This is a genomic window from Saxibacter everestensis (assembly GCF_025787225.1).
GTDB classification, from domain to species: Bacteria; Actinomycetota; Actinomycetes; order Actinomycetales; family Brevibacteriaceae; genus Saxibacter; species Saxibacter everestensis.
In genome coordinates this window covers 682,920-798,262 of the sequence record NZ_CP090958.1, presented here as the reverse complement: position 1 = coordinate 798,262, position 115,343 = coordinate 682,920, and the positions used below count along the sequence as shown (strand labels likewise).

Genomic DNA, 115,343 nt, shown 5'->3' with positions numbered 1-115,343 from the left:
AGCCTCGTCGACGTCCGGGGCTGGGAGCGCGCCGGCCTCCAACTGAACCATTCGCGAGCGCTGCAGCGTCCGGAAGCCGGCTGCCTGCGCGAACGCCTCGCCGGCTGCGCCGGGAGCGACCTTCGCACGCAGCGGCAGTCCATCGATCCGGGTCCCGGCAACGGCTTCGCGCAATGCGGTAAGCAGCGCAGTCCCGACGCCGGCCCTTCGCTCCTGCGTCGCCACCTCGACGTAGGCCCAGGCACGACCGGGATGGATCGAAGCCTCGACAATGTATCCGGCGGCCACCGGGATGCCTTCCCGTTCGGCTACCAGAGTGCGGACCACCGGCGTATCGGATTCCGGCCGGAACAGGGCGCGGGCGGCACTGGCCGACGGGGATGGCGCGTCGCCCCACAATTCGTTCAGGTTCAGGTCATCGCGGTCTTGCCAGGGCCTGAATTCCAGCTCAGTCATCGCTTCCTTTCCAAAAAGGCGGCTAATCGAACAAACCCTAGTCGAGAGCCTCGGAAAGAATGAGCCATTCCTCTTCGAGGGCGTCCCGGCTCGCGGACAGCTCGCGCAGCGTGACGTCGAGCTTAGCGACGGCCTCGAAATCGCTGGTCTGGGCCAGCTCGGCCATTTCCGCGTGCAGCTTTTCTTCGCGCTCCGCGCTCTTCTGCAGCTGCCGCTCGATCCGGGCGAGCTCCTTCCGCGCGGTCCGCTGGTCGGCGGCGGACGTCGCTCCGGCGTTCGCGGTCGTCGACTGCTCCGTCGTCGCGGCACGGCTTCCTGCCGAGCTCAGTGCGTGGCCGTCCTTGCGCGCCCCGCCCATCGCCGATTCGCGCAGGCTGAGGTATTCATCCACGCCGCCGGGCAGATCGCGAATCGCACCATCGCCGAGCAGCGCCACCTGGCGGTCGGTGACCCGTTCCAGCAGATACCGGTCGTGGGAGATCACCAGAAGCGTGCCCGGCCAGCCGTCGAGCAGGTCTTCCAGCGCGGCGAGCGTGTCGGTGTCGAGGTCGTTCGTCGGTTCATCGAGCAGCAGCAGGTTCGGCTCGCCGACCAGCAGCCTGAGCATCTGCAGCCGCCGACGCTCACCGCCGGAGAGGTCCGCGACCCGTGTCCAGGCCCGCTCCCGGGTGAAGCCCAGTCGTTCCACCAGCTGGCCGGCCGAGACGTCCTGCCCGCCGATGGTGAAGAACTCCCGTTCAGCCCTTATTACCTCGACGGTGCGCAGCTGCATCACGTCGTCGAGCTCGCGGACTTCCTGGCTCAGCATTGCCGGCTGCAGCGTCTTGCCCCGCTTGATCCGGCCGCTCCCCGGGCTCAGCGCGCCGGTGATCAGCTTGAACAGCGTTGTCTTTCCGGCGCCGTTGACGCCGACCACACCGTAGCGGTCGCCCGGGCCGAGCCGGAAGGTCACGTCATCGAAGATCACCGTGCCGTCATCCAGGGAATAGCTCACGTTCTCGACGTCGACGACATCCTTGCCCTGGCGCGCGGTCGCCATCTTGTGCAACGCGACGGAATCGCGCGGCGGCGGCTCGTTCGCGATCAGCTCGGCGGCCGCGTCGAGCCGGAACTTCGGCTTGGACGTCCGGGCCGGGGCGCCGCGGCGGAGCCAGGCCAATTCCTTGCGCATCAGGTTCTGCCGGCGGCTTTCCTCGACGGCAGCGGCACGATCTCGTTCCGTCCGGGCCAGCACGTAGGCGGCATAACCACCTTCGAAGATGTCGACGAGGCCGTCATGCACCTCCCAGGTACGCGCCGTTACCTCGTCGAGGAACCACCTGTCGTGGGTCACGACGACGAAGCCGCCGCGCTGCGCCGGCCACCGCGACTTCAGGTGCCTGGCCAGCCAGGCCACGCCTTCGACATCTAGGTGGTTCGTCGGCTCGTCCAGCAGCAGCAGGTCATGGTCGCCGATCAGTAGTTTGGCCAGAGCGACTCTTCGCTTCTGACCGCCGGACAGCGTGGAGACGCGGGAGGCCCAGTCCACGTCGGCGAGGAGGCCGGAAATGACGTCACGAATCCGGGCTTCTGTGGCCCACACGTGGTCGTCAACGTCACCGACAACCGCATGCCGAACGCTGTCGGTTCCGTCGAGGACGTCCTGCTGATCAAGGAAGCCGATCGACAGGCCGCGCTGCGGCGATACCCGGCCTGAATCGGGCATCGCACGGCCGGCCAATATTCGGAGCAAAGTCGACTTCCCGTCGCCGTTGCGGCCGACGACGCCGATTCGTTCCCCTTCCTCGACCCCGAGAGAGACGCCATCCAGAATTGTGCGGGTGACGAAGGTGACACTGAGGTTTTCTGCGTTGATCAGCGGGGCCATCTAGGCGAGTCCGCCCGGATTCGCGGCGCAATCGGCCAACGGGGTGTTCTGTGCTGTCACGTTGTCTTTCGGGTTGCGGAGGGATGTTCATCGTGCGGTCGGATCACTCGCGCGCCACCGGCAGGAGAAGTGACCCGGTAAACCTGGTCGATCTCGCCGGATGCCGAGAGCATCAGCGCGGTTTCCAGAGCCTGCTCGGCGTCCGAGACCAGGAACGCGAGCGTCGGCCCTGACCCGGAGACAATACCAGCCAGAGCACCGACCTGTTCCCCAATGTCGAGTGCCCGAAGCAACTCGGGCTTCAGTTCCATTGCTGCCGTCTGCAAGTCGTTGTGCATGGCCTGCGCGAGCGTTTCCGGGTCGCCCGAGCGCAAAGCATGCATTATGCCGTCCGGGATGGTCGGGTCCGGAACGCTCCGGCCTGAACGTTGCTTGTCCAGCGTCGAGTAAACGATCGGCGTGGACAACTCCCCTTTCGACGTCGCGATCACCCAGTGGTAGACGCCGCGTCCCAGCGCCGGCGTGAGCTCGTCGCCGCGGCCGAGGCCGATCGCTGTCCCGCCGATGATGGCGAATGGCACGTCGGCGCCAAGCACGGCACCGATCTCGCACAGTTCCTGCTTGCCGAGTTCGAGATTCCACAGTTCGTCACAGGCAACCAGGGTCGCGGCGGCATCGGCCGATCCCCCACCCATGCCACCGGCAACCGGTACGTTCTTCGTCACGGTGATATGCACACCGCCGGCGATCCCGGAATGGTCTGCCAGCAGACGTGCTGCCCTGATCGCGAGATTGCTGCCGTCGGTCGGAATCTCCCGGTCCGAGAACGGGCCCTTGAGCTCAACCGAGAAACCATCTGCTGGAGTCACGGTCACCGTTTCGTACAGCGAGACCGCCTGATAGAGGTTCGCGACATCGTGGTATCCATCGTCGCCCAGCGGCCCGACCCCGAGGTGAAGATTGACTTTTCCCGGGGCGCGCGCGCTGACGGTGAGGCTGTCTGGCACCGGCTTGACCGTCATAGCCCTAACCTAAGCGACAGAGCACGCGTAAGTCTCATTGGGGCGCGGCGGCGACTCGTTGTTTTGCCTCGGCGATCCGAGCGAAGTCATGGACGTCGATCGCCTCGCCCCGCAGCCGGTGATCGATACCCGCCTCCCGTAGGCAGTCTTCGGCCAGTTGGGCCGACCCCGCCCAGGACGACAGTGCTGAACGCAGGGTTTTTCGCCGCTGCGCGAAGGCAGCGTCGATGGCGGCGAAAACCTCGAGCCGGCTCGCCGAGGTGATCGGCGCGGTGCGGCAGGTAAAGGACACGAGTCCCGAATCCACCTTCGGCGCCGGCCAGAACACATGGCGTCCGACGGCGCCGACCCGCTTCACATCCGCATACCAGGCGGCCTTCACCGAGGGAACGCCGTAGATTCGGGAGCCGGGCGCGGCCGCTAGCCGGTCGGCCACCTCTGCCTGAACCATTACGAGCACCCGCTCGAGCTGCGGAAACAGTTCGAGAAAATGCAGGAGCACCGGGACGGAAATGTTGTATGGAAGGTTAGCCACCAGCGCCACCGGCGGTCCCGCTTCGCCTGGCAGTTCCTGCAGTCGCAGTGCGTCCTGATTGACGACCCTGAAACGGCCGTCGGCCTCAGGCTGGTAGCCGTGCACTGTTTTCGCCAGCTCGCCGGCGAGCTTCGGGTCGATTTCCACCGCGGTGACAGTTGCGCCGGCCTCAAGTAAACCAAGGGTGAGCGAGCCGAGACCCGGGCCGATCTCGACGATGTGCTCACCAGGTTGCACGCGTGCGGTTCTGACAATCCTGCGCACTGTATTGGGATCGATGACGAAATTCTGGCCCAGCTGCTTGGTCGGCCGGATGTCCAACCGTTCGGCCAGCCTGCGGATGTCCGCCGCGCCGAGCAACCTTGAATCGTCCGTGGCGCCGCCACTCTGCACAGAATCTGTCACCCCCAGAGCTTAACGGCTCCGGCGCTCTGCTTCCTTGGCTCTATTTTCTTGGCGTCGGCGGGCGGCTCCAGCGCTCTGTTTCCTTGGCGTCGGCGGGCGGCTCCGGGCAGCGGGCTTAGGGCTGCTGCCCCTGGTTGTGTCACCCTTGACGGGTGGATGCCGACAGCCTGAAATTGCTACTCGATCCGGCGGGCTTCGCCCTGCTGAATGAATTGCCTCCCTACGACGAATCGGAATCGCTCCGGCTGTCCGAGCAGCTGCGCGCAGCTGGACACCCTGCGGAACTGGTTGCTGCGGCGCTGACTCAATCCCGACTGCGCGACAAGGCGACCTCAAAGTTCGGCGCATTCGCCGCGGACATGCTGTTCACCGCTGACGGCCTGGAACAGGCGACCAGGCTCTCCGTGGCGGCGCGGCATGCCAACCGTTTCGCCCAGGCCGGGATCGAGAAGATTGCCGATCTGGGCTGCGGAATCGGCGCCGATGCGATGGCGATGGCCGCCCTCGACCGACAGGTGCTGGCAGTTGATGCCGATGAAGTCACCGCCGCTATCGCCTCAGTGAACCTCCGTCACCTGCCTACTGCGACCGTGCGTCATGCCCGGGCCGAGGACACCGATCTGTCCGGGTTCGACGGCGCCTGGCTTGATCCGGCCCGCCGATCACCTGGCCGCAGCGACTCACAGGGGCGAACCAGCAGGATTTTCGATCCCGAAGCTTTTTCTCCTCCACTGTCGTTCGTGACATCGCTTGCGGCCGACCTGCCCGCCCTGGGTGCGAAGCTGGGGCCCGCACTACCGCATGAAGAGATTCCGCTCGGGGCCGAGGCACAGTGGACGTCCGTCGGCGGGAGCGTCGTCGAGGTCGCCCTGTGGTGGAATGCCACCGCCCGCAAGGGTGTGCGGCGGGCTGCGCTCGTCATCGGTCGTGATGGCGGCGTCGCTGAGGCGACCGATATCGACCTGCCAGAACAGGCCGTCGGTGAGATCGGTGGTTTCCTGTACGAGCCGGACGGCGCCGTGATCCGATCGGGTCTGGTTACCGCGCTTCTACCGATAACCACCGGCCGGCTGATCGACCCGAAGATCGCCTACGTGACTTCAGATGTCGCGGTGTCCACTCCCCTGGCCACCGGTTGGCAGGTTGAGGACGTGCTGCCATTCAGTCTGAAGAAGCTCCGCGGCTACCTGCGCGAACGGAATATCGGCATCCTCACCATCAAGAAGCGCGGGAGTGCGATCGTCCCCGAACAGCTGCGCAAGCAGCTGCGGTTGGAGGGCAGCGAAGAGGCGACAATCGTCGTCACGAAAGTTCGCGGCAAGCAGGTTGTCATTATGGTTCGACCTCTTATCGGCGCGGACGTTAGGGTTGCCCCATGACCGATACCAGTGTCCGCGAGTCAGTGTTGATTTCCGCGGCTCAGCTTCAGGAGGAGCTCAGCTCCGGCACCGCTACTGTCCCCGTGGTGCTGGACGTGCGATGGGCGCTCGGCGGCCCGAACGGCCGCGCAGCGTACGACGCCGGCCACATACCGGGCGCGATCTACGTTGACCTCGAATCGGAACTCACCGGGCATGGCCGGTCAGCGTCCGAGGGCAGACATCCTCTGCCGGACGTCTCAGATTTCCAGGCGGCCGCCCGGCGTTGGGGAATAAGCGACGATAGCGACGTTGTGGTCTATGACCAGACCAGCGGCATGGCCGCAGCTCGGTTGTGGTGGCTGTTGCGCTGGGCCGGATTGAGAACGGTTCGGGTGCTCGACGGCGGGTACCCGTCCTGGCTGGCTCACAACGGTGCCTCGAACACCGCCCCTGAATCTCCGGAACCCGGCACTGTGTCTTTCTCCGCCGGCCAGATGCCGACACTCTCGGCCGAAGAAGCCGAGGCCTACGGTCAGAGCGGCGTCCTGCTCGATGCCCGCGCCGGCGAGCGATACCGGGGCGAATCGGAACCGATCGATCCGAAGGCCGGACATATTCCGGGTGCCGCGAGCGCTCCGACTACCGAGAATGTTTCCGGTCAGGAGTTCCTGCCAACCGAAAAGCTTCGAGCCCGCTTCGAGGATCTGGGTGTGACCGACTCCGCGAAAGTTGGCGCCTACTGCGGCAGCGGAATCACCGCCGCCCACGAGGTGCTGGCACTTGCGGCGATCGGCGTCGATGCCGCCTTGTACCCTGCGTCCTGGTCCGGCTGGTGCTCGGACGACAGCCGCCCCGTGGCCACCGGAGTTGAGGACTAGCAGCGCTTCGCGTTCTATCGCCTGATCTCAGAGCCGCGGTTATGCCGCCTGATAGGTCCGCGTCCGACCAGCACCGCAGTGGGCCGTCGCGCCGTGGTGGCCGATGAGATCGGCGGCAGTCACGCTCCCCCGGGGGCCGGTGCCCGGTGCCCCCGGGGCCGTCGCGCTCGGGGGCCATCGTGCTTGCCGACCCGGTGAGACCTCCGGTAGGGAAGGCGGACGCCGACCTCGTTGAGGCCGCGGGCCATCGCGCTCGCCGATCCTGATGAGGCCGCTCCATCCGGTGAGGCCAGCGGCCGTCACGCTCACCCGGGGGCCCGCGCTCGCCGCGACCTGGTGAGGCCACGTCGTCGGTAGGGAAAGCGGACGCCGGGTGACTGTCAGTGCTGGGTGGGAGCATGGGGTTATGGAAGGGAAGAGCAGAGTCGCTCGGCCGGTCGACGGCCCTCAATTGTTGATTGAGCAGGCTGTCGATCAGGCGGTGTCCGGGACCGTGAGCGCGGAGTCTTTGAGGTTGTTGCGGAGCGTGTTGGACCGGTCTCTGGCTTGTGACTTCGGTGAGTACGTCGTCTTGTTGGAGCGGCTGGATGAGGCGGAGGAACTGCCGGAGGAGCTCCGGGTTGATGTGATCCGGGCCTGGGAGCGCGTTTCCGCCAGCGCCCGGGCCCGCCAGGACGACCAGCTGGCGGAACACCGGGCGAACGCCGCTGCTGCCGCGGCCCGGGTGTACCGCGCCCAAGCAGCGGGGAGTACCCGGCCTGGGGTGGATGAGTTGGAGCGGTTCGCCCGGATGGAAGTCACCGCCGCCCTGAAATGGACCGATGGGCACGCTAAACGCCGGATCGATCAGGCGTCCCGGGTGATCGACCGGCTGCCGAGTACGCACGTCTTGCACCGAGCCGCAGCACTCAGCTCGAGCCAGGTCGCGGTGCTGGATGAGAACTCGAAAGACTTCGACGCCTACCAGGCCGCAGCGTTCGAGATGTGGCTGCTACCGAAAATCCCGGAACTCACCGTAGCGAGAACCCGGCGCCTCGCGGCACGGTATTGCGCGAACTTGTGCCCGGAGATCCTCAGCGACCGACTCGAACAAGCCCTCCAACGCCGGTGCGTGAAGAAACAGGCCTGCCCGGACGGGATGGCGATCCTGGAAGCCTATTTGCCCGCCGATGCCGCGGAAATCGTGTACAACTGCCTGACCACATTCGCCCACACCGGCCCGCCGGAGACCACAGTGTCGCAACGGCGTGCCGATGCCCTGGTCGACCTCGCCCTGGCCGGTCTCGCCGGCTACACCGACCCCGCCGGCAGAGCACTGACCACGACCTTGAACGTCACCATCCCCGCCACCCTCCTAGCCCAAACACTGGACGACCTCGCCGCCCGCGAAGGTGGCGATAGGACAGGTGTTGGCTCTGGCGGGGCTGGAAGTGGCGACGATCAGACGGGCACCGTGGGAGGTCGGCCGGACGACGGCATGACGGGCAGCGGCAACGACGCGCATTCAACTGCGGGAGGCGCGACCGCCAGCGGCAGCGCAGCCGGTGCGAGCGGTACCTCTAGCAGCAGCTCGGATGTCCCTCGCGGCGATTTCGCTGGGGCTGACGCTTCCAGGAACGCGACCGCGACCGGCCCACCCACCGAGGCCCGGCCGGCTAGTGACGAGGAACCAGCCGGTGCGGCGATCCTGGCCGGATACGGCGTGATCCCACCGACACTCGCAGTCAGACTAGCCGCGGACGCCACCTGGCGGCGGATCATCACCGACCCCATCAACGGAACCGTCCTCCACATCGACAGCAACGAATACCGCCCACCCGAAGAACTCAAACGCTACGTAGTAGCCCGCAGCCAACACTGCATCTTCATCGGCTGCACCGTCCCGGCACACAAATGCGACCTGGACCACACTGTTCCGTTTCCGGTGGGCCGGACCACCGCAGCGAACATGGGCCCGCTCTCGCGCGGACATCACCGGCTAAAAACATTCGGACAATGGAAACTCGAACAGCCAGAAAACGGCGTCTTCCGCTGGACCGACCCACACCACCGGCAATACTGGGTCACCCCAGAACCACTAGAAAGCGAACCCCTCCACGACCTCAACCTCGCCCTACCAGACACCCCACCCTTCTGACCAAAACACGCGCTTTGGGTACTTGCTCGCCGACATCTGCTTCAGCCATGGCCAGTTCTCCTCATCTGGGCAATTACCGGGATCCATACCCACGGCCGAGGAGATTTAATCGGCGCGCAGTTGCTCCTGCCGGGATCCGGACCGGACCGCCTGGGGCCGCGCCGGCGCCAGTTCGGCCTGCCTGCTGAACTGACCGGTCAGCAGCAGGGCCGCGACGATAACGGCCGTCACGATCCAGCCGGAGAAGCCGAGCGCGCTCGTCGTGCTGGCATTCGGAACGGTACCGGCCTGGTAGGTCAGCAGAATCAGCGGCCCGGTGGAAACGTTCAGAGCCGCGTGGCCGAATACCGCCGGCCAGACCGACCCGGTTCGAAGCCGAGTCCAGCCGAGCAGGATGCCGAAGGCGATGCAACCGCCGGTCATCAGCGCCACGCCACCGATGTCGGTGCGACCGAAGTTATAGCCAAGCAGGATGAGCGGCGAATGCCATACTCCCCAGACGGCACCGGTTATCACCAGGGCGGGCCAGGTGCCAAGAGGCCGCAGGCTGGTCAGCAGCCAACCACGCCAGCCGACCTCCTCGCCGAAAGCGAACAGAGCGGTGAACAAGCCATTGAACGGGATGCTCGCAAGCTGAATCGCCACGATCAGAGCGAACGGCACCGCCGCGAACGGTTTGCCAGGATCAATAGCGCCGGTCGAGGCCAAGTACTCGCGAAATCCAGAAAGGCCGGCCAGGTCGAGGTCGGCCCAGCCGACCGCCCCCGCGAACAGAATGGTGACGAACACGAATGCCATCACGGCAAAGTACGTGCCCACGGTCATCCAGACCACCCGCTTGGCCGACCGCAGCGGCCAGATGCCGAGGTAGCGAGCTTTCGCTATCCGAGTACCATCGCTCCCGCGGCGCTGCACTATCAATGCAACGATCGTGGCGAGCGCCGGCGTCAACATCATGACCGCCGCGACAACCTGAACCATCACGGCATCGCCCAGGCCCTTGCCGTTCGTCCAGAGCGGGATCGCCACCAACCAGGCAAGCGCGCAGGCAGTCAGAACGAACACAACGACGGCCGGCCATGGCACGCGAACCGGCCGCGCCAGGCCGACGACCTGCGGCCGGTCCGCCGCAGCATCCGCAACACCCGCAGGCGTGACAACGGGAGCGTGGCCTCGGTTGGTGAACTTGTTCATAGCTTCACGCTAAGTCCGGGCCGCCGCTCCCGTCGTCAGTCGCGCGACTGATAACGCGCGACTGATATTGGATCAGGATTTCTACCGAGTGGGCGCTTTGTCTTCCGGACGCTCGACATCTTCCGGACGCTCGACAGCCGAGCTGCCGGCGCTCCCCGGCTGCGGCGCAACGCCGTCCTGCGCGCCGTCCTCCGTCTTCTCGCCCGTCTGCCGCTTGGCTGCAGCAACAACATCCCCGGCACCACGCCGCTTCATCGAGAAGATACTCGACTGGCCCGTGCGGTTCTTGTTGAAGATGTCGAAAGCCACCGCGAGCAACAGGACCAGACCCTTGATGAACTGCTGGTAGTCGGTGCCAACTCCCAACAGCGACATGCCGTTGTTGAGCACACCCATGATCAAACCACCGGTGATAGCGCCGGTCACGGTCCCGATTCCACCGGTAACGGCGGCGCCACCAATAAAGGCTGCCGCGATGGCGTCCAGCTCGAACAGGTTACCCGCACCGGGCCCGGCAGAGTTCAGTCGGCCGGTGAAGACAAGCCCGGCGAGCGCCGCCAGCACGCCCATATTGACGAACAGGAAGAAGTCGACGCGCTTCGTGTTCACGCCGGACAGCTGCGCCGCGTGCAGGTTGCCGCCGACGGCGTAAATGTGGCGGCCGAACTTCGAACGGTTCATCACTGCGGTGTACGCAAGAATAAGGACTGCCAGCACGACGAGCACAACCGGCGTGCCCCGGAATCTCGCCAATAGGATGGTCAATCCGAGCACCATCACAGCGGTGAACGCCAGCTTGATGCCGAACCAGGTGCCGGGCTCATCTTCGAGATTCAGCTTGACCCGGTCACGACGAGTCTTCACCTGTTGCGCGATCAGGAAAACTGTAGCTAGGACGCCCAGGCCGACGGTGAGCCATTCCAACGGCGCGTTTGGCGCGATGTCCGGCAGGAATCCACCGCCAAGTTCCCGATACTCCTCGGGGAACGGCGTGATCTGCCGATTTCCGAGCACTATCTGGGTCAGGCCGCGGAAAATCAACATGCCGGCCAGAGTGACTATGAACGCCGGAATACCCACGTAGGCGATCCAGAACCCCTGCCAGGCGCCCACCAACGCGCCGACGACGAGCGAGGCGATAATCGCAGCCCACCAGGGAAAGCCCCAGGACTGAATCATCACGCCGGAGAGCGCACCGACGAAGGCTGCCACCGATCCAACGGACAGATCGATATGCCTCGCGATAATGATCATCACCATGCCGATGGCCAGAATCAGGATGTAGCTGTTCTGCACGATGATGTTTGAGACGTTGCCCGGCTGCAGCAAAGCGCCGTCGGTCAGAATCTGGAACAGGACCACGATGACGATCAGGGCAATGAAGATGCCGATCTGTCGTAGCCGGCTGGCCAGGAAGGCCAGCGCGTTTGGGACAGCTGCCATGATTAGTCTTTCTCCTTGGTCATATAGTGCATCAGCTTCTCCGGCGTGGCCTGCTCGCCAGACACCTCACCGGTGATCCGGCCCTGCGCCAGCGCATAGATCCGATCGCAGATGCCGAGAAGTTCCGGCAGCTCCGAAGAGATCACGATGAGGGCCTTCCCGGAAGCAGCCAGCTGATTGATAATCGTGTAGATCTCGTACTTGGCTCCGACATCGATTCCGCGGGTCGGCTCGTCGAGAATCAGCACCTCGGGGTCGGCGAACATCCACTTGCTCAGCACAACCTTCTGCTGATTTCCGCCGGAGAGCTGTCCGGTGATCGAGCCGACAGATGGCGCCTTGATGTTCATGCTCTGCCGGTATTCGTCGGCAACCTGGTATTCGCGGTTGCTGTCGACCCAGCCGCCGCGGGCCAGCTTGTTAAGTGCCGCACCGGAGACATTGCGCTTGATGTCGTCGATCAGGTTCAGGCCGTAGTACTTTCGGTCTTCCGTGGCGTAGGCGATTCCGTTGTCGATCGCCTCGCCGACCGACCGGGTCCTGATCTCCTTGCCCCGGAGAAACACGCTGCCACTGATGTGCGAACCGTAACTCCGCCCGAAGACGCTCATGGCGAGCTCTGTGCGTCCCGCGCCCATCAAGCCGGCAATGCCGACGACTTCGCCGGCCCGGACGTTCAAGTTGGCGTTGTCGATGACGACGCGCGAGGTTTCACGTGGGTGGTGCACAGTCCAGTTCTCGATCCGGAATACCTCATCGCCGATGTTGGGCGAGCGATCCGGGTACCGGTTGTCCAGTTCCCGGCCAACCATCGCCTTGATGATCCGGTTCTCGGATACGTCGTCGGTGTTGAGATCGAGGGTCTCGATGGTTTGCCCATCGCGGATGACGGTCACCCGGTCCGCGATCGCCTTGATCTCATTTAGTTTGTGGCTGATCAGGATCGAGGTGATGCCCTGTTCCTGCAGCTGGCGGATCAGGCCGAGCAGGTGAGCGGAGTCCTCGTCGTTCAGTGCGGCGGTCGGCTCATCGAGGATCAGTAGCTTGACGTTCTTCGACAGCGCCTTGGCGATCTCGACCAGCTGCTGCTTGCCGACGCCGATTTCGGTGATCTTGGTGGCTGGATTGTCTTTGAGGCCGACGCGTTCCAGCAGTTTCGCGGCCTCGAGGTTGGTCGCGTTCCAGTCGATGAAGCCACGCCTCGATATCTCGTTGCCCAGATAGATGTTCTCGGCGATCGAGAGGAACGGGCTGAGAGCCAGCTCCTGGTGGATGATCACGATCCCGCTGGACTCACTGTCGCGGATCGTCTTGTATTCGACGGTCTCACCCTCGTAGACGATGTCGCCCTGATAGGAGCCATGCGGATACACCCCGGAGAGCACCTTCATCAGGGTCGACTTGCCTGCGCCGTTCTCCCCGCAGATGGCGTGTACTTCGCCACGTCTCACATCAAGGTTGACGTTCGCAAGCGCCTTCACACCGGGAAAAGTCTTGGTGATATCGCGCATCTCGAGAATGCGGTCTGCCATTCCCTGCCTCACTTCATTGTGGTCATTACCGGCCGGAGAATACGACAAATCGTACCGGCGGAAGGGGTCGGTGGGCGAGGGAACCGCGGCTCCCCCGCCCACCAACTGTCTTACTTCAGGTCGTCTTCGCTGTAGTAGCCGCTGTCAACCAGGATCTTCTGGTAGTTGTCCTTGGTGACGATGACCGAATCGAGCAGGTACGACGGCACGACCTTCTCGCCGTTGTCGTAGTCCTTGGTGTTATTCACCTCTGGCTCCTTGCCATTGAGCACGGCGTCGACCATCTTCACGGCCTGGTCACCCAGCGCGCGGGTGTCCTTGTAGATGGACGAGTACTGCTCGCCGGCGATGATCGACTTCACGGAGCCGACTTCGGCATCCTGGCCGGTAATGGTCGGCAGCGCGTTCTTCTCGTATCCGCCAGAGGTCAGCGCCGAAATGATACCGATCGACAGTCCGTCGTAAGGCGACAGCACGCCGTCGAGCTTGGTGTCACCATCAAGCTGCAGCAGGTTCTCCATCCGCTTCTGCGCGGTTTCCGGCAACCAGCGAAGAATCGCGGCCTGCTCGAATTCCGTCTGCTTCGACGGAACCTTGATCACTCCCTTGTCCATGTAGGGCTGCAGGGTGTCAATGGCGCCGTCCCAGAAGAACTTGGCGTTATTGTCATCCGGGCTGCCGGCGAACAACTCGACGTTGTACTCCTTCTTGGCGTCCGGGTTGTCCTTGCCGTCCTCGGTCAGCACGCCCATGCCGGTCAGCAACGACGTAGCCTGCTGGACGCCGACCTGGTAGTTGTCGAAGGTCGTGTAGTAATCGACGTTCGGCGATCCGTTGATCAGCCGGTCGTAGGCGATCACCGGAATGTCCTGCGCCTTGGCGGTTTCCAGCACGTCCGTCAGGGTGGTGCCGTCGATCGATGCGATGACGAGGGCCTTCGCCCCCTTCGAGATCATGTTTTCGATCTGCGATACCTGGGTGGGAATGTCATCGTTCGCATACTGCAGGTCGGTCTTATAGCCGAGTTTCTCCAGCGACTTCTTAACATTCTCGCCGTCGGCAATCCATCGCTCGGATTGCTGGGTCGGCATCGCGATGCCAACGAGAGCGCCCTTGTTTTCACCTTCTGCGGCTTCATCTCCGCCGCCGCGTCCTCCGGAGCAGGCGGCCAGGGTTAGCGCAACTGCGCCTGCTGCAAGACCAAGAAGAATTTTCTTAGCTTTCACGGGTAGTACCTCTCAGTTTCAAATCTGGACGTCGTTGTCACAGCGTGCGCCCACGCTGGCCTTCGTACCGAGTCGAGCTAAATGTGATCGTTCACACTTCGCATAATCGTAGCCCAGGGCGGCCCGAATGTGTCAAGCAGTCGCGGATCGCGATTCGGTTACGACTGGGCTGCCGGCGCGGTGGAGGAACGGATCACGAACTCAGGACTGATGATTACCGGTTCGTCCAGGTGCTGCCCGGCAAGAACCTTGAGCATCGTGCCCATGATCTCTTGCCCCAGCCGATCGAATTGCTGGCGCACTGTCGTCAGCGGCGGGAGGAAGAATTCTGCCTCCGGAATATCGTCGAATCCGACGATACTTACGTCGCGCGGAACGCTTATCCCTGCGGCATTGAATGCCTTGATAATCCCGAGCGCCATTTGATCGTTTCCAGAAACAATTGCCGTGCAGCACCGAGGGTCGGCCTTTAGCCGCCTGGCGATTTCCTGCCCTGCCGCATAGCCGCTGGCCGGGGACCAGTCGCCGAGGATCGGCTCGGCGGCAGGCAGATCGTGCGCCGACATCGTCTGGTGCCAGCCGCGGATCCGTTCCGTGCCGTCGGATGAATGGGCCGGACCGGCTACATGCAGAATTCGCCGATGCCCAAGCTCAATCAGGTGCTCGGTAGCCATCCGGGCACCTGAACACTGGTCGATGGACACGCTCGGCACCCCGCGTTGACCACTGCTTTCGGCAGCGACCAGCGGCACGTTGAGCCGAACGCCCTGCAGCGCGCCGATTGAATCGAACTCGGCGGCAATGGCAACGATCCCATCGACGTTGTGCCCCTGCAGGCTGTCGATGACGTTCTGCACTGGTTCCACGGTGTGCAAGGTCCGATTAATCACATTGACCTGATACCCGGCTGCGCGGGCAGCGTCCGTGAATCCGACCAGCGTGCTGGCAGGGCCGAAAAATGCGCCACCGGAGTTATAGACACCGATTGTCCTGGTCTTTTTCGTGACAAGCGCCCGAGCCGCCGAGTTGGGCCGATAATTGAGCTGCTGAATTGCCCGTTCGACCTTTTCCCGCGTACTCGGCCTGATGTTCTGCTGGTCGTTGATCACCCGCGAGACCGTCTGGTGCGAGACTCCGGCCAGCCGGGCCACATCGAGAATGCTCGCCGCGCGCTTCCTGCCGTCCGCAATATTCATCACACAACCGTCCTACGTCTCAACCGTGCATGTGCACGTTCACACCACATCGTGTGAAGCCAATTATGCATGCTCGTGACCCACGACGCGCAAACCTGCGCCGGCGGTCGCCGGTCGCCGCTCGCCGGACGCCGACGCCGGTCACGGTTCCGGCTGGGCTCCGCGGCGCTGCACCGCAACGGCAGCGGCAGCCGTTGCCGCTTCCATCGCCGTCCTCTTGTCCGATCCCGCCGCCAGGGCGGCGCCGAGCGCACCGCAGAACGCGTCGCCGGCTCCGGTGGTGTCTACGGCGGACACCTTATCGGCCGGCACGCTGATGTCCTTCCACCGAGCACCCTCCGCACCGAGCGTTGTCAGCACCGACAGACCACCATATTGCTGCGCCGACCTTGCCACCCCGGACTCCTCGAGAAGACGGGCTTCGTGCTCGTTGACGATCAGCGGATCAGCGGCTGCGAGCACTTCGGCCGCGAGCTCGGCATAGGGAGAGACGTTGATGACGACCCGCACGCCACGCGAGGTGGCCCGGCGCACAGCGGCTTCGACGACCGGCAGTGGAACCTCAAGCACTGTCAGCAGAACATCGCCCTCCCCGAGCGCGTCCAGTGGAGCAAGGTCCTCCTCGGTGAGCTGCAGGTTGGCGCCGCCGATCACGATGATCGAGTTCTCGCCATCCCTGGAGACCGGGATAAGTGCGTGACCGGTGGCATGCCCAGGGGTGACAACGACCGAATCGGTTGCTACGCCGAATTCTTTGAGCCGCTCGATGTAGCGCGCACCCTCGTCATCGTCGCCGACCCTGCCGATCATCATGACCTGCGCGCCCATCGCTGCCGCCGCGATAGCCTGGTTGGCTCCCTTGCCGCCGAAGACGCGGGTCAGGTCCTCCCCCAGGACCGTCTCCCCCGGCCGCGGATGTCTGTCCACCGTGGTCACCAGGTCGATATTCAGTGATCCAAGAACCGCAACGGTTCCCATCTCGTCTCCCTTGCCTAGTCCGCGGACCTGGTCAGCCGCAGCCGGCGTCCTCGTCAAGTCCCTTGATCGTCAGCGGCAGCTTACCGGGTGCGTCTTTCTTGCCGGTCAGCACATCGAGAAGCGCGGCAAACGCGCCCTTCGTCCGGCCGTACAGCGCGAGCTGCGTATCGGCGTCCGAGCGTTTCAGCGCCCATGGCCCGTCAAGCGCAACTGCGATGTCGCCGCCTGGGCTGCCGGAGGCGCCGAGCAGGCGTACCGTCGGGCCGCTCCCGGTCGACACTCCGGCCTGCTTCGCCGCGGCGGCGAACCGGGCACGGTCGGTCGTGGTTCCGCCGACAACAGTGACCGAGTCCCGGACGAGTTCCTTACCGCACTTGCCGTGCACCATTGTGATGCCGGCCGCGCTGACCTGCTGCGAGACCTCAGCTGGTGCGGCGTCGTCGGCCGTCGCGGCTTCTGCCTTCCCGGCCTGTTCCTGCTGCCACATCATCAGTGTCACGACCCTGGTGGCGGCCTGCTCGAGCCGCGAGCGCTTCAGACTGCCGTCCTTCACGGCTGCCACCAGCGCCGCGTGCGCGGACGCTGTATCGGCGGGCATCAGCGCGAGGTCGGCGCCGGCCCTGATCGCCTCGACGGTCGCATCGCCGGCCGATGCGTCAACCGCACCCATATTGAGCGCGTCGGTCACGGCCACGCCCTCGAAGCCCAATCGGGATCGCAGCGTCTTGTACGCCTGCTTCGAAAGTGATGCCGGCTTTCCCGGGTCTATCGCCTTCGCCGCGATGTGCCCCATCATCACCACGGGGGCTCCGTCGTCGATCGCTGCCCGGAATGGAACCCAGTCGCGTGCCTCTAGAGCTTTCAGGCTGGAGTCAAGCACCGGGAGGCTCTCGTGGGAGTCGGTGGTCAGCGAGCCGTGGCCGGGAAAGTGCTTGACCGTTGACACCACACCGGCGTCGCTGAAGCCCTGCACCGCGGCACTGCCGACCTTCGCCGCCAGTTGAGGATCCCCGGCCGGTGACCGCACGCCGATCACCGCATCCTCCGCACCTGCTGTGACGTCAATGCTCGGAGCGAAATCCAGCGTGTAGCCGAGCTCGGCCAGCTCGGCTGCCTGCACCCGGGCGGCCCTTCGCGCCAGCTCGGCGTCACCGGCGGCGCCGTACGACATGAACGCCGGGAACCCGGTGACCGGCGAGGATAGCCGGGCGACCGGGCCGCCTTCCTGATCCACGCCGATAATGGCCGGCCATTCCCGGCCGTCGTCTTCGGCTGCTTTCTGTATCGCCTCGGTCACGTCGTGCAGCTTGTCCGTGTCGACCTTGCCCGCAGCGTCGGTCGGCAGATTGTCGGCCATTGTGATCACCCCGGCCAGGTGGTGCTTCTTCACCAGGCCGGCTGCCGCCGATACGGACGTTCCGGTGTACTGGGCCATGATGACCTGACCGGCAAGTTCAGCGTCGTCGAGTTTCTCGATAGCCTGCTTCGCTGCCGCCTCGTCGGCCAGGGACGGCCCCCAGCTCAGGGGCGGTTCGACGCTCGACTCAGGGCTCTCGGTGCGCTCTGCGGCAGGCTGCGTGGCTCCGGTTTCCGGTTGATCCGGCCCGGGCGAGCATCCGGTGACTGCCAGGAGCAGAGCGGCAAGAATCGCCGGGCCGCGGACGATTCCGCGCTGAACAAAGTGCATGGTTTGACCCTACTGCCCATCACAGCGGATTCTTAAGTGAGAGCGGTGTAACGAGCACCTGTTCCATGAGGGCTCACTCCGGTACGGAAGAGCGCCGATCCCGTCCGTTCGAGGAGTGCAATGCCAATCGAGTTTCAGCCATCGAAGAGGTCGACTCTTGGCGTCGAGTGGGAGCTTGCCCTGGTCAGCGCGAGCGATGGCGAACTGATGTCGGTCGCCGAGGAGATCCTGCGCGCGGTCAAGCCGGATGACGCCGATGAGCACCCGAAGATCAAGCAGGAGCTACTGCTCAACACTGTCGAGATCATCACCGGAATCTGCTCGAGCGTTGCCGACGCCAAAACCGACCTCGAAGGTTCGCTGGCCGAGCTGCGCACCGTGACAGATCCTCTGGGGGTCGAGGTGATGTCGGCAGGCACTCACCCTTTTGCGCAATGGGCTCAGCAAAAGGTCACCGACAAGGAACGCTATGCCGAGCTGATCAACCGCACGCAGTGGTGGGGCCGCCAGATGCTGATCTACGGGGTGCATGTGCACGTCGGAATCGATTCGCGCGATAAGGTGCTGCCGATCGTCAACGCGATGCTGGCCTATTTCCCGCACTTCCAGTGCCTTTCGGCGTCCTCCCCATATTGGGGTGGAGAGGACACGGCCTATGCGTCGAACCGCGCGCTGATCTTTCAGCAGCTACCGACCGCCGGCCTACCGTTCCAGTTCGAGTCGTGGGAGCAGTTCGAGCACTACGTCAACGACATGCTCGTCACCGGAGTAATCGATCAGTTCAATGAGGTGCGCTGGGATATTCGCCCTTCGCCGGCGCTGGGTACCATCGAGGTCCGGGTGTGCGACGGTGTGCCCACGATGAGCGAGATTACCGCGATCGCCGCGTTGACGCAGTGCCTGATCGACGACTTCAGCCAGCGCCTTGATGACGGCGAAACGCTTCCGACCATGCCGCCCTGGTTCGTACAGGAGAACAAGTGGCGGGCGGCGCGTTATGGCATGGACGCCATCATCATCCTCAACGACAAGGGTGATGAGCGGCTGGTGACCGAAGACCTTGCGGAACTGTTGCCTCGCCTGGCGCCGGTGGCCGAGCGGCTTGGCTGCAGCGAGGAGCTGGCCAGCATCAACACGATTATCGATCGCGGCGCGAGCTACCAGCGCCAGCATGCGGTGGCTAAAGCGCACGATGGCGACCTGCGCCAGGTGGTGCGCTCGCTCGTTGCGGAGATGCGTGCCGGCGTCCCGCAACAGGTGCGCTAACCCGGTCGGCTCAGCCGGGAATCCGCGTCTGCGGGTTCGCTCAGCCGGGAATCTTATCCAGAAGCCAGCGCGGCGAACGGACCTGCGCGCCGAGCCGGCCCACCCGGCCGCGGAGCTCGCGGTCTGCCGTGACCACGATCACGACCGGGTCCGGTTTCTGCTCCGCATGCCCTGGTGCGCCTAGCGTCTCGTCGGTCGCCTGGACAATTGCCGAGTCGCCGTCGTGAGCGGCCGCGATCACCCGTGGGCCCGCTCCGTCGCTGGCCGCGTTGACATCGGCTATCCAGTCACCCTTTGCCTGGCCCTCAACTACGGCCAGGATCTCCTGCGGCCACCAACGTCGGGCAGTGCCGCCGACTGTGCCGGGTAGGTCCAACTCGCCCACGTCGATACCCGTCTCAGCCAGGGCCCCGAGCCGCGCAACGAACTTCTGCGCCGCCGCCGATCTGTCCTTCCACCAACCATCCGGCCGGGAGCCAACCACGTTGGCCACGTCGACGACAAGCGTTACCTGCAGCCCAAGGGCCTCACTGAGCACCGGCCAGCTGGCCGCAAAGCCGGGATGCAGCGGCAGACTGTCGACCGAACCCAGCGGCACCCAGGCAACCTCAAGGCTCTCCCTATCGGTCACCTGCGCATTGAGCCGGGTAGTGGCGTCAGAGAGCACTGTCGTGTAGCTCCAGAATCCGAGGTCCAGCACGTAGCTTGCGCGCAGCCGGATGCCGGTTCCATCGACGGCGGGGACTCCCGCTTCCTCGCTGCACTCGCGCAAGGCGGCCGCGACGGCGGTCTCGTCACGATGGCGGGCGCCGCCCGGTATTCCCCAGGTTCCACCGAAGTGGCTCCATTGCACCCTGTGCTGCAGCAGGATCCCGCGGTCGACGTCATGGATCAGTGCGCCAGCCGCGCCGTAACGACCCCAGTACCTGGTCTCATCGGGACCGTAGACCCAGCCGTCTCCGCTTTCCGGATCGGTGGACGAACCGGTCAACGGTTTACTCACAGCACCGACACCCCCAGGTGCGCGGCGAGCGCCGGTGCAAGGTCGTAGAGCTGGTCCCGGCTGATCAGGGTTCCGCGGAGGCTGTCTATGCCCTGAATCACCGAGATTTCCGCGCCGCGCAGGTCGACGCCGGAAAGCGTTGCCTTATCGACCACCAGCCGCTCGACCCGGCAACCGGCTAGCGACAACCGGCGTGCCGTCGCACCACTTAGGTCGAGCTCTCCGATAACGCAGTCACTCAGAGTGAGATCGCCGATAACCGCCCCGCGCAGATTGATGAAGTCGATCTTGCCTCCGCTCACCGCGACACGATCCATTCGCGCGCCGTGCCATTCCCAGGCACCGAGCCGGACATCGCTGAACTCGATATTGCGCCAGTGCGAATTGGCGCAGTCAAGCTCCGCCGCACTGACTCGGGTCAGCCTCGAGTCCCGGAATCTGCCATTCCTCAGCGAGGCTGCGTTCAGGGAACAGTCCTCGAACAGGCAGTCGATGAATTCGCTGTCGGACGCATCCTGGGAATCGAATCGATGCCCTTCGAAGTGGCAGCCTTCGTACACCTCACCGTCGAACAACCGGAAATCCGGCCCGGCCGGCCGCAACTGGCCGAGGGAGAGAGTCGGCTTGGCGGGCGGTCGCGCTGCCTGAGACGGGCGACTCATACGAAGACCTTATCCACGGTCAGTGAGGAATCGGCGCCGAACGTGTTGACGGTCGGCGGATGGCCACGGCGCAGCACCTCCGCACCCAGCGCTGCCACCATGGCGCCGTTGTCGGTGCACAACGAAATCGGCGGCACTCGCAACGTGATTCCCGCCGCGGCGGTCCGCTCGGCCAGTAGTTCCCGTAACCGGCTGTTTGCCGCCACGCCGCCGCCGAGCAGGAGCCGGTTGACGCCGGTATCCTGACAGGCGAGCACAGCTTTCGCGGTGAGCACGTCGACCACGGCTTCCTCGAAACTTGCCGCCAGATCGGGAATCTTGATCTCGTGCCCCTGCCGATGCGCTGTTTCAACCCATCGGGCGACGGCGGTCTTCAGGCCGGAAAAAGAAAAGTTGTAGCGATGCCCGCGTTCCGGAGTCCGATCTTTGGCTGTGCTCAGGCCGCGCGGAAACCGGATCGCCGTCCGGTCGCCATCCAGCGCGGCTTTCGAAATCTTCGGACCTCCCGGATAGGGCAATCCGAGCAGCCGGGCAACCTTGTCGAAGGCCTCCCCCGCGGCATCGTCGATCGTCTCACCCAGCAGGGTCACGTCATCGACGATGTCGCGCACCAGCAGGATCTCGGTATGTCCGCCCGACACCAGCAGCGCAATCGTCGGGGTTTCCAGCTCGCCTCGTTCGACAATGTCCACGGCCACGTGGGCGGCAAGGTGGTTTACCGCGTACAGCGGCTTGCCTAGGGCCGAGGCAAGCGCCTTCGCTCCGGCCACGCCGACCATCAGCGCGCCTGCCAGGCCGGGACCGCTGGTGACCGCGATCGCGTCGACATCGGCGAGTTCCACTTCCGCGGTTGCGCAGGCCAGCTGGATGGCGGGGACAAGTTCCTCGAGGTGCGCGCGGGAGGCCACCTCGGGCACGACTCCGCCGAAACGCACATGGTCATCCATCGACGACGACACGGTGTTGGCAAGCAGGGTACGGCCCCTGACGATGCCGATTCCGGTCTCGTCGCATGAAGTCTCAATGCCGAGCACAAGGGGCTCGGCCGGCGGTGTACGGACAGGCGAGGGCATAGGCCAAGGCTATCGTTGCCGGCGAACGGCGATTAGACCGCCGGAGACTTCACCGGATTCAGCTGCGCCGCCGCGGCGTCGAGATGCGCCGACTCGCCAGTGGTGAGAGCGTAGATGCCGTAAGCGACCGGGCTGGCCGCCACGATTTCGGCGCAGTGGTCGCCAAGTCGCGGCCAGGTCCGGCCACCGGCCTTGTGGTAGGCATCGACGGTCGCCGCAAACGCCCGCTCGCCTGCGATCATCTTCTGAAACATGAAGTCCAGCGCCGGATCGCCGACCTTCGCGGTCGTCCAGTCAAGCACGGCTGTAATCGTCTCGTCGTCGGCGATCAGGACGTGCGCCGGATAGAGCTCACCGTGAGTCAGTACCGTGCGAATCGGCCAGAAGGAGTCGTCCGCGATCCAGTTTTCCCACCTCCGAACCAGATCGGGAGCGACCTTGAATTCCGCGCGAACCGTTTGCACATTTTGCTCCCATTCAGCGCGGGACTCGTCGGCATCCTGCACCTGCAGCCCGGCGACCTTGGCCTCCTTGGCGCTTAAGCCATGCAGGGCCGCGATCAACCGGCCAAGGTCTTCGGCATATCGCAGCGATTCCCGGTCGAAGTGCCAGAGCGGCTCGCCGGAGGTCTCATCGATCGTCAGGCCGGGCCGCCCGGGGAGCAGGGGGTACGCAATCAGGTCAGGCGCCGTCACCTGCCAATCGGGAACCGCAACGTCAAGACGCTGCCCGACGAAGTCGAGAATTCTGGCCTCCGCCGCCAGCCGGTCGGAGACGTCGGCCCGACGCGGAATCCGCAGCACCCAGTCTGTGCCGTCGTTCGCTCGCGCCAGCACGACCCGGAAGTCCAGACCCGCCTCGATGACCGACAGCGAATTCTGCTCGAGGCTGAGTTCGTGCCTGCTGGCGAGATCGAGAATCTGTTGAACATCGTCTGATCGTGGTCGCACTGGGGAGTCCTTCCGCCGGGTGGCTGCCAGACTAGCCGCCAGTCTGCCCGGCCTGCCAGTGAATATAGCGAGGCCTTCAGCGCAACTTGCCAGCTCGGGAAGGGCGTGAGACTTTTGAATCAGCCATACCGGCACCCGGACGAGGTGCGCCGTACCCGGAACGCGACAAGACGGCGCAAGGGGAGATCGCTATGTCCTGGTTCGTTCTCGTTATTTCCGGTGTACTCGAAGCCGTCTGGGCAACCGCACTCGGCAAGGCCGAGGGATTCACTCGACTCTGGCCCACAGTCACCTTCGCCGTCGGGCTGGTTCTCAGCATGGCTGGCCTCGCCTTCGCGATGCGCGAACTTCCTACCGGCACCTCATATGCGGTGTGGGTCGGGATCGGCGCGGTGCTGACAGTTGCTTACGCGATGATTTTCGATGGCGAAGCAGCCTCGCTGGTGAAAGTCCTGCTGCTATTGGGCATTGTCGGCTGCGTCATCGGGCTGAAGGTTCTGCACTAGGCGCTGGGCGGTTCGCTCATTGACTCACGCGGACGGATCGAGGTCGCCAATGGTGAGCGCCGCCGCAACGACGGGTCACGGCACGATGTTATTGAACAACCGGCTCGTGAGCTTCTCCAATCCGGATTCGTCCGTAGTGAGGGCGACGTAGCCGCTCTTACTGACGCAGTGCAGTCCAGAGCAGGCCTCCGTGTCCTTCACCAGCTGCGGAACCCATGACTCCTCGTGCCGGTAGACCACCACCTGGACGCCCGTGCGGGCCAGCTGGCGGACCACTTGGCCGAGACCTGGATGGGCCGGCTCGCCGTCGGCCTCCCCGGCGACCAGCAGGCGCTCCAGCTGGGGCATCGAGAGGAGGACGTCCCCGGCCTCGCAACCGAGGTCGATGCGGAGACGCCGCACGGGCATCCTGGACAAAGTCGCAAGGTCGGCGCCGCTGGTGAACCCGATGAGGTGGAGTTCGGTGAGAGCGGGCAACTCTGCCAATGGGGTGATGTCCTGAATCCCGGGGGCCGCGAACGCGTGCAGAACAAGCCGCTCGAGCCCGTTGCATCCAGCCAGTGGGGAGAGATCGACCTTCTTGCCGAGGAGGACGGTGAGGTGAGTCAACCCAGGGATGGCGTCGACGCCCTCCAGGTTCGCGGACTCCCCCAGGTCCAACCACCCGGACCTCGGCTGGAACATGGCGGCAGCGAACTCGCGGCGGTCGAAGCGGGCCCAGGCCACGTGCAGCTCCTTCAGCATGGCGTCGGAGTGCGACGGCGTCCCATACTTCTTTAGCACTTCGAAGGCTTGCCGTGTGCCGATTTTTGTCAATGCCCGAACGGCAGCCACCCGGGCTGCGGCCCTCTGGTCGGCGTTGGGGGCGAGGCTCGCAACGTCGGGCTCTGGATGATTGGCGAGCCAGCTCTTGACCTCGGACACCTTCTGCGGCGCCTCTGGGGCCGGGTTGGCGCCGGCGGAACGGTCTGCCTGGACCAACTCGGTGTGGCGCACAGTGGCCTTCTCCGCTGCTGACAGATGCTTGGGCACCCACTCCCCAACGAGTCGACCACGCAGACGCTCGATGACGTCCGCGTCGGCCCGGGCAGCCAGGGCCGCGATACCCCAGAACTCGGACGTCGGGAAGCCGAACGCCTGGCCGTTGAACTGCTCCGTCGTGATCTCGTCATCGACCACAGTCAACGCTGCCTGCGTGAGGGCGGCCTCGGCGGGGACCTTGGGGATGCCCTTGAGCAGGTTCGGGATGTTGGAGTATGCCTCCAATCGTGCCAAGAACTCCACTGCCGCACGCACCCGGCCGGTAGCAGCAGCAGCAACGGTGATGAAACGGCTGGACAGGTCGACGAGGCCCACGACCGCCAGTGGGAGGAGACCCAGTTCCTTGTCCGGAAGGCGCTTGAGGCTCTCGGCCACGGTGCCGTCGACCTGGCCGTCGAGGAGCGTCCGGATCCTCGAAAGGGCCGCCACTTCCGTCTCATTCAGTGTCGCCTCTGACATGAGTGCCCCCTAGTTTCTGCTGTGCAGCGGTCGCAACCGCATGATGTGAGCGTCGATGTTTCCCGGCTGATAGTAGCCACGGCGGACGGCGATCCGGTCGAAGCCGAGTTTCGTGTAGAGATGCTTGGCCGGCTCGTTGTCCGCCCGAACTTCCAGCAGAAGCGATGTCGCGCCGTGGTTCCCGGCTTGTTCGATCAGCCGGAGCATCAGTTGCCGGCCTATGCCATTGCCCTGTAGTTCCGTGCTGACCGCTACTGTCTGCACATCCGCTTCGGCCGCTGACCAGGCCAATCCTGCATAGCCGAGAAGCCGGTCATTTCCATCAAGCACAGCAGAATACTCACGCTGCGGCGCCGCGAGTTCGGCCCAGAAGGTCTCCTGCGTCCAGCTGGTCTCGCGAAATAGCCTGGCGTCGAGCGCGGCCGCCTCGGGCAGGTGCCACCAGCGCAAGGGCACGATAATCGGACCGTCGGGCGTGGTTGCTTCACCGCTCATACGCCTCAGCCGAGCACTCGTTTGGGCGGCTTGGGGCTGGCGGCATCCGGACGGCGAAGGTACCGGGGTCGCGGTTCCTCAAGCGTCATTCCGGCGGCTGTCCGCCGGACAGCTATCTCGCCGATTCCCGAAGCGAGCGGTTCGACCAGTTCGGGTTTATCCGACACTGCTTCTCCAAGCAGGTCCGGATACAGCAGGATGCCCCGTCCACCCCTGGGCACGCCTTCGATCGCGGAAGCGAAGTCTGTGGGCGTGCTGACATCCGGCCCGGCCGCCAGCCGTGGTGTACCCGCGGAATCAACTCCGGAATACCGCCCCCAGTACACTTCCTTGCGGCGCGCGTCGATCGCCACGGCGAAGTCCGTCGGAACGCATCCAGCCGAGGCAAGCTGCCACGCCAGTGCATCGATGCTCAGCACGCCGTGCACCGGAACCGACCAGCCCAGGCCAAAACCGAGCGCAGTGGCGATGCCGACGCGCAGGCCGGTGTACGGGCCTGGACCGATACCCACCGCAACCGCATCGAAATCGCCGGCCTGCGCCCCAGCTTCGGCAAGCACCTGCTCCACAGCGGGCACCAGCACCTCGGCATGCCGTCGCGCCCCAAAGATCGTGTGTTCGGCAAGCACGCCGTCGTCGCTGACTACTGCCGCGGAGGCGGCGGCTGAGGTATCCAGAGCGAGAACGAGCACAAGGGCTAACTTACCTCCGCCCTCGGCACTCACAAAACAGGCAGCTGCACTCCGGACCATCTGTCGCCAACCGGCAGCATCCGGACCAGGCGAGTCTCGTCATGGTCGAAATCCAGATCGATTCCAGCGTCGGGTCCGGTCGGCGGGCCCGCGGCCGCAGGGTCGACGCCCGTGATGGTCACGGCTTCCCGGTCGATGTCGATTTCCAGCCGGTCGGCCGAGAGCACCTCGGCGAGGCCGGAGCCCCATTCGATCACCGTGACGGCCTCGTCCAGGTCTGCGTCCAGGTCGAGGTCGTCGAGTTCGTCGATCCCGGAGAGCCGATACGCGTCAACATGCACAAGATCCGGACCATCGGCGAGCGATTCGTGCACCCGGGCGATCACAAAGGTGGGCGAGATGATGCTGCCGGCAACCCCCAGGCCGTCCCCCAGGCCCTGGGTGAACGTGGTCTTGCCCGCGCCGAGGCCGCCGGAGAGCACAAGCAGGTCGCCGGGACGAAGCAGTGCCGCAACCCGTCGGCCCAGCTCATGCATGTCCTGCGAGGTCGGCACCGTCACCAGGTGATCCATGGTCAGGCCACCGGCAGGTAGCTTCGGGCAACCCGCGCCGACAGCCGGGTCACCACCTCATAATTGATCGTGTCCGTCGCCCGGGCCCAGTCCTCCACTGTGGGCTCGCCCGGGTTCGCCCCAAGGATGACGACTTCGTCGCCGAGGCGCACCTTGTCATCGCCGACGTCCACCACGAACTGGTCCATCGCGACCCGCCCGGCGATCCGGTAACGCTTACCGCGGATGCTGACCTCGGCCCGATCGGACGCCGCGCGCGGAATACCGTCGCCATAGCCGGCCGGCACCAGGGCGAGGGTGCTCTCCACGCTTGTCCGATAGCCGAGCCCGTACGAAACGCCCTGCCCAGCCGGCACGCGCTTCACCTGCGCCACCAGGCTGACCAGGCGCAGGGCCGGTCTCAGCCCGAGTTCCTCCGCGTTACGGTCGGCGAAGGGCGACAGTCCGTAAATACCCAGACCCGGCCGGATCAGGTCGAAAGCCAGATCCTCCTTGGCGAAAACGCCCGGAGTGTTCGCCAGATGCCGCCGGGAGAAGTTCACGCTGCGCGTTTTCGCCACGTCGATGGCGGTCAGGAAGTTCTGCTTCTGCAGGGCGATGGATTCATGGCCGGGCTCATCCGCGCAGGCAAGGTGCGAGAAGACCCCGACCGGTTCGATCAGACCGCGCATATCGGCCTCGTTGACGGCGTCCAGCAGGCCGACCCACTGCTCGGCGGTCGCGCCGTTGCGGCCAAGACCGGTGTCGATCTTCATGTGAATGCGTGCGCGTCGGCCGGCGTTGGCAGCCGCCTCACACACCTGCTCGAATCCGTGCAGCGAGGAAACACCGATGTCGATACCATGACGGACCGCTGGGGTGAGATCCTCCTGCGGACCGTAGAGCCAGAAGAGAATCGGCTCCTTGATTCCGGCCTCGCGAAGGTCGAGGGCCTCGCGGAGATGGGCGACGCCGAGCCAGTCCGCGCCGGCCTGGAGCGCGGCCCGGGCAGCTTCGATGGCGCCGTGTCCATAGCCATTTGCCTTGACTACCGCCATCAGTTCTCGCCCCGGCGCCGCCGCGCGCAGGGCACGCACATTGTCTGCGATCGCCGATAGGTCGACGAGCGCTGTCAGGGGGGCAGGATGGGCCGGTGCCGGCACGGCGCGATTCATAGCTGCCATTGTCCAACATTTTTTTCTTCCCGGGCTCGAACGCGTAGCTCCGTTACCGCGTATTTCACCGCTGCGGCGACGTGCAACGAACGAAGCGGACCGCCCTGCGAGGCAAGCAGGGCGGCCTGCCCGTGTACGAAGGAACCGAGAGCCGCGAGCTCCGCGAGCTGTGGCAATGACTTCCGGCCGGCCGTCGCAGCCAGTGCGCCGAGGACGCCGGTCAGCACGTCCCCCGAACCGGCCGTCGCCAGCCAGGCTGTCGCCGGTCCCTGCACGTAGTCCGGCCCGGCCGGTTGGCTGATTACGGTGTGAGCGCCCTTGAGCAACACAACGGCGTTGGCCGCCTCTGCCACGGACTTCGCATGTCGCGCCGGGTCGGCCTCGATCTCCTCGCGGGAGACAATTGTCCCCGACAGGCGGCCGAGCAGCGTCGCGAGCTCTCCGGCGTGCGGCGTCAGGATTGCCGGCATGCCGAGCGGCCCGTAGATCAGGTCGAACGCTCCCGCGTCAAGGACGCATGGCAGCTGAGTTTCGATCGCCTCGTCAAGGGCGGCGCGGATGGCGTCGACCTGCGATTCCTCGTCCGGCGCGACGCCGCTGCCGAGCGCCCAGGCCTGCACCCGTCCGGCGCCTGCGACCACCTCGGGAGATCGTTGCGCGATCAAACCGCCCGGTGTGTCCGGTCCGACGTAGCGGAGCATGCCGACCCCGGCGCTTACCGCTGCATCTGCGGCGAGAACCGCCGCGCCCGGGTAACGCGCGGACCCGGCCACCAGGCCAAGAACCCCTCTGGAGTACTTGTGGTCGCTCGGCTCCGGCGCCGGCCAGAGCGCGGCCACATCGGAGGCTTCCACCGCAAGGACCACTGCTTGTTCGTCCGCCAGCTCCAGTCCGATGTCGACCACCTCGACCCGACCGGCGTTCCGCGCGGCGGGTGGTATCAGCAGTCCCGTCTTCAATCCGGCGAACGTCACAGTCACGTCGGCTGCAATGGCGGATCCGCCGGTTTGCCCGGTGCCGGCATCGACGCCGCTCGGCACATCCACCGCGACCACGAGTTGCCGTCCCGGCTTCCGGCCACGCCAACGCCGGACGAGTTCGCCCAGCCTGTCCGGCAGACCGGCCCGAGCGCCGGTGCCGGCGATTCCGTCGATCACCAGATGCGCGCAGAGCAAAAACCGAAGGACGTCGTCGTCTGATTCGTCCAACTCGCGCACATCGATGTTCAGCGCCCGCACGGCCCGAAGACCGGCCGGATGGGCCCGGCCGGCACACAGCAGCACCGTGACGTGCGCACCCCGCCGGGCAAGTCGGCAGGCGGCGAACAGGGCGTCTCCCCCGTTGTTGCCCTTGCCGACCAGGGCAAGAACTCTTGAGCCGTATACGTGGCCGTAGCGTTCCCGCAGCTCGGTGGCGCAGACATTGGCCAGCCCTGCCGCGGCCCGGGACATCAATGCGTCCCCCTGGCCGGCGTCGAGCAGAGGCGTTTCGCACGCCCGCACCTGGTCCGGAGTCCAGGCCCTACGCATCGGCGAGCCGCCGAGCCGCCAGTTCGGCCAGGAAGGTCGCGTGCTCACCCAGCACGCCGTCATCGAACCTGGCGCGCGGCGAGTGGTTGGATACCCAGTCTTCCGGCGCCAGATCGCGTGGGGCGGCGCCGAGATGTCCATAGGCGCCTGGCACCCGGTGCAGAATCCGGGAGAAGTCCTCGGAACCGGCCCGCGGGTTCTCCATCAGCTCGACCCGGTGTTCGCCGAACATTTCTCCGGCCACGCCCAGATAGCGGATAGCCTCATCGTGGTCGTTGATCGTGGCGGGCAGGTCAGTGCTGAAATTCACGTCGGCGACCAGTCCGTGTCCCAGCGCGATATGGGAGACCAGGTTCGGCAATTCAACGGCCAGCCGGGCCGTGACCTCATCGCTGAAGCTACGAATGCCGGCCCGGAATCTGGCGATATCGGGGATCACATTGGCCGCGCTGCCGCCGTGAAAGTCGCCAACCGTCAGGACGACCGGATCGAAGATGTCGAACCGCCGGCTGATGTACGACTGCAGCGCAACGATCATCTCCGCTGCTGTCTGCACCGGATCCAGGGCGGTGTACGGCCTGGAGCCATGGCCGCCCCGTCCGCGCACCGTTACGTCGAGAACCGAGAATGCCGCCATCAGCGGGCCGGGCTTGGAATGCACCTTCCCGTACGGGAGGTCGGCCGCGACGTGCACGCCGTACGCGGCCAGCACGGGATTGCCAGCGGCCTCGAGTACACCTTCGTCGATCATCAGACCCGCGCCGTTGTATCCCTCCTCCCCCGGCTGGAACATGAAGATGACGTCACCGGGCAATCGATTCCTTGCCTCGGACAGCAGCCGCGCCGCGCCGACCAGCCCGGCGGTGTGCAGGTCGTGTCCGCAGGCGTGCATCGCCCCGTTGACCGATGCGTACGGCAGCTCGGTTTGCTCGATAATGGGCAGGCCGTCCATATCTCCGCGCAGCAGAACTGTCGGCACGGTGTCGCCCGGCTGGTGTTCCCCTTTTCCGCGCAACACCGCGGTGACCGACGTCGTTGCGTCTCCGGTGTGGATCTCGAGCCCCAGGCCGTCCAGCGCCCTCAGCACTGTCTCCTGGGTACGCGGCAGTTGTAAGCCGATCTCCGGTTGCGCATGCAAACGACGCCGCAGCGACACGAGTTCCGGCAGTAGCTTCTTGGCGTCGGCGCTGGAGAAAACCATGGCTTCACCGTATCGCCTTCGCTCCTTCGGCCGGATATCCCCTTGACATCCTGAGCTCTGAGGTTGCATGGTTAGTTACATGACTAACGAACCGCGTAACCGAGGTTTCGAGAGGCAGGCCAAATGATCGATGAGGGCCGACCGATCTTTCTGCAGATTGCCGAGCAGATCGAGAACTCCATCCTCGACGGTTCGCTGCTCGAGGAATCCAAGGCGCCATCGACCAATGAGTTGGCGGCCTTCCATCGCATCAACCCCGCCACCGCCGGGAAAGGAATCAACCAGCTGGTGGCCGACGAGATCTTATACAAGAGGAGAGGCATCGGCATGTTCGTTTCCCCCGGGGCCCGCGCCCGGCTATTGGCCAGACGCCGGGAGCAGTTTTTCATCCAGTACGTGCAACCAGTCCAGCGCGAGGCCCGCAAGCTTGGCCTCAGCGGCGAGCAGCTCGCCGAAATGCTCAAGCGAGAGGAAGTGAACTCATGAGTACCATCATCGAGGTGCGGGGCCTAAACAAGAACTACCGGGAGACCACGGCCCTTGACAACGTCAGCTTCGACATCGAAGAGAACAAGATCTACGGCCTGCTCGGCCGCAACGGCGCCGGCAAAACCACGCTGATGTCCGTGTTGACCGCACAGAACTTCGAAACCTCGGGCAGCGTCCGGGTCTTCGGTGAACATCCGTACGAGAACGAGCGGGTGCTCAACCGGGTCTGCTTCATCAGGGAATCGCAAAAATACCCCGACGATTTCAAGCCCTCGCATGCTTTCGCCTCGGCAGCTATGTTCTTTGCGAACTGGGACCAAAAGCTGGCCGACCGGCTGGTCAAGGACTTCAACCTGCCGACGAACCGGCGGATCAAGAAGCTCTCCCGCGGGCAGCTGTCGGCAGTCGGAGTGATCATCGGCCTGGCATCCCGCGCCGAACTCACATTTTTCGACGAACCATACCTTGGCCTGGACGCCGTGGCCCGTCAGCTGTTCTACGACCGGCTGCTGGAAGACTATGCCGAGTTCCCGCGGACGATCGTGCTGTCCAGTCACCTGATCGACGAGGTGGCAAACCTGCTCGAACACGTCATCGTGGTCGACCAGGGTCGAATCCTGCTGGATGACGACGCCGAGAAGCTGCGCACATCCGCGGTCTCCGTTGTCGGGCCCGCCGAAACCGTCGAGCAGTTCATCGCCGGACGGGACGTCATTCACCGCGACGGTTTCGCCACGCTTGCCTCGGTGACCATCGCCGCGACCCTCGACGGCGCCGAGCGGGCCGAAGCGGCGGAGCTCGGCCTGGAACTCGCGCCGGTATCCCTACAGCAACTCATTGTCCGGAAGACCATCAATGACAAGGCAGCCGTCGACGAGGCCGCTTTGCCGAGTAACGAAAAGGTAGCCCGATGAACCGCATAATCAATGTGGCCCGCATGCAGCTGATCAACAGGGGGACGTATTTCGGGGTTCCCGTCATCATCCTGATCGCGACGATCCTGATCAGCCTCGCGATCTTCGCCCTGATCCCCGTCGACCAACCCATATACGGCGGCGGCGCGCAGGCTCCGCTGTGGTACTTTCTCGCGCTCGGCATCTACTCACTGACGCTGACGTTTCCCTTCTCGCAAGGTCTGAGCATCTCTCGCCGCACATTCTTCCTCGGCACCGTCGGATTGTTCGTCGTCACGTCGCTGGCATGGGCGGTGCTCTACTTCTTGCTGGCCCTGATCGAGCGGGCAACGAATGGCTGGGGTCTGAACGGGTACATGTTCGACATGCCCTGGATCACCGGCGGCGGCTGGCTTCAGACCATCGCGTTCTTCTGGGCCTGCACCATGTTCCTGTTCTTTGTTGGCCTGTGGTCGGCAACGATCTACAAGCGCTGGCAGGTTCCTGGCCTGCTCGTGGCTGGCATCGCGGCCGCGCTCATCCTGCTCGGGGTTGCCGCCTACGTCAGCTTCACCAATACCTGGGCCGAGTTCGGTGCCTGGTTCGTCACGCAGACAGCCCTGGGCATCGCCGGCTGGCTGGGCCTGCTCGTGGTGTTGCTCGGTTTCGGGGCGTACCTGACGCTGCGCCGCGCGACCCCGTAGGCGGCTCGGCCGCCAGGCCGGGCTCGGCCGCCAGGCCGGGCTCGGCCCCGTAGGCCGGGCTCGGCCCCGTAGGCCGGGCTCGGCCGCCATCGCAACTAAGACCCTTCGGAGACCTGATGTCACCCATCACCATCGCCACGACCTGCTTCCTGGCCGTCATCCTGCTGATTTCGGCCCGGGGCAAGCTGATCAGAAACGAGAAGGTTGTCGACTCGGTCACCGGAGTCGGCATGCCGGTTCGGCACTTCCCGAAACTTGCGCTGCTCGAGTGCTTCGGCGCGATCGGAGTGGTCCTTGGCCTGCTGGTCCGGCCGATCGGGATCGCCGCAGCGGTCGGCGTGACGTTGTACTTCCTCCTCGCCGTGCTCAGCCATTTGCGGAAGCGCGACCTCGCGGGTGCCGGCCCCGCCGCGTTCATCCTGCTGCTTTCCGGCGGAACGCTGGCGCTGCAGCTTAGCTGATGTCGGCGGGGCAGGATCAGCTCTCGGCGATGACAACCGCAGACGCGATGCCGGCATCGTGGCTGAGCGAAAGGTGGAACGAGGTGACGCCCAGCTCCGACGCCCGGGCGGTGATGCTGCCGCCGACTTCGAGGTAGGGCCGGCCGTGGTCGTCCTTGCAGACCCTGGCGTCATGCCAGAACAGGTTTCCGGGAGCGCCAAGCGCCTTGGCCAGGGCCTCTTTGGCGGCGAACCTGGCCGCCAGTGAGTTCAACCCGACCTCGCGTTCCTCGCCGACGAAGAGCCGATCGAGTAGGGCCGGGGTTCTGGCGATCTTCTCGCCGAACCGGGCGACGTCCACGACGTCAATGCCGACCCCGACGATCATCGGTGCTCCGCCAGGCAGGTGCTGCTACTCAACCGTGACTGACTTGGCCAGGTTGCGCGGCTGGTCGACGTCGAGGCCCTTGGCCGAGGCGAGTTCCATCGCGAAGATCTGCAGCGGCACCGTGGTCAGCAGCGGCGCGAGCAGAGTCGGGCACTCCGGCACCGAAATCACCTCGTCCGCATAGGGCAGCACATCGGTGTCGCCTTCTTCGGCGATCACCAGGGTGCGGGCGCCACGGGCCCGGATCTCCTGGATGTTCGACACCACCTTCGAGTGCAGCGAGTCACGACCCTTGCGCGAGGGCACGATGACGAACACCGGCTGGCCCGGCTCGATCAGGGCGATCGGCCCGTGCTTCAGCTCGCCAGCCGCGAAGCCCTCGGCATGAATGTAGGCAAGCTCCTTGAGCTTGAGCGCTCCTTCGAGTGCAACCGGGAAGCCGACATGGCGGCCGAGGAAGAGTACCGACTTCGAGTCGGCCATCCAGCGCGCGATCTGCCGGACCTTGTCGGAACCGTCGAGCACCTTCTGAATCTTCTCCGGCATGACCTGAAGCTCGCCCATGATGTTGGCGATCTCATCCGGGAACTTGTTGCCGCGCAGCTGCGCCAGGTAGAGGCCGAGCAGGTAGCAGGCGGTGATCTGGGCCAGGAACGCCTTCGTCGAGGCGACGGCGATCTCCGGTCCGGCGTGCGTGTAAAGCGCGGCATCGGATTCGCGCGGGATGGTCGAACCATGGGTATTGCAAATCGCGATGACCTTCGCGCCCTGTTCGCGGGCGTGCCGGACGGCCATGATGGTGTCCATGGTTTCGCCGGACTGCGAGACCGCCACCACGAGGGTGCGCGCGTTGACGACCGGATCCCGATAACGGAACTCGTGTGCGAGTTCGACCTCACATGGAATCCGGCACCAGTGTTCGATGGCGTATCTGGCCACCTGGCCGGCATAACTCGCCGTGCCGCAGGCGATGATCACGATCTTGTCGATCGTGCGCAGCGTCGCCTCGTCGATGTTCATCTCGTCGAGGATGAGCTTTCCGGCGGTGTCGGTGCGGGCGAGCAGAGTGTCGGCGACGGCCGCGGGCTGGTCGTTGATTTCCTTCGCCATGAAGCTTGGGAAGCCGCCCTTTTCAGCTGCGGCTGCGTCCCAGTCCACGTGGTACGCCTTGCCCTGGACGGCGGCGCCATCCTTGTCGATGATCTCCACCTTTTCTGGCGTGATCGTGACGATCTGGTCCTGGCCGATCTCGACGGCTTCCTTGGTGTACTCGATGAATGCGGCGACATCGGACCCGAGGAAGTTCTCACCTTCGCCGAGACCGATAACCAGCGGCGAGTTACGGCGGGCGCCGACGACGACACCCGGACGGTCGGCGTGCACTGCCAACAGCGTGTAGGCGCCCTCGAGCTTTGCCGATACCAGGCGCATTGCCTCGGTGAGGTCGCCCGTGTTCCTGAATTCAGCCGCGATCAGGTGCGCGGCGACCTCGGTGTCGGTTTCGGAGGAGAACTCAACTCCGTCATCGAGCAGCCCCTGCTTGAGTTGCGCAAAGTTCTCGATGATGCCGTTGTGAATCACGGCGAGTTTGCCGCCGTCCGCAAGATGAGGGTGCGCGTTGGCGTCATTCGGGCCGCCATGGGTCGCCCAGCGAGTGTGGCCGATTCCGGTGTTTGCCGGTTCAAGCGGGTTCTGCTCGAGAGCATTGAGCAGGTTGGTCAGCTTGCCGGCACGCTTCTCGGACTGCAGCCGTCCGTCACCTACCAGGGCGACACCCGCCGAGTCGTAGCCGCGGTACTCCATCCGGCGCAAGCCTGCCAGGACTACATCTAGCGCTGAGTGATCAACTGGCCTCGAACGAGCGGCAGGATCTGCGACATATCCAACGATTCCACACATGCGGCTAAGCTTAACTTCCCGCGCGGGAGAACGACGAACCCGCGAGACGCCCGCCTGGAGCTCAACTACCTTTTCAATCGTCGACCTGTAAGAATGCCGACATGTCAACGGAAGATCTCCCGTCAGAGCTCAGCACCCTCGCAGGCCTGAGGCCGCGCCGGCCGATGGGGGTGAACGACTACAACTGCACCCCGTTCGTCGAACTCGACCGCGACTCCTGGTCACGACTGGCCGAATCGACGCCGCTGCCCCTGACCAGTGATGACGTTACCCGGCTGGCGGGCCTTGGTGAACGGATCGACCTGAAGGAAGTTGCAGAGGTCTACCTGCCGCTTTCCCGGTTGCTCAATCTGTATGTCGGCGGCAAGGGCCAGTTGCACCAGGCCACCCAGACGTTCCTCTCCCCGCTCAGCGAAGACAGCGGCGGCAAGAACAGTCATGGGGCCAAGCGCACACCATTCGTGATCGGCGTGGCCGGCTCGGTTGCCGTCGGTAAGTCGACTACCGCCCGGCTGCTGCGCGAGCTCCTGGCCCGGTGGCCGGACACCCCCCGCGTCGAACTGCTGACCACCGATGGCTTCCTGTACTCCAACGCAGAGCTGGAACGCCGTGGCCTGATGGGACGCAAGGGCTTTCCGGAGTCCTACGACCGGAGGGCCCTGCTGCGCTTCGTCAGCGCGGTGAAGTCCGGTGCCAGGGAGGTCCGGGCGCCGGTGTACTCGCACCTGACCTACGACATCGTGCCCGGCGCGGAGATCGTCGTGCGCCAGCCGGACGTCCTGATCGTCGAGGGACTCAACGTCCTGCAGCCGGCCAGGCCTCGGCTGGATGGCAGGCAGGGCCTGGCGGTCAGCGACTTCTTCGACTTCTCGCTGTATGTCGATGCCAAGACGCCCGATGTACGCAACTGGTACATCGATCGGTTCCTGTCGCTGCGGACAGGCGCCTTCGCGAACCCGGAGTCGTTCTTCCACCGCTTTTCGTCGCTCTCGGACGAGGAAGCAGTTAATCTGGCCTCCGAAATCTGGGCGTCGATCAATGAGCCGAACCTGGTGGAGAACGTGCTGCCGACCCGTGGGCGGGCAACCCTGGTACTCACCAAGGGCCCGCAGCACGATGTGCGGCGGATGCTGCTGCGCAAGCTGTAGCCGGGTAGCCGGGTAGCCCTGTAGCCGCTAGCCAGGAGGCTCAGGCCAGGGTCAGCTGTTCCCGGACGACGTCGGCCAGCCGATTCGCCGCAGACTGCGCCTCGGCTTCGTCAGCGGCCTCAACCATCACCCGGATCAGCGGCTCGGTTCCGGACGCACGCAAGAGCACCCTTCCGGTCGAGCCGAGAGCCGCTTCGACCTCGGCAACCGTTGCGGCAACCACCGCATCGCTGGCCCGGGACTTGTCCACGTTCTGCACGTTGATCAGCACCTGCGGGAGCTTCGGGATGGCCGACGCCAGATCCGCCAGCGTCCGACGGGTCTGTGCCATCCGCACCATCAGGTGCAGCGATGTCTGCACGCCGTCGCCGGTGGTGCCGTGATCGAGCATCAGGACATGCCCCGACTGCTCGCCGCCAAGGGTATGGCCATTCTTCGCCATCTCCTCGAGCACGTACCGATCCCCGACCGCGGTCTGCACCGTGGCGATTCCGGCTTTTTCCATTGCCAGCCGCAGGCCAAGATTCGACATCACAGTGGTCACCAGCGTGTTGTTCTTCAGCAGTCCCCGTTCGGCGAGGCCAAGGGCCAAGATGCCCATCACCTGATCGCCATCGACAACGCGCCCCTTGGCGTCGACTGCCAGACAGCGATCCGCATCGCCATCGAAGGCGACACCGAGGTCGGCACCCTCCGCGACGACGGCAGCCTGCAGCGGACCGAGATGGGTTGAGCCGATGCCGTCGTTGATGTTGAGGCCGTTCGGGCTGGCGCCGATCACCACGACCTCGGCGCCGGCCTGGCGGATGGCCGCCGGGCCGACAACGCTGGCCGCTCCGTTGGCGCAGTCGACGACGACGCGCAATCCGGCAAGCGGCTCATCGCCGGCACGGAGGCAAGCCACGAGGTGCTCTGTGTATTCATCGGCTGCCGCGGCATACCGCTGGATCCGGCCGACATCGGCGCCGGTCGGCCGCTCCCACTCCGAGCGCAACCTGGCCTCGATCCGGTCCTCGACGCTGTCCGGCAGCTTGGTTCCGCCACGGGCAAAGAACTTGATCCCGTTGTCCGGCATCGGGTTGTGCGACGCGGACAGCACCACGCCGAGGTCCGCGTTCGACACCTTCACAACGTGCGCGATCCCGGGAGTAGGCAGGACCCCGGCATCGGCAACGTCCACACCGGCCGAGGCGAGTCCTGCAGCAACCGCCGCGGACAGGAACTCTCCGGACGCCCGGGTATCCCGGCCGATCACGGCCTTGGGCCGATGCCCGGAGAACACGCCTTCTTCGGACAGCACGTGCGCCGCCGCGACCGAGAGGTCGAGCGCTAGGTCAACAGTGACGTCGCGGTTCGCCAGCCCGCGTACTCCGTCGGTGCCGAACAGCCGGCCCATATCCCACTCCTCTTCTGCCAGTCGGCAGACTCGAAACGCGCCACCTTAGCGGCACCAGGTACTTTCATTCTCTTCAGATGCTCGAAAGGCCCCGGACCTGGTAAGTCGCGGGGCCTTTCGATGTGCCGCATGACGCGGCCTGGTACAAGAGTAGAACTTAACGCTTGCTGAACTGTGGAGCCTTGCGGGCCTTCTTCAGTCCGGCCTTCTTCCGTTCCTTGACGCGCGGGTCGCGGGTCAGGAAACCGGCCTTCTTCAGCTCTGCACGGTTGTGCTCTTCGTCGATCAGGTTCAGCGACCGCGAGATACCCAACCGGACGGCGCCGGCCTGGCCGGAAGGTCCGCCACCGGAGATGCGAACGTGAACGTCGAAACGGCCTTCGATCTCAAGCAGACGGAACGGGTCGTTCACCAGCTGCTGGTGCAGCTTGTTCGGGAAGTAGGCCTCGAGGCTCTGACCGTTGATCTTCCATTCGCCGGTGCCAGGCACCAGGCGAACACGGGCAATTGCCTGCTTGCGGCGACCGACCGCCGCACCGGGAGCAGTCAGCGACTGACCGCGGCCACCGGCAGGCGTCTCACCGAGTCCGGCGCTTGCCGGCGTTTCGGTCGAGTAGCTGCTGACGTTTTCGGCATCGGTTTCGTCGACAGCGTCGACGTCGTTCACATTGGTGGACTCAGCCACGGTTCTCCTTGGGTTCTCTTGGCTTAAGCGGTTCGCGCTACTGCGCAACCTGGCCGATGGTGAATGGCTGCGGGTTCTGTGCAGCGTGTGGGTGCTCCGAACCCGTGTAAACCTTCAGCTTGGTCATCTGACCGCGGCCGAGAGAGTTCTTCGGGATCATTCCGCGAACAGCCTTCTCCACGGCGCGCTGCGGGTTCTTCTCCAGCAGCTCGGCGTAGTTGACGCTGCTCAGGCCGCCCGGGTAACCGGAGTGCCGGTAAGCGCGCTTCTGCTCAAGCTTTGCACCGGTCAGCGCAACCTTGTCTGCATTGATGATGATGACGAAGTCGCCGCCATCGACGTGAGGGGCAAATGTCGGCTTGTGCTTGCCCCGAAGCAGCTGGGCGGTCTGGCTGGCCAAGCGACCAAGCACCACGTCGGTAGCGTCAATGACATGCCATTGGCGCTCGACGTCGCCGGGCTTAGGGGTGTACGTACGCACGGTTGTAGCCTTCTTCTATCTCGATTATTCGGCACTCGCACTCTTCGTTCGCGGGCTCTGCCTTCGAGCACACAACAAAAGCGCAAAAGTCTTCTCGATTGCGATCGCACGCTCACAGCTGCAAAGCAATCCACCTTTTAAGTGGTGCGTAAGCGAACGCACATTACGACCTCTAAAGATACCCGACGTTGTGGCAGGTAAGCAAAGTGAAGCCGGCCGTCGGCTCTCATCATAGGTGTATCGACGTCGCTCACCCAAGCAGGGCCGCCCGGGACCGGTAAACTTACGATGTGAGACCCATGCAGCTCGAGTACCAGACCAGGCGGAATGCCGCGTCACGTCGGCGCTGGATGGTGGCGACCCTTCTCGCCACACTTGCCCTGATCCTGCCGAGCGCAGTCCTTCCTGCGATGGCCGCCGTAACCGTCGGCGGCACCCGGACCGGTGTTGTTGATCACAATGCCAGCGATGACGAAACCGATCGGCCTGTCGACCCGGAGGTTCCGCCGGTCGACGTCCCCGATGTCAATCCGACGAAGCCCACCGACCCGGAAGCGGAAGTCTCCGGAAACGATCCACTCGTGGTCTTCGGGCTTGCCGGACTGACATTTGACGATATCGATCCCAACAAGACGCCGAATCTCTGGAAGCTGGCCGAACGATCCGCTCTCGGCAACCTCTCGGTTCGCACTGTCCGCAGCACGAGTTGCCCGGTCGACGGCTGGCTGACGATCAGCGCGGGGCGACGATCCGGAACGCAGATCACCGAGGACCAGGAGCAGCGCTGCCCGCAGATGCCGGACATCGCGGCCGGCAAGTCAGATCGGAACACGCCGGTGTCGGCCACCGTCGATGGCTACGAGGATTACACCCTTTTCAATGCGGCTCGTGACTACAACGCCGTGCCGGGGCAGCTGTCCGCTGCTCTCGCCGACATGGGCCACTCCTGTTCACTGGCGATCGGCGCCGGCGCGGCAACGGCACTGGCGGACGCACAAGGGAATGTGCCGAAGTACCTGCCGGCCGGCAGCGTCCCCGACTCCCTCGATGAGTGTCCACTCACCATGGTCGACCTCGGCGCACTAGGAGATTCCGGCTGGATTCCCGGCTCGGATTCCACCGTGGCGACAAGCGGGGGCGACGCGAGCAATGTCCTGCCTGGCCAGGAGCCAAAGCGGGACGACGGCACCGCCGACGCGCCCGCCGCACCAGAACCAACCGCCGAAGAGGTCGCCCGGGCAGCGGACGCGCTGCACGAGCGGCAGCTCAGCGCTGCAGATGCAGCACTTGGCAAGTACCTTGCCAGCACGCCTGAGAACACCGCGGTGATGGTGACCGGGCTATCCGACTCGTCCGGCGATCCCGCGTTGCGGGCCGTGATGGTCAGCCAGCCTGGTGGCAATGAAGGACTGCTTACATCGGCGTCGACCCGGCGCGAGGGACTCGTTCAGCTGACCGATATGACGCCGACAATGCTGAACCTGATGGGGTACGGCCGGGACGGCGACTTCATCGGCACCCCCGCCCAGTACGCGAAGAAGACCACCGAAATCACCGATGACGATACGCCGAACGTCGCCACGATAGACAGTGTGAAAGCGTTGCGGATTCAGGCGACCGCCTCGTCTATCGTGCACGGCAGCACCGGGACGTTCTCGATCTTCCTCGACACGCTGCACTACATCTTCTTCGGCCTGCTCGGCATCGGGCTGTTCGCCGGATGGCGAAGCTCGAGACTGAATCGCGCCGCGGCATCCAGCGGCCGGGCTTCCGCGCTGGCCTGGGTCGGACTCGTCCTTGCCGCCATCCCGCTGGGTTCGTTCCTGGCGAATCTGGTGCCGTGGGCCGACAGCACCTCGCCGCGACTTGCCCTGCTCGGCAGCCTGGTCGTCGCGACCGCAGCCGTGCTGGCCGTGGTGCTCGCCGGCCCCTGGCGCCGATCCTGGCTCGGCCGGGTCGGTGCGCTCGGACTGCTGACGGCGATCACCCTTGGCGTGGATGTGGCCGCGGGCTCGCAGCTTCAGCTCAACTCCTTGCTCGGCTACAACCCGATCGTCGCGGGTAGGTTCTACGGTCTCGGCAACATGGCCGTGGCGCTATTCATCGTCGGCGCCCTGATGGGAACTGCCGCGGTTGTTTCGCCGCTGGTTCGGACCGGCCACAGCCGTCGCGCCGCCCTGGTCTCGGCGGCCATCGGGGTTGCCTGCGTCGGCGTGCTGGGCAATCCATCGTGGGGCGCGAAGTTCGGCGGAACCATTGCCGCGCTGGCCGGTTTCATCGTGCTCGTGCTGATGCTGCTGAAGATCAGGCTGAATTTCCGCCGGTTGCTGATCGTCGGGGTTGTCGCCCTCGCCGCGCTGGTCGGGATTGCCGGCCTCGACTACCTGCGGCCGGCGGAACAGCGGTCACACTTCGGCCTGTTCTTCGGCCAGTTGCTGGATGGCGAGGTCTTCGGCGTGCTGGGCAGGAAGCTCACCGCAAACCTGTCGATCATCTCGATCAACCCGCTGCTGTCGCTGATAGTGCCATGCGCTCTGCTTGTGCTGGGCTTGTTCCTTGGATGGTGCTACCGCTGGCAACGCACCCGGCGCCTGAGCCAGCGGTGGGCCGGCGTCCTGCCGAGCGTCCTTGATGACTCCGCGGCCATCCGGGCCGGGTTCTGCGCCACGATGCTCGCCCTGCTCGCCGGTCTGGTGATCACCGACTCGGGGATCGCAGTTCCGGCCACCGGCCTGATGCTGTTGATTCCGACGCTTGTCGCGCTGAATGCGGGCAAGGTCAAGGAGATGACCTCCGCCGATAGCCCGCCGCCGGTGAAACGGGCGACAGCGGCCGGAAGCGTCGGAGGCACGAAATGACGCCGGGCCTGCTGCCCACCCGTCCGCGACGGGCGGCGGTTTTGCACGGTCGCCGGCGACGGTTGATAGTGCTGCTACTGATTCTCGCCGCGACGGCCGGAATCGGCGTGCAGGGCGCTACGGCCGCGCAGTCGGCCTCGGTCGCGCAGTCGACTTACCCCGCACTGCCGGCCCAGCTGCCCCGGGTTTCCCCGAAAGTAGCTGATGACCAGCCAAACACCCTGTTTGTCGGGGTCGCCGGCCTGACCTGGCAGGATATCTCGCCGGAGACGACGCCCACCCTTTACCGCCTGGCCCAAACCGGCTCGGTCGGCAGCCTGACCGCTCGGAGCGTGCGGGCATCGAGCTGTCCGGTGGACGGCTGGCTCGGCCTGAGCGCAGGACGCCGCGCCGCGGACGTCCCGGCCGCGTCATGCCGGATGCCGGCCGAACCGGAAACGTCGGCGGTGCCGAACTGGTCCAGCTACCTCGAGCGGGCCAAGGCAGATCACTACGATGCCAAGCCTGGGCTGCTCGGCGATCGCCTCGCCGGCCTCGAGACGGCGGCGATCGGCCCCGGCGCCGCGATTGGGCTCGCAAATCGGGACGGCCTGATCGAGGACTACTCCCCCGTTCCGGCAGCGACCGGCGCACTGCAGAATCTGGTCTCCACCAAGCTGGACCGGGTTGACCTGCTGGTGCTCGACCTCGGTAACGCTGCGGGGACCGGGAGCCCGGCAGCACATCAGGAACAACTCCGCACGATCGACCAGCGGTTAGGCTCCGCGCTGGCCGGCGCTGGCTCGGGCACATCCGTTATGGTGGCCAGCCTGGCCGATGGTTCGGGCACGGCACAGATGCAGTTCGCCGCCACCCAGACGCCCGACGTCCCGCCTGCACTGCTGACCTCGCAATCGACCAGGCAGCCGGGTTTGATCCAGGCCCTCGATTTCACCCCAACCCTGCTCGCCCAGTTCGACCGCGACGTTCCGGAAAGCCTGGCCGGCGCGAGGCTCACCCCGGTGGCACACTCACCCGAGTCGGCAGCCGAGCGGATCCAATCGATGCACGACCGGCAGAACGCGGTCCACGCCCAGCTCAACCTCAGCGTCTGGTTCTTCCCAGTCTTCTGCTTCCTGATGATCGGCCTCGGAGCCACAGCCGTGTTCACCGTGCGCAATCACCGGGAAAGAGTCCTGCCGCTGGTGAAATCCGTCGGCCTGTTCTTCGCCTCTGTGCCGATTTCGACGTACCTGGTCAACCTCGCGCCCTGGGAACGAGCCGCGAACGCGGAATTCGCCATGATCGGCTGGATAGTGGCATTCGCCGGAGTCCTGACCGCAGTCGCCCTGCTGGGACCGTGGAAACGGAAACTGATCGGGCCACTAGGGGCCGTCGCGGCGGTGACAACGGCAACACTCGCAATCGATGTGCTGACCGGCTCAAGCCTGCAGATGTCGACACTGATGGGCGAGCCGCTGCTGACCGCCTCGCGGTTCTACGGCATCGGAAATTCCGCCTATGCCCTGTTCACGACGGCACTGGTGCTGAGCATCGTCGCGTTGCTGCAACTCCCCTACTTCGCCAAACGCCCGGCGGTGCGGGCCGGTGTCGTGATCGTGATCGGCATCCTTGCCGCGATCCTGCTCGGCACCCCCGGACTCGGCACCAAGTTCGGTTCGATTCCAACCATTGTGATCGGCTTTGCACTGCTCACCCTGGCAGCGGCCGGGCTGCGACTGACTATTCGGCGCGCCGCGATCATCGTCGTTGGCGCAGCAGCGCTGATGGTGGCGCTGTTGTACCTGGATTGGCTTCGTCCGGTCAGCGATCGCACGCACTTCGGCAGATTCTTCGCCACGATCCTCGAGGGTGAAGCGGGCGGCGTGCTCTGGCGCAAGGTCGACATGAACATGGCGATCCTGACCCAGAACTGGATGACGTTGCTGCTGCCGATCGCGGTTGCCCTGGTCGTGCTGCTGGTAGCGGCGCCGGCCAGGTTCAGGCTGCCCACCCTGACCCGCGCGTACCAGACAGTTCCGCTGCTGAAGACCGGCCTGCTGTCGCTGTTTGTGCTGCTGATCCTCGGATCGATCTTCAATGATTCGGGGATCGTGGTCCCGGCGGTCGGCATCCTGATGCTGATCCCGGCGATAGCGCACGTCTCGGCGGCCCAGGCAATGCTTGACGATGCCGGCGCCACCCCGCCGACGACCAACGTCCGGTCGCTGTCGGCCTCGACGCCGCGCTGAGCATTGAGCCCGATGGTGAGTCGTGCCTTTGGCGGCGAAACGTCGGAAATAACTGAAGTTCGACACCTTAGCCACGACTGACGCGTCACGGCAGCAACGCAGGCACGGTGCTCATTTTCTCCAGGTCGAGCAGGAACCGCTTACGGTCGACGCCGCCGCCATACCCGGTCAGCGAGCCATTGGCGCCGATCACCCGATGACAGGGCACCACGATGCTGATCGGGTTACGGCCGTTCGCCAGGCCGACGGCGCGCACTGCCTGCGGATTTCCGATCCGGGCGGCTAGTTGCGCATAACTTATCGTCTGTCCATACGGAACGTCGCACAGCGCCTTCCACACCAAACGCTGGAATGGCGTGCCCCGGCCGGCATGCGGCAGGTCGAACTCGGTTCGCTCTCCGGCGAAGTACTCCTGGAGTTGATCGATCGCGGCGCCGAACTCGGCGCGTGCCCACGCACCGGTCAGCGGTTCCCCGAATGTTGCCGCGTCCGGCGCATGCCGGTGCTCAGTCATGTACAGTCCGGTCAGGCCGGCCCGGCATCCGACCAGAGTCAACTCACCGATGGGCGACTCGATCACGGTGAAATTCACGATTGCTCCTGACCTTCCTGTCCGGGTAGCTGGTTGATGGCGTGCGGCGCCACGGTCCACAGATATTGCACCGCATAGGCGCGGAAAGGCCGCCAATGCAGCGAGTACTCCTGGAGCGCCGGCAAACCGGTTGGCAGGCCGAGAGCGACGGCTGCCTTCTTGATGCCCAGATCGCTGGCGATAAATGCATCGGGGTCGCCCAGCGCCCGCATCGCGATACTCTCTATCGTCCACGGCCCGATGCCCGGCATCGTGGCAAGTACGTCGCGGGCACGTCCCCAATCTGCGCCCGGTCCGAGCTCGAGTTCAGCTGCTGCCAATGCCCGCGCCATCGCCCGCACCGTGTCCCTGCGGCGTGCCGGCATGGCGAGCAGGTCGTCAGCCGCCTCGCTGATCGCCGCGGCCGTCGGAAAAACGTGGGTCAGGCCGCCATCCGGATCGTCCACCGGTTCTCCCAGCGCTTCAACCAGGCGCCAGGCATGGGTGCGGGCCGCCGCGGTCGATACCTGCTGCCCGAGCACCGCACGGATGGCGAACTGCTCGCCATCCAGAATGCGCGGCACTCGCCTGCCCGGTCCCGCGTCGATAAGCGGCGCAAGCGCAGGATCGGCGGCAAGGGTCGAATCGATCAGCTCAGGATCCGCGTCGAGGTCAAGCAGCCAGCGGCAGCGGCTGATCGCCGCAGCCAGGTCGCGAACATCGGCGAGGTTCACCGTGCAGACGATGTAGTCGGGTTGCGGGCGCAGCGCCACGATGCCGGTGCCGCGGGGTAAACGCAGAGTGGCCCGATAGGCCCCGTCGTGCCAGCCCTCAATGCCCGGAACGCCGGTCGCCACGAGGTGCCCGAACAGGTTGCTCGGGTTGAGTGGCTTCCGAAACGGCAGCCGCAGGGCGATGCTCCCCCGGACCGCAACCGACGGCTGGTTCGCCGCCCTCCGTAACTCACCGGGAGTCATCGCGTACACCGCAGTCATGGTGTCGTTGAAACTCCGGATGCTGTTGAAGCCGGCGCTGAAGGCGATCTCGGTTATCGAACGGTCGGTCGATTCCAGCAGCACCCGCGCCGTCTGCGCCCGCTGGGCTCGAGCCAGGGCGAGCGGGGTTGCACCGAGCTCCTGGTATAGCTGGCGCTCAATCTGCCGCACGCTGTATCCGAGGCGCCGAGCCAGCCCGCCTACTCCTTCGCGATCCACCACCCCGTCGGAAATCAGCCGGACTGCTCTCGCCACCAGGTCGCTGCGCAGATTCCAGTCAGGCGCTCCGGGCGTCGCATCCGGCCGACAGCGCTTGCACGCCCGGAATCCGCCGGCCTGCGCGGCGGCCGCGCTCGGATAGAAGCGCATATTTCTGGCCAGCGGAGTACGTGCCGGGCAACTAGGCCGACAGTAAATTCCGGTGGTCAGCACCGCGGTGTAAAACCTGCCATCGAAGCGGGCGTCCTTGCCCTGCACCGCCTTGACACAGCCATCCTCGCCCAACTGTTCTATCTGCATGGCTCCATTCTGTCCGCTGCGCACGTTCGGGACTAGCGAAAAAACGACAGCGCAGTCAATCACAGTCAGTGCAGACGTTTAACGACAGCGAAAGCGACTACACCAGAGCCTGCCCGTCCCACAGCGCCTCGGCGGTCTCCCGGACGTTGCCGTCCGAGCCGACGTAGAGGAATCGATCGAAGTCTCGCGCAAACCACCGATCATGGGTAACCGCGACTACGGTGCCTTCGAAGAAGTCCAGGGCCCGTTCCAGCGCCTCGGCAGAGTCGAGGTCCAGGTTGTCCGTCGGTTCATCCAGTAGCAACAGGGTCGCCCCGGACAGCTCGAGCAGCAGGATCTGGAACCGGGCCTGTTGGCCGCCGGAGAGATGTTCGAAGCTGCGCTCTGCCGCATGCGCCAGGCCATAACGGTCGAGCGCGCGGCTCGCCGCCTCCCGCGCCATCCCGTTCCGGTGTTCGTCGCCGCGGTGCAAAATCTCAAGCAAGGTGCGCCCTACCAGCTCGGGGTGAGCGTGGGTTTGCGCGAACCATCCGGGCCGCACGCGGGCGCCCAGCCGCGCCGTCCCGCTGTGCTCGACCGGTGCGATCTCGATATCACCGACCGGCCGATGTTCGATGTCCGGGTCGCTGCCCCCGGCGGCGAGCAGACGGATCAGGTGGGACTTCCCGGTGCCGTTCGGTCCAAGTACCGCGACCCGGTCGCCGAAGAAGACCTCGAGGTCGAATGGGCGCAATTGCTCCCGGTTGTGCGACGTGCCCAGGCCGAGCAGCTGAAGATTCTGGCAGACGATGGCCCGCTTGCCGGTCCTGCCTCCGCGCAGCCGCATTTTCAGGCTCTGCTCCGGCGGCCGGACCTCGGGCGGCCCTTCGTCGACGAAACGCCGGAGCCTGGTCTGCGCTGCCTGATAGCGTGCCGCCATATCCGAGTTGTACGCGGCCTTCTGCTTGTACATCTGCACCAGCTCGCGCAGCTTGGCATGTTCCTCATCCCAGCGCCGGCGCAGTTCCTCGAGCCGGGAGTTCCGGTCGTCCCGGGCAGCGCGGTACGTGCCGAACCCGCCGCCGTGCACCCACGACCTCGCACCGGCGGCACCGGGTTCCAGGGTGATGATCCTGGACGCCGCGTTGCTGAGTAGCTCTCGGTCGTGCGACACGAAGAGCACAGTCTTTTTCGAGTTGCGCAGCTTGTCTTCCAACCAGCGTTTGGCCGGAACATCGAGAAAGTTGTCCGGCTCGTCAAGCAAGAGACATTCATCCGGGCCGGTGAACAGCGCCTCCAGTGCCAGCCGTTTCTGCTGGCCACCGCTGAGCGTGTTGACGGCCCGCCACCGGCACTCGTCGAATTCGAGACCGAACGCCGCCATGGTGACCTTCGACCACACTGTCTCCTGCTCGTATCCGCCGGCATCGCCCCAGTCGGCGATCGCCTGCGCATATCTGAGCTGCGTCGGTTCGTCATCGGTCGCCATCAGCTCCAGCTCGGCGGCGTCCAGGGCGCGTGCAGCATCGCGGATCGCCGCCGGCGCAAGGTCTATCAGCAGGTCACGCACGGTGGAATCATCGCGGAGCTGGCCGATGAACTGCCGCATGACGCCCAGGCCACCACGACGCGTTACCGCGCCGTCCTGGCCGGGCAGATCACCGGCGATCAAACGCAGCAGAGTCGTTTTGCCTGTCCCATTCGGGCCGATCAGCGCCGCCTTGACCCCATCGCCAACCGTGAAGCTGACCTCCGAGAGCAGCGGACTGCCATCGCCAAGCCGGAAGTTGATGTTATTGACGTCGATGTAGCCCACGGAGATCGATTCTGCCCTGTAACAGGAGCACATTGCTACCGAATTACGCCGCCCTGGGGTCGGTTGCGGCGTCGAGCGATCAGCAGAGCAACCGCCCCGGCAAGCAGCAGAACGCCGGAGAGCCCGAGTGCCAGGCTCACGTCCGAGCCGGTGCGGGGCAGATCCTCGTCCCGTCCATCGGCTGAAGTCTCGCTTCCGGTCGTTCCGCTGTCGCCGCCTTCGGTACTGCCTTCCGTGCCGCCCTCGGAATCACCGGCGCTGTCGCCGCCCTCGGTGCTGCCTTGCGTTTCACCCTCGGAATCACCGGTGCTGTCACTGCCTTCGGTGCTGCCTTCCGTTCCGCCCTCGGAATCGCCTGGGCCATCGGCCGGGACCACGTCCACGTCGATGCTCACCGAGCGTGGCAACGGCAATGGATTGTTATCGAAGAACGGTCCCTGATCCGGACGCAGCGCGAGCGAAAAGCGCAGCGTATAGCTGCCTGGCTCCACGCCATCACCCGGCGTGACAGTGATCGGCAGGGTGTTCTCACCGCGGGTGAAGCCATCCGGCAGCTCCGCGCTGTCCCCGGCAGCTCGGTCTGCCGATTTTCCGGGCTGGCCGATGGCGATGCTGAAGCCTTCGGGAGCGTCCGCCGTCAGGGTGTAGCCGTCGGGAAGATCCTCGGTTGCCGTGGCGTTGAAGGCGAATTCAGCTGGTTCCCCGGCCTCGATCGTCGGGCTTTTCCCTTCCGAGGTCACCCTGGCATCTAGTTTCTTGGTGGCGATGATGTCACGGGCGGTGTCGGCCTGTCGCTCCTGCTTGTCCGGCGAGACCGGTGACTCGGCAGCGAAATAGTCCCGCCAGGCGTCGAAGTCGATGGTGCCGGAGTCTTCCCAGGTCCCCTTGGTGAACGAGCCGAAGTTGTCACCTCCGGTGGCCAGGAAGCTTAGCGTCGCAACCCGGTACGTCCGCGAGGGGTCGATCTTTTCTCCGTTGACCTCGACCGACACAACGCGCTTGCCCTTTTCCGCCGCGGAGTCATAGACCACGTTCAATTGTTCGGATATGCCAAGATGCAGGAACGGCCTGGACGACCCCTCAGGCTGCCACTGCTCTTCGAACAGACCGATCACGTCGGCACCGCGCATACTGACGACGCCCAGTTGATTCGCGAACGGCAGCACCGCATTGAGCTCGGCGACCGTCACCTCGCCATTGCCGTCATAGAGCAGATCGTCGCGGAGGCCGCCGGGATTGGTGATACCGAAATCGGCCTCGGCGATCGGGCTGTCCTCAATTCCGGCCTTGAGCGCATCAGCGACCAGATTGCCAAGGGTCGATTCCGCTCCCCGATTTTCCTTGCCGTCCGACGTTTCCGCCCGCTTGATGTCCTCGGTGATCGCGCCTACTTTCACGCTGCCGGTCTCCTCGGCCTTCGCTTCGGCGTCGGCCAGGATCGACTCGACCTCTTTCACGGTCGGGTCGGAGAAGGTGCTGTCCTTCGTCGGCAGGTTCTTCACCGTGGCTGCATCCCAGCTGCCGTCACCGTTGGATTCCAGCACGATCTGACCGAGATTGTTGCCGTATTCACCTGTCTGCACAACAGGTCGGGTGCGGTCGCCGTCCGCGACCGGGGCTTGCCAGGCGTATTCCTTGTGGGTATGACCGGTGAAGATCGCGTCGACATCCGCGCTGCTGTTCTTCACGATGTCGGCGAACTCCGAGTCCCTTGCCAGCTGCTCCTCCAGCGTCGTATCGCTTTCGCTTTCGGTCGCGCCGGCATGCGCCTGAAGCACGATGGCGTCGGGCTGCTCGGCTTCCGGCAGGTCATTCAGTTCCTCGACGGTTTTGTTGATCGCCGGAACCGGTGCGCCGAACTCGATGTCCTCAATTCCTCCGGGGCTGACCAGGCTCGCTGTCTCCCGGGTGACGACGCCGATCACCGCGACGTCGACGTCGCCGACCGTGACGAGCGCATAGGGATCCAGGGCGGGCTGCGAGGTGCCCTTCTTGTAAACGTTGGCGCCGAGGTAGTCGAAGTCCGCCGCAGAGGCGACCCGTCCGGTCAGATCGTCGGTTCCCTTGTCGAATTCATGGTTACCGACCGCTGACGCATTCAGCTGCAAGGCGTTGAGGATGTCGATCGTCGGCTTGTCGCCCTGACTGGACGATACGTACGTCGAGGCGCCGATATTGTCGCCCGCGGATAGAAAGGCCGTATTAGACACATTTCCGCGCTGTTCCTGCACGGTGCGGGCCAGAGCGACCGAGCTTTCAGCGATCCGGCCATGGAAGTCATTGATGTTCAGCAGCTGCAGCTTGGTGCCTTCAGGTGCAGCGACGGCGGCCGGATCCTGAACTGCCAATGCCGGCGTCGCAAGGCTTCCGGCGATCAGCGCGGTGACGGCGAGGGCACAGCCGCGCCCAAGGGGATATCGGGGCATGAGGGGCTCTTTCATTCTTAGGTTCGCGGGGACGATGAACTCAGCCTGCCAGCCGAGCACAACGCCGCGCTACCGAAAGTCTGAAAACAGTATGAACGCAAGGCGAAGATCGTGCCCGGCGGCTATTCGTCAGTCGGCTTCGTCGTTGGTCACCCGGCTCGCCCGGGTGAGCGCCGCACGCTCGGCAAGCAGTGCGTCCGAGGGATAGCGCACCTCCTCCAGCACCAGCCCGTGCGCCCGCGAGACATACATCGGCGATTCCTTGCTGGCGTTGGCCAGCAGCTCCTGGGGCCAGGTCACGTCTCGCGTGCCCTGACCAACCTTGAGGCAGGCGCCAACCATCGCGCGCACCATATGGTGACAGAAGGCATCCGCCTTCACGATGGCGGTGATCATCCCGTCCGGTCCGCGTTGCCAGTCGAAGTCCAGCAGGGTGCGGATCGTGGTCGCACCTGGCCGCGGTTTGCAGAACGACAGGAAGTCGTTTTCGCCGACCAGGGACCTGGCCGCGGCCGACATGGCTGCCACGTCGAGCCGCTCACGAAGTATCAGGGTGTGCGAGCGCCGAAGCGGGTCAACGATGTCTGGCGCGTCCGCGATTGAATAGCTGTAGCGCCGCCAGAGCGCGCCAAAGCGGGCGTCGAAACCTGCCGGCGCCTCGCTCGCTCGATGGATAGCGATGTCGTCGGCGCGCACAGCGCCGAGTGCGCCGGTCAGCCGGCGAACCATGCCCTCACCCGCCGGCCTAGCCGCACGGCCCGGCATCTTGTGCCACGCTTCACGGCTGAGGTCGAAATGAATCTCCTGCGCCCGGGCATGCACGCCGGCATCCGTCCGTCCGGCAACTACCGTCGCCACCGACTCCCGGGTGATCCGGGCCAGTGCCTCCTCGAGGATGCCCTGCACCGTGCGCCGGCCAGGCTGCTTGGCCCAACCGGAGAATCGAGTGCCGTCATAACCGAGAACCAGGCGCACGCGTTGCTTTCCCTCCGGCACCTCGTAGTCCCTCACTGCTGGCTCCCGTCAACGCCGGGAACGTTCCCGGTGAGCTCGCCTCGGCGCTCGTTGTCCGCTGACCGGAACGGAAAAGTACTCGCCGGGGCAAACCTGCTGCCGAGTATCCGGCCGGTCAGGGTGTTGCGCCGGGCATTGAACCGCTCGACGTGCACGTTGTAGTAGCGAGCCGACGCAGCAATCCGGCCGTCCAGACGGACGAGTTCATGCCGTAGCGCCGAGCCGGCCTCGTCCCGGTTCTCACGCATGGTCCGAGCCCGGTCAGGCCCGACGCCAAGCAGCACGCCGGAAAACTCCTGTTCGAGCTGACCGCGTTCTTCCAGTGTTCCTGCAGACAACGCGCGCTCACGAACCGACATCACGGACTCGATCAGGGCGGTTGAGCGGTTGCCATCGCGGCGGACGGCTGCCAGGAAATCGGGCACGATCTCATGCCGCTGCGCAAGAGTCCGCTCAAGCTGGCGCCTGGCCTCTCCGACCAGATCGTTCAGCATCGACAGCCGGTTGTACCCAAGCACTCCGGCCACCACTAGTCCAATGATGAGCGTCAGCACGAGGGCGCCACCGACGCCAAAGATCACGCCGTCCATCGGCTCCGGTCTTCGTACATCCGTCAACTACCTCGCTCGCATGCCTGGAAGGGGTGTTTCCCCGCCTACGAGCTTATCGGGATCCGCAACGGCACCGCGATCGGCATCCGGGGTCGGCGGGCCAAAACGAAACGGTCCACTTTCACGCCGACGTCGTCACTTACTAGTGACGACGTCGGCGCAAGGGTGGACCGTTTCGCTTCCCGCTACCCGGGGACGACGCTCAGGCGGCGTTCCGCTGCTGCTCGGTCGTTGCCGGCTCGACCAGGAACTGGGTGTACGCAGCTATGGTCAGGAATGTCGGCAGTTCCTCGGCCAGGGCGACCTGGCGGAAGACGCTCACCGCATCATCGAACCTGTCTTCCGGTTGCCGGTCAAGTGCGCCGAGTTCCTGCTCGATCAGTCTTTCGACCTCGCCGACAGTGATCGCGGTGCCCTCTGCTGTGCGAGCCTCGTGGTGGATCCACTGCCACACCTGAGACCTGGAGATCTCCGCCGTGGCGGCATCCTCCATCAGGTGATCGATTGCTACGGCACCGTTACCCCGCAGCCACGCCTCGATGTAGCGCAGCGCGATCCGCACGTTCGAACGCAGGCCCTCATCCGTCACCACGGACGTGATCGAACCGAGGTCAACCAGTTCGGCCGCGGTGACGCTCACGTCGTCGCGCTGGCGTGACACCTGATTCGGACGACTTCCGAGCACCTGATCGAAGACGGCACGGGCGGTCGGGATCAGATCCGGGTGCGCGACCCAGGTTCCGTCGTATCCGTCGTTGGCCTCCCGGGTCTTGTCCGCGTGCACCTGTTCGAGAGCGCGTTCGGTGACTTCGGGATTCCGCCGGTCAGGGATGAAGGCACTCATTCCGCCGATGGCGTGCGCTCCCCTGCGGTGGCAGGTTGCGACCAGCAGCTCGGTGTATGCCCGGATGAATGGCGCGGTCATCGTGATGTTCTTCCGGTCAGGCGTGACGAACCGTGCCCGGTTCCGGAAGTTCTTGATGATCGAGAAGATGTAGTCCCAGCGACCGGCGTTCAACCCTGCGCAGTGGTCGCGCAGCTCGTACAGGATCTCTTCCATCTCGAAGGCCGCGGTGATGGTTTCGATCAGCACGGTGGCCCGAATCGTCCCCCGGCGGAGCCCGACGTACTCCTGGGCGAACTCGAACACCTCGTTCCACAGCCGCGCTTCCAGGTGGTTCTCCAGCTTCGGCAGGTAGAAGTACGGTCCGCGCCCCTGCTCGATCAATGCCTTCGCATTGTGGAAGAAGAACAGCCCGAAGTCGACCAGCGAAGCGGACGCGGACGTACCCTGCCCGAAGCGGTCGAAGTAGCGCAGGTGCTTCTCGGTCAGGTGCCAACCGCGCGGCCGGACAACGATGGTCGGCGTCTCGGCGCCAACCGAGTAGTGCTTGCCCGCCTCGTTGGTGAACTCCAGCTCACCTCGAATCGCATCCCGCAGATTGACCTGTCCCTCGATCACGTTCGCCCAGGTCGGCGAGGTGGCGTCCTCAAGATCGGCCAGCCAGACCCGCGCGTCCGAGTTCAGGGCGTTGATCGCCATCTTCTGGTCGACCGGGCCGGTGATTTCCACCCGGCGGTCCTCCAGTCCCGGCCCTGCGCCGGCTACCTTCCAGGCCGGATCGTTCCTGACCGATGCCGTCTCGGGTCGGAAGCCGGGGTTGCGACCGTTGCTGAATTCCGCGCGCTGCTTCTGCCGGTCAAGCAGCCTGTCGTGCCGGACACCGGCGAAACGGGAGTGCAGCTCCGCGATGAAGGCCAATGCCTCCGGGGTCAGTATCTCCTCGTACCGCGGGCCCAGCGGTCCGCGAATCTCAATCCTGGACATCTTTTTGCTCCTGGTACTAGTTCTGCGTCTGAGTGGTTAGAACTGGGCGGTTTCGGTCGAACCGGCCAGCGCGAGTGTCGCGCTGTCGGGGTTCAGCGCCGTGGATACCCGGTCGAAGTAGCCGGTTCCCACCTCGCGCTGATGACGGGTGGCCGTGTAACCGTCGCGCTCAGAGGCGAACTCGGCCTCCTGCAGCTCCACGTAGGCAGTCATCGCGTCGCTGGCATAGCCCTTGGCTAGCTGGAACATCGAATGGTTCAGCGCGTGGAAGCCGGCAAGGGTGATGAACTGGAATGCGTACCCATAGCTGGCCAGCTCCTTCTGGAACCGGGCGATGGTGGCATCGTCCAGGTGCTTCTTCCAGTTGAACGATGGCGAGCAGTTGTAGGCAAGTTTCTTGCCCGGGAACTCCGCGTGGATCCGTTCCGCGAACTCCCGCGCCAATTCGAGGTCCGGCAGCGAGGTCTCCACCCAGAGCAGGTCCGCATAGGGTGCGTAGGCCAGGCCACGGGAGATCACTGTGTCGAAGCCAGGTGTGGTGCGGAAATAGCCCTCCGCGGTGCGTTCCCCGGTGAGAAATGGCTGGTCCCGCTCATCGACATCGGACGTCACCAGGTCGGCGGCGAGTGAGTCGGTGCGAGCGATGATCACGCTCGGGATACCGGCGACATCCGCGGCCAGCCTTGCGGCGTTCAGCGTGCGAACATGCTGCTTCGTCGGAATCAGCACCTTGCCGCCAAGATGTCCGCACTTCTTTTCGCTGGCCAGCTGATCTTCCCAGTGCACGCCGGCCGCGCCTGCCTCGATCATCGAGGTCATCAACTCATAGGCGTTCAGCGGGCCGCCAAACCCTGCCTCGGCGTCGGCGACGATGGGTGCCAGCCATTCCCGGTCGGGCACGCCGCCATTCTCGCTGCACTCGATCTGGTCGGCGCGCAGCAGCGCGTTGTTGATCCGGCGGACGACGGCGGGCACCGAGTTGGCCGGATACAGGCTCTGGTCCGGGTAGGTCTGCCCCGAAAGGTTCGCGTCAGCGGCGACCTGCCAGCCGGAGAGGTAAATTGCCTTCAGGCCCGCTTTCACCTGCTGCACCGCCTGGTTCCCGGTGAGTGCGCCGAGGGCCGCTACCCATTCCTCGCTATCCATCAGCTCCCAGAGCCGCTGCGCTCCGCGCCGGGCCAGAGTGTGTTCTTCGGTAACGGAACCGCGCAGGGCCAAGACATCCTCGGCCGTGTAGTCGCGACGGACACCATTCCAGCGTGGATTCGTATCCCAGTCGCGGGTGATCTCTTCTGCCGTCTGGCGGTTCGGATCGCTGTAGGTGCTCATGTTTCCTCCGTTAGTACTTCGTGCCTTCACCGGCACGTTTTGCTGGCGTGACCCCAGTCTTTCGGAAGAACAACCCTTCTTGCCCGGCTTTCTCGACAGAAATTTCACGATTCTTCTATTGCGTAGAAATTGTCTGCGTGCGAGCCTTAGGCATGCCAACTATTCAGCACCAAACAGCGCCTGAAACACCGGACGGCGTCGAGTCTGCCGGCGAACAGGTCACCGACGCACTGACGATCGGACGAAGAATCCGGCATCTGCGCACGCTCCGAAAGCTGACCCTGGAGTCGCTTGGCGATGCCATCGGTCGGGCGCCATCGCAAATTTCGATGATGGAGAACGGAAAGCGCGAGCCGAGCCTCGCGATGCTCCGCACGCTTGCCGCGGCGCTGTCGGTCACCGTACCCGAGCTGCTTGACCCGGCACCGGCCGATGAGCGGGCGGCGATGGAGATCGAGCTGGAGCGGGCCCAGCGCGGACCGCTGTTTGCGGCGCTCGGACTTCCGCAGGTCCGGGTGGGCAAGTCACTTCCGGCCGATGCGTTGCAGACCATCGTCGGGCTGCAACGAGAGATCGAGCGCCTGCTCACCCAGAAGGCGGCGACACCGGAAGAGGCACGACGGGCGAACGCCGAGCTGCGCGAGACGATGCGGGCCCAGGACAACTACTTCCCGGAGCTGGAGGAGCACGCCGCCGAACTACTGACCGCGGTCGGACACTCCGGCGGTCCGCTCACCCAGCGAGTCGCCGGAGACATGGCTTCGCACCTCGGCTTCTCGCTGCACTACGTGCACGACCTGCCCCATTCGACGCGTTCGGTCACCGACACTAAGAACGGCCGGATCTACCTGCCGCAGGATAGTCGTGCCAGCCACGACCCCCGGGCAGCCCTGCTGCAGGCGCTGGCGAGCCACATTCTGCAGCACAGCGCGCCCGCCAACTACGGTGAATTCCTCCGGCAGCGAGTTGAAACCAACTACCTCACCGCGGCGCTTCTGCTGCCGGAAGGCAGCGCCGTTCACGCGCTGAAGAACGCCAAGGAGGCCAGGCAGCTTTCGATCGAGGACCTGCGCGACCACTTCGGTGTTTCCTATGAGACGGCGGCTCATCGGTTCACGAACCTCGCCACCCGCCACCTCGGCATCAATGTGCACTTCATGAAGGTGCATGAGAGCGGTTCGATCCACAAGGCCTACGAAAACGACGGAGTGAACTTTCCAACCGACGCACTCGGGGCCATCGAGGGTCAGCACGTATGCCGGCACTGGACGGCGCGGGTTGTTTTCGACATCGCCGATCGGTTCAGCCCCTACTACCAGTACACCGACACAGGAGCCGGCACTTATTGGTGTACTTCCAAGGTGCTGAGCGGGGAGGACGGCGAATTCTCGGTCAGTGTCGGCGTGCCGTTCTCACAGGTCAAGTGGTTCCGCGGCAGGGAGACCACCGAGCGCTCGGTATCACGATGCCCAGATGCCTCCTGCTGCCGGAAACCTCCCGAGCACCTCGCCGACCGGTGGGCGGATCACTCCTGGCCCTCGGCCCGGACACACGCGAGCCTGCTGGCTGCACTGCCGCCCGGCAGCTTCCCCGGTGTCGACTCGACCGAGGTGTACTCATTCCTGGAAAAGCACGCGCCGTAGCGGGCCGACCCGCGAAACGGTCCGCTTTCTTGCCCAGGGGGTAGGCAATGACCGGGGTGTCAGGGCAGATACCGGACCGTTTCGCCGGTCAAGCCGCCGACCCCGGCCAAGCTAGTAAAACGTGTTACGGTGAATTGTCCCGCCAGAACGCGGGGCGAGCATCGGAAGTACAGCGCAGACGAGGAGTGCATCATGACGGGAGAGGTCCGACTTACGCGGCCGACGACCGGAGTCGAAACAGCATGAGCCTCATTCGGGGTCTCACTTGGGATCATCCGAGGGCCGTCGATTCCATTCATGCCGCAAGCTCGGCCTACTCGGCGCTGAATCCCGGGACGACGTTCGAGTGGACCGCGCGTCCGCTGCACGAATTCGAGGACGTTCCGCTCGACGACCTCGCATCCGGATTCGACGTATTGGCGATCGATCACCCGTTCGTCGGAGACGCCGCGGCGAGTGGCGCACTCACCTCGCTTTCCGCCCTCTTGGGCGCCGAAAAACTCCGCTCCCGCGCCGACGCCTACATCGGCCGCAGCTACGCAAGTTACGAGCGGGAGGGCGAATTGTGGGCCCTGCCCGTTGACGCGGCGTGCATGGTGGCCGCCGTTCGCCTCGACGACGCTCCCGCCGCGGGACTTCCGGAACGCTGGGATGATGTGGTGCCTTTCATCCGCGAACTCGGAAAAGATCGCACGGTGATCGCCGCGAATCCGACGCACCTCTGGGGCACGTTCCTCTCGCTCTGCGAGGCCCACAACGCGGGCACCGTCCCGGATCTTGCGACCGGTCCGAGCTGGTGGCGAACCGGCGGGATCTGCGATGAGGTTGCCGTGCCCGCGCTCGAGCTCATGCGCGAGATCGTCATCGCCTCGGCCACGCGATCCTTGCATCTCGACCCGGTCGCCGTGCTGGACGAGCTCGCCGGCGACGGGCCGGGGGTCTACACGCCACTGGTCTTCATGTACTCGACGTACTCGCTGCGACGCGACGGCCGGGGCGCCGTGTCGTTCCACGCTGCCCCGGCCGTTGGGGAGCAGCCCACCGGAACGCTGACCGGAGGGGTCGGCCTAGCCGTCTCAGGGCGATCGGCCTGCCGGAACGAGGCGGCGGACTTCATTCTGTTCGCGACCTCGGAACACGTCCAGCGCGGCATCTACGCCGAGGCCGGAGGGCAGCCAGCCAGCACGGCCGCATGGCTGGACGGCGCTGTAAACGAGCGGGCGGGTGGCCTCTACCGCAACACAGCCTCGACGATGGAGCTGTCGTTTCTGCGACCGCGCCGCGCCGGGTATCCCGCCTACCAGCGGGCGGCAGCCCACGCGCTTCACGACCTGTTCGAACAGGGCCGATCGGCACAGCACATCGTGTCGACCCTGAACCGGATGTGGGCGGATGTCGCATCGCACTAACCCGCGCAACGAGGTGCGAACCGTCTCGGAGCTCCTCGACCGGGTCTACGCCAGCCACGCCGCCGAGCACGCCCTGCGGTGGGGTGAACGCTGGCTGAGCTTCGACGAGGTAGCGGGGCTGGCCGCCGGCATGGCCCGCGAGCTACTCGACTCGGGTGCTGCGCCCGGCGACCGCGTCGTCGTCTATCTCGAAAACAGTGTATTGGCGCGCCTCGTCGACCATGCCCTGCTCGGGTTCGGGTTCGTACGCGTGGCACTGTCGTCGCGACTGCACCCGCGCGAGGTCGCGGCGATCGTCGACGACGCACAGGCGGCCATCGTGTGCGTCGCAGGCTCACGCGAGCGTGGCGTGCGGGATGCGCTGAACGAGCGGGGATCGGTAGTTCCGGTGCTCGACCTTGGCAACGATGACGCAATCCTCACTCGTTTCTACGGCGCCACGGCCGGCGGCGAAACCCGGGTGTATTCGGGGCCCGGCGACATCGCGATGCTGATGTACAGCTCCGGGACGACCGGCGCGCCCAAGGGCGTAGTGGTCACCCACTCAGCTTGGTTGGCGCAGACCGAGCACGCCCTGTCACATCTGCCACTGATCGGCCCCCAGGATGTCGTCGTGCTCGGCGCCCCGATGCCCCACTTCGGCGGGTCTGTGGCACTCGACTGCGCCATGCGAGGCGCCCGCACCGTAGTCGTCGAGCCGTTCGACGCGTCCCGGGTGCTCGACGCCGTCGAGCGGCACGGTGGCACCGTACTGCCGCTCGTTCCCACCCTGCTCGCCCGGCTGGTCGACGCCCTGCCAGGGCGCGAGGAGTCGGTCGCGACCGTGCGCAGCGTCCCCTACGGCGGCTCGCCGGCGCCGGTCGATGTCCTTGCGCGAGCGGCACGATGCTTCCCTGGCGCCCTCACCCAGTTCTACGGTCTCGCCGAAGCGCTGGCGCCGCTGACGGTACTCACGCCTGACGACCATGATCGTGCGGCCCGCGATCTGGCGGAGCACCCGCACCGGGCCGACGTGGCGCGAACCCGGCTGCAGTCGGCGGGACGCTGGATCCCCGAGATCGAGCATCGCGACGACGACGGGGTGCTGAAGATACGCGGTCCCGTCGTCATGCCCGGATACTGGCGCCGCGACGAGCTGACCGCGTCGGTGCTCAACGACGGCTGGTTCTCGACCGGCGACATCGGGTGCACCGACGATGCAGGCTACCTCCACATCTTCGGACGGCGTTCCGACCTCATCATCTCCGGGGGATTCAATATCCATCCGCGTGAGGTTGAGCAGGTGATCGAGGAGATCGACGGCATCGCCGAGGTGGCGGTCGTTGGCCTGGCCGACGAGCGATGGGGTGAAGGTGTGCACGCCTTCGCCGTCCTCGAAGCCTCGGCGTCGGTTCCCATCTCTCGCGACGAACTGGCAAGGCTCGTACGCGAGGCCTGCCTCGCGCGAATCGCGTCGTACAAGAAGCCCGTTGGCGTGCACGTCGTCGATGCGCTCCCCCGCAACAGTTTCGGCAAAGTCGACCGGGCCGCGCTGCGCGAGGCGTTCCGGCCCGAGTCCACGACCGACCCGCAGAACCCCACGAACGAAATGGAGAACCCCTGATGCAGGCCCTCGACGGAATCCGCGTACTCGACTTCACCCAGATGATGTTGGGGCCGTACGGCACCCAGCTGCTCGGCGATCTGGGCGCGGATGTGATCAAGGTGGAGCGCGCGGAGGGCGAGTGGGAACGCTCGCTTGAGATGATTGGCGAGCTCGTCGATGGCGAGTCCGCGGCCTATCTGGCGATGAACCGCAACAAGCGCTCGCTCGCCCTCGATCTGAAGAACCCGATCGCACGTCAGGCGCTGCTCGACCTCGGCGCAAGTTGCGACGTGGTGGTCGAGAACTTCCGGCCCGGCGTCCTCGCCAGGCTGGGACTTGGCTACGAGGAATTCAAGTCGGTCAAGCCCGACATCATCTACTGCTCGGGATCGGGCTGGGGCCAGGACACGACCTTCGCACGCGAGAACCGCCCCGGCCAGGATCTGCTGATCCAGGCCATGTCTGGGCTTGCGGCGGCAACCGGCCGCCGAACCGACCCGCCGACCCCGGCGGGAACGGCGATTGTCGACCATGCCACCGCTCTCACGCTCGCCAACGGCATCCTCGCGGCATTGGTCGCACGGAGCATCCACGGCATCGGGCAGCGAGTCGAGGTCGACCTGTACTCCACGGCGATCGCTATGCAGTGCCAGGAGATCTCGGCGTTCGTGAACCAGGAGACCGACTACGAACGCTCGACGGAAGGGATCGGCCAGGCCTGGCTGTCAGCGCCGTTCGGCATTTACCAGGCCAGCGACGGCTGGTTGGCCGTAGCGATGGCCCCGCTGGAGACGATCGCCGACGCCGTGGGCGACGCGGCTGTGGCCGCGTTCGATCCGTGGACCGAGCGCGACGAGGCGAAGCGGGCACTTGGATCCGTCCTGGTCAGGCGTCCCATCCAGCACTGGCTCGACGCGTTCGGGTCCCGTGGACTGTGGGCGGCGCGCGTGCGCACCACGCGCGAGGCCGTGGACGAGCTACGCGCCGACGATTCAGACATGATCGTCACTGTGGACGGCCCGGGCGGAACGCCGATCGAATTGATCGGATGCGCTATCCGGATGAGCGAGACACCCTGGCGCCAGCGGCACGCTCCCCCGCGGGTCGGCGAGCACAGCGCCGAGATCCTACGCGAGGTGCTGCCCGAGTCGCAGATCGAGGAACTACTGAAGGAGCAAAATCGATGATCGCCGAATCCAGCGACGAGGTCTCAGTGCACCCGAATCTCCGGCTGCGCGACGTGGGACACGTGCGCATCCTTCGCATTGACCGCGAGGAGAAGCTCGGAGCGTTCTCCAGCTCTCTGGTCGCGGCGATCGGCACGGAGATCGTCCGCATCCGCCAGACGCCCGCGGTGCGGGTGGTGGTGCTCACCGGCACCGGCCGCGGATTTGTCGCCGGAGCGGACATCGAGGAGTACTCCCATGCCTCCGTCGAGGAATTCGAGGAGTACCAGCGACGCTCACGGGCGGTGTTCGATGATCTCGCCCGGCTGCCCCAGGCGACGATCGCCGCCGTAAACGGCTACGCGTTCGGCGGCGGCTTCGAGATCGCGCTCTGCTGCGACTTCATCCTCGCCTCAACGACGGCCCGGCTCGGGCTGCCAGAGATCAAGCTCGGGCTGTTCCCGGGCGGGGGCGGTCCTCAGCGTCTGGTGCGCGAAGTGGGCGCCCGCTGGACCAAGGAACTCGTGATGACGGGCCGCACCGTGTACCCCGACGAGGCCCTGGCTAAAGGGATCGTGACGCGCGTGCACCCGCCGGAGGAGCTCTTGGAGGCGGCTCTCGAGTTCGCCACGGTGCTCGCCGGGCAGCCTCGGAGCGCTCTTCGCGACGCGAAGCATTTGATCGACTCCGGCCGGTCGCAGGACATCGAGACTGCCCTGACCGCAGATCAGTTGGCCCTCGCGCGGTTGTTCCATTCGGAGGACGGCCAGGAGGGGATTCGGGCCTTCATCGAGAAGCGCCCTGCGGCGTTCGGCGACGACTGAGACCGGGCCGGGCCAGCTCACGCTTCCGTGAGCGGGCCCGACTGAGACCTGGCCAGCCAGCTCACGCCTCCGTGAGGGACTCGACAGCCACGGCGCGCGCCCGGGCACGACGGCGGATATGCACGGCGACCCCGATGAGGCCCCCGACCGCGATCAGCTCAAGCGCCACGAGGTAGATCGCCGGAGAGATCAACAGGCCGGTGGAGGAGATCAGCGCGATGACGATGTAGGGGGCAAAGCCGCCGAACGCGGCGTTGGCAATCGCGTAAACGATGCCGAGATAGGTGGTGCGGACCTTCTCCGGCGTGAGCTCGGACAACAGCGCCGGCGTCGGTCCGGCGACGAGTCCCAGCGCCGCCGCGAAAAGTACAAGAGCCACGCCGATGCCCACGAGCGAGCCGTCGATGAGAAGCAAGTAGCAGGGCACCGCAAACACCGCGAGGGCGATCGCGCCCGTCATCATCACCTTCCAGCGGGCCACCCGGTCGGCGAGCCAGCCGCCGAAAACTATGAACACAGCATAGATGGACAGTCCGACGAGTGACGCGGTCAGGCCGTCGGTGATCGGGCGTTCCAGCACACCGTTGAAGAAGGTCGGCAGGAACTGGAGGGTCACGTATCCGCCTGCGGTCCACGACACGATCGCGGCGGTGCCGGCGACGATCATCCGCCAGTTTGCTCGGAACACGTCCTTCACGGGGCTCGTCGCCACCTCACCGCTCTCCTGCAGCTCGATGAACGCCGGAGTCTCGTCGATGTGCCGGCGAATGTACCAGCCGATCAGACCGAACGGAAGCGCCAAAAGGAACGGGATGCGCCATCCGACCGAGTAGAGGAACTCCTCACTCATAGCGGCGGTGAGCGCGGCACCGAGACCGGCGGAGACGGCCAAGGCCACCACGATGCTGGCCGGTTGCGCCGACCCCATCAGTCCCCGTTTCTCGGGCCGCGCGTACTCGAACAGTAGTGAGGCCGCTCCGCCGAACTCGCCGCCCGCCGAGAAGCCCTGGATCAGCCGCAACAGGGTGAGCGCGATCGGCGCGAACACGCCAATCATCTCGTAGGAGGGAAGCAGTCCCATCAGAGTTGTTGCCCCCGCCATCGCCAGGATGACGAAGGAGAGCACCCAGCGTCGGCCGAGGCGGTCGCCGAAGTGCCCGAAGACGAGGGCGCCGACCGGCCGGAGCACGAAGGCGGCGCCGAATACTCCAAGTGTGGCCAGGAGGCCGACCAAACCCGTGGTTTCCGGGAAGAAGACTTTCGCCAGCACGGGCGAGAAATACCCGTAGATTGCGAAGTCGTACCACTCGACGAAGTTTCCGGCGGCCGCCGCAGCGATTATCTTCCCCTTGCCGGTACTCAGTACTGACATCCACTGTCTCCTTTGACTCGGTTGATGGTGCCCGAATTCCGGTCGGCCACACCCTGCTCAGCGTCGCGTTAACACGATTTACCTAATCTAGGACGGCGAGGATTGGCTGTCAACCCTAGGCGCAGGGATTGATTAGTAGTTAGTAACTAGTAATCTATCCCCATGGCTAAACGGATGACTGGTGTTGAGCGGCGAGCTCAGGTGCTGGCGGTCGCGGCGGAGGAGTTCGCCGCGCACGGATTGCACGGTGCGTCGACTGAGGCGATTGCACGGACGGCGGGGATCACCCAGGCGTACGTCTTCCGCATGTTCGGAACGAAGAAGGCACTGTTCTTGGAACTGGTGCAGGGGTCTTTCGATCGCATCATCGACGGGATGCGGACGGCAGCGTCGGGCAAGGATGGGCTGGCTGCCTTATCGGAGCTGGGTCGGGAGTATTACGAGTTGCTGGCCGATCGGACGAACTTGCTGCTGCAGTTGCAGGGCTTTGCTGCATGTGGCGATTTGGAAGTCCGCGACGCGGTGCGCGCCAGTTTCGGCCGCATGTGGGACGTGATTGCGGACGCAACCGGGCTCGAACCGGTGACGGTCAAGTCGTTCCTCGCATTCGGGATGCTGCTGAACGCCGGCGCCGCGCTGGACATAGCGGATCTCGACGAGACCTGGGCCGACGGGCTGCGGACGCGGATCGACTCGGGGTTGTTCGAGCACATCACGACCGAATCGAACCGATGAGCGACAAGACGACCGATGATGCGGCCATTAGCGAGGCCGGTGCTTCTCGGCTGAGCATCGCGTTGGTGTGCGTCGCACTCGTGGTGGCAGTCATCGGCAGCCTCGGCGCTCCGCTCATCACGCCGGTTGCTACCGGTCTGCACGTCTCGTTAAACGCGGCACAGTGGACGTTGACCGTGACGTTGTTCTCCGGCGCCATCGCCGGTCCGCTCCTGGGCAGGCTCGGCAGCGGATCACTGCGGCGACTGGTGATCTTGGTCTGCCTTGCGATCGTGGTGATCGGCGGAGCGCTGACCACGCTCCCTCTGCCGTTTCCGCTTCTGCTGATCGGACGGGGACTGCAAGGAGTCGGGCTGGGCGGAGTCCCGCTGCTGATGAGCGTTGCCCGCGCTCACCTCCCGGCAGAGAAGTCCGCGTCCACGATCGCGACCCTCTCGGTCGTCTCCACAGTCGGAATCGGCGTCGGCTATCCGGTGATCGGCCTGCTCGACCAGCTCGCCGGGCTGCGCGCCGCCTACGGGCTTGGGCTCGTGCTATCCATTGCCGCGCTCGTGATCGCGTGGCTGGTGCTGCCGAAGGAGGCACCCGGACCGCGACCTGGCATTGACTGGCCCGGCGCTCTCCTGCTCTGCCTCGGTACGCTCGGGGCCCTCCTGGTCATCGCCGAGCCCAGCACCTGGAACCGCCCCTGGGTAGGAGCGTCCATCCTGGTGATCACCGTTGTATTCCTCACGGCCTGGGCGGCGGTCGAGTTGCGGACGAGCGTACCGCTGGTCAACCTGCGACTGCTCGGACAACCCGCCGTGCTCCGGGCGAACCTCGCGATGATCGTCGCCGGAATCGGCATGTACCTGCTGTTCAGCCTGCTGACCCGCTACCTGCAAACACCCTCCGGTGCACCGTACGGCTTCGGACTCCCCGGCGTGGCGTCCGGAGCCGCTTTGATCCCGTTTTCCGCCCTCGGCTTCGTCGCCGGGAAAGCGCTCCCCGGACTCATCGCCCGTATCTCCAACCGCTGGGCCTACCTCGTCTCGGCGGCGGCAGTGATGCTCGCCGCCGCGGTGTTTGCCGCCACACTGTTCGCCGCGACCTCCGGGTCACTCATCGCGGTCCTCGTGGCGATGGCCGTGCTCGGCCTCGGAGTCGGGGGCATCTCCGCGGCAATGCCCTCGCTCGTCCTGACCGGGGTGCCCCCCGCTGAGACCGCCAGCGTGCTGGCCATCAACCAGATCGTGCGCAGCATCGGATTCAGCATCGGCAGCGCCCTGGCCGGCCTACTCCTTGCCACCGCCACCCCCGCCGGCGGGCTCCTCCCCACACGCCAGGGGTACATCACCGCCACACTCTGGGCGCTACTGCCGCTCGGTCTCAGCGGCCTCGTGATCCTGATCGGCGGGCGCCGCACGCCGCGGTAAGGGCCGGCCTCCAGACGTCATTCGGCTACTCCGCGTCTGTGCCGCCGCCCGATCGAGCTTCCGCAGGGACATCGGGACGGTGCGGCGGAGGCGCGGTCGACTCACGGATCACGAGGGCAGGAGCCGGCTCCAGCACGCTGATCGTCTGATCTACCTCCTGGCCGGCGAGCAGTCGCATCAGGGTCTCGACCGCCGCTACCCCCATCTCGGCGAGGGCGAGTTTCACCACCGTCAACGAGGGGCTCACGAAATCGGCGAAGCTCATGTCGTGGAATCCGATGACCGACAGCTCGTGCGGCACGCTCAGGCCGAGTTCTTTCGCCGCGCGGATGACACCAACAGCCGCCATGACGTTGTGAACGACCACCGAGGTCGGCAACGGGCCGCGGTCTGCCATCCGCAACAGTCCCACGCGTCCGCTCTCGAGCGTGTGCCCGCCATTACCGACCCACGAGTCGTGGAGATCGAGGCCCGCGTCCCGCAGTGCGGTCTCATGACCCTCGCGCCGGTCTAGTCGCCGCCGGGTCTCTCCATCGAGGAGGAGCACGCCTATGTCGCGGTGCCCGAGCCCGACCAGATGCTGCACCGCCAGGCCGGCCGCCGCGGCATCGTCGACGCTGACACTGCGTTGGCCGGCGGCGCGCTCGTTCACGACCACCGTGGGAAGCGAGGCGGCTGCGGCGCGCGCGACGAACTCGTCGGCCTCAGTGCCGGCGGGAAGCAGGATAAGCCCGTCGATCGCCTTGCTCGTGATCATTCTGCTAAACGTGGCGGGGTCACGGTAGAGCTCGTCGGCATCGGCGAGCATCAGCACTGACCCGTGGGCGGACACGGCCCGCTGCGCGCCTTCGATGATCGCGCTGTAGATCGGATTGCTCACCTCGTGCACCGCGAGCCCGATTGCGCCGGCTCGGGCGCCGCGCAGCGCCTTCGCCGCATGGTTCGGGATGTACTTCAGCTGGGCTGCAGCTGCGAGCACCCGCTCTCGGGTATCAGGACGGACGTGCAGGGTCGGGTCCTCGTTGAGGATGCGCGACACGACGGCGTGGGTGACCCCCGCCTCGCGCGCCACTTCCTTGATAGTCGCCATGCACGCAATGCTACCGACAGGCGCCCGCGAGCCGAACGGCGAAACGGTCCGCTTTCTTGCCCAAGTGGTATGCAATGACCGGGGTGCTAGGGCTGATACCGGACCGTTTCGCCGGTCAAGCGGAACCGTCGTCCCGCTCGCCGAGTCCGCGTGCAGCCAGCGCGTCGCCGGTGGCTTGCGCATAGGCAACCGCATTCACCACGACGGGAAGCAGGACGGCGCGCGGGTTGCGCTCGAGGCCGCGGGCCTTGGCCGAGTCACGCACCTGATGTCCCAGCCCGATTAGGTGGGGAACGCTCCGGATCATCAACCCCACCGACAGGCCGAAGCGCTCCGGGTCCGCGCCGAGCGGCCGCAGCGGGCGAGCCATCGCGACCAGCGCATCCAGCAGCCGCTGGCTCGGGGTGGTAAGCGTGATCAGCGAGGCAGTCAGAACGACCGAAACGATATCGATAACTATCTGCGCCGCCGCCAATGGGCCCTGCAACCACCAGTGATAGCCGAACAGCAGCAGCAGAACCGGCCAGAGCAGCGCCAAGGGCACCAGCAACATCGTGCTCCGGACTCCGGAGGACAAGCCCGCCGCGGCAGCCAGTATCAGCAGGCCGAGACTGAGCCACACGCCCTCGTGAAGAAACACCACGAGGCTGAAAACCGCGATGCCGAGCAACTTCGACCACACCGGAGCCCGATGCAGCCAGGAGTTCCCCTGCACATACCTGCCCAGCAACGCGCTCCGGTGCGTCACTTTCGCCTCTCCAGCGGAATCTCGGCGGCAACCAGCTGACGGTACCAGGCCACGGCGGCCGCCGGGCTGCCGTCGAAGGCCACCCTGCCGTCGTCGATGACGAGCGAGCGGTCCGCATCCAGAGCAAGGTCGAGATCGTGCGTGGCCAGCACCATCTGCTGGTCGAGGCCGGCCAGCAAGCTCCGAACGAGTTCCCGATTGCGCAGGTCGAGCAGTGTCGTCGGCTCGTCGAGCACAAGCACTGTCGGCTCGACCGCAAGCACCGTGGCGATTGCGAGCAGCTGGCGTTCGCCTCCGGAAAGTTCGTAGACGCTCTGCTCGGCGAGCTCCGCCAAGCCGAATCGCTCCAGCGCTGCCATCGCTCGCCGGCTACGGGCTCGCGGATCTTTCTCCAGGCGGCGCAATGACAACTCGACGTCCTCCCGCCCGGTCGGCATCACCAGCTGCGCTGCCGGATCGGTGAAAACGAAGCCGACCCGGCGGCGCACCTTGGCGCCATCCTTGCGGGTGTCGAGGCCATCGATCGTCACCGAACCCTCGCTCGGCATGACGAGGCCGTTCAGCAGCCGTAGCAGGGTGGATTTGCCCGAGCCGTTCGCTCCGATCACACTGATCCGGCGTTCGGTAAGCGTCAGCGAGGTCGGCGCCAGCACTGTCTTGCTGTCACCGTCCAGATCGGTGACCGCGACCGCGGCGCCGTCCAGCTGGAGAACGCTCACGCGCGCCGACGGGCCAGCAAATCGGGGAAGGCGCGGTGCACGGTGCCTGCGATCAGCGCTGCGACGACGTTCTTGATCACATCTCCCGGGATGAAGATCGCGTCGGCGGCGATAGCGGCGCGCAGGTCAAGTCCGGCGTTGACCATAATGCCGGCAATGCCCAAAGGGTGCATGAAAGTGAAGCTGGCGAGCAGACCGGCAACGAACAACAGCGGGATGTGCCACGCCCGCTTCATCTTGCGGACCACTATCAGCGCCAATAGCCCGGCAAGCGCGGATACCAGCGGGAAGGCGATAATGTAGCCGGCGGACGGCTTTGCCAACACCCCGATGCCTCCGGTGAAGCCGGCGAAAACCGGGATCCCGATCAGGCCGACCACAACGTAGAGCGCGGTCGCCGCGAAGCCCCGCGCGGGTCCGAGCACCAAACCGGTGAGAATCACGGCCAGGGACTGCAGGGTGATCGGAACCCCGACCCCGCCAACCGGAATCGCCGGAAGCATTCCCATCGTGGCGATCAATGCGGCGAACACGGCGATGAGCGCGAGGTCGCCCGCACGCCACCCTTGGCGCCGACGACCTGTCTCCGGCGATCTGGCTTCGCGGACCTGCGAGGTGCTGGTCTTCATGTCACTCCTGATGTTTGGGCAAAGTGGTGTAGAGGTTCTACTCCCACTCAATGGTGCCCGGCGGCTTGGACGTTACATCCAAAGCCACTCGATTGACATCGGCAACTTCGTTGGTTATCCGAGTTGAAATCCGGGCCAAAACGTCGTATGGCAACCGGGTCCAGTCGGCTGTCATCGCATCCTCGCTGGAAACCGGCCGCAGCACGATCGGATGGCCATAGGTGCGGCCATCACCCTGCACGCCCACCGAGCGCACGTCGGCGAGCAACACCACCGGGCACTGCCAGATCTCGCGATCCAGTCCGGCCTTGGTCAGCTCTTCTCGTGCGATCGCGTCGGCGGCGCGCAGCGTCTCCAGGCGTGCCTGGTTCACCGCGCCGACAATCCTGATGGCGAGGCCTGGACCCGGGAACGGCTGGCGCCAGACCATCGCCTCAGGCAGACCCAGCTCCGCTCCGACCGCGCGTACCTCGTCCTTGAACAACGTGCGCAGCGGCTCGACCAGTTCGAACTGCAGGTCATCCGGCAGGCCACCGACGTTGTGGTGGCTCTTGATATTCGCAGCCCCCTCGCCGCCCCCGGATTCGACAACATCCGGGTAAAGCGTCCCCTGCACCAGGAAACGCACCTGCTCGTCCTCGCTCGATGCCTCGGCCGCGCCTTCAGCCACAACTTCCCGCGCGGCAGCCTCGAAGACCCGGATGAACTCGCGGCCAATGATCTTGCGTTTCGTTTCCGGATCGCTGACCCCGTCCAGCGCGGCCAGGAACTGATCGGCGGCGTCCACCACCTTGAGCCTGATGCCGGTGGCGGCAACGTAGTCAGTTTCGACCTGCTCTGCCTCGCCGGCACGAAGCAGACCGTGGTCGACGAAGACGCAGGTCAACTGGTCACCGACCGCCTCGTGCACGAGTGCCGCGGCCACGGCGGAATCGACACCGCCGGAAAGACCGCAGATAACCTTGCCGTCGCCGACCTGACTGCGGATAACGGCGACCTGCTCCTCGATGACGTTGCCCGTCGTCCAGTCGCCTTTCAGCCCGGCGCCGTGGTACAGGAAGTTCTCCAGCACGGCCTGGCCGTGGGTGGAGTGCTTTACCTCAGGGTGCCACTGCACACCGTAGAGCGCGCGTTCCGTATCGGCTATCGCTGCAACCGGAACAACCGATGAGCTGGCGAGGACGTCAAATCCATCCGGCGCCTTCTGCACCGAGTCGCCGTGACTCATCCAGACATTCTGCGACTCCGGCTGCCCGGCGAGCAGCGTGTTGTCGGGCGAGACGGTGACAGCAGTGCCACCATACTCACGGGCTCCGGTGTGAGCGACCTCGCCGCCGAGCGCCTGGTTCATCAGCTGGAAGCCGTAGCAGATGCCGAGCACCGGCACGCCGGACTCGAAAAGCTCGCTGTCGACAGCCGGCGCCCCATCGGCATAAACGCTTGCCGGTCCGCCGGAAAGAATGAACGCCGAGGGATCCTTGGCGAGCATCTTCTCCAGGGACATGGTGTGCGGCACGATCTCTGAATAAACGTTTGCCTCACGCACGCGCCGGGCGATCAACTGCGCGTATTGCGCGCCGTAATCGACCACGAGAACGGGACGGGCATGGGTTGCCGGCGGCTGTTGGACGGAGTCGGTCACAGATTTCCTTTAGGGTGGGGCCGCCTTGCGACGGCTGCGCTTTTACAGGTCTCGGGGAGCCAGGACGATGGCGTCGTCGAGTTCGCGGCTCGCCCTGGCGTGTACCCGCTTCTCCAGGATGAAGGACAACAGTGGAATCACGCCGCCCAGGGCGATGATCAGGAAGTCCTTGAGCCGCCAGCGCATCGACTGCCAAAGCCGGAAATCGGCGATCAGGTACACGACGTAGCACCAACCGTGGCCGATGGCGATGGCGGAGGCGAGGTTGAACGAACCGAACTGCATGTCGATCTGCAGCCCGTACTTCAGGATCATCTCAACGCATAGCACCAGCAGGAATGTGCCGGTGATATACGCCATGATCCGATAAAAGGTCAGTGCGCCCCGGGCCTGGCCGTAGCGGCGCGCGGTCCACGGCGAACTCGATTCGGCATCGGGACGCTCATCCATCGGCGATCCGCTCATGTGTCCTTACTCTCCAGGTGTTGTGTGGCGAGGGCGGTCTTGGCATCAGGGCTCTCCCTGCCATTTCGTTGCACCACGTCGTATCCATTATCGGCCATAAGAGCGGTCTCCTGCTCACGCTGGTAAACGTCTCGAACCATCCGCCACCAGATGTACAGCGCAAAGAGCGCGAAAACGACCCATTCGATCCCATAGAACAGGCTCTGCAGATTGATCCCGCCGGGCTGCGGAGCGGGCGCGGGCACCGGCTCGAGCCCGGATGTCGCCGCGCTGGCGCCGGCACCCTCCTGCTGCGTCGGCAGCAGGAAGGCCGGGTAACTAAGCACGTCGAAGTCGTTGATCAACTGCGCCGTCGACAGGGTAGCCACCTGGCCCTTCGGCAGACTATCTGCGGGCTCTGGCGACTCTGTCGGCGTGAGTCGTGCAGTCATCATCACCGGCTCGGCACTCGCCACGGACGCCATCGCCTCATCTTCCGACGCCGTCCATCCGCGCACCACCGGGATGGCGACGTCCCGTTCGTCATCCGTATGGCCCGGCCATTCTGCCCCGTCGGGAACGAACATGGTGACGACCCAGAAGCCGGTATCGCTGCCCTGCTCACGACCGGGCACGACGACCTGCTGTTCCGGATTGTAGTGTCCGCTGAGCGACACCATCTGGTCGGCTTTCGTGGATGGAAGCATCTGCTGGGGCTGCACGACGTCGAGGAAGGGTCGCACAGTCTCGGTATCGGCGGTCTCTACCTGCTGCGAACGTTCCTGCGCGCGGGAGAACTGCCAATTGGCTAGGAAGGCGAATCCGGACGCCAGAACCAGGGCAAGCACAAGTGCCCAGATCCATTTGCCCCGTAACGCCACTTTAAGCACTCAATAACGATACGCGCCCGCGCGGGCCGAACGCACATCGAGTGAGCCAGGCTACGAAGCCGATCCGTGCGGCGGTCGGCCCGGATCCTCCACCAGCCACTCGACCCGGACGTTCAAGGCATAGGCAAGGTCGACGATGAGGTCGTACTTCGGGCTGATCAGACCGTTCTCGACCCGGCTGATCGTCTTGCGATCCACGCCAACCCGGTCCGCCAGCAGTTCCTGGCTCAGCGAATTACCTGCCCGGGCCTCCCGAATTCGAAGGCCCAAATTTCGTCGATGCTGATTAATGAACGGGGGCTGTTCTGAATTCGGCGACACCCACCAAGCTCACTTGAGCTTTTCACAAAGGTCTGTACCTGTTTAGGTACATTCTCAGGACTCCGTTCGGCGCAACGGTCCACAAAGTTGCTCTGGTCGTCACCTTTAAACGGACCAAACGCACGAAACCGGACCGTTTCGCTTGGCAGGGGGCGAAACCGGACCGTTTCGCCGGCAGTGACTACCCGGCCGCTACTACCCGGCCGCTACTACCCGGCCACTACTCGGAACGGGAGTGGTACGGCGACACAACGACCTCGACCCGCTGGAATTCCTTCAGGTCCGAGTACCCGGTAGTCGCCATCGCCCGCTTCAGCGCTCCGACCAGATTGGACGTGCCGTCGGCACGGCGGCTTGGCCCGAACAGGATCTGTTCCAAGGGCGCAACGGTGCCGACATTCACCCGGGACCCGCGCGGCAACAACGAGTGGTGCGCCTCCGCACCCCAGTGCCAGCCTCCCCCGGGAGCCTCCTCGGCGCGCGCCAGTGCGGTTCCCAGCATGACGGCGTCAGCGCCAACCGCGACCGCCTTCACCAGGTCGCCTGAGTAGCCAAGCCCTCCATCGGCGATCACATGCACGTAGCGCCCACCGGACTCATCCATGTAATCCCGTCGAGCCGCCGCGACATCCGCGATGGCGCTGGCCATCGGCGCGTGGATGCCGAGCGTTGTCCGGGTTGTCATCGCCGCTCCCCCGCCGAAACCGACGAGCACCCCGGCAGCGCCGGTACGCATCAGGTGCAGCGCCGCGGTGTAGGTGGCGGCGCCGCCAACGATTACCGGGACGTCGAGTTCGTAAATGAAGCGCTTGAGGTTAAGTGGTTCCGCGTGACCGGACACATGCTCCGCCGACACAGTCGTGCCACGGATGACGAAGATGTCGACGCCTGCATCGACGACGGTCTTCCAGAACTGCTGGGTTCGCTGCGGCGTCAGCGCGCCGGCAACCGTGACGCCGGCGTCGCGGATCTCGGCCAGGCGAGCCGTGATCAGTTCAGCGCGGATCGGCTCCTCGTAGAGCTTCTGCATCTGCGCGGTCGCTTCGGCCTGGGGTAGCTCGGCGATTGCCGCCAACAGCGGCTCCGGGTCGTCGTACCGAGTCCACAATCCCTCCAGGTCGAGGACGCCGAGGCCGCCGAGACGACCGAGCGCAACCGCCATCGCTGGTGAGACAACGGAGTCCATCGGCGCACCGACGATCGGCAGGTCGAAGTGGTAGGCGTCGATCTGCCAGGAAACCGAAACTTCTTCCGGATCCCGGGTCCGGCGCGACGGGACGACAGCAATATCGTCGAGAGAGTACGCGCGGCGACCACGCTTTCCACGGCCAATTTCAATCTCAATGCTCACCGGTTCAGGTTACCTGAGCCGAGGATCGCTGACTTCCGGCAGGACCGCGCGCGTATTCAGGGGCGTTCTGGCACACCGTGCGCGTTCTTCTGCAGCAGCCTGCACAGAGTTCGCGTTCCTCCGCACCGCTAACCGCGGCGCCGACGCCGGGCGAGCAGCGTCACCGCCACGACGATGGACGCCGCGACGGCCAGTCCCCGGCCGTAGCGCTTAAGCAACACCGGTACGAGCGTGGCACCGAAGTCGAGGCCGGCGGGTGGTTCCGGCGCCCGGCGAGGGGTGGGGGCAGGCGTCGGGCCGGCGGCCGGGCTTCGCTCCGGTGAAGGGCCGGCCGTTCCCGAGTCCGGGCCGGCGTCAACCGGGCTGGTGTCCGCGCCAGGGTGTATCGGTCCCGAGTAAGGACCCGCGGCAACCGTTCCCGAGTCGGGTCTTGCGTCAACCGGTCCCGAGCCGCCAGAACCCGGCTCTACACCGGTCTCGCGCTCCCCGTCCGGCAACGTGGTCACCAGGCAGGCGACGAATCGGTCGAGCAGCTTGTCCGACACGTCCTGGATGACGCCGCGACCGAACTGGGCAGGCTTGCCGGTCACGTTCATGTCCGTGTCGACGGTGACTTCGGTACCGGCCACGGACGGTGTCAGCCGGGCTGTCACGGTGGCGCCGGCCGTGCCATTGCCTCGCCTGTCCTTGCCAGCCGCCTCGATCACCACGCGGTGATTCGCCTCGTCACGCTCGATGAACCGGCCGGTGCCGCTGTAAACCATCGAAATCGGGCCGAGTTTCACTTTGACGCTTCCGCTGAATTCGTCGCCCTCGACGCCGGTCAGGGTGGCGCCAGGAAAGCAGGGCGCAACTCCTTCCAGCTCATTGAACGCTCGCCAGGTTTTATCGAGCGGGCTCGGCACCTCAAATCGATGATGCAGTTCCATTCCGCGTTCCTCCCAAGTCACTGCCGAGGTTTCGTTGCTGTCTGGTCCGCCAGGTACTAGTGCTGCACAGCTGCACCATGCACTAGTGCTACCTGGTCCGCCGGACCCTAGCGCTGCCCAGCTGCAGCCGGACCCTAGTGCGCCGGCTCCTGCCGGGCCGCGCCGAGCACAGCCCGCCGGGTGAGCACTGTCGCCAGGTGCCGCCGGTAGTCGGCATCGCCGTTGATGTCGTTAGGCGGGCTGGTGCCCTCGGCGACCGAGGCGCACGCCTCAGCGACCGAACCGTCATCAATCGCACAGCCGGCCAACGCGGCCTCGACGCCGCGGGCTCGGATCGGGGTCGACCCCATATTGGTCAGCCCGATCCGCGCCTCGGCGATCACACCGCCGTCCACCCTGACTTCGGCGGCCACCGCCACGATCGACCACTGCTGTGCCACCCGGGTGAACTTCTCATAGCGGCCGCCCCAACCGGAGTAGGAAGGCAACCGGATCTCGGTCAGGATCTCGTCGTCGCCGACCGCCGTGGTGAAGTAGTCTTCGAAGAACTCAGCGGCCGGCACCGTCCGGGTGCCCGTTGCCCCGGTGATCACCAGCTCGGCATCCAGGGCCAGCGCCGGGGCGGGGTAGTCTCCGGCCGGGTCGGCATGCACCAGCGCCCCACCGATCGTGCCGCGGTGCCGCACCTGCGGGTCGGCGACCGAGGCCGCGGCGTCGGCAAGCACGCCGGCGTGCGCGGCGACCAGCGGGTGGCTCGCCACCTCGTGATGCTCGGTCATCGCGCCGATAACCAACCGGTCACCGTCCATCCGCACACCGCGCATCTGCTCGATCCGTCCGAGGTCGACGAGGTGCTCCGCGTCCGCCAGCCTCAGTTTCATCACCGGGATAAGGCTTTGCCCGCCGGCAAGCAGCTTCGTGTCATCCGGCGACGCGGCCAACATCTGTAGCGCCTCGTCGATGGTTGTCGGCGCCGCGTAATCAAAGCTGGTTGGGATCATGGGACATGCCTCCTTCTGCAGTTTGCACCTGTGGCGCCCGAGCAGTCTCTGCCGAGCCGGCCGAGTTGATCGCCGCCCACACCCGGCTGGGCGAGCACGGCATCCGGACGTCCTGCACTCCCAGGTGCCGGATGGCGTCAAGCACGCCGTTGACGATCGCCGGGGTCGAAGCGATGGTTCCCGCCTCACCGACTCCCTTGACGCCGAGCACGTTCGTGGTCGACGGAGTCTCGGTGCGGTCGGTGATGAACGAGGGCAGGTCGGCCGCGCTAGGCACCAGGTAGTCGACGAACGATCCGGTGACCAGCGTCCCCGATTCGTCGTAGACAGCCTCCTCGAACAGCGCCTGCGCTATCCCCTGCACAAGCCCGCCGTGCACCTGGCCCTCGACGATCAGTGGGTTGACCACGTTGCCGACGTCATCGACGCACACATATTTGCGCAGCGTGACCTGACCCGTCTCCGTGTCGACCTCCATCGCGGCCAGGTGAGTGCCATGCGGGAAGGAGAAGTTCTCCGGGTCGAAGGTGGCGTCGGAGTCGAGGCTCGGTTCCATCCCATCGGGCAGGTCGTGCGCCGCAAACGTTGCGAGCGCGACATCGCCCAACCCCACCCCCTGGTCGGTGCCTCGCACGCCGAACCGGCCTGCCGCGAACTCGATATCGTCCTCGCTCGCCTCCAGCATGTGCGCCGCCACCGTCTTCGCCTTTGCGATCACCTTGTCCGCCGCGGCGATCACCGCCATGCCGCCGACGGTGAGTGACCGGGATCCATAGGTGTCCAGGCCGCGCTGCGCGATAGCCGTATCCCCGTGCAGCACCTCGACGTTCTCGAACGGCACTCCCAGCCGGTCGGCGACGATCTGGCTCCACGCCGTCTCGTGGCCCTGGCCGTGCGAGCTCGACCCGGTCACAACCTCGACGTGCCCGGTCGGCAGCACCCGGACCTGCGCGTACTCCCAGCCGCCGGCGCCGTAGTCGAGCGAGCCGAGCACTCGTGAGGGCGCCAGGCCGCACATCTCGGTGAACGTTGACACCCCGATGCCCAGCTGGACCGGATCATTGGCATCCCGCCGCCTGGCCTGTTCGGCGCGCAGTTCGTCGTAGCCGAACAGATCCAGCGCCTTGGCGGTCGCCGCCTCGTAGTTGCCGCTGTCATACTCCAACCCGGCCACTGTGGTGAACGGAAACTCCTCGTGCCCGATCCAGTTCTTCCGGCGAAGCTCTATCGGGTCCATGCCCAATTCGGTCGCCAGCTCGTCCATGATCCGTTCGATGGCGAACGTCGCCTCCGGCCGGCCCGCCCCGCGGTAGGCGTCGGTCCAGGCCTTGTTGGTGAAAACGTTGCGGCATTCGAACCGGTAGGCAGGGAACTTGTAGATCGAGTTGTACATGAACGCGCCGAGAATCGGCACACCCGAGGTGACCAGGCCGAGATAGGCGCCCATGTCGGCCAGCAGGTGTACGGACAGGCCGGTGACCTGGCCGTCCCTGGTCGCCGACACCGTCACGTGCTGCACCTGGCCGCGGCCATGATGAGCCACCATCAGCGATTCGCTGCGGGTCTCGGTGTACTTGCATGGCTTGCCGGTGCGGCGCGCCGCCAGAAGGGTTATTACCTCTTCGGGGGTAACCTGCAGCTTCCCGCCGAAACCGCCGCCGACGTCGGGCGCGATAACCCGCAACTTGCCCTCCGGGATGCCGAGCGTCAGGGCCAGCATGAGTCGCAGAATGTGCGGCACCTGGGTGGCCGACCACATAGTGATCTGGTCACCCGTCGGGTCGACCACAATCGAACGGGGCTCCATGAATGCCGGGATCAACCGCTGCTGGTGGAAGGTCCGCTCGACAACCACCTCTGCGGAGTCAATCGCCTGCCCCACCTCGCCTCCGGTGCCCGCCTCGGCCGAGTCGAAAACCCATACCGCCGAGGTGTTCGTTCCGAGATCGGGGTGCGCGAGAACCTGGTCGTCAGCCGCCCGTTCCAGATCCAGGGCGACCGGCAGCTCATCGTAGTCGACGTCGACGAGTTCCATCGCGTCGCGCGCTTCGGCTGCCGATCGTGCGATCACGACGGCGACCACCTCGCCGGCGAAGCTGACCCGATCGACGGCAACCGCAGGATGCGCTGGCGCCTTCTGATCCGGGGTCACCGGCCAGGCATTGGGCAGACTGCCCTGGGTGTCGGCGAGGTCGGCGCCGGTAAGCACGTCGATCACGCCGGGTGACTCCTTCGCGGCTGCCACCTCGATGCCGGTGATCCGCGCGTGGGCGAAGGGGCTGCGCACCATGCCCAGGTGCAGCATCCCCGGAAGGGTCATGTTGTCGGTGTACCGGCTTCGGCCGGTGATCAGCCGCTGGTCTTCTTTCCGGGGCCGCGCCCGTCCTACCTCGCGCTCTTCGGTGATGCTCATGGCATGCCTACCCGTTCCGCGTCGGCGCCAGCCGAGCCAGTGCCCGCTGTATCAGTGCTCGCAGCGACGGCGCTCGCTGTGTCAGAGCCGGCCGCCTGGGAGCTCGCCCCGTCACCGGCGTCGGCTGCCGAACGCACGGCCGCGACGATGTTCTGATAGCCCGTGCACCGGCACAGATTTCCTTCGAGGCCCTCCCGGACCTCTTCTTCGCTGGGGTGCGGGTTCTCCCGCAGCAGCGACACCGACTGCATGATCATCCCCGAAGTGCAGAAACCGCATTGCAGGGCGTGACATTCATGGAATGCCTGCTGCACCGGGTGCAGCTCGCCATCCCTGGATATCCCCTCGATCGTGGTCACCTCGTGGCCATCTGCCTGCACCGCGAACATCGTGCATGACTTGATGCTCGTACCGTCCAGCAAAACAGTGCACGCACCGCAATTGCTGGTGTCGCACCCGACCACGGTTCCGGTCTTGCCCAGCCGCTCCCGCAGATACTGAACGAGCAGCATCCTTGGTTCGACCTGATCGACGTAGCGCACACCGTCGACCGTGGTGGAAATCTGCATTGAGGTCGTCATTGACCGCTCCCATCCGTTGCCCAGATGTCCGATCCCGATGCCGGAACCAGGATGTGACGCACATTACACTGTTTGCCGGATTTCTCAATGAAAGCGAACCACCGCCTCCGGTTCAACCCGCCCCGGCTGCCGGGCGGCACCGCCATCCGGACCAACGCCATCCTGCTCCTTCAGCTCGTCTCCAGCCTCCTGGTCATGATGGATCCGCCCGGGCAGCCGGCTGAGCCGCTCGCCGCTGCCACCCCACTGCTGGGCAATGATTTCTGCCGCGATCGACACGGATGTCTCTTCCGGGGTCCGCGCGCCCAGGTCCAGGCCGATCGGGCTGGCAAGCCTCTCGAGTTGCTCCTCGGTCACGCCGAGATCGCGCAACTGGCCCAACCGGTCATCGTGGGTGCGGCGGGAACCCATCGCGCCGATGAATCCGACGTCCGCGGTCAGCGCGACCTGCAGCAGCGGAACGTCGAACTTCGGGTCATGAGTGAGCACCGCAAGCACCGTCCGCCGATCTATCCGGCCAGCCTCCAGCTCGGACTGCAGGTAAAGGTGTGGCCACTGCACAACGACTTCGTCGGCATCCGGGAACCGTGCGGGTGTGGCGAACACCGGGCGGGCATCGCACACAGTGACCCGATAACCGAGGAATGCGCCCTGCCGTGCGAGTGCGGAGGCGAAGTCGATGGCGCCGAAGATCAGCATTCTCGGCCGGGGCGCGAACGACGAGACGAAGACCTCCATCCCCTCGCCGAGTCGCTCGCCATCCGGCCCATAGGTCAAGGTGGCGTTCCGGCCGGTGGCGAGCAGGCCGCGGGCGTCGTCAGTGACCGCCTGGTCGGCCCGGTCGGAGCCGAGTGAACCGGCGACGCGATCGGGCCACACCACCAGGTGCCGGCCGTGCCACGACTCGTCCGGGTGGCCGATCACGGTGGCTGTCGCGACGGGATGTCCCGCTGCAATGTCCCCGGCAATATCGGCCAGTTGCGGGAAGGTGCGCTTGGATATCGGTTGGACGAAGATGTCGATGATGCCGCCGCAGGTCAGGCCCACGGCGAAGGCGTCGTCGTCGCTCACCCCGTACCTTTCCAGCACCGGCCGCCCGGTGGACACCACGTCGGTGGCCAACTCGTAAACCGCGCCCTCGACACAACCGCCGGATACCGAGCCGGTGGCGGTGCCGTCTGGCGTCACGAGCATCGCCGCACCTGGCAGCCGGGGCGCTGACTTCATCGTTCGCACGACGGTGGCCACGCCGGCTGTCTCGCCGTCGCGCCAGACCGCCAACAGTTCGTCCAACACATCACGCATCGCCAATCAACTCCAGGAGCTCGGCAAAGGCGGCTAGCGAATGTCCAGCCACCAATGAATCCAAATACGGCAGCGCCTCCGCGATGCCGGCTTGCACCGGTACGTAGCCGGGCTTGCCGCGGTGCGGGTTCGACCAGATCAGCCGCCGGGCCAGGTTGGAGAGCCGGCTCAGCTGCTCGCCAAGCAGGCGCGGGTCGCCGCGTTCCCAACCGTCGCTGATCACGACAACCACTGCCCCGCGCGCCATTCCTCGCTGTCCCCAGCGATCCACGAATGCGGCAAGCACCTCGCCCAGCCGGGTTCCGCCGGCCCAGTCTGGAACGGCCTGCCCGGCCAGCAACAGAGCGCGGTCGACATCGACTGTGCGCAGCTCCCGGGTCACCCGGGTCAGCCGGGTGCCGATGGTGAACACCTCCGCGTCGCGGCCCGCCGCGCGCACCACCTGGTGAGCCAGCCGGAGCAGCGAGTCGGCGTAGTTGCGCATCGACCCGGACACGTCGATCAGCAGCACGATGCGCCGGGTCTTCACCTGACGGCGGCGGTACTTCAGCGGGCCGGGCTCACCGGCTCGGCGCAGCTGTTCGCGCATGGTTCGGACCGGATCGATCGCGCCACGCCGATGCGAAATCGTGCGCAGTGCGCGCCGCGTGGGCAGCGGCACAGTGAGGGAGGCGAAGCGCCGGTTGACCAACTCTCGTTCGGCCGCGCTGAGTTCGGCGACATCGCGCCGGCCGAGCACATCGTCGGTTGAGGCAAGCATCGCAACCTGTGCCTGACCGTCGCCGGTACCCTCCCCTGGGTCCAGCCCCGCCTCGGCCACCCGGACCGCGTCCTGGCGTCTTGTCGTGGCCGTTTCGGGTGAGTCCGTGAACCAGGCATCGAAGGTACGACCGAACCGCGCCAGTTCCTCCGGGCCGGAACACAGCGTGGCACTGCCGGCCCAGAACACGTGCTCACGGCGTCCGTAGCCCAACCGGGCTACGGCGTCAACGAAAACATGTGTGCGGTCGGCGGTGACCGGGAGCCCGGCCGCGGTCAGGGCGCGGCAAAAGCCCAGCAGCACGGCCTCGGGCGGATTCGAGGCGGCACGGGCAAGAGGTCCGCTGCCGGCGTGGGTTCGCATTTCATGCCGCCAGCAGTCGGCCAAGCATTGCGCGCACCCGATCGGCGTCCTCCCGGTACTTGCAGACGGCACCCACGGTGGCCGCGGCCGCGTCCAGGTCAAGCTCCGTGCGGCCCAGGTGCACGAGTGCCTGCGCCCAGTCCAGGGTTTCGGCCACACCCGGGGGCTTCAGCAGGTCACCGCCATGACGGAGTTGGGCTACCACAGCGACCAGCTGTTCCGCTAGCCGCTCCGGGACGCCGGGCAGCCGGGCACGCAGGATGGCCAACTCCCTGGTGAGGCTTGGATGGTCTATCCAGTGGTAGAGGCAGCGGCGCTTCAGCGCGTCATGCAGCTCCCGGGTGCGATTCGATGTCAGCACCGTGATCGGCGGGTGCGCTGCTCGGATGGTTCCGAGTTCGGGGATCGACACCTGGTTCGTCGAGAGCACCTCGAGCAGGAACGCCTCGAACTCGTCGTCGGCCCGGTCGATCTCGTCGACAAGCAGTACGGCCGGGCTCTCCCGCAACGCTCGCAGGATCGGCCGGGCCAGCAGGAATCGTTCGTCGAACAATGAACGTTCGACCTCTTCGGCCCGCTGCGTGGCCCCGACCGCCTCGAGCGCGCGCAGGTGCAGGATCTGCTTGCTGAAGTCCCAGTCATAGAGCGCCTGGGTGGCGTCGATGCCCTCGTAACATTGCAGCCGGATCAGCGGCAGCCCAAGAGATTCGGCCAGCGCGTCGGCGAGCGACGTCTTCCCGGTGCCGGGCTCGCCTTCAAGCAGCAGCGGTCGATGCATGGCCAGCGCGAGGTAGGCGATGGTGGACAGGCCATCGTCGCTCAGGTACCCGACCGTCTGCAGCCTGGCCCCGAGCTCGGCGCCTGATGAGATCTCACTTCCGGTGATCTGGGTCACGCTTCAAGACTAGGACCCGGACACGGAAAAGCCCACCAACCACTCAATAGCCGCCGAGGTCAGGTGCCCGCGGAGGGCTGCCGAAGTCAGCGCACCGTGTAGTTCGGCGCCTCGACGGTCATCTGGATATCGTGCGGATGGCTTTCTTTGAGGCCCGCAGAGGTCAGCCGGACGAACTTGCCCTTGGACTTCAGTTCAGGAATCGATCGCGCGCCGACATAGAACATCGTCTGCCGCAAGCCGCCGACAAGCTGGTGGGCAACCTGGGCCAGTTCGCCACGGTAGGCCACCCGTCCTTCGACGCCCTCCGGAATGAGCTTGTCGTCGCCGACGACGTCACTCTGGAAGTACCTGTCCTTGGAATAGGACTTCTTGTTCCGCGGTGCCATCGCGCCGAGCGAGCCCATGCCCCGGTACGACTTGTACTGCTTGCCGTTGACGAAGATCAGCTCGCCGGGGCTTTCGGTGCAGCCGGCGAGCAGCGAGCCGAGCATCACAGTGTCCGCGCCGGCTACGAGCGCCTTCGCGATGTCGCCGGAGTACTGCAGGCCGCCGTCGCCGATGACCGGGACGCCTGCCGTCTTCGCCGCCTTCGCAGCTTCGTAGATTGCGGTGACCTGGGGGACGCCGACACCGGCCACGACCCGGGTGGTGCAGATCGAGCCGGGGCCAACACCAATCTTCACCGCATCGACGCCGGCATCGACCAGCGCCTGGGCGCCATCGCGGGTCGCCACATTGCCACCGATGATGTCGATATTGTTGAACGCCGAGTCCGACTTGAGCTTCCGGATCATATCGGTCACGCCACGGGCATGGCCGTTGGCTGTATCGACCACGATGACGTCGACGGCGGCGTCGGCAAGCATCCCGGCCCGCTCGTACGCGTCGCCGAAGAATCCGATGGCGGCGCCGACCCGGAGACGGCCCTCGTCATCCTTAGTCGCCAACGGATACTTCTCGCTCTTCACGAAATCCTTGACAGTGATCAGGCCCTTCAGCCGGCCTGCCTCGTCGACGAGCGGGAGCTTCTCCACCTTGTGCTTGGCAAGCAGAGCCAGCGCGTCTTCGGGGGCGACGCCGACGGGTGCTGTGATCAGCGGCATCCGGGTCATCACCTCGCCGACCAGCCTGGTGACGTGGTCTTCCTTTGGCACAAAGCGCAGGTCCCGGTTGGTCACGATGCCGAGCAGAACGCCGTCAGGATCGGTTACCGGTAGCCCCGAAACCCGGAACCGGGCACACAGTTCATCGAGTTCGAGCAGGGTGCGCTCGGGGGCGATCGTCAACGGATCGGTGATCATTCCGGATTCGGAACGCTTTACCAGGTCTACCTGACCGGCCTGTTCCTCGGCCGAAAGATTGCGGTGCAGGATGCCGATTCCGCCGATTCGCGCCATCGCGATCGCCATCCGTGACTCCGTTACGGTGTCCATCGCGGAAGACAATAACGGGATCTGGATGTCTATATTGCGGGTGAGTCTCGTGCCGGTATCGGCGTCGGACGGGATGACGTCGGTGTCGCCGGGCAGCAGCAACACATCGTCATAGGTCAAACCCACAAAGGCAAAGGGATCGTTCGCTTGCTCAGTACTGCTGGTGTCGCCCACTCGGCCGTCTACCTTCCATCGTAAGCTGTGTCCGCTGCTCCCACTGAGAGCTCCCAAGTAACCATGCTAACGCCCGTTGGCAGGCACTTCATTCCGGATGAGACGCAGCCCACACCAGTCGACAATTGCAGCCATGACCAGCCGACAATTGCAGGTGCTAGCCCGTTGCGGTCGCTGGATTCCGCTCGCATCGTGAGATGTCGAGGGTTACTGGCCGGTAAGCCCCTGCAAATGTCGGTCCGACCGCCACTGCGGCTGCTGATTCTGCGTCTTCAGCCCCAGTCGGCCAGCAGGTCGACGATCGCCTGCCAAGCCTCGGTCTGCGGATCGATCACGTCGTAGTGGCCGCCGGTCACCTCGACAAGGCGCGCCCGGCCGCCCGCCGACTTCGCGGCGTCGACATATCCTGCCGACTGGTCGAACGGCACCTCGTTGTCGTCCCGGGCATGCACGCAGTACACCGGCACGTCCAGCGGCACGATGGCGGCGGGATCGGCCACAGCGTATCGCTCGGGACGGCCCTCCGGAGAGCCGCCGATCAGATCGGAGACGGCACGACCGCCGACCCGCTCGCGCTGAGCACGGGCAAGGTCCAGCACTCCGGCCTGCGAGATGGCTCCGGCAACGTCCACCCGCGGCGCACCACCCGGAAGCGCCGCCGAGTCGTCCGCCGACGAGCCGGCCGCGGCTGCGGTCGCCGAACCGGCCAGCTTGCCGCGTCCCGCCGCCCAGACCGCAAGCTGCCCTCCTGCGGAATGGCCAAGGGTTATCACCTGGTCAAGTTGGAGGCCGAGTTCCGGATGTTCTTCCCGCACGTCGCGGAGTTCGTCTATTGCTGCGGCAACGTCATCGAATGTGGCCGGCCAGCCGCCGCCGTTGCCCACCCTGCGGTACTCGATGTTCCAGCACACGTAGCCGAGACGGCGCAGGTCTTCGGCGAGTGGAACACCAAGCGAGGCACCATAGCCTGAACGCCAGAAGCCACCATGGATGATGACGATCAGCTCCTCGTGGCGGCGGCCTTCCGGCAGGAAGAGCTCGGCGAACTGCGAAGGATCCTCGCCGTAGTCAAAGCGCATCGGACTGTCCTTCCTGGAGGACACGGAACAGGACGAGAGCATCCCGGCCGCGATTGCCGCCATCGCGCAACCGAGCACCCCGCGCCGGCCCGGAAGACTCTGCCCGCCCGGAAGACTCTGCCGGCCCGAAAGACTCTGCATGCCTGGTATTCGTCACGGTCCTACTGTCGGATGGTGGGCTCAGCTCCGGGAAGCAGCGTCGCCGCTGCGCCCGACCGCGAGGTCACCGGGCTCTCGCAGCATGCGCCGGCTGGTGAACGTTCGCGGCTCCCCGGTCAGCGGGTCCTCGAAGCTGAGTCGGCGGGCAATCAACTGCAGCGGCGACGAATAGTCGTCACGGGCAATCTCACGTTCGTTCGGATAGAGCGTGTCCCCCACGATCGGAATGCCGAGCGCATTGAGGTGCACCCTTAGCTGATGGGTCTTCCCGGTATGCGGCAGCAACCGGTACCTGGCGACATCACCGAGGCGCTCGAGCAGCTCGATCCGGGTTTCCGCGTTCGGTTCGCCGTCGAGCACGAGTGTCTGACGGGTTCCCGGCGGCTTGCCCAGCCGGTTCCGCACAGTGATCGGAAATTCGAGCTCCGGGTCGAAACCAGCAAGCGCCTCGTACTCTTTGCGAATCTGACGATTCTGGAACAGCAGCTGGTACCTTCCGCGGGTTGCGGGATTTCGGGAAAGCACCAGCAGGCCCGCGGTCACCCGGTCGAGCCGATGGATCGCGACCAGATCGGGTTCATTCCGTTCCCGGCGTAACCGGGTAACGACGCACTCGATCACGAACCGGCCATTCGGCGTGCTGGCCAGGAAATGCGGCTTGTCCACTACGAGGATTTCGGCGTCTTCGAAGATAGTCTCCACTTCGAACGGAACGCGTTCCTCGGCGGCCACCTCGCGGTGGTACCAGACGAATTCATCCCGCCGGAAGGGCGAATGCCGGCTGAGCGGTTTGCCGTCGAGGTACACGATGTCGCCGGCGTCGAAGAGACCCTCGATCGCCGCCGGCTGGTCCGGAAACCGGTCCAGCAGATACTCCCTGACGGTCGGCCAGACGCCGTCGTCGGGGAGCCGAAGCCGGGTCGGGTTGATGCCGTGGCGGATCGGCAGCGGAGCTGAAGGCACTCAATAATCCTAGACGACAGCCAACGACAAAGCGGACCCGCAGCCGGATTGGCTGCGGGCCCGCTTTTCGTTCGGTCAACCACTTAGTGGCTGTGGCCGTGTGCCTCGTCCTCATCGTCTTCGTGCTTCTCGACGACAAGGGTTTCGGTTGTCAGGACCAGCGCCGCGATTGACGCTGCGTTACGCAGAGCCGATCGGGTCACCTTGACGGGGTCGATGATGCCGGCCCCGATCATGTCCACGTACTCGCCCGTGGCCGCGTTGAAGCCATGACCAAGTTCAAGCTGCTGAACCTTGTCGACGACAACGTACCCCTGGACTCCTGCGTTGGTGGCGATCCAGCGCAGCGGCTCGACGAGCGCACGCTTCACGATGCCAACCGCTGTCAGAGCGTCGCCGGTCAGTCCGAGATCGCTCTCGTCCAGCACGGCCGCGGCCTGGACCAGCGCGGCGCCACCTCCGGCGACGATGCCCTCTTCGATTGCGGCACGCGTCGCCGCAACAGCATCTTCGATCCGGTGCTTCTTTTCCTTCAGCTCGACCTCGGTCGCGGCACCAACCTTGATGACGCCGACCCCGCCGGCCAGCTTGGCGAGCCGTTCCTGCAGCTTCTCCCGATCCCAATCGGAATCGGTCCGCTCGATTTCGGCGCGAATCTGTGCGACCCGGCCGTCAACTGCCGTCTGCTCGCCGGCGCCGTCGATAACCGTGGTGTTGTCCTTGGTGACCGTGACGCGACGTGCCGAGCCCAGCGAATCCAGACCGATCTGGTCCAGCTTCAGGCCGAGGTCCGGCGAGATGACCTCACCGCCGGTAAGAACTGCCAGGTCTTCCAGGATCGCCTTGCGACGATCGCCGAAGCCCGGAGCCTTTACCGCGGCGATGTTCAGGATTCCGCGCATCTTGTTGACCACGATCGTCGACAGCGCTTCGCCGTCAACGTCCTCGGCAACAAGCAGAAGCGGCTTACCGGTCTGCTGGATCTTCTCCAGCACTGGCAGCAGGTCCGCAATGGCCGAAATCTTGCCCTGGTTGATCAGAATGTACGGATCGGTCAGAACAGCTTCCTGGCGATCCTGGTCCGTGACGAAGTATGGCGAAAGGTAACCCTTGTCGAACTGCATTCCCTCGGTGAACTCAAGTTCGACCGATGAGGCCTGCGATTCGTCAATGGTGATCACGCCATCTTTGCCGACCTTGTCGAATGCCTTGGCGATCAGCGTTCCGATCTCGGCATCCTGCGCGGAGATAGCGGCAACCTGGGAGATCTCCTCGGTTCCGTCGACCTCGCGAGCATTGGCGACAAGGCGCTTTTCAACCGCGTCGACCGCGGCGTCGATACCGGCCTTCAGCGCACCAGGCGCTGCGCCGGCGGCCACATTGCGAAGGCCCTCATGCACGAGTGCCTGCGCGAGCACGGTCGCCGTCGTCGTTCCATCGCCGGCCACGTCATTCGTCTTGGTGGCGACTTCCTTGGCCAGCTGTGCGCCAAGGTTCTCATACGGGTCATCCAGCTCGATTTCGCGAGCAATCGTGACGCCGTCGTTGGTAATGGTCGGCGCGCCCCATTTTTTATCCAATACGACGTTGCGCCCGCGCGGTCCAAGGGTGATCTTGACCGCGTCGGCCAGGATGTCAACACCCTGTTCGAGCTTACGCCGCGCCGAGTCACTGAATTCCAGTGTCTTTGGCATCTGGCTCCTTAAGTTATTAGAAACACGCTGCCCCGGGCACCGGCGGACCGGTAGCGCCGGGGCAGCTTACGTTTGTTCGGTGATTAACCGATGACCGCGAGCACGTCGCGGGCGGAGAGCACCAGGTATTCCTCGCCGGAGTACTTGACTTCGGTTCCTCCGTACTTGGAGTAGATGACCTTGTCGCCAACGGTGACGTCGACAGGTACGCGGTTGCCATTGTCAGCAACACGACCTGGACCGACTGCCACAACTTCGCCCTCCTGGGGCTTTTCCTTGGCGGTGTCTGGGATGACGAGGCCGGATGCCGTGGTCTGCTCAGCGTCAAGCTGGCGAACTACGATCCGGTCCTCAAGAGGCTTGATGGAGACCGACACTTTTCGGACCTCCCCCTTCGAGTGAGCGATTTCAATGGTCAATGTCTTAGCCCTGTCGATTGGCGCTGGCCGTCGTCGCGGTGCCGGTCAGTCCCTCACGTCAGGGTTAGCACCCTCACTAGGAGAGTGCTAATACAGACTTTAGGACGCCGTTAGCACTCACGCAACCCGAGTGCCAAAATCAGTGCAAAATATTACGCCGCAGGTACTCCCGGGGACCGATTCCGATCGTGCTCTTGAAGTCCCTGCTGAAGTGCGCCTGGTCGGCATATCCAAGCCTGAAGGCAAGCTCGGTCAGCGTCGTCTCGGCTTCACTCGCGCCGGCTTCGGCCAGGGCGTAGGCGGCTTCCTGCAGCCGGTAGCGACTTATGATCCACTTCGGACTGACGCCGATGTAGTCCCGCGTGAGACGCTGCAGGCCCCGCACGCTGCGGTTCGCCCGCAAGGCCAGTTCCTCAACCCGGACGACGTCGCGGTTGTCGGCGACCACCTTCACCAGGTCGTTCACCTCGCGGCGACACCGGACCGTCTCCGCGTCCCACAGCGATTCTCTTGTCAGCAGCCAGCGCTCGAAAACCCGGATCAGGTCGGCATCCGAACCGCCAACGGCGCGCAGCTCGGCGACCAGTCCTGCCGCGCTCCGGGTCGGGACGGCTTCGCCGAAGCTGCCATCCAGTTCGGCCTGTCCGTTCCGGATCGAGACGAGGGACCGGCCCAGCAGACCGTATCCAGCGCCGGGTGCCAGCATCGCTCCGAACGCCCAGCTTTGGCCGGCCAGGCGCCTGGTGCCCCGGCTCAGGGTTACGCCGTACAGCGCCGCCTGCTCGGGCTCGACGACCAGATTGCTGGTCGGGTACTGGATTATCTCCTGGGTGATCGGCTCCTTACCGCGAAGATCCCAGCGCGGAATCCAATAATGCGTCACCACGTCGGCAAGCTCGGCGGCCGGCGAATATCGCTTGAAGGACAGTCCTGGGCGCTGCCGGCCGGGGAAGAGCACCCCCTTGCTGTGTGGCACTTCAGGCACCGTGAGCCGGGTAAGTCATCATCTGTCGCATTATTGCAAGTAGCACCGACGCGTAAGTGAGTAGCGTGAATGCGTCAGTTGTTTTCAACCTATCGATTCAGCACTGGAGCAGGCATGGAACCGATCAGCTACACCATCTACATCACCGCACCGCAGCAGCGGGTGTGGGACGCCTTCATCGACGACGAGGATGTCCGGGCCGTCTGGTGGAGTTGCGTTCTGGAGGGCACGCCGACGGCCGGCAGCGACTATGCCTACGTGGGCCCGGGCCAGGACGGAGAAAGAACCGTGCATGTCACCGGTGAATTCATTGAAGTCAACGAACCGCAGAAGCTGTCGATGACCGAGCGACCGGGCCCGAGTTACAACACGGAGGGCGAGGAGCGCAGCAGCCGGATGAACTTCAGCTTTGAGCAGGTTTCCGACCAACTGACCAGGCTCACAGTCGTCAATGACAACTGGAGTGATGGCCATCCAGGCTATGAGGAGACCAAAGGCACCTGGCCGCTATTGTTCTCCAGCCTGAAGTCCTATCTCGAAACCGGCAAGCCGCTGCCGATGGGGTAAGGAACCGAGCCGGTCCTCCCGTTCGGGAGGACCGGCTCGGCGCGGGTTGGGGCTCAGGCCGAACGGCTACCGGATGCCGAGTTTTGCCGTGCAAGCCGGCCAGGCACCCCAGCCCTGTGCTTTCTGGACCTTCTTGGCGATGGCGATCTGCTGCTCGCGCGAGTTCTCATGCGGCATTCCCTTGCCGCCGTAGGCCTTCCAGGTGCCAGCATTGAACTGCAGGCCGCCGTAGTAGCCGTTGCCGGTGTTGATGTGCCAGTCACCGCCGGACTCGCACTTGGCCAACCGGTCCCAGACACTGCCCGAGGGTTCGCTCGACTTCGGGGTATCCGGGCTGCTATCGCTTCCGCCGTCGTCGCTCTTGCTCTTCTTGCTGTCGCTTTCGGGGCTGTCGCTTTCGGTGCTTCGCTTCTTGGTACCGACCGTGACTACTTCCTTCACGGGCTTCTTGGTGACCTTTTCCTCGACCTTGGACTTGGCGACCTCTTCGCCGTCTACTTCGCGCTTCTTGTAGACGATCTCCTTGGTGCCGTCTTCGCCTTTCCGAGTGACCTTCTTGTAGTCCTCGTACTCGGAGCTGTCCTTCTTGGTCTCGGTTTCGTGTGCGACCTTTTTGGTCTCCTTGACCTCGCCGTTCTTCACCCGCAGCACCTTGATCGGCGCGCCGGCAACAATCGGAGAGACGGCAGGCAGCGACACGATGTCGTCCTTGCCCACCTTTATGCCCGCGTCATTGAGAGCGTCGCCGACGGTGGCCGACGTTGACTTGACCGGGACGGCCTTGCCGTCGACCAGAATCTGCACCTGCTTCTCGGTGTTCACGGAGAGGTCGATGCCATCGCGGCCGATCGCCTTGGAACGCGAAGCGGAGAGCTCTGCGTTCTCGGCGCGGACGCCGGCGTCATCCAGCGCCTCGTCCACGGTTCGGGCGGTGGTCCAGACCTTGCTTTCCCGGCCATCCACGTTGAGGGTGATCTGCCGGGAGTGGTTCACGACGATATCGGTGTCGTTGGAAATCTTGCTGTCCGGCGCCGGCGCAACCTCGTCGCGCGAGCCGACCTTGACGTTCTGCGCCGCGAGCACGTCCGAGACGGTCCGGCCAAAGGTGCGAACATCCTCGGTTTTGCCGTCGATCGATACGGATACCGACTTGTTGAAAGTGACGAAAGCAGCGGTACCGGCTACCAGGGTGCCGATCACGATGGCTTGCGCGCCAATCATAAATTTACGGTTGGAGAAAAACTTCACAGTTGGGTTTCCCGATCATCGACGTTGAGGGAGTTACTCAGCGGACAACCAATCGTAACCGGTTCGTGATCTTTTAGGCAATCCCGTTAGGTGAACAGGTAATGCCCGCAGCTCCACTGTCCGGCACCGGCTTTGTCGTACAGCAGCTTTGCGCGGTACGTCTGTTCGGCTTCACTGGCATCGATCGGGTTACCGGAGCCGCCGACCTTCTGCCAGGTGGACAGCGAGAACTGATACAGGCCGTAGTGACCGTTGGAGTTGACCGCCTTCGGGTTGTTGGTGGACTCGCACTTGGCCAGCGCCTTCCAGTTCAGCGAGTCAGCCTTGGTGCCGGTTTTGGACGGGAACTCTTCCTTCTTGGTACCGACGGTCACGATCTCTTTCTGCGGCTTCGTGGTGACCTCTTCGCCGACCTTCGTCTTTTCAACCGTTTCACCGTCGACGGATCGGGTCTTGTAGGTCACCGTCTTCTCGCCGTCCTTACCCTTCTGGGTCACGGCCTTTTCGCCTTCGTCTTTTTCCTTGTCCTTCTTGGTCTCTGTCTCGTGCTTGACTGTCTCCTTCTCGGTGACCTCCTCCGTTGTCACCCGGAGCACCGAAACAGTGAGACCCGGTACCACCGGGGCCGACGCCGGAACGGACGTCACGTCATCGTCGTCGAGCTTCACCTTGGCGTCGTCCAGGGCCTCGCCGACGGTGGCGGCGGTGGTGCTGACCGGGACTGACTTGCCGTCAACGAGAACCCGGGCTTCCTTGGCGGTGGTGACCTGCACCGACGTGCCCTGCCGGCCGATGGCTGAGGATCGCGACGCGGACAGCTCCGCTCCCTCGGCATCGATGCCGGCATCCGCAAGCGCCTCGTCCACCGTCAGCGCGGTGGTCCAGATCTTCTGCTGTCTGCCGTCGACGGCCAGGGAAACCTGGCGGCCGTGCCGGACCACGATCTCGCTGTTCCGGTCGATCTTCGTCTGCAGGGACGGTGAGACCGAGTCGTGCGCGCCGACGGCCACACCCTCTGCCTCGAGCACATCCGAGACGGACCGGCCGAATGTGCGCACCTGCTCGGATGAGCCATCGACCGACACCGATACAGGCTTGTTGAACACGATGAAGGCAAGCGAACCGGCGACGAGGGCGCCAATCACCAGGGTCTGGGCGCCGATCATGAACTTACGGCTGGACAAGAAATTCACGTAACAGACTTCCCGATCGGTACGAACCCGAACGAGCCGGGTATTCGACGGATGGTGCAAAGCGGTTCAGGCAGCGGCCGCCCGGGTTTCGCCGGAGGGCCGCAAATCCACTTGATCGTAACCGGTTTGTGACATTTATGTCCAAGCTGGCCGGCAAGGAATCCTGGCGCTACTCCCAGCTGCCGTAGACCCGTTCGCTGTTGTTCCAGACCGCCTGGCAGAATTCCTCCAGTGGTTCACCCCGTACCTCGGCCAGGATCCGCGCGGTGATGCCGGTGAGGTATGAGCCGCCGGGCATGCCCCGGTGCGGGTGCGGGGTCAGGAACGGCGCGTCGGTCTCGGTGAGGATCTGTGCCAGCGGGACGACCGCCGCCGCGGCGCGCAGATCATGGGCGTTCCTGAACGTGGAATTTCCGGCGAACGACAGGTACCACCCCTTGGCGGCGCAGAATTCAGCCATTTCGAGATCACCGGAGAAACAGTGGAACACTGTGATGTCCGGTGCCCCCTCCTCATCGAGGACCCGGAGAACGTCGTCGTGCGCTTCCCGATCGTGGATCTGCAGTGCTAATCCGAGGCGTTTGGCGATTCCGATGTGTTCCCGGAATGAATATTCCTGCGCCTTGAGCCCTTCCTCGCCCGTGCGGAAGTAGTCGAGACCCGTCTCGCCGACGACCCGCATCCGCGGTCCGGAACTCAAGTGCTCTATTTCGGCCAGCGCGTCGTCAAGGGTGCCAAGCGCAGCGAGCCTTGGTGCCTCATTCGGATGGAGCGCGGCGCCGCCAAGTAGCTGGGGCGTCGAGCTGACCAGTTCGGCTGTCCAACGCGCGGCCGGCAACTCGCAACCGATCTGCACCGCGCGAGGAACTCCGGCCGCCTCGGCCTGAGTCAGGAACCAGTCGAGACCCGGGAATTCGCCCGAGTCCTCGGATTCCGGGCCACCGGCTTCCGCGTTCTCGGATTCCGGGCCGCCGACTTCCGGGCTGCTTGACTCCTCGCGCTCGGCTTCCAGCAGCCGCGCGCCTGTGCCGATGTCGAGGTGGGTGTGGTTGTCGACGATCGGATGCGGCAGCGGCTCGGGAACTGCCGGGTACTCCCCCGCAGCACGCGATGATGGTTTCGCCATACTCTGCTGGCTCAACTACTCGACTGGCTCAACGAATTTCGGGAACACCGGCACCGGCGTCGGTAGCGCGATCCCGGTGGCAATTCGATCCGCCAGGTGGGCGAAATCGCGCGCATCTTGCGCCTGGCTAAGCAGGTCGAGCAACTTACCGGCCGACGACGGCACCACAGGCTGCACCAGAATGGCGACGACCCGCACCACCTCGAGGGTCACGTAGAGCACCGTCGCCATCCGGGCGACGTCGGTCTTGCGCAGCACCCATGGCTCCTGGGCGGAGAAGTACCGGTTGCTCGCACCCAGCACGTTCCAGATCGCCTCGAGAGCCTGATGAATGTTCTGCTCATCGAACGCCTTGCGGCAGGTTGCCAGCAGCGCATCGGCCTGTGCCAGCAGCTCATTGTCCGCGTCGGTGAACTCGCCCGGTTCCGGAACCACTCCGGCACAGTTCTTCGCAACCATCGACAGGGACCGCTGGGCAAGATTGCCGAGCTCATTGGCGAGATCCGCGTTCATCCGCGAAACGATTGCGTCATGGCTATAGCTGCCATCCTGCCCGAACGGCACTTCGCGCAGCAGGAAGAAGCGGACAGTATCCAGTCCATATGTCTCAACCAGTTCGAATGGGTCGACGACATTGCCGAGCGATTTCGACATCTTCTCGCCCTTATGGAACAGGAAGCCGTGCACGTACACGCGTTTCGGCAACTCGAGCCCGGCCGACATCAGGAATGCCGGCCAATACACGGCATGGAACCGTGCGATGTCCTTGCCGATGATGTGCAGATCCGCGGGCCAGAGCTTCCTGAACGAGTCGCCGTCCACATCGGGATACCCGACGCCGGTGAGGTAATTCGTGAGCGCGTCGACCCACACGTACATCACATGCTCGGGCGCGTCCGGAACCGGGATTCCCCATTCGAACGTGGTGCGAGATATCGATAGGTCGCGCAGTCCGCCCTTGACGAAACTGACGACCTCGTTGCGACGGGTCGACGGCCCGATGAATTCAGGGCTGTTCTCATAGTGGGCGAGCAGGCGGTCCTGGTAGGCGGAGAGCCTGAAGAAGTAGGTTTCTTCCTCGGTCCACTCGACCTCGGTGCCACTTTCCTTCGAGCGGCGCACTCCGTCCTCGCCGATCTGGGTTTCACCATCGTTGTAGAACGCCTCGTCGCGAATCGAGTACCAGCCGGAATAGGTATCCGAATAGATATCGCCGTTGGCGACCATTCGCAGCCAGATGGCCTTGCTGGCTTCGTAGTGGTCGGCATCGGTGGTGCGGATGAACCTGTCATACGAGATGTCCAGCACCGCGTCGAGCTTCTTGAAGACCTCCGCATTGCGGTCGGCAAGCTCGCGGGCGGTGAGTCCGATCCTGGCCGCGGTTTGCTGCATCTTCTGGCCGTGTTCGTCGGTGCCGGTCAGGTAGAACACGTCGTAGTCGTCGAGCCGTTTGAACCGGGCCAGAGCGTCCGTCGCGATGTACTCGTAGGCATGCCCGATGTGGGGATCTCCATTGGGGTACGCGATTGCCGTGGTGATGTAATACGGGGTCTTCGTCATGATGCAACCACTCTATCGGGATTTGAACCTGCCACTATCAGGACCTGTCATCGCCCTTGCGGGCCAGCACTGCCTGGTAGAGCTCCCGGGTCTTCAGGCCCGCGGTCGCGGCAACCTGGGCCGCGGCATCCTTCAGCCGGACTCCCGAGGCCGCAACCGCCATCACCTCATCCACCAGGTCGTCGGCCCGCGCTGCTTCCTGCGGCTCGGCGCCGGCCACCACGATGCTGATCTCGCCCTTGACTCCGGCCTCCGCCCACTGGGCGAGTTCGGCAAGCGTGCCCCGCTTGGTTTCTTCATAGGTCTTGGTCAGCTCGCGGCACACCGCCGCGCGACGGTCGGCGCCGAAGGCGGTGGCCAGGTCTTCCAACGACGACGCCAACCGGTGCGGCGACTCGAAGAAGACCATGGTCCGGGGTTCGGTGGCGAGCGCGCCGAACTGGCGGCGCCGGTCGCCACCCTTACGCGGCAGGAAGCCCTCGAAGCAGAATCGGTCCGTCGGCAGCCCTGAAACTGCCAGCGCCGTCAGTACCGCCGATGGGCCCGGCACTGCGGTCACCGTCAGGTTCGCCTCGGCCGCGGCCTGCACGATCCGGAAGCCGGGATCGGAAACCGAGGGCATTCCGGCATCCGTCAGCACGACAACGGTTTGGCCCGCGGCGACTGCTTCCAACAGCTCGGGCAACCTGCTCGTCTCGTTGTGCTCGTAATAGCTCACCACGCGGGCAGTTACGGTGATATCGAGCGAGGCCGCAAGCTTGCGGAACCGTCTGGTGTCTTCGGCGGCGATGACGTCCGCCCCGGTCAGCAGGTTCACTAAACGGGGCGGTGCGTCGAGGATGTTGCCGATCGGTGTGCCAGCCAGAACGATTCTGCCTGTCTGAGGATCGGCCACGCCGACTCCTAGTACGACGACGGATCGTACGTGCTTGCTGCGCCTGCTGCACCCAGGATCAAGACCACGACAATTATGTAGAAGAGGATGGCAAGCACCGCGAGTCCGGTGAAGACGTAGGACAGAATCAGTCCGGCTTTGGCCAAGCCATTGCCTTGCTCGCCGGTCTGCGCGATCTGACGCATCGAGATGTGGCCGCAGATGATCCCGGCGATTGGCATCACAAAGGCGGCGATAATCGTAATAATGGCCAGCGTGTTGGTAGGCGCAGTGTTCTGGTAGCCATACCCGGGTGCCTGATAAGCGACCGGCTGGCCGTACTGCGGCTGCTCGCCATACGCAGGCTGCTGGCCATACTGTGGCTGCTCGCCGTATGCAGGCTGCTGGCCATACTGTGGCTGCTCGCCATACGCAGGCTGCTGGCCATACTGCGGCTGCTCGCCATACGCAGGCTGCTGTGGTGCGCCATAGGGATTGTTCGGGTCATTGCTGGACATGGCAATTCCTTCTGGATCGTTAAGGACGTGATCTAACCGTACTTGCTAGCCGGTGGAAGAAGCTAACGACTTCGATCGAGGCAAAACGAGAGGCGCCGCGGACAATTCCACGACGCCTCTCGTCAGCTGGCTTATCCGATCGAAAGGATCGTCAGCCGACGGTCTTAGTAAGTCGCCAGCTCGGGAGCGTTGGCGGCCATGACCCCGACGATGATCCAGGACACGATGGTGACCAGGGTCAGGATGATGCCGATAATCAGACCGGCCTTAGCCAGTCCGGCACCATTCTCGCCGGTCCGCTTGATCTGCTTCAGGGCGATTGGGCCACAGATGATTCCGCCGATCGGAACCACGATGCCGAGGATCAGGGCGATGATTGCCAGGACATTGGTCTTGGCTGGAGCCGGTGCTCCGTAGCCGCCGGCGTTGTAGGATGCGCCGTACTGTCCCTGGTTGGACTGCTGCGAATCGTTGTTCGGGGCTGAGGGATCGGTAGTCATTTAACTACGCTCCTAGGTATCGGGGGAATTTAGCTGGTACTCGGTCAATCGTACAGTGAGAGTAGAGCACTGCTAAGCACATCGGTAAATGTTCGTAAAAGGCACTATCTCGACGGTCAACATTACCCTAATGCAGTTTCGCCTAGACTAACGAGCGTGAATCTGCTGCCAAACGCCCCGCGAACGCCGGAGCGGGCGCAGGTACCACGGCGGTCACAATTGGCAGTCCGGTGGCCGACCGAAACAGAACTCAGGCTCACACTATTGGGCATCCGCGCTCAGAGCGCCCTGTGGGGGTGGCTGCTCCCGATCGCGATAGCTGTGATCGGAGGTGCGCTCAGGTTTTTCCGTCTTGGCGAGCCACACACCCTGATCTTCGATGAGACCTACTACGTCAAGGACGCCTACAGCTATCTTTTCGGCGGCTTCGAGCGCAATTGGCCGGATGAACCGAACGATAGTTTCGAAAACGGCGACCAGCACATATTTCTCGACGAACCGGAGTACGCCGTCCATCCGCCGGTCGGCAAATGGATGATCGCGGCGGGGCTGAAGATCTTCGGCACCGATTCCAGCTTTGGTTGGCGGTTCGCCGCGGCCGTCGTCGGCACGCTTTCCATTCTGATGATCGCGCGGATCGCGCGCCGGCTCTTCGGCTCAACGCTGCTCGGCGCGACCGCCGGCATCCTGCTGGCAGTCGACGGCGAACACTTCGTACATTCACGAACCTCACTGCTCGATGTGTTCCTGATGTTCTGGGTGCTTGCCGCGTTCGGGGCCCTGCTGATCGACCGCGATCAGTCACGTATCCGACTCAGCCGGCTCATGGCCGGCTGGTATCGCGCACACCCGTTCGGCCGCCGCGCGGACGACGGAACGCCCACCTGGACATTGGGCTGGTGGGGGCCCGGCCTCGGGCTCCGGCCGTGGCGGATCGTGGCCGGGCTGTGCCTCGGCCTGGCACTGGGCACGAAGTGGTCGGCACTGTACTTCATCGTGGCCTTCGGCCTGATGACAGTGCTCTGGGATGTCGGCGCGCGCCGGGCAGCCGGGGTGATCCCCTATCTGCGGGCGACCGCGATCAAGGACGGCATCCCGGCATTCATCTCCATCGTGCCGGTCGCGCTGCTCAGCTACCTCGCCAGCTGGACCGGGTGGATCAGGTCGAGCGGCGGTTACGACCGGCAGTGGGCGGCGGAGCATCCCGGTCATCCGGCCGACTGGCTGCCCGACTGGCTGGTGTCACTTGCGCATTACCATTTCACCACTTACGGCTTCCACGTCGGGCTCAGCTCGGACCACCCATACAAATCGAATCCGTGGGGTTGGCTGGTGCAGTGGCGGCCGACCTCGTTCTACTACGAGTCGTACGGCAGCGGCGACGCCGGATGCGAAGCTGAAAAGTGTTCGGCGGCAATCACCTCGCTCGGCAATCCGATGCTGTGGTGGCTTGGGGTCATCGCGCTGCTGGTCTGCATCGGAGCCTGGGCTTTGCGGCGCGACTGGCGCGCCGGGGCGATCTGCGCCGGGTTCGCCGCGGGCTATCTGCCCTGGTTCCAATACCAGGACCGCACGATCTACACCTTCTACACCATCGTGTTCACCCCGTTCGTGGTGCTCGCCGTCACCTATCTGCTCGGCCTGATCCTCGGACCGGAGCAACGCGCGAATGCCGTCGGGCCGGAGCTCCTGCGCCGCTTCACCGCACGTCCCGCACCGCCCGCGCGGCGACTGTGGGGAGCGCTTGCGGCCGGCCTGATCGTCGCCATCATCGTCATCACCTTCGCCTACTTCTATCCGATCTACTCCGCGCAGGTGATCCCATATCAGAGCTGGAACGAGCGAATGTGGCTCGTGACCTGGATCTAGCTCGGCTGAGAAGCACCAAACAATCGAAAGCGAGCCGATGAGCGAAAACGACATCGTCCTGCTACTCGTCGTGATCGGCGCAGTCGCGGTCACCGCCTACGCCCGGAAAGTGGGCTGGCAGGCGCCGCTACTGGTCGTCATCCTCGGCCTCGGCGTTTCGGCAATACCTGTTATCCCGAGGCTCGAGGTGAGCCCCGAGCTAATCCTGGGCATTGTCCTGCCGCCGCTGCTGTACAGCACCGCGCTGAACTTCTCGGTGCCGAACTTCAAGCGCAACCTGCGACCGATCCTCTCGCTTGGCGTCGTGCTGATCGCGGTCTCAACGATCGTTCTGGGTGTAGCCAGCTCGTACCTCGTACCTCAGCTGACGCTCGCCACCGGGCTCGTGCTCGCCGCCGTCGTCGCACCGCCGGACGCGGTGACCGCCGCGGCGATCGGACGCCGGCTCGGCCTGCCGAGGCGGCTGATGTCGATTCTGACCGGTGAAAGCCTGGTCAACGACGCCGCCGCGCTCACCCTCTTCACCGTGACGACGGCAGCCGTGGTCGGCGAACATCCGCTGATCGAGAATCCGGTGCTGTTCTTCGTCTACGGTGCGGTTGTCGGGCTGCTGGTCGGGCTGGTACTGGCCGGCCTGGTGACCTGGGTGCGTTCCCGGCTCGACGATCCAACCGTGGAAGCAGTGCTCGGGGCACTCGTGCCGTTCGCCGCGTATCTGAGCGCCGAGGAGCTGAATGGGTCTGGCGTGATCGCCGTGATTACCGCGGGGTTCGCGCTGGGACACAACGCCGCCCGTTCCGGGTTCGCCACCCGGCTGCAGGAGCGCTACATCTGGAACGCGGTGGATCTGGTGCTCGAGGCGTTCGTCTTTGCCTATATCGGGCTGCAGCTGCGCTTCGTGTTCGCCGATGTCGAAGCGGCAGGCGAACCGATCGGCAGCACGCTACTCGCAGCGGGTTTCGTGTTGATCGCCGTGCTGCTGATCCGCATCCTCTGGGTCGCCCAGATGGGGATCGTGTCGCGCGTCGTCCTGTACTGGTCGCGCCGGCAGGCCGCCAGATGGAAACCCGGCACCTGGTGGCACAACCTGGCACTGCGGGCCAGGCGGAACACGCGTGCCACCACACTTGGGTGGAAGGAGAACGTGGTGCTCTCCTGGACCGGGATGCGCGGCGTCGTCACCCTGGCGGCGGCAGCAGGTATTCCGGCTACCACCCTTGGCGGCGGGGACTTCCCCGGCCGCGCGGTGATCCAAATGGTGGCCTTCGTGGTCGCGGTTGGAACCCTGCTGATCCAGGGACTCACCCTGCCGTTCCTGATCAGGAAGCTTCGGCTGGACGACCCGGCCGAGGCAGAGCACGACCGCGCGCAGCGCAGGCATGCCGACGCGGTGAACGCCCGGGCGGCCCGGGAAACGCTGGACGCCATCCGCAAATCGCCGCCCCCTGGCGTCGAGCAGAAGGTGATCGACAAGATAGCCGAACGCCTGTCACAGAGCATCCATGTCCGTCAGGCGCTCGACCTGGACGAGATGAGCGCCGAGCGTACAAGCGAGCGGCTGCATGCCCTTCAGCTGATGCACAATCTGCGCCGCAGAACGGCGAAGGCCCAGCGGCAGGCGCTGATCGCCGAACGCGACGCCGGCCGCCTCGATGACGAGGCCATGCGAGCGGCACTTGAGCGGCTCGACGCCTCCGAGGCGGCCGCGTATACCCAGAGCATCGACCGGCTGTAGGAGGCCGGCTGGATCCATGGTTGCTGGTGTCCGGCTCGTGTGGGCAGGTTATCGGACCACTGTCTGCACCGCGAAACACTATCGGGGAGGACCGCATGCGCGGTCCTCCCCGATAGTTAGGTGCGAAGCGCTACGTGCCCCTCACAGCGACAGCGTGTCTTACTTCTCGTCGTAGCGGTCGCGACTGCCGGACTTGGCCAGGCCACGGGAGACCATATAGCCGATGGTGGCCCAGGTGATGTACATCATGGCGCGAGCGGAGTCGAAAACGTCGGCTCCTCCGTTGCCTTCCTCGTTGTTGCCGCCGGCCACTGCGGAAGTGATGATGATGGCAATGACCACGACGATATAGACGTAGAACTCGGTGGTCTTTGTCGAAGCCTTGGTCTCGGTGGTGAGCCGACGGGCTGGGCCAGAATTGATGTTGTGATCAGAAGTCGGGTTACTCATGTTCTTCTCCATACATAGACGTCGCTCGCAAGACGCCGTTGCTGGACGTCGCTTTCGCAACTCCTTTGCTTCTACCCATTGATTTCACTTGTAATCCACATTTCAGGTCACAGATCAAAAGAACGCTCCTGTTTCTGAGGGCGGTGAGGAACAGTCCGGGTGCTGATGACTGACACGATTTACGGCGTGCGCACTGGCAGTGATGGCGTCGAACACTAGCGCGACTATGTTTGCTCGCCGAGGTCTGGGGTACAGCCCCCATACCCGGTCTCGTGTACTCCGGGGCCGGACACCACTTGGGAGACTCAATGTTCACGCACAACAAGGCATTGCAATTTGAAACAAACCCCGCAGCACCCGATGCTGCTTTCGCTCGTCGCCTCCAGGAAGTACTTGGCGGAAAATGGGGGGAGATGACCGTGGCGATGCAGTACCTCTACCAGGGGTGGAACTGCCGCCTTCCCGGCAAGTACAAGGACATGCTGCTGGCCATCGGCACCGAAGAACTTTCCCACGTGGAGATCATCACGACGATGATCGGCAAACTCCTCGATAAGGCACCACTGTCGCCGGACGAGGCCGACGGCACAAATGAAAAGTCCGCCGCTTTCGGCGGATCCAACCCGCAGCACACCATTGTCAACGGCGGCGGCGCCTCCCCGCAAGACAGCAACGGTGTTCCATGGTCCGGTGCATTTGTCACCTCCAGCGGAAACCTGATGGCCGATTTCTATCTCAACGCAACCGCCGAGATGCAGGGCCGACTCCAGGTCTCGCGACTCTTCCACATGACCGACGACAAGGGTGTGAAGGACATGATCCGGATGCTCGTCACCCGTGATCACATGCATCAAATGCAGTGGCTCGCCGCGATCGAGGAACTCAAAGCCGATGGACTCGATGGGTTGCCCGTTCCCGAAGCCTTCCCTCTCGAAGAAGAATTCGACGAGTTCTCCCACACATTCATCCACGCCTCCGATGGGGCGAAAGCCGTCGATGGCCGCTGGGCCTCGGGCCCCGCACCCGACGGCCGCGGTGACTTCACCAGCGCCTTGATCCAGGCCCACGGGCAGGAGCCAGAACTCGCACCCGGTGACCCCAGGCTCTACGGGACTAGCGTGCTGGAAGAAACCGAAGGCTTAATTGCTAAAGCAAAAGACGCCCTGAAATAGCCGCAGACTTGCCGCGCACTTGATAGCGACCAAAAGCCACCCGCACCACCACTAAGGAGATTCAAATGATTGTCAAGAAGCTGCACGAGACCGGGATCAAAAGCGAATGGGCCTACGCTGCCGCGTTCGCCTCGATCGCCCTATCATTCACCTCGTGGGTGATCAGCAAGAAAGCCGAAAATGCCGGGACAGACCGCGCCGATCGTTGGGGGATCTTCGTCGGGCAGTGGGCGCCAACTTTCTTCGGCCTGGGATTAGCCTTGCGAGGCTACGAAAAGAACTAACCTTCCACAACGCAGGCGCTACGAAAGTTATCGGCGAGTGTGTCGCGACCGAGGCCTGGTGCTGTCCGAGAACTAACTGACTTTCAGTGACCGCGTACAGCACCAGGCGTGCGGCTATACCTGTCATATGAAGGTCGGGGATCGCATTGAGTCAAGCGCGTACGTACACGCATGAGACGGCCTCCTGCACAACACAGCGAGCACCGACAAGGGTCAGGATAATTACGAATACCGCCTAGCCGGCGGTCCCCCGGTTTTTCACCTTCGCATAGGCAGCGAGGGCGCGCTGCCGTGACTCGGCCAGGTCAACGATCGGCTCCGGATAGTCCGGAGCGCGCTTCGAGTCCGTCCACGGCCGGTGGATGGCAGCGTCATCCAAGCCCGTCAGTTCCGGGAGGAACCGCCGCAGATAGCGTCCCGCAGAGTCAAACTTAATACTCTGGGTGACTGGGTTGAAGATCCTGAAATAGGGTGCCGCGTCGGCGCCGGATCCGGCTACCCACTGCCAGTTGGCAGGATTGTTGGCGGCATCCGCGTCAACCAGGGTGTCCCAGAACCACTGTTCCCCGGCACGCCAATCGACCAGCAGGTTCTTGGTCAGAAATGACGCGGTAATCATTCTTACCCGGTTGTGCATCCAGCCGGTTTCCCAGAGCTGCCGCATTCCGGCATCCACCATTGGATAACCGGTGCGGCCCCGGCACCAGGCACGAACCTCCTCGGCCGTGTCGTGCTCCCAAGCGAATGCGTCGAACTCCCGCCGATAACTCTCCGTGGCCAGACGTGGGTTGTGGTAGAGCAGGTGCCAGCAGAATTCCCGCCAGCCGATCTCAGCACCAAAAGTCTGAATCTCATCGTCGATGCCGACAGTTCGGCTGGTTCTCGCGGCGTGCCAGATCTGGAAGGGGCTGACTTCGCCGAACCGCAGGTGGGGCGACAGCCTGCTTGTGCTTTCCTGACTTGGCCGCTCCCGGCCCTCGCTGTATCCAATCAGCCGCTCGTCGAAGAATTCAGTAAGCCGACGGTGCGCTCCCGGCTCGCCTGGTGTCCACTCGGACCGAAGACCACCGGCCCAATCTGGGGAGGTGGGCAGCAGTGCCCAGGTGTCCAGATGGTCGGACTTTTCGGTTCCGGCCATTTTCACCGCCTTCAACGATGACGGCGCTGGTACCGGCTCCCGTGGTTCCGGCTGCGCGAGGCAGGCGCGCCAGAAGGGGGTGAAGACCTTATAGTTTTCTCCCTGCCCGGTCTGCACCTGCCACGGCTCGAATAGCAGGTTCGCCTGGAAACTCTGCGCATCGATGCCGTTGTCCCGCGACCAATCTTTCAGGCCGGAGTCGGCATTACGTTCGTGCAGCCCATAGCGCCGGTTCCACAGCACTGCTTTCGCGCCGGTTTCGACGATCAGCTGCTTAACGACATCGACCGCAACACCACGACGAAGGATCAAGCGGCCGCCGATTTCGCGCAACTGCGCATCGAGGGACTGCAACGAATAGTGCATCCACCATCGAGCCGCCCCGCCAAGCGGACGGATGTCCGACGATTCATCGAACACGAACAGCACGGCAGTTTGCCCGCCGCGTCGAGCAGCCTCGTACAGTGCCGGATTGTCCGCCACCCTTAAATCGTCCCGCAGCCAGACGACTGTTGTCCCCATGGACACAATCTATGCGGCATCGCAGCTGGAATTCCACAGTGCCGTTCCGCCCTGCCTACCCGCCCTTGATTGTGAGAGATTCTTCCTACAAGCTTGTCGGAATAATCCTGCGTGCCTGACGTGGATGGGGGGCGCGTGATGAATCAGCAGCAACGCGACTCTCCCAGGTGCTCAGTTGTCGTTCCGGTACGCAATGATGCTGTGCACCTTCGCCGGTTCCTCGATGCGCTCGACCAGCAGTCCCGGACTCCGGACGAAGTGATCGTGGTCGACAACGCCTCGTGCGACGACAGTGCGCGCCTTGCCCGTGACCGGGGTGCCCGCGTGCTGCAGGAATCGCGCATCGGCATACCTTTCGCAGCTGCCACAGGCTACAACGCTGCGACGGGCAGAGTCATCGTACGCGCAGATGCCGACACCCTTCCCGGTGCTGACTGGCTCGACAAGCTCCTGGCCCACCTTGACCGGCACGACGATGCCGTGGCGGTATCCGGACCAGGACACTTCTACGGGATGCCGAACCTGATCAGCAGCGTCGCGTCGTTTCTCTATAACGGCGGTTATGTCTGCGCCACCGGGCTCGCCCTTGGTCATCCACCACTGTTCGGCACCAATCTCGCGTTCCGGACGTCGTGGTGGAACCAGGTGAGGTGCGACCTGCATCTGGGCCCTGATGTCCACGACGACTTGGACCTCAGCTTTCGGGTCCGCCCTCAAGACCGCGTGGTCTTCGCGCCGGCCATCTGGGTCGGCATGTCGGCTCGGCCACTCAGGGCAGGGACCTCGGTGCGATTGCGCCGTGGCATCGAAACAGTCCGGGTGAACTGGCGTGACGAGCGCCCCTGGGAAAGATGGGCCGCACGACGACGTTCGACGTAGTCACAATCGTGGCTGGCACGCGCGCGACTCTCCCTGCCGACCTAAGAACGCGACGTGTATGTCGGGTTCATGCCATGCCTGGCTCACTATGCACGAGCGCTACATCGCAGTCGAGCCGACGCAGGCCATTCGCGCCGAGCACGGTTCCTGCTGACCGTTGTCAACGGCATCTCGGTCGAGCAGGTTCTGCCGGGTAAGGGCACGCAGCTTTCCGCCGACACGAGCAGGGACGGCTGCCCAGCTCCGGCTGAGCGATCCCGATCTTCGAGGTCAACGCGGAACACAGGCACTGGGGCGCATCAGGTGCCGGCGCCACTGTCAAGGAGCCAGTGGTAGCGCATCCGCATCGCGCGCTCCACGGCGCCGGCCGCCGCCCCAAGTCCGAGCGCGAGGTTAAGTTCGAGCGGCAAGTGCAACGGGGATCGGAAGGTACCAATCGTGTCGGCGATCGGCGGAATCTCGGAGATCGGTTCTGCGATCTGGAGCAGGTTGAGGCCTACTCCGATGAGCAACAGAAGCACCGACACAGCACCAATCAATCCACTCGCGATCGGACGCTCACGTGCGAAACGCATACGACGCCCCTCCGCCGATCGAGGATCAGGCATGAGCTGGCGTTCCGTTCCGTCGTCTGCGACGAAGTGACAGCGACGCATGCCCGCCTCGCTTGTACGAACTTCGATATGCCCACCCGGAACCGGGAAACGCGCGGGAACTTTGGACTCGGCGTCGAGTTGACCATCGCGGTACAACCTCGCCATTATCTCGCCCGTTTTGAGGTCACCTCCGTGCCTGACCTCGACGGTGAAGCCAACCTGCTGCGTGCCATCTTCCAGCGTGATCGACAACACCGAGCGCCGCGTCATCTGCCACCAACGGAACGGCTTGAGTGGGCGCCCATCGCCCGGCTTCACCCGCTTGGCCAAACGACGCTGATTCCAGCTCGCGGTCATTTCCTTGCCCCTCAATCGGCACTAATACAGTGTACTGCTGACAAGCTTCCGCCAGACTAACACACCGTATTGCTTTTCGAGGAGCGCCTGGGTCAGCTCGGCTTCCGCCCACGCACATCGCACACGCCGGCCCGTCAGGGCCAAGTAACCGAAAGTCGTTTAGACCAGATAGCAGCCATCGCTCCCGTGAGGATGTAGGGGTGGATTCTCGGCATCCGGCACCTGTAGAAGTTGGGTGAGGCACGGCGTCTGTATGCCCCTATCGGTAATGCCGCAACTGATTCGTCCAACGATCCCTGACCAGGCGTCATGTACTAGAGCGTCAGTTGAGCCGCTCGGTGAGGTGTACGTCGACGTCGTCACCGTCGTTCTTGCCGATGGCCTTACGGATGGCAGCGGCCACGGGGAGCTTATGGGTGCCGTCTCCCAAGGCCATGAACGCTCCAGTGAACGGGTGCCCATTCACGGTTCCAGCGACCTTGACCAAGCCTCGGGTGCCGAAAATCTGTGCTGAGTCAGGTAGCTGAACACAGGTCCAGGTGTCGCCTGGACGGGCCTTGCCCAGGCGAGCGGTGAACGCGATGTCTAAAGGCTGGGGCTCGGTCATGGTCGTGGTCCTCCCCCATCCAGTTGGATGGCTCGGTTCAGTTGTCACCGACTTTGGTTCTCGTCGGTGTCTTCCAGGTAGACAAGGCCGTTGCCGTCGGGGTCAGTGAAGGAGAACATCGCCGGGACACCCTCCATGCGGATCAATTCCTCGTTGTGCAGGGTCACCCCGGCCTCGCGGATCTTGTCGTGGGCCTGCTGAGCGTCAGGGGTGCCCAGGCGGATCGCGATCGGAATCTGGCCGTCCGGGGGTAGGAGCACCAGGGAAACACTCGAGCCCGGTGGCACGACCTCGATCATCCGCGCACCCGGCCAGATCTCCACATCGGTGCGAAGTTCACAGCCCAGCACCTCGGTGTAGAACTTCACCGCTGCATCCTGATCGGCCACCGGAACGGACACGCTCAGCACTTTCGTCGTCATCGTCATGCCTGATTAAATCCCACAGTGCGCCGAAAGTCATCCCTCCGCGGCAAGACGACCGCGAGCCGGGCGGCGCGTGCCTCGACGCCGACCACGGGATCATCGAGGACCTCATCGAGGACCTCATCGAGAACAGGTCCTACCAGCTCGTCCGGGACTCGCTTCCCGGAAGGATCAACCCGACGGAAAGTGATTCGCAGCCCGGTTCCCAGCGTTGCCCTGGCCTCACCCTCGCAGCCACCCGAACTTCGGCCAGCATGCGCCGGGCACCGTCAAGGAACACGAGACGCCGTCGGCCGTACGACGTGCTCGGACTGGAGCAGGTCGCTCTCAACGTCGCCCGCCGGTACACCGGCGAACACCACCCTGCGCCATAGTCGGTCACCTCGCCAGCCGCACGTACGGAGCCAGGCCGGCTTCCTCGGCGGTGAGGACCCGTGCGGTGGCGAGGATGGTTTTCTCCATTGCCGCTGCCGCTTTCGTCGCCCGCACATCCGCGCGCTTCGCGAGGCTGATCGTGCGCGACAGGCTCGGCTCCACCAGCGGCACCGAGGTGAGGCGAGGCCGGTCGACGAGCACCATCGCCGGAACGATCGCGACCCCCAATCCCAGTTCGACGAACCGCAGGACCGCATCCATCTCCGCCCCCTCGACGACGATGTGCGGTGCGAGTCCGGCTGATTCGAATGCCGCCGAGGTGGCTGCGCGCAGATCGTAACCGTGATGGAACAGCACCTGGGGCAGAGCCGCAACTTCGGCCAGGGTGATCGAGCCACCGGGCAGAATAGTGCCATCGGCTTCATCCGAAGTGTTGGAGGCGCCTCCACCCGTTGTGCTACCACCCGCGCCATCCCGCCCCGCCTCGGCGGCCGCGATCACGACGAGGTCCTCGCTGAGAACTCCCTGCATCCTCAGCCTGGGCATCTGTGATCCGAGGTCGAGGGTGCGTGTGATGAGCGCGAGATCGAGCTCACCCGTGCCCAGCGCCTCGATGAGCTGCCGTGACCCTTTCTCCATGAGCTCGAGTTCGACCCCGGGATGCTCGTTGTGGAACCGGCTGATCGCCTCGGCGACGAGGCTCACACACAGGGTCGGTGTCGCGCCGAGGCGGATCCGGCCCTTGCGCAGTCCCGCGAGCTCATCCATGTCCCGGCGCACCGCCTCGGCGTCGGCAAGCATTCTCCGTGCCGTGGGCAGCAGAGTCTCGCCGGCCGCGGTCAGGGAGATGTGCCCATGTGCGCGGTGGAAGAGCTCGGCCCCGAGCTCCTTCTCCAGGGTCGAGATCTGGCGACTCAACGAGGGCTGTGCCAGGTGAAGGGCGGCAGCGGCCTTCGTGAAATGACCAGTGTTGGCGACCTCGATGAAGCTCGAGAGCTGTTCCAGATTCATGGCAATAGCGTATCGCTATGGACGTGAGCCGAACAATGCATTGGACGTATTAAGTAGGCAAATCTACCGTGGAAAATATGAACACGACACAGGACGGCTTCCGTCGACACGAACACTCAATCTCCACCTCGGTGCTGGTCATCGGCACCGGCGGATCCGGCCTTCGCGCCGCCATCGAGGTCGCCGAGGCGGGTACCGATGTCCTCGCCGTGGGCAAGCGCCCTAAGGACGATGCACACACCTCGTTGGCTGCTGGCGGAATCAACGCCGCACTGGGCACGATGGACCCTGAGGACACCTGGCAGCAGCACGCGGCCGACACGATCAAGGAATCCTATGGTCTCGCCAACCCTCGCACCGTCGAGATCGTCACCCAGGGAGCAGCCCAGGGCATCGCCGACCTGGAGCGCTATGGAATGGACTTCGCGAAGGAGGCCGACGGTCGGATCTCACAGCGGTTCTTCGGCGCCCACACCTGGCGTCGCACCGCATTCGCCGGCGACTACACGGGACTGGAGATCCAGCGCACCCTCATTCATCGCGCCGAAGCACTGAACATCCCCATCCTCGACCGCGTCTACATCACGAAACTGCTCGTCTCAGGCGGCCGCATCTTCGGCGCCTACGGCTTCGACGTCATCGACGGCACCGGCTACCGCATCCACGCCGACGCCGTCATCCTCGCTGCCGGTGGACACAACCGGATCTGGCGTCGCACCTCCTCCCGCCGTGATGAGAACACCGGCGACTCGTTCCGCCTGGCAGTCGAGGCAGGCGCCCGCCTGCGTGATGCCGAGCTCGTCCAGTTCCACCCCTCGGGCATCATCGAGCCGGAGAACGCCGCGGGCACCCTGGTCTCTGAGGCGGCCCGCGGCGAAGGCGGGATCCTGCGCAACGGCCGGGGGGAGCGGTTCATGGAACGCTACGATCCCGAGCGGATGGAACTGTCCACCCGCGACCGGGTGGCACTCGCTGCCTACACCGAGATCGCTGAGGGTCGCGGCACCGAGAACGGCGGCGTCTGGCTCGACGTCTCCCACCTGCCGCGCGAGACAATCATGAACCGCCTGCCCCGCGTGTTCCAGACGATGATGGAGACGCAGATGCTCGACATCACCACCTCTCCCATCGAGATCGCCCCGACCGCCCACTATTCGATGGGCGGGGTGTGGGTCGACCCGGTCGAGCACAGCACCGACGTCGAGGGACTGTGGGCCATCGGCGAGGCCTCGTCCGGCCTGCACGGAGCCAACCGCCTCGGCGGCAATTCACTCATCGAACTCCTCGTCTTCGGCCGGATCGTCGGCCGGTCCGCTGTTGCCTACTCCGATGGGCTCGAGGCGCAGATGCGTTCGAAGGATGCCATCGCCGAGGCGCGTGCGGAGATCGATGATCTGCTCGCGGCCGATGGCACGGAGAACGTCAGGGCCCTGCAGCGCGAGGTCCGCAACCTCATGACCGAGCACGCCGGTGTCGTCCGTGACGGGGCCGGACTGTTGGCCGGCCTCGAGAAGCTTGCCGACATCGAAGCGCGATTGGGGAATGTCGGAATCCACCCCGACATCGCAGGATTCTCCGACCTCTCCCATGCCTTCGACCTGAAGTCCTCGGTGCTCGCGGCCAGGGCCACGCTCGAATGCGCACTCGAACGCCGCGAGACACGAGGCTGCCACAACCGCAGCGACTACCCGGAACAGGACGAGAGCCTGCAGGTCAACCTCGTGTGGTCGCCGACGACCGGCGTCGTGGCTGAGGACATTCCGCCCGTCGATCCCGAGGTCGCCGAGCTGATGCGCACCGACGAGATCAGCCAGGAGGGCAAACTCGTGGAGTAGTGGACGAGCGGTTCCCAGCCGTTGCCCTGGCCGTCACCTCCCGTCCACCGGACCTTCGGCCAGCCGACGCGAACGTTCCACCACCCGGTCACGCCGGCGTAACCTGCCGGCCATCGGGGCTGCCTAGCGTGATCGTTTGTGAGCCCCACCAGTAACCCCGCTCCCCTGGCTACCCCCGGCGCCCCAGCTACCCCCGGCCACTCGGCCGATGCCGGAGCCCCGGTCACCCCCACTGCCCTGGTCGTCATCCCGGCCCGCGGCGGTTCCAAGGGAATCACGGCTAAGAACCTGCGCAGGGTCGCTGGACGCACTCTCCTCACCCGGGCAATCGACTCCGCTCGCGCCGCCCCGGGCGTGAGCGGAGTCGTGGTCAGCACCGATCACGACGACATTGCCGCCGAAGCCCGAGCCGCCGGAGCCTCGGTGATCGGCCGACCGGCGGACCTCGCCGGCGATCAAGCGAGCTCGGAATCAGCGGTTCTGCACGCCCTGGATCACAGCCCGGGCCCCGACCCTGAGATCACGGTCCTGATGCAGTGCACCTCGCCATTCATCCCGGCCGAGGAACTCGGCGAGGCGATTCGGCGGGTGCACGATGACGAGGCCGATTCGGTTCTGGCCGCCGCACTCGACCACGGCTTCCTCTGGGCACGACAGGCCGGCGGTCAGGCACTCGCCATCGGGCACAGCGCCGATTTCCGCCCCCGCCGCCAGGATCGTGAGCCGCAGTTCCGCGAAACCGGCGCCTTCTACGTCATGCGCACCAGTGGATTCCGCCGGCACGGCCACCGCTTCTTCGACCGGATCGCGCTACAACCGGTGCCCGAGGAGCTCGCTCTCGAAATCGATACGCCTGCCGACCTTGAGCTGGCACGTGCGATGGCGCCACTGATCGATCAGCCCGAGCGGCCGGACATCGACGCGCTGGTCACCGATTTCGACGGCGTGCACACCGATGATTGCGCCTGGATCGACCACGAAGGCGATGAACGAGTCCGGGTGCACCGCGGCGATGGACTCGGAATCGCCCGGCTGCGTGATTCCGGGATGCCGCTTCTGATTCTGTCCAAGGAACGCCACCCCGTGGTCTCCGCCCGGGCACGCAAACTCCGGGTCGAGGTGCGACAGGGCATCGACAACAAGGCCGAGGTGCTGCGCGGCTGGATCGAAGACCGGCAGCTCGATCCCCGGCGCGTCGGCTACATCGGCAACGACGTCAACGACCTCGAAGCTTTCGATGTCGTTGGCTGGCCGATCGCGGTGGCAGACGCCCACCCGGAGGTCAAGTCCGCGGCGCGGCTCGTCCTGCAGCGAGACGGTGGGCAGGGCGCCATTCGTGAATTATGCGACCAACTCTCTCCCGAAAACCTGACCACAACAACACTCCGCGCACCAACAACACAAGGAGCAACAATGACAGCAGTTACCCAGACCCAGACCACTGCCCGTCCAGTCGCCATCGGTGAGCACCAGGTCGGGCCGGACCAGCCTGTCTACGTGATCGGCGAAATCGGCATCAACCACAACGGTGACGTCGAGAACGCCAAGAAGCTGATCGATGTCGCCGCCGAGGCAGGGGCGCAGGCGGTCAAGTTCCAGAAGCGCACACCTGAGATCTCAACCCCTGAGGCGCAGAAGAGCCAGATTCGCCAGACGCCGTGGGGTGAGATGACGTATCTCGACTACAAGTACAAGGTCGAGTTCGAAAAGGAAGAGTACAACGAGATCGCCCGGTACAGCGCCGAGAAGGGACTGCAGTGGTTCGCTTCGCCATGGGACGTGCCCTCGGTCGAGTTCCTGGAATCGTTCGATGTCGTCACCCACAAGGTGGCGAGCGCCTCGGTCACCGACATCGAGCTGCTCAGCGCCCTGCGCGACACGAACAAGCCGATCATCCTGTCCACCGGGATGTCCACTCTGCCCCAGATCGATAAGGCGGTCGAGATCCTGGGCACCGACAAGCTGGTCATCCTGCATGCCACCTCGACCTACCCGCTGCCCGCCGAGGAAGCCAACCTGCGGACCATCAACACGCTGCAGCAGCGATATGGCGTGCCGGTCGGTTACTCCGGCCACGAAACCGGTCTGCAGATTTCGCTGGCGGCCGTCGCACTCGGCGCCGTCGCCGTCGAACGGCACATCACCCTTGACCGCGCCATGTGGGGCTCGGATCACGGCGCATCGCTCGAGCCGCGCGGGCTCACCACCTTGATCCGTGACATCCGGATTCTGGAAGACGCGCTGGGTGATGGCGAGAAGCGGGTGTTCCCGGGCGAAGAGGCGCCACTCTCCCGGCTGCGCCGCGTCAACGCCTGAACCACCTCGACTACGAACGTAGAAGGACCTTGTTCATGACCTACCCGCGACTGCTTGCCTCCGATGCCGACCCAGGCTCGGCGGAAATGGTCTCGTTCGCAGCAGACGTCTCCCGTCCACTACTGGTTGTCGGCAACGGTCCCTCTGCGTGTTTTCCCGCCTACGACCGGATTCCAGCCAACCCCGTGGTGTTCCGGCTGGACTGGTTCTTCACCGAAAGTCATTACCACTTCGGCCGCCACGTCGACGCCTTCTTTCACGCCGAGCCGAACGCCGGGCTCGAACTGAAGCTCGCCGACGAGATCCGGTCCGGGCGCTACACGGTCGACAGGTTGCTTTCGCCCCTGCGCCTGCAGTCCACCCGGACCGGAGAGCAGCACGGAAATGCCCTGCTGACTCTCGGGCTGACCGAGGCAGACCCCTGGGCCCTGATCGCGGGCCATCCCCGGCTGGCCCGGCACTTCATGGGCAGCATGAGGCCGTCGGCCGCGCTGCAGGCGCTCGGGTTCGGGTTGGCGGCGGGCTTCCGCAAGATCTATCTCAGCGGAATCGACCTGTTCGAACACAAGGACGCCCGATACGGCCGGAGTCTCAGCCAGGAGACGGCCAAGGCAGCCGGACATCCGGACCGGATTTCCGGGCATGGCGTCGACTCCGGGCACGACATCGACTTCGACCTCGCATTTGCGAAGTCATGCCTGCTGGAATTCCCGGACGCCGAAATCGTCAATCTCGGCGAGCAGCGCCATCTGCGCCAGCTCATTCCGCCGGCACCACGTTCGCCGGCACCACGTTCGCCGGCCGTAGCTGGCGACGCCGCGGCGGCGACCCTTGCAACCCAGCCCACCCAGATGCAGGGCAGGCCGAAGAGCCATCTGAGCATCAGTCCGGACGACGCCGGCGGCCAGGTCGTATTCCGGACATCGGCTGGCGCCGGCACCCAGTTCGCGCTGATCAACGGCAGGAAATGCGGCTATGTCACGCTCGCCTCCGGCAATTATCATCACGGCGCCCGGGCACTTGCGCGCTCGCTGCGGCAGGTCAGCGATGTTCCGCTCATCGTGATGTGCACGCCGGGCACCAACAAGCTTGCCCTGCAGCGCAGCGGTATCGAGTGCGTGGACGTGCCGGAGATCATCAATCCGGTGACCGACCGCAAGGGTGTGCAGTCCAGGTTCGCCGCAACCTACACGAAACTGAACGCGTTTCGGCTGAACTTTCTCGATCGCGCGGTATTCATCGACAGCGACACCATAGTTCGACGCTCGCTGGACGACTTGTTCGAACGCGACGGGTTCTGCGCGGTGCCCGACGCGGGATGGGGGACCGACAACGAAGGATTCAATTCCGGTGTCTTCGGCTATCAGCCGTCCCGGGAGGTCTTCGACGACATGCTGAACCAGGTCGCCAGACTGAGCTCGGCCGACGGCGGCGACCAGGGCTTTCTCAACGAGTACATCACTGACTGGACCCGGCTACCGATCGAATACAACACCACCAAGCGGATCTTCTTCGCCCATCCGGGCCTGTTCAACGACCACGACGTCCGCGTGATCCACTACGTCGGCGCCAAACCCTGGATCCAGCACAAGGGTAATGACGACTATGCCGAGCTGAACTCACTCTGGTTCGAGTACCTCGAGGATTTCGAGCTCCGTGACCTGCTCCGCGACTGGTCGCTCAAGCTGCCTGGCGCAGAAAAGGACATAGCCCCTGCACCACCGCCGGAACAATCCAAGCCGCCATCACCTGCCGCAAAGAGCGGCACACCGGCAAAACCCCCACTCCGGCAAGGCCATCGCAAGGGACGCGAGCTGCTCGGCGCCGGTGATGTCGCGGGCGCCGAGCGGATAGCCCGCCGCAACCTTGCCGAGAATCCGCGCTCCGTCGCAAACCTTAAACTGCTCCGCGATGTGAGCCTGAAACAGCGCCGGCTCGGTGATGCCACCGCGCTCGGCTCACGGGTCGTCACACTGATAGCCGCCAATCTGATCGCCGGGCGGGCCACGCCCAGTGGCACATCCGGAAGGGACTGAATGAGCCCGCACAAGAAACCGCTGGTCAGCCTGGTCGTTCCGGCGAAGGATTCCGGGGAATACCTGCTGACCAGCCTGGGCAGCCTCGGCCGCCAGTTCGATGATCCGCGGGAGCTGGAGGTGATCGTGATCAACGATGGCTCCGTAGATGACACCGGGGATATCGCCGAGGGATTCTCGGCTAGGCTGCCGGGCCTTCGAGTGCTGCACAACGACACGCCAACCGGCCTGGCGAACGCCCGCAATCAGGGTGTGGCCTCCTCGGTTGGCCGGTTCATCGCCTTCCTGGACGCCGATGACTGGCTAGCACCAGGTCAGTTGCCCTGGCTGGCCCGGAACCTGAAGGACCTCGACGTTGATTTCATCAGGGTGGACCATATCAGCGTGCAGGGCAGGAAGCGGTCGCTGCGCAGGGCGCCGTTCGCCCGGCGTGGGATATCGCTCAACCCTCGCCAGGGAATCCTGCCAACCTCGGCGCCAACTATGGTCGACTACCCCTATGCGTGGGCCGGAATGTTCAACCGCCGGGTTGCCGACGCCGGGCTGCTCGACTTCCCGACCGGGCTGCACACCGCCGAGGACCGCTCCTGGATCTGGCGGCTGCACTTGCAGGCGGAGAGCTTCGCGGTGCTCGACTCCCCCGGCATCTATTACCGGCGAGGCATCCCCGGTTCACTCACCCAGATCTTCGATCGGCGGCAGCTGGATTTCATTCCGGCTTTTGCCGGCGTCTTTGCCCTCGTCGCAGCGGACGACGACGCCGGGACGTTCTGGCCGAAAGCTGCGCGGAACTTCCTGGCGATCCTTGCCCATCAGGTCGGCCGCAGCGAACAGATGACCGGGGCTGTGCGGCGTGAACTTCAGGAGCGGGCGGCCAATCTCTGCCGGCTGATGCCCGCGGATGTGCTCGATCGTGCCCTGTCTGAGCTCGATCAGAAGCGCTTCGCCATGGTTCGTGCCATCGCCACCGGCAACCGCGGTTGGTGGAGCCGCGCCGCCGGCTCCGGACGGCCGATGCTCGGCCGAACCGTGGGAAGGCGAAGCGCATGATTCAGCTGATCCTTGCCTCCACGCTGTTCCAGGCCGTGTCGGTCGCAGCAGCCATCGATGAGGGACTGCTCGGCGACGCGGATGAGCGGGTACTCCTGGTGGCCAACAATTCGTATGCGCCGGAACTGACCGACGCGCTGCACGACGTGCCTGGTGCCGAAGCTGTGTTGAACCGGTACGACCGGGTCGTTCAGCTCAACGAGACGCTGGCGCCGCAGCACCCTAACGACTGGTCGCCTCGGGACGCCGACCTGTCACTTCTGCAACGCCTGCTGCGCACCGAATGGCGCCTCGGCAATCAGCCGGTCGAACTGGTGCTGGAATCGATTCAGGTCAACCCCGCCATCGCGCTGGCGAGGGTGTTCCACGACAGCCTGATTACGATCCATTCCGACGGCCTGATGAGCTTCGGGCCGACCCGGAACCCGGTACCTCTGAGCGTCGAGCAACGACTGGAAAAGCTGATCTATCTCGAGCTGGTGCCCGGGCTTGATCCGGTGCTGCTCCGGGAATGCCGGGTCGACATGGTCCCGCTCGGACCTGACCCGTTCCGGAAAGCGATCGGGCAGATCACCGATGCCCTGGCCACCGAGCTGGACCGAATCGGTCTCCCGGCCCCCGATGGCGCCACCGCCCTTGTGGTCGGCCAGTACCTCTCGTCACTCGGCATCCTCACCCAGGACGAGGAAAGCACGCTGCATGTACGAATGATTGAGTCAGCCGTGGCAGCCGGCAGCAGCC

At 64.9% G+C, this 115,343-nt stretch carries 101 protein-coding genes, 1 pseudogene and 1 riboswitch (2 of these 103 cut by a window edge); of the genes and pseudogenes, 31 read left to right on the top strand and 71 right to left on the bottom strand.

What is annotated here, in order from left to right; genetic code table 11:
* The 4 genes in view from LWF01_RS03915 to rsmA are tightly spaced (at most 56 nt apart) and all read right to left on the bottom strand, a layout consistent with a single transcriptional unit that may run on beyond the window.
* On the bottom strand, nucleotides 1-456 hold the 5' portion of the coding sequence (locus tag LWF01_RS03915; protein WP_349639736.1) for a GNAT family N-acetyltransferase. It extends 450 nt beyond the left edge of the window; 456 of the gene's 906 nt are visible here — the first part of the coding sequence; its start codon is at nucleotides 454-456; its stop codon lies off the left edge, out of view.
* A gap of 37 nt (nucleotides 457-493) precedes the next feature.
* Complete coding sequence (locus LWF01_RS03910; RefSeq protein WP_349639735.1) at nucleotides 494-2,323, bottom strand: ABC-F family ATP-binding cassette domain-containing protein; 1,830 nt, start codon at nucleotides 2,321-2,323, stop codon at nucleotides 494-496.
* A gap of 56 nt (nucleotides 2,324-2,379) precedes the next feature.
* Nucleotides 2,380-3,345 (bottom strand): 4-(cytidine 5'-diphospho)-2-C-methyl-D-erythritol kinase, encoded by a 966-nt coding sequence (locus LWF01_RS03905; RefSeq protein WP_349639734.1) that lies wholly within the window; start codon nucleotides 3,343-3,345, stop codon nucleotides 2,380-2,382.
* A 34-nt stretch (nucleotides 3,346-3,379) separates the two neighbouring features.
* Complete coding sequence (gene rsmA, locus LWF01_RS03900) at nucleotides 3,380-4,285, bottom strand: 16S rRNA (adenine(1518)-N(6)/adenine(1519)-N(6))-dimethyltransferase RsmA (RefSeq protein WP_349639733.1); 906 nt, start codon at nucleotides 4,283-4,285, stop codon at nucleotides 3,380-3,382.
* Between the two features lie 152 nt (nucleotides 4,286-4,437).
* Here rsmA and LWF01_RS03895 point away from each other — a divergent pair, with 152 nt between their 5' ends.
* The 3 genes from LWF01_RS03895 (at nucleotide 4,438) to LWF01_RS03885 (ending at nucleotide 8,661) form a co-directional block, all read left to right on the top strand.
* Nucleotides 4,438-5,664 (top strand): THUMP-like domain-containing protein, encoded by a 1,227-nt coding sequence (locus tag LWF01_RS03895; protein ID WP_349639732.1) that lies wholly within the window; start codon nucleotides 4,438-4,440, stop codon nucleotides 5,662-5,664.
* Nucleotides 5,661-6,524 carry a sulfurtransferase gene (locus LWF01_RS03890; RefSeq protein WP_349639731.1) on the top strand — a complete coding sequence of 288 codons (864 nt, stop codon included), beginning with the start codon at nucleotides 5,661-5,663 and terminating at the stop codon, nucleotides 6,522-6,524. Before LWF01_RS03895 ends, LWF01_RS03890 begins: the two co-directional genes overlap by 4 nt.
* 406 nt (nucleotides 6,525-6,930) lie before the next feature.
* Complete coding sequence (locus tag LWF01_RS03885) at nucleotides 6,931-8,661, top strand: DUF222 domain-containing protein (RefSeq protein ID WP_349639730.1); 1,731 nt, start codon at nucleotides 6,931-6,933, stop codon at nucleotides 8,659-8,661.
* 105 nt (nucleotides 8,662-8,766) lie between these two features.
* Here the strand turns inward: LWF01_RS03885 and LWF01_RS03880 are convergent, their stop codons facing one another.
* The 7 genes from LWF01_RS03880 to LWF01_RS03850 all read right to left on the bottom strand — a co-directional run bounded on the left by LWF01_RS03880 (nucleotide 8,767) and on the right by LWF01_RS03850 (nucleotide 17,917).
* Nucleotides 8,767-9,855, bottom strand: a complete 1,089-nt coding sequence (locus tag LWF01_RS03880) for a CPBP family intramembrane glutamic endopeptidase (protein WP_349639729.1) — start codon at nucleotides 9,853-9,855, stop codon at nucleotides 8,767-8,769.
* 81 nt (nucleotides 9,856-9,936) lie between these two features.
* Complete coding sequence (gene mmsB / locus LWF01_RS03875) at nucleotides 9,937-11,298, bottom strand: multiple monosaccharide ABC transporter permease (RefSeq protein ID WP_349639728.1); 1,362 nt, start codon at nucleotides 11,296-11,298, stop codon at nucleotides 9,937-9,939.
* Nucleotides 11,299-11,300: 2 nt separating this feature from the next.
* Nucleotides 11,301-12,830, bottom strand: coding sequence for a multiple monosaccharide ABC transporter ATP-binding protein (gene mmsA / locus LWF01_RS03870; RefSeq protein WP_349639727.1), 1,530 nt, complete (start codon nucleotides 12,828-12,830; stop codon nucleotides 11,301-11,303).
* Between the two features lie 110 nt (nucleotides 12,831-12,940).
* Nucleotides 12,941-14,056, bottom strand: a complete 1,116-nt coding sequence (chvE, locus tag LWF01_RS03865) for a multiple monosaccharide ABC transporter substrate-binding protein (RefSeq protein WP_349639726.1) — start codon at nucleotides 14,054-14,056, stop codon at nucleotides 12,941-12,943.
* A gap of 158 nt (nucleotides 14,057-14,214) precedes the next feature.
* On the bottom strand, nucleotides 14,215-15,252 hold the full coding sequence (locus LWF01_RS03860; RefSeq protein WP_349639725.1) for a LacI family DNA-binding transcriptional regulator: 1,038 nt from the start codon (nucleotides 15,250-15,252) through the stop codon (nucleotides 14,215-14,217).
* A gap of 141 nt (nucleotides 15,253-15,393) precedes the next feature.
* Nucleotides 15,394-16,230, bottom strand: a complete 837-nt coding sequence (locus tag LWF01_RS03855; protein ID WP_349639724.1) for a ribokinase — start codon at nucleotides 16,228-16,230, stop codon at nucleotides 15,394-15,396.
* Nucleotides 16,231-16,261: 31 nt separating this feature from the next.
* Nucleotides 16,262-17,917, bottom strand: coding sequence for a glycoside hydrolase family 3 N-terminal domain-containing protein (locus tag LWF01_RS03850; protein WP_349639723.1), 1,656 nt, complete (start codon nucleotides 17,915-17,917; stop codon nucleotides 16,262-16,264).
* 120 nt (nucleotides 17,918-18,037) lie between these two features.
* Between LWF01_RS03850 and LWF01_RS03845 the strand changes: the two genes are divergently transcribed.
* Nucleotides 18,038-19,183 (top strand): glutamate--cysteine ligase, encoded by a 1,146-nt coding sequence (locus LWF01_RS03845; protein WP_349639722.1) that lies wholly within the window; start codon nucleotides 18,038-18,040, stop codon nucleotides 19,181-19,183.
* 40 nt (nucleotides 19,184-19,223) lie between these two features.
* On the opposite strand, the gene LWF01_RS03840 is transcribed toward LWF01_RS03845, so the two are convergent.
* From LWF01_RS03840 to LWF01_RS03825, 4 genes are read right to left on the bottom strand one after another with little or no spacing between them, the layout of a single operon-like run.
* A complete protein-coding gene (locus tag LWF01_RS03840) occupies nucleotides 19,224-20,186 on the bottom strand; it encodes an NUDIX domain-containing protein (protein WP_349639721.1) in 963 nt (320 codons plus the stop codon).
* A complete protein-coding gene (locus tag LWF01_RS03835) occupies nucleotides 20,183-20,848 on the bottom strand; it encodes a pentapeptide repeat-containing protein (protein WP_349639720.1) in 666 nt (221 codons plus the stop codon). Before LWF01_RS03835 ends, LWF01_RS03840 begins: the two co-directional genes overlap by 4 nt.
* The gene (tsaD, locus tag LWF01_RS03830; protein WP_349639719.1) at nucleotides 20,845-21,921 is read right to left on the bottom strand and encodes a tRNA (adenosine(37)-N6)-threonylcarbamoyltransferase complex transferase subunit TsaD; all 1,077 of its coding nucleotides are present in this window, start codon (nucleotides 21,919-21,921) and stop codon (nucleotides 20,845-20,847) included. Before tsaD ends, LWF01_RS03835 begins: the two co-directional genes overlap by 4 nt.
* Nucleotides 21,922-21,953: 32 nt before the next feature.
* The gene (locus LWF01_RS03825; RefSeq protein WP_349639718.1) at nucleotides 21,954-22,871 is read right to left on the bottom strand and encodes a macrolide 2'-phosphotransferase; all 918 of its coding nucleotides are present in this window, start codon (nucleotides 22,869-22,871) and stop codon (nucleotides 21,954-21,956) included.
* A gap of 117 nt (nucleotides 22,872-22,988) precedes the next feature.
* A riboswitch (guanidine-III (ykkC-III) riboswitch) is annotated at nucleotides 22,989-23,051 on the top strand.
* An 11-nt stretch (nucleotides 23,052-23,062) separates the two neighbouring features.
* Here LWF01_RS03825 and LWF01_RS03820 point away from each other — a divergent pair.
* Nucleotides 23,063-23,377: a DMT family transporter gene (locus LWF01_RS03820; protein ID WP_349639717.1), complete on the top strand. Its 315-nt coding sequence runs from the start codon at nucleotides 23,063-23,065 to the stop codon at nucleotides 23,375-23,377.
* A 75-nt stretch (nucleotides 23,378-23,452) separates the two neighbouring features.
* Here LWF01_RS03820 and LWF01_RS03815 read toward each other — a convergent pair whose 3' ends face one another.
* The 7 genes from LWF01_RS03815 to LWF01_RS03785 are packed head-to-tail and all read right to left on the bottom strand — an operon-like array spanning nucleotide 23,453 to nucleotide 30,520.
* Nucleotides 23,453-24,877 carry a hypothetical protein gene (locus LWF01_RS03815; RefSeq protein ID WP_349639716.1) on the bottom strand — a complete coding sequence of 475 codons (1,425 nt, stop codon included), beginning with the start codon at nucleotides 24,875-24,877 and terminating at the stop codon, nucleotides 23,453-23,455.
* Nucleotides 24,878-24,886: 9 nt separating this feature from the next.
* Entirely contained in the window at nucleotides 24,887-25,372 is a 486-nt protein-coding gene (rimI, locus tag LWF01_RS03810) for a ribosomal protein S18-alanine N-acetyltransferase (RefSeq protein WP_349639715.1), read from the bottom strand.
* Between the two features lie 5 nt (nucleotides 25,373-25,377).
* A complete protein-coding gene (tsaB, locus tag LWF01_RS03805; RefSeq protein ID WP_349639714.1) occupies nucleotides 25,378-26,064 on the bottom strand; it encodes a tRNA (adenosine(37)-N6)-threonylcarbamoyltransferase complex dimerization subunit type 1 TsaB in 687 nt (228 codons plus the stop codon).
* Between the two features lie 29 nt (nucleotides 26,065-26,093).
* The gene (gene tsaE, locus LWF01_RS03800) at nucleotides 26,094-26,636 is read right to left on the bottom strand and encodes a tRNA (adenosine(37)-N6)-threonylcarbamoyltransferase complex ATPase subunit type 1 TsaE (protein WP_432761984.1); all 543 of its coding nucleotides are present in this window, start codon (nucleotides 26,634-26,636) and stop codon (nucleotides 26,094-26,096) included.
* 2 nt (nucleotides 26,637-26,638) lie between these two features.
* Nucleotides 26,639-27,799, bottom strand: coding sequence for an alanine racemase (gene alr / locus LWF01_RS03795; RefSeq protein ID WP_349639713.1), 1,161 nt, complete (start codon nucleotides 27,797-27,799; stop codon nucleotides 26,639-26,641).
* Entirely contained in the window at nucleotides 27,787-29,367 is a 1,581-nt protein-coding gene (locus tag LWF01_RS03790) for an NAD(P)H-hydrate epimerase (protein WP_349639712.1), read from the bottom strand. Before LWF01_RS03790 ends, alr begins: the two co-directional genes overlap by 13 nt.
* Nucleotides 29,312-30,520 carry a M20 metallopeptidase family protein gene (locus tag LWF01_RS03785; protein ID WP_349639711.1) on the bottom strand — a complete coding sequence of 403 codons (1,209 nt, stop codon included), beginning with the start codon at nucleotides 30,518-30,520 and terminating at the stop codon, nucleotides 29,312-29,314. The genes LWF01_RS03790 and LWF01_RS03785 overlap by 56 nt, the downstream gene beginning before the upstream one ends.
* A gap of 123 nt (nucleotides 30,521-30,643) precedes the next feature.
* On the opposite strand from LWF01_RS03785, the gene LWF01_RS03780 reads away from it, so the two are divergent.
* The 4 genes from LWF01_RS03780 (at nucleotide 30,644) to LWF01_RS03765 (ending at nucleotide 33,067) form a co-directional block, all read left to right on the top strand.
* On the top strand, nucleotides 30,644-31,006 hold the full coding sequence (locus tag LWF01_RS03780) for a GntR family transcriptional regulator (protein ID WP_349639710.1): 363 nt from the start codon (nucleotides 30,644-30,646) through the stop codon (nucleotides 31,004-31,006).
* Nucleotides 31,003-31,923: an ABC transporter ATP-binding protein gene (locus LWF01_RS03775; RefSeq protein ID WP_349639709.1), complete on the top strand. Its 921-nt coding sequence runs from the start codon at nucleotides 31,003-31,005 to the stop codon at nucleotides 31,921-31,923. The genes LWF01_RS03780 and LWF01_RS03775 overlap by 4 nt, the downstream gene beginning before the upstream one ends.
* A complete protein-coding gene (locus LWF01_RS03770; RefSeq protein ID WP_349639708.1) occupies nucleotides 31,920-32,606 on the top strand; it encodes a hypothetical protein in 687 nt (228 codons plus the stop codon). Before LWF01_RS03775 ends, LWF01_RS03770 begins: the two co-directional genes overlap by 4 nt.
* A 116-nt stretch (nucleotides 32,607-32,722) precedes the next feature.
* On the top strand, nucleotides 32,723-33,067 hold the full coding sequence (locus LWF01_RS03765; RefSeq protein ID WP_349639707.1) for a DoxX family protein: 345 nt from the start codon (nucleotides 32,723-32,725) through the stop codon (nucleotides 33,065-33,067).
* 16 nt (nucleotides 33,068-33,083) lie between these two features.
* Here the strand turns inward: LWF01_RS03765 and LWF01_RS03760 are convergent, their stop codons facing one another.
* Together LWF01_RS03760 and glmS are read right to left on the bottom strand one after the other, a co-directional pair.
* Nucleotides 33,084-33,434, bottom strand: a complete 351-nt coding sequence (locus LWF01_RS03760; protein ID WP_349639706.1) for a holo-ACP synthase — start codon at nucleotides 33,432-33,434, stop codon at nucleotides 33,084-33,086.
* A gap of 24 nt (nucleotides 33,435-33,458) precedes the next feature.
* Entirely contained in the window at nucleotides 33,459-35,333 is a 1,875-nt protein-coding gene (gene glmS, locus LWF01_RS03755) for a glutamine--fructose-6-phosphate transaminase (isomerizing) (protein ID WP_349639705.1), read from the bottom strand.
* A gap of 164 nt (nucleotides 35,334-35,497) precedes the next feature.
* On the opposite strand from glmS, the gene coaA reads away from it, so the two are divergent.
* A complete protein-coding gene (gene coaA / locus LWF01_RS03750) occupies nucleotides 35,498-36,481 on the top strand; it encodes a type I pantothenate kinase (RefSeq protein ID WP_349640816.1) in 984 nt (327 codons plus the stop codon).
* A gap of 40 nt (nucleotides 36,482-36,521) precedes the next feature.
* Here coaA and glmM read toward each other — a convergent pair whose 3' ends face one another.
* The 3 genes from glmM to rplM all read right to left on the bottom strand — a co-directional run bounded on the left by glmM (nucleotide 36,522) and on the right by rplM (nucleotide 39,043).
* A complete protein-coding gene (glmM, locus tag LWF01_RS03745) occupies nucleotides 36,522-37,877 on the bottom strand; it encodes a phosphoglucosamine mutase (RefSeq protein WP_349639704.1) in 1,356 nt (451 codons plus the stop codon).
* Between the two features lie 157 nt (nucleotides 37,878-38,034).
* Nucleotides 38,035-38,562, bottom strand: a complete 528-nt coding sequence (rpsI, locus tag LWF01_RS03740; RefSeq protein ID WP_349639703.1) for a 30S ribosomal protein S9 — start codon at nucleotides 38,560-38,562, stop codon at nucleotides 38,035-38,037.
* A 37-nt stretch (nucleotides 38,563-38,599) separates the two neighbouring features.
* On the bottom strand, nucleotides 38,600-39,043 hold the full coding sequence (gene rplM, locus LWF01_RS03735; RefSeq protein WP_349639702.1) for a 50S ribosomal protein L13: 444 nt from the start codon (nucleotides 39,041-39,043) through the stop codon (nucleotides 38,600-38,602).
* Nucleotides 39,044-39,333: 290 nt separating this feature from the next.
* Here rplM and LWF01_RS03730 point away from each other — a divergent pair, with 290 nt between their 5' ends.
* Nucleotides 39,334-41,901: a DUF2339 domain-containing protein gene (locus LWF01_RS03730; RefSeq protein WP_349639701.1), complete on the top strand. Its 2,568-nt coding sequence runs from the start codon at nucleotides 39,334-39,336 to the stop codon at nucleotides 41,899-41,901.
* Nucleotides 41,898-44,132, top strand: coding sequence for a hypothetical protein (locus LWF01_RS03725; protein ID WP_349639700.1), 2,235 nt, complete (start codon nucleotides 41,898-41,900; stop codon nucleotides 44,130-44,132). The genes LWF01_RS03730 and LWF01_RS03725 overlap by 4 nt, the downstream gene beginning before the upstream one ends.
* Before the next feature lie 85 nt (nucleotides 44,133-44,217).
* Here the strand turns inward: LWF01_RS03725 and LWF01_RS03720 are convergent, their stop codons facing one another.
* The 8 genes from LWF01_RS03720 to aceA form a co-directional block, all read right to left on the bottom strand.
* Entirely contained in the window at nucleotides 44,218-44,724 is a 507-nt protein-coding gene (locus LWF01_RS03720) for a methylated-DNA--[protein]-cysteine S-methyltransferase (RefSeq protein WP_349639699.1), read from the bottom strand.
* Nucleotides 44,721-46,217, bottom strand: a complete 1,497-nt coding sequence (locus tag LWF01_RS03715; RefSeq protein WP_349639698.1) for an AlkA N-terminal domain-containing protein — start codon at nucleotides 46,215-46,217, stop codon at nucleotides 44,721-44,723. Before LWF01_RS03715 ends, LWF01_RS03720 begins: the two co-directional genes overlap by 4 nt.
* A 97-nt stretch (nucleotides 46,218-46,314) precedes the next feature.
* On the bottom strand, nucleotides 46,315-48,012 hold the full coding sequence (locus tag LWF01_RS03710) for an ABC-F family ATP-binding cassette domain-containing protein (RefSeq protein WP_349639697.1): 1,698 nt from the start codon (nucleotides 48,010-48,012) through the stop codon (nucleotides 46,315-46,317).
* 35 nt (nucleotides 48,013-48,047) lie between these two features.
* Nucleotides 48,048-50,438: a bifunctional metallophosphatase/5'-nucleotidase gene (locus LWF01_RS03705; protein WP_349639696.1), complete on the bottom strand. Its 2,391-nt coding sequence runs from the start codon at nucleotides 50,436-50,438 to the stop codon at nucleotides 48,048-48,050.
* Nucleotides 50,439-50,567: 129 nt separating this feature from the next.
* Nucleotides 50,568-51,449 carry a tRNA pseudouridine(38-40) synthase TruA gene (gene truA / locus LWF01_RS03700; RefSeq protein ID WP_349639695.1) on the bottom strand — a complete coding sequence of 294 codons (882 nt, stop codon included), beginning with the start codon at nucleotides 51,447-51,449 and terminating at the stop codon, nucleotides 50,568-50,570.
* Entirely contained in the window at nucleotides 51,446-52,042 is a 597-nt protein-coding gene (locus LWF01_RS03695; protein ID WP_349639694.1) for a LemA family protein, read from the bottom strand. Before LWF01_RS03695 ends, truA begins: the two co-directional genes overlap by 4 nt.
* 223 nt (nucleotides 52,043-52,265) lie before the next feature.
* A complete protein-coding gene (gene aceB, locus LWF01_RS03690; protein WP_349639693.1) occupies nucleotides 52,266-53,891 on the bottom strand; it encodes a malate synthase A in 1,626 nt (541 codons plus the stop codon).
* Between the two features lie 36 nt (nucleotides 53,892-53,927).
* Nucleotides 53,928-55,220 (bottom strand): isocitrate lyase, encoded by a 1,293-nt coding sequence (aceA, locus tag LWF01_RS03685; protein WP_349639692.1) that lies wholly within the window; start codon nucleotides 55,218-55,220, stop codon nucleotides 53,928-53,930.
* A gap of 152 nt (nucleotides 55,221-55,372) precedes the next feature.
* Here aceA and LWF01_RS03680 point away from each other — a divergent pair, with 152 nt between their 5' ends.
* The 5 genes from LWF01_RS03680 to LWF01_RS03660 all read left to right on the top strand — a co-directional run bounded on the left by LWF01_RS03680 (nucleotide 55,373) and on the right by LWF01_RS03660 (nucleotide 61,847).
* Nucleotides 55,373-56,863 (top strand): helix-turn-helix domain-containing protein, encoded by a 1,491-nt coding sequence (locus tag LWF01_RS03680; RefSeq protein WP_349639691.1) that lies wholly within the window; start codon nucleotides 55,373-55,375, stop codon nucleotides 56,861-56,863.
* Nucleotides 56,864-57,105: 242 nt separating this feature from the next.
* On the top strand, nucleotides 57,106-58,272 hold the full coding sequence (locus tag LWF01_RS03675) for a type 2 periplasmic-binding domain-containing protein (protein WP_349639690.1): 1,167 nt from the start codon (nucleotides 57,106-57,108) through the stop codon (nucleotides 58,270-58,272).
* Nucleotides 58,256-59,875 carry a class I adenylate-forming enzyme family protein gene (locus tag LWF01_RS03670; RefSeq protein WP_349639689.1) on the top strand — a complete coding sequence of 540 codons (1,620 nt, stop codon included), beginning with the start codon at nucleotides 58,256-58,258 and terminating at the stop codon, nucleotides 59,873-59,875. Before LWF01_RS03675 ends, LWF01_RS03670 begins: the two co-directional genes overlap by 17 nt.
* The gene (locus LWF01_RS03665; protein ID WP_349639688.1) at nucleotides 59,875-61,044 is read left to right on the top strand and encodes a CaiB/BaiF CoA transferase family protein; all 1,170 of its coding nucleotides are present in this window, start codon (nucleotides 59,875-59,877) and stop codon (nucleotides 61,042-61,044) included. Before LWF01_RS03670 ends, LWF01_RS03665 begins: the two co-directional genes overlap by 1 nt.
* The gene (locus tag LWF01_RS03660; RefSeq protein ID WP_349639687.1) at nucleotides 61,041-61,847 is read left to right on the top strand and encodes an enoyl-CoA hydratase/isomerase family protein; all 807 of its coding nucleotides are present in this window, start codon (nucleotides 61,041-61,043) and stop codon (nucleotides 61,845-61,847) included. Before LWF01_RS03665 ends, LWF01_RS03660 begins: the two co-directional genes overlap by 4 nt.
* Nucleotides 61,848-61,908: 61 nt before the next feature.
* On the opposite strand, the gene LWF01_RS03655 is transcribed toward LWF01_RS03660, so the two are convergent.
* Nucleotides 61,909-63,219, bottom strand: coding sequence for an MFS transporter (locus LWF01_RS03655; protein ID WP_349639686.1), 1,311 nt, complete (start codon nucleotides 63,217-63,219; stop codon nucleotides 61,909-61,911).
* Between the two features lie 201 nt (nucleotides 63,220-63,420).
* On the opposite strand from LWF01_RS03655, the gene LWF01_RS03650 reads away from it, so the two are divergent.
* Nucleotides 63,421-63,954 (top strand): TetR/AcrR family transcriptional regulator, encoded by a 534-nt coding sequence (locus LWF01_RS03650; RefSeq protein ID WP_349639685.1) that lies wholly within the window; start codon nucleotides 63,421-63,423, stop codon nucleotides 63,952-63,954.
* Complete coding sequence (locus LWF01_RS03645) at nucleotides 63,951-65,369, top strand: MFS transporter (RefSeq protein ID WP_349639684.1); 1,419 nt, start codon at nucleotides 63,951-63,953, stop codon at nucleotides 65,367-65,369. Before LWF01_RS03650 ends, LWF01_RS03645 begins: the two co-directional genes overlap by 4 nt.
* Before the next feature lie 25 nt (nucleotides 65,370-65,394).
* Here the strand turns inward: LWF01_RS03645 and LWF01_RS03640 are convergent, their stop codons facing one another.
* From LWF01_RS03640 to LWF01_RS03535, 22 genes are all read right to left on the bottom strand, one after another.
* Nucleotides 65,395-66,459, bottom strand: coding sequence for a LacI family DNA-binding transcriptional regulator (locus tag LWF01_RS03640; RefSeq protein WP_349639683.1), 1,065 nt, complete (start codon nucleotides 66,457-66,459; stop codon nucleotides 65,395-65,397).
* Between the two features lie 115 nt (nucleotides 66,460-66,574).
* Nucleotides 66,575-67,207 carry an energy-coupling factor transporter transmembrane component T family protein gene (locus LWF01_RS03635; RefSeq protein WP_349639682.1) on the bottom strand — a complete coding sequence of 211 codons (633 nt, stop codon included), beginning with the start codon at nucleotides 67,205-67,207 and terminating at the stop codon, nucleotides 66,575-66,577.
* Nucleotides 67,204-67,926 (bottom strand): energy-coupling factor ABC transporter ATP-binding protein, encoded by a 723-nt coding sequence (locus LWF01_RS03630; protein WP_349639681.1) that lies wholly within the window; start codon nucleotides 67,924-67,926, stop codon nucleotides 67,204-67,206. The genes LWF01_RS03635 and LWF01_RS03630 overlap by 4 nt, the downstream gene beginning before the upstream one ends.
* Complete coding sequence (locus tag LWF01_RS03625) at nucleotides 67,923-68,555, bottom strand: biotin transporter BioY (protein ID WP_349639680.1); 633 nt, start codon at nucleotides 68,553-68,555, stop codon at nucleotides 67,923-67,925. The genes LWF01_RS03630 and LWF01_RS03625 overlap by 4 nt, the downstream gene beginning before the upstream one ends.
* 37 nt (nucleotides 68,556-68,592) lie before the next feature.
* Nucleotides 68,593-70,197, bottom strand: a complete 1,605-nt coding sequence (gene guaA, locus LWF01_RS03620) for a glutamine-hydrolyzing GMP synthase (protein WP_349639679.1) — start codon at nucleotides 70,195-70,197, stop codon at nucleotides 68,593-68,595.
* A 42-nt stretch (nucleotides 70,198-70,239) separates the two neighbouring features.
* On the bottom strand, nucleotides 70,240-70,662 hold the full coding sequence (locus LWF01_RS03615) for a DUF3817 domain-containing protein (RefSeq protein ID WP_349639678.1): 423 nt from the start codon (nucleotides 70,660-70,662) through the stop codon (nucleotides 70,240-70,242).
* Entirely contained in the window at nucleotides 70,659-71,531 is an 873-nt protein-coding gene (locus LWF01_RS03610) for an SURF1 family cytochrome oxidase biogenesis protein (RefSeq protein WP_349639677.1), read from the bottom strand. The genes LWF01_RS03615 and LWF01_RS03610 overlap by 4 nt, the downstream gene beginning before the upstream one ends.
* Nucleotides 71,532-71,582: 51 nt before the next feature.
* Nucleotides 71,583-71,801 carry a helix-turn-helix transcriptional regulator gene (locus LWF01_RS03605; protein WP_349639676.1) on the bottom strand — a complete coding sequence of 73 codons (219 nt, stop codon included), beginning with the start codon at nucleotides 71,799-71,801 and terminating at the stop codon, nucleotides 71,583-71,585.
* Nucleotides 71,802-72,072: 271 nt separating this feature from the next.
* A complete protein-coding gene (locus tag LWF01_RS03600; protein WP_349639675.1) occupies nucleotides 72,073-73,203 on the bottom strand; it encodes a GuaB3 family IMP dehydrogenase-related protein in 1,131 nt (376 codons plus the stop codon).
* Between the two features lie 128 nt (nucleotides 73,204-73,331).
* Nucleotides 73,332-74,132, bottom strand: coding sequence for an SRPBCC family protein (locus LWF01_RS03595; RefSeq protein ID WP_349639674.1), 801 nt, complete (start codon nucleotides 74,130-74,132; stop codon nucleotides 73,332-73,334).
* Between the two features lie 134 nt (nucleotides 74,133-74,266).
* The gene (locus tag LWF01_RS03590) at nucleotides 74,267-75,133 is read right to left on the bottom strand and encodes an FAD binding domain-containing protein (protein WP_349639673.1); all 867 of its coding nucleotides are present in this window, start codon (nucleotides 75,131-75,133) and stop codon (nucleotides 74,267-74,269) included.
* Complete coding sequence (locus tag LWF01_RS03585) at nucleotides 75,114-77,546, bottom strand: xanthine dehydrogenase family protein molybdopterin-binding subunit (RefSeq protein ID WP_349639672.1); 2,433 nt, start codon at nucleotides 77,544-77,546, stop codon at nucleotides 75,114-75,116. The genes LWF01_RS03590 and LWF01_RS03585 overlap by 20 nt, the downstream gene beginning before the upstream one ends.
* On the bottom strand, nucleotides 77,543-78,127 hold the full coding sequence (locus LWF01_RS03580) for a (2Fe-2S)-binding protein (protein WP_432761983.1): 585 nt from the start codon (nucleotides 78,125-78,127) through the stop codon (nucleotides 77,543-77,545). Before LWF01_RS03580 ends, LWF01_RS03585 begins: the two co-directional genes overlap by 4 nt.
* Nucleotides 78,128-78,211: 84 nt before the next feature.
* Nucleotides 78,212-79,432, bottom strand: coding sequence for an XdhC family protein (locus tag LWF01_RS03575; protein WP_349639671.1), 1,221 nt, complete (start codon nucleotides 79,430-79,432; stop codon nucleotides 78,212-78,214).
* Entirely contained in the window at nucleotides 79,425-80,555 is a 1,131-nt protein-coding gene (locus LWF01_RS03570; RefSeq protein ID WP_349639670.1) for a vWA domain-containing protein, read from the bottom strand. Before LWF01_RS03570 ends, LWF01_RS03575 begins: the two co-directional genes overlap by 8 nt.
* 1 nt (nucleotide 80,556) lies before the next feature.
* Nucleotides 80,557-81,450 (bottom strand): AAA family ATPase, encoded by an 894-nt coding sequence (locus LWF01_RS03565; RefSeq protein WP_432761982.1) that lies wholly within the window; start codon nucleotides 81,448-81,450, stop codon nucleotides 80,557-80,559.
* 86 nt (nucleotides 81,451-81,536) lie between these two features.
* Nucleotides 81,537-83,060, bottom strand: coding sequence for an IMP dehydrogenase (guaB, locus tag LWF01_RS03560; RefSeq protein ID WP_349639669.1), 1,524 nt, complete (start codon nucleotides 83,058-83,060; stop codon nucleotides 81,537-81,539).
* Between the two features lie 272 nt (nucleotides 83,061-83,332).
* The gene (locus LWF01_RS03555) at nucleotides 83,333-84,280 is read right to left on the bottom strand and encodes an alpha/beta hydrolase (RefSeq protein WP_349639668.1); all 948 of its coding nucleotides are present in this window, start codon (nucleotides 84,278-84,280) and stop codon (nucleotides 83,333-83,335) included.
* A 39-nt stretch (nucleotides 84,281-84,319) separates the two neighbouring features.
* Nucleotides 84,320-85,261: a pseudouridine synthase gene (locus LWF01_RS03550; protein ID WP_349639667.1), complete on the bottom strand. Its 942-nt coding sequence runs from the start codon at nucleotides 85,259-85,261 to the stop codon at nucleotides 84,320-84,322.
* Between the two features lie 83 nt (nucleotides 85,262-85,344).
* A complete protein-coding gene (groL, locus tag LWF01_RS03545; RefSeq protein ID WP_349639666.1) occupies nucleotides 85,345-86,955 on the bottom strand; it encodes a chaperonin GroEL in 1,611 nt (536 codons plus the stop codon).
* An 83-nt stretch (nucleotides 86,956-87,038) separates the two neighbouring features.
* Nucleotides 87,039-87,332: a co-chaperone GroES gene (gene groES, locus LWF01_RS03540; RefSeq protein WP_349639665.1), complete on the bottom strand. Its 294-nt coding sequence runs from the start codon at nucleotides 87,330-87,332 to the stop codon at nucleotides 87,039-87,041.
* Nucleotides 87,333-87,513: 181 nt separating this feature from the next.
* A complete protein-coding gene (locus tag LWF01_RS03535) occupies nucleotides 87,514-88,350 on the bottom strand; it encodes a helix-turn-helix domain-containing protein (protein WP_349639664.1) in 837 nt (278 codons plus the stop codon).
* A gap of 123 nt (nucleotides 88,351-88,473) precedes the next feature.
* Here LWF01_RS03535 and LWF01_RS03530 point away from each other — a divergent pair, with 123 nt between their 5' ends.
* Nucleotides 88,474-88,926: an SRPBCC domain-containing protein gene (locus LWF01_RS03530; protein WP_349639663.1), complete on the top strand. Its 453-nt coding sequence runs from the start codon at nucleotides 88,474-88,476 to the stop codon at nucleotides 88,924-88,926.
* Nucleotides 88,927-88,992: 66 nt separating this feature from the next.
* Here LWF01_RS03530 and LWF01_RS03525 read toward each other — a convergent pair whose 3' ends face one another.
* From LWF01_RS03525 to LWF01_RS03495, 7 genes are all read right to left on the bottom strand, one after another.
* Nucleotides 88,993-90,147, bottom strand: a complete 1,155-nt coding sequence (locus LWF01_RS03525; protein WP_349639662.1) for a resuscitation-promoting factor — start codon at nucleotides 90,145-90,147, stop codon at nucleotides 88,993-88,995.
* A 113-nt stretch (nucleotides 90,148-90,260) separates the two neighbouring features.
* Nucleotides 90,261-91,358: a resuscitation-promoting factor gene (locus LWF01_RS03520; RefSeq protein WP_349639661.1), complete on the bottom strand. Its 1,098-nt coding sequence runs from the start codon at nucleotides 91,356-91,358 to the stop codon at nucleotides 90,261-90,263.
* A gap of 178 nt (nucleotides 91,359-91,536) precedes the next feature.
* Nucleotides 91,537-92,493, bottom strand: a complete 957-nt coding sequence (locus LWF01_RS03515; RefSeq protein WP_349639660.1) for a TatD family hydrolase — start codon at nucleotides 92,491-92,493, stop codon at nucleotides 91,537-91,539.
* Nucleotides 92,494-92,508: 15 nt separating this feature from the next.
* Nucleotides 92,509-94,053: a methionine--tRNA ligase gene (gene metG / locus LWF01_RS03510; protein WP_349639659.1), complete on the bottom strand. Its 1,545-nt coding sequence runs from the start codon at nucleotides 94,051-94,053 to the stop codon at nucleotides 92,509-92,511.
* Nucleotides 94,054-94,090: 37 nt separating this feature from the next.
* Nucleotides 94,091-94,948, bottom strand: a complete 858-nt coding sequence (gene rsmI / locus LWF01_RS03505; RefSeq protein WP_349639658.1) for a 16S rRNA (cytidine(1402)-2'-O)-methyltransferase — start codon at nucleotides 94,946-94,948, stop codon at nucleotides 94,091-94,093.
* Nucleotides 94,949-94,956: 8 nt separating this feature from the next.
* Complete coding sequence (locus LWF01_RS03500) at nucleotides 94,957-95,445, bottom strand: DUF4190 domain-containing protein (RefSeq protein WP_349639657.1); 489 nt, start codon at nucleotides 95,443-95,445, stop codon at nucleotides 94,957-94,959.
* 164 nt (nucleotides 95,446-95,609) lie between these two features.
* Nucleotides 95,610-95,945 carry a DUF4190 domain-containing protein gene (locus LWF01_RS03495; protein ID WP_349639656.1) on the bottom strand — a complete coding sequence of 112 codons (336 nt, stop codon included), beginning with the start codon at nucleotides 95,943-95,945 and terminating at the stop codon, nucleotides 95,610-95,612.
* A gap of 156 nt (nucleotides 95,946-96,101) precedes the next feature.
* Between LWF01_RS03495 and LWF01_RS03490 the strand changes: the two genes are divergently transcribed.
* Nucleotides 96,102-97,814: a dolichyl-phosphate-mannose--protein mannosyltransferase gene (locus LWF01_RS03490; protein WP_349639655.1), complete on the top strand. Its 1,713-nt coding sequence runs from the start codon at nucleotides 96,102-96,104 to the stop codon at nucleotides 97,812-97,814.
* A gap of 37 nt (nucleotides 97,815-97,851) precedes the next feature.
* Complete coding sequence (locus LWF01_RS03485) at nucleotides 97,852-99,549, top strand: cation:proton antiporter (protein ID WP_349639654.1); 1,698 nt, start codon at nucleotides 97,852-97,854, stop codon at nucleotides 99,547-99,549.
* Between the two features lie 159 nt (nucleotides 99,550-99,708).
* Here the strand turns inward: LWF01_RS03485 and LWF01_RS03480 are convergent, their stop codons facing one another.
* Nucleotides 99,709-99,999, bottom strand: coding sequence for a hypothetical protein (locus tag LWF01_RS03480; RefSeq protein WP_349639653.1), 291 nt, complete (start codon nucleotides 99,997-99,999; stop codon nucleotides 99,709-99,711).
* 308 nt (nucleotides 100,000-100,307) lie between these two features.
* Between LWF01_RS03480 and LWF01_RS03475 the strand changes: the two genes are divergently transcribed.
* Nucleotides 100,308-101,171 carry a manganese catalase gene (locus tag LWF01_RS03475; protein ID WP_349639652.1) on the top strand — a complete coding sequence of 288 codons (864 nt, stop codon included), beginning with the start codon at nucleotides 100,308-100,310 and terminating at the stop codon, nucleotides 101,169-101,171.
* Nucleotides 101,172-101,236: 65 nt separating this feature from the next.
* Entirely contained in the window at nucleotides 101,237-101,455 is a 219-nt protein-coding gene (locus tag LWF01_RS03470) for a hypothetical protein (RefSeq protein ID WP_349639651.1), read from the top strand.
* Nucleotides 101,456-101,690: 235 nt separating this feature from the next.
* Here the strand turns inward: LWF01_RS03470 and LWF01_RS03465 are convergent, their stop codons facing one another.
* Nucleotides 101,691-103,115, bottom strand: a complete 1,425-nt coding sequence (locus LWF01_RS03465) for a cryptochrome/photolyase family protein (RefSeq protein ID WP_349639650.1) — start codon at nucleotides 103,113-103,115, stop codon at nucleotides 101,691-101,693.
* Nucleotides 103,116-103,253: 138 nt separating this feature from the next.
* Here LWF01_RS03465 and LWF01_RS03460 point away from each other — a divergent pair, with 138 nt between their 5' ends.
* Nucleotides 103,254-103,994, top strand: coding sequence for a glycosyltransferase family 2 protein (locus LWF01_RS03460; protein WP_349639649.1), 741 nt, complete (start codon nucleotides 103,254-103,256; stop codon nucleotides 103,992-103,994).
* A gap of 299 nt (nucleotides 103,995-104,293) precedes the next feature.
* Here the strand turns inward: LWF01_RS03460 and LWF01_RS03455 are convergent, their stop codons facing one another.
* The 4 genes from LWF01_RS03455 to LWF01_RS03440 all read right to left on the bottom strand — a co-directional run bounded on the left by LWF01_RS03455 (nucleotide 104,294) and on the right by LWF01_RS03440 (nucleotide 107,365).
* Nucleotides 104,294-104,947 (bottom strand): hypothetical protein, encoded by a 654-nt coding sequence (locus tag LWF01_RS03455; RefSeq protein ID WP_349639648.1) that lies wholly within the window; start codon nucleotides 104,945-104,947, stop codon nucleotides 104,294-104,296.
* A gap of 322 nt (nucleotides 104,948-105,269) precedes the next feature.
* Entirely contained in the window at nucleotides 105,270-105,554 is a 285-nt protein-coding gene (locus tag LWF01_RS03450; protein ID WP_349639647.1) for a DUF1905 domain-containing protein, read from the bottom strand.
* 44 nt (nucleotides 105,555-105,598) lie between these two features.
* Nucleotides 105,599-105,976, bottom strand: coding sequence for a VOC family protein (locus tag LWF01_RS03445; RefSeq protein ID WP_349639646.1), 378 nt, complete (start codon nucleotides 105,974-105,976; stop codon nucleotides 105,599-105,601).
* 381 nt (nucleotides 105,977-106,357) lie between these two features.
* Nucleotides 106,358-107,365, bottom strand: coding sequence for a LysR family transcriptional regulator (locus LWF01_RS03440; RefSeq protein ID WP_349639645.1), 1,008 nt, complete (start codon nucleotides 107,363-107,365; stop codon nucleotides 106,358-106,360).
* A 77-nt stretch (nucleotides 107,366-107,442) separates the two neighbouring features.
* Between LWF01_RS03440 and LWF01_RS03435 the strand changes: the two genes are divergently transcribed.
* The 6 genes and pseudogenes from LWF01_RS03435 to LWF01_RS03410 form a co-directional block, all read left to right on the top strand.
* Entirely contained in the window at nucleotides 107,443-109,200 is a 1,758-nt protein-coding gene (locus LWF01_RS03435; protein ID WP_349639644.1) for an L-aspartate oxidase, read from the top strand.
* 138 nt (nucleotides 109,201-109,338) lie between these two features.
* A pseudogene (locus tag LWF01_RS03430) lies at nucleotides 109,339-110,451 on the top strand (cytidylyltransferase domain-containing protein); the annotation flags it as partial.
* 162 nt (nucleotides 110,452-110,613) lie between these two features.
* Complete coding sequence (locus LWF01_RS03425) at nucleotides 110,614-111,516, top strand: N-acetylneuraminate synthase family protein (protein WP_349640813.1); 903 nt, start codon at nucleotides 110,614-110,616, stop codon at nucleotides 111,514-111,516.
* A gap of 35 nt (nucleotides 111,517-111,551) precedes the next feature.
* A complete protein-coding gene (locus LWF01_RS03420) occupies nucleotides 111,552-113,552 on the top strand; it encodes a glycosyltransferase (RefSeq protein ID WP_349639643.1) in 2,001 nt (666 codons plus the stop codon).
* Nucleotides 113,553-114,602: a glycosyltransferase family 2 protein gene (locus LWF01_RS03415; protein ID WP_349639642.1), complete on the top strand. Its 1,050-nt coding sequence runs from the start codon at nucleotides 113,553-113,555 to the stop codon at nucleotides 114,600-114,602. It abuts the gene before it with no gap.
* Nucleotides 114,599-115,343, top strand: the 5' portion of a protein-coding gene (locus tag LWF01_RS03410; protein ID WP_349639641.1) for a polysialyltransferase family glycosyltransferase. 599 nt of this gene lie beyond the right edge of the window; the window shows 745 of its 1,344 coding nt (coding positions 1-745); the start codon lies at nucleotides 114,599-114,601; its stop codon lies beyond the right edge, outside the window. Before LWF01_RS03415 ends, LWF01_RS03410 begins: the two co-directional genes overlap by 4 nt.

Excerpts from the sequence above, each read along its gene's own strand:
- rimI (WP_349639715.1), bottom strand. The coding sequence starts at position 25,372 with ATGAGCGGTGAAGCAACCACGCCCGACGGTCCGATTATCGTGCCCTTG.
- LWF01_RS03415 (WP_349639642.1), top strand. The coding sequence starts at position 113,553 with ATGAGCCCGCACAAGAAACCGCTGGTCAGCCTGGTCGTTCCGGCGAAG.
- LWF01_RS03580 (WP_432761983.1), bottom strand. The coding sequence starts at position 78,127 with ATGACGACCTCAATGCAGATTTCCACCACGGTCGACGGTGTGCGCTAC.
- tsaD (WP_349639719.1), bottom strand. The coding sequence starts at position 21,921 with ATGCCCTCGCCTGTCCGTACACCGCCGGCCGAGCCCCTTGTGCTCGGC.
- LWF01_RS03855 (WP_349639724.1), bottom strand. The coding sequence starts at position 16,230 with ATGGGAACCGTTGCGGTTCTTGGATCACTGAATATCGACCTGGTGACC.
- LWF01_RS03445 (WP_349639646.1), bottom strand. The coding sequence starts at position 105,976 with ATGACGACGAAAGTGCTGAGCGTGTCCGTTCCGGTGGCCGATCAGGAT.
- LWF01_RS03660 (WP_349639687.1), top strand. The coding sequence starts at position 61,041 with ATGATCGCCGAATCCAGCGACGAGGTCTCAGTGCACCCGAATCTCCGG.
- LWF01_RS03435 (WP_349639644.1), top strand. The coding sequence starts at position 107,443 with ATGAACACGACACAGGACGGCTTCCGTCGACACGAACACTCAATCTCC.
- LWF01_RS03470 (WP_349639651.1), top strand. The coding sequence starts at position 101,237 with ATGATTGTCAAGAAGCTGCACGAGACCGGGATCAAAAGCGAATGGGCC.
- LWF01_RS03890 (WP_349639731.1), top strand. The coding sequence starts at position 5,661 with ATGACCGATACCAGTGTCCGCGAGTCAGTGTTGATTTCCGCGGCTCAG.
- LWF01_RS03570 (WP_349639670.1), bottom strand. The coding sequence starts at position 80,555 with ATGCGAACCCACGCCGGCAGCGGACCTCTTGCCCGTGCCGCCTCGAAT.
- LWF01_RS03450 (WP_349639647.1), bottom strand. The coding sequence starts at position 105,554 with ATGACCGAGCCCCAGCCTTTAGACATCGCGTTCACCGCTCGCCTGGGC.
- LWF01_RS03815 (WP_349639716.1), bottom strand. The coding sequence starts at position 24,877 with ATGTCAGAGGCGACACTGAATGAGACGGAAGTGGCGGCCCTTTCGAGG.
- metG (WP_349639659.1), bottom strand. The coding sequence starts at position 94,053 with ATGACGAAGACCCCGTATTACATCACCACGGCAATCGCGTACCCCAAT.
- LWF01_RS03780 (WP_349639710.1), top strand. The coding sequence starts at position 30,644 with ATGATCGATGAGGGCCGACCGATCTTTCTGCAGATTGCCGAGCAGATC.
- LWF01_RS03695 (WP_349639694.1), bottom strand. The coding sequence starts at position 52,042 with ATGGACGGCGTGATCTTTGGCGTCGGTGGCGCCCTCGTGCTGACGCTC.
- LWF01_RS03575 (WP_349639671.1), bottom strand. The coding sequence starts at position 79,432 with ATGCGTGATGTGTTGGACGAACTGTTGGCGGTCTGGCGCGACGGCGAG.
- LWF01_RS03485 (WP_349639654.1), top strand. The coding sequence starts at position 97,852 with ATGAGCGAAAACGACATCGTCCTGCTACTCGTCGTGATCGGCGCAGTC.
- LWF01_RS03775 (WP_349639709.1), top strand. The coding sequence starts at position 31,003 with ATGAGTACCATCATCGAGGTGCGGGGCCTAAACAAGAACTACCGGGAG.
- LWF01_RS03645 (WP_349639684.1), top strand. The coding sequence starts at position 63,951 with ATGAGCGACAAGACGACCGATGATGCGGCCATTAGCGAGGCCGGTGCT.
- LWF01_RS03625 (WP_349639680.1), bottom strand. The coding sequence starts at position 68,555 with ATGAAGACCAGCACCTCGCAGGTCCGCGAAGCCAGATCGCCGGAGACA.
- glmS (WP_349639705.1), bottom strand. The coding sequence starts at position 35,333 with ATGTGTGGAATCGTTGGATATGTCGCAGATCCTGCCGCTCGTTCGAGG.
- LWF01_RS03910 (WP_349639735.1), bottom strand. The coding sequence starts at position 2,323 with ATGGCCCCGCTGATCAACGCAGAAAACCTCAGTGTCACCTTCGTCACC.
- LWF01_RS03525 (WP_349639662.1), bottom strand. The coding sequence starts at position 90,147 with ATGATTGGCGCGCAAGCCATCGTGATCGGCACCCTGGTAGCCGGTACC.
- LWF01_RS03850 (WP_349639723.1), bottom strand. The coding sequence starts at position 17,917 with ATGCACTTTGTTCAGCGCGGAATCGTCCGCGGCCCGGCGATTCTTGCC.
- LWF01_RS03425 (WP_349640813.1), top strand. The coding sequence starts at position 110,614 with ATGACAGCAGTTACCCAGACCCAGACCACTGCCCGTCCAGTCGCCATC.
- LWF01_RS03665 (WP_349639688.1), top strand. The coding sequence starts at position 59,875 with ATGCAGGCCCTCGACGGAATCCGCGTACTCGACTTCACCCAGATGATG.
- LWF01_RS03670 (WP_349639689.1), top strand. The coding sequence starts at position 58,256 with ATGTCGCATCGCACTAACCCGCGCAACGAGGTGCGAACCGTCTCGGAG.
- LWF01_RS03760 (WP_349639706.1), bottom strand. The coding sequence starts at position 33,434 with ATGATCGTCGGGGTCGGCATTGACGTCGTGGACGTCGCCCGGTTCGGC.
- LWF01_RS03530 (WP_349639663.1), top strand. The coding sequence starts at position 88,474 with ATGGAACCGATCAGCTACACCATCTACATCACCGCACCGCAGCAGCGG.
- LWF01_RS03515 (WP_349639660.1), bottom strand. The coding sequence starts at position 92,493 with ATGGCGAAACCATCATCGCGTGCTGCGGGGGAGTACCCGGCAGTTCCC.
- LWF01_RS03590 (WP_349639673.1), bottom strand. The coding sequence starts at position 75,133 with ATGATCCCAACCAGCTTTGATTACGCGGCGCCGACAACCATCGACGAG.
- LWF01_RS03705 (WP_349639696.1), bottom strand. The coding sequence starts at position 50,438 with ATGCCCCGATATCCCCTTGGGCGCGGCTGTGCCCTCGCCGTCACCGCG.
- LWF01_RS03885 (WP_349639730.1), top strand. The coding sequence starts at position 6,931 with ATGGAAGGGAAGAGCAGAGTCGCTCGGCCGGTCGACGGCCCTCAATTG.
- LWF01_RS03495 (WP_349639656.1), bottom strand. The coding sequence starts at position 95,945 with ATGACTACCGATCCCTCAGCCCCGAACAACGATTCGCAGCAGTCCAAC.
- LWF01_RS03480 (WP_349639653.1), bottom strand. The coding sequence starts at position 99,999 with ATGAGTAACCCGACTTCTGATCACAACATCAATTCTGGCCCAGCCCGT.
- LWF01_RS03860 (WP_349639725.1), bottom strand. The coding sequence starts at position 15,252 with ATGAATATTGCGGACGGCAGGAAGCGCGCGGCGAGCATTCTCGATGTG.
- groL (WP_349639666.1), bottom strand. The coding sequence starts at position 86,955 with ATGCCAAAGACACTGGAATTCAGTGACTCGGCGCGGCGTAAGCTCGAA.
- LWF01_RS03655 (WP_349639686.1), bottom strand. The coding sequence starts at position 63,219 with ATGTCAGTACTGAGTACCGGCAAGGGGAAGATAATCGCTGCGGCGGCC.
- LWF01_RS03770 (WP_349639708.1), top strand. The coding sequence starts at position 31,920 with ATGAACCGCATAATCAATGTGGCCCGCATGCAGCTGATCAACAGGGGG.
- alr (WP_349639713.1), bottom strand. The coding sequence starts at position 27,799 with ATGGCAGCTATGAATCGCGCCGTGCCGGCACCGGCCCATCCTGCCCCC.
- glmM (WP_349639704.1), bottom strand. The coding sequence starts at position 37,877 with ATGGGCCGGCTGTTCGGCACCGACGGAGTACGCGGGCTGGCGAACCGC.
- LWF01_RS03585 (WP_349639672.1), bottom strand. The coding sequence starts at position 77,546 with ATGAGCATCACCGAAGAGCGCGAGGTAGGACGGGCGCGGCCCCGGAAA.
- LWF01_RS03475 (WP_349639652.1), top strand. The coding sequence starts at position 100,308 with ATGTTCACGCACAACAAGGCATTGCAATTTGAAACAAACCCCGCAGCA.
- LWF01_RS03615 (WP_349639678.1), bottom strand. The coding sequence starts at position 70,662 with ATGAGCGGATCGCCGATGGATGAGCGTCCCGATGCCGAATCGAGTTCG.
- LWF01_RS03785 (WP_349639711.1), bottom strand. The coding sequence starts at position 30,520 with ATGGTTTTCTCCAGCGCCGACGCCAAGAAGCTACTGCCGGAACTCGTG.
- tsaE (WP_432761984.1), bottom strand. The coding sequence starts at position 26,636 with ATGGATCACCTGGTGACGGTGCCGACCTCGCAGGACATGCATGAGCTG.
- LWF01_RS03640 (WP_349639683.1), bottom strand. The coding sequence starts at position 66,459 with ATGGCGACTATCAAGGAAGTGGCGCGCGAGGCGGGGGTCACCCACGCC.
- LWF01_RS03455 (WP_349639648.1), bottom strand. The coding sequence starts at position 104,947 with ATGACCGCGAGCTGGAATCAGCGTCGTTTGGCCAAGCGGGTGAAGCCG.
- LWF01_RS03675 (WP_349639690.1), top strand. The coding sequence starts at position 57,106 with ATGAGCCTCATTCGGGGTCTCACTTGGGATCATCCGAGGGCCGTCGAT.
- LWF01_RS03765 (WP_349639707.1), top strand. The coding sequence starts at position 32,723 with ATGTCACCCATCACCATCGCCACGACCTGCTTCCTGGCCGTCATCCTG.
- LWF01_RS03420 (WP_349639643.1), top strand. The coding sequence starts at position 111,552 with ATGACCTACCCGCGACTGCTTGCCTCCGATGCCGACCCAGGCTCGGCG.
- LWF01_RS03845 (WP_349639722.1), top strand. The coding sequence starts at position 18,038 with ATGCCAATCGAGTTTCAGCCATCGAAGAGGTCGACTCTTGGCGTCGAG.
- LWF01_RS03555 (WP_349639668.1), bottom strand. The coding sequence starts at position 84,280 with ATGCAGAGTCTTTCGGGCCGGCAGAGTCTTCCGGGCGGGCAGAGTCTT.
- LWF01_RS03905 (WP_349639734.1), bottom strand. The coding sequence starts at position 3,345 with ATGACGGTCAAGCCGGTGCCAGACAGCCTCACCGTCAGCGCGCGCGCC.
- LWF01_RS03880 (WP_349639729.1), bottom strand. The coding sequence starts at position 9,855 with ATGAACAAGTTCACCAACCGAGGCCACGCTCCCGTTGTCACGCCTGCG.
- LWF01_RS03715 (WP_349639698.1), bottom strand. The coding sequence starts at position 46,217 with ATGCAGATAGAACAGTTGGGCGAGGATGGCTGTGTCAAGGCGGTGCAG.
- mmsB (WP_349639728.1), bottom strand. The coding sequence starts at position 11,298 with ATGGCAGCTGTCCCAAACGCGCTGGCCTTCCTGGCCAGCCGGCTACGA.
- aceA (WP_349639692.1), bottom strand. The coding sequence starts at position 55,220 with ATGAGCACCTACAGCGATCCGAACCGCCAGACGGCAGAAGAGATCACC.
- LWF01_RS03680 (WP_349639691.1), top strand. The coding sequence starts at position 55,373 with ATGCCAACTATTCAGCACCAAACAGCGCCTGAAACACCGGACGGCGTC.
- LWF01_RS03465 (WP_349639650.1), bottom strand. The coding sequence starts at position 103,115 with ATGGGGACAACAGTCGTCTGGCTGCGGGACGATTTAAGGGTGGCGGAC.
- LWF01_RS03725 (WP_349639700.1), top strand. The coding sequence starts at position 41,898 with ATGACGCCGGGCCTGCTGCCCACCCGTCCGCGACGGGCGGCGGTTTTG.
- LWF01_RS03460 (WP_349639649.1), top strand. The coding sequence starts at position 103,254 with ATGAATCAGCAGCAACGCGACTCTCCCAGGTGCTCAGTTGTCGTTCCG.
- LWF01_RS03595 (WP_349639674.1), bottom strand. The coding sequence starts at position 74,132 with ATGGAACTGCATCATCGATTTGAGGTGCCGAGCCCGCTCGATAAAACC.
- LWF01_RS03440 (WP_349639645.1), bottom strand. The coding sequence starts at position 107,365 with ATGAATCTGGAACAGCTCTCGAGCTTCATCGAGGTCGCCAACACTGGT.
- mmsA (WP_349639727.1), bottom strand. The coding sequence starts at position 12,830 with ATGGCAGACCGCATTCTCGAGATGCGCGATATCACCAAGACTTTTCCC.
- aceB (WP_349639693.1), bottom strand. The coding sequence starts at position 53,891 with ATGTCCAGGATTGAGATTCGCGGACCGCTGGGCCCGCGGTACGAGGAG.
- LWF01_RS03820 (WP_349639717.1), top strand. The coding sequence starts at position 23,063 with ATGTCCTGGTTCGTTCTCGTTATTTCCGGTGTACTCGAAGCCGTCTGG.
- LWF01_RS03835 (WP_349639720.1), bottom strand. The coding sequence starts at position 20,848 with ATGAGTCGCCCGTCTCAGGCAGCGCGACCGCCCGCCAAGCCGACTCTC.
- coaA (WP_349640816.1), top strand. The coding sequence starts at position 35,498 with ATGGGGGTGAACGACTACAACTGCACCCCGTTCGTCGAACTCGACCGC.
- LWF01_RS03500 (WP_349639657.1), bottom strand. The coding sequence starts at position 95,445 with ATGTCCAGCAATGACCCGAACAATCCCTATGGCGCACCACAGCAGCCT.